The organism is Pseudomonas sp. HY7a-MNA-CIBAN-0227 (assembly GCF_040310325.1).
GTDB lineage: Bacteria > Pseudomonadota > Gammaproteobacteria > Pseudomonadales > Pseudomonadaceae > Aquipseudomonas.
Genome location: NZ_JBEOPT010000018.1, coordinates 1 through 99,186 on the forward strand (window position 1 = coordinate 1; position 99,186 = coordinate 99,186).

General features: G+C 56.3%; 103 protein-coding genes, 2 tRNA genes and 9 pseudogenes. 64 read left to right on the forward strand and 50 right to left on the reverse strand.

Annotated elements, in window-relative coordinates:
- Positions 1-246 precede the first annotated feature (246 nt).
- Entirely contained in the window at positions 247-1,530 is a 1,284-nt protein-coding gene (locus tag AAEZ06_RS23155) for an NAD(P)/FAD-dependent oxidoreductase (protein WP_149413698.1), read from the reverse strand.
- Positions 1,531-1,714: 184 nt separating this feature from the next.
- On the opposite strand from AAEZ06_RS23155, the gene AAEZ06_RS23160 reads away from it, so the two are divergent.
- The 4 genes from AAEZ06_RS23160 to AAEZ06_RS23175 all read left to right on the forward strand — a co-directional run bounded on the left by AAEZ06_RS23160 (position 1,715) and on the right by AAEZ06_RS23175 (position 3,883).
- Positions 1,715-1,791, forward strand: a tRNA-Val gene (locus AAEZ06_RS23160).
- A 340-nt stretch (positions 1,792-2,131) separates the two neighbouring features.
- Positions 2,132-2,407 carry a metal/formaldehyde-sensitive transcriptional repressor gene (locus AAEZ06_RS23165; protein ID WP_149414794.1) on the forward strand — a complete coding sequence of 92 codons (276 nt, stop codon included), beginning with the start codon at positions 2,132-2,134 and terminating at the stop codon, positions 2,405-2,407.
- Positions 2,408-2,426: 19 nt separating this feature from the next.
- Entirely contained in the window at positions 2,427-3,347 is a 921-nt protein-coding gene (gene dmeF / locus AAEZ06_RS23170; protein WP_149414793.1) for a CDF family Co(II)/Ni(II) efflux transporter DmeF, read from the forward strand.
- Between the two features lie 134 nt (positions 3,348-3,481).
- Entirely contained in the window at positions 3,482-3,883 is a 402-nt protein-coding gene (locus AAEZ06_RS23175; RefSeq protein ID WP_149414792.1) for a hypothetical protein, read from the forward strand.
- A gap of 708 nt (positions 3,884-4,591) precedes the next feature.
- On the opposite strand, the gene AAEZ06_RS23185 is transcribed toward AAEZ06_RS23175, so the two are convergent.
- The 7 genes from AAEZ06_RS23185 to AAEZ06_RS23215 all read right to left on the reverse strand — a co-directional run bounded on the left by AAEZ06_RS23185 (position 4,592) and on the right by AAEZ06_RS23215 (position 11,719).
- Positions 4,592-5,947 carry an ATP-binding protein gene (locus AAEZ06_RS23185; protein ID WP_350616432.1) on the reverse strand — a complete coding sequence of 452 codons (1,356 nt, stop codon included), beginning with the start codon at positions 5,945-5,947 and terminating at the stop codon, positions 4,592-4,594.
- Positions 5,923-6,588: a response regulator gene (locus AAEZ06_RS23190; RefSeq protein WP_149414790.1), complete on the reverse strand. Its 666-nt coding sequence runs from the start codon at positions 6,586-6,588 to the stop codon at positions 5,923-5,925. Before AAEZ06_RS23190 ends, AAEZ06_RS23185 begins: the two co-directional genes overlap by 25 nt.
- A 93-nt stretch (positions 6,589-6,681) precedes the next feature.
- A complete protein-coding gene (locus tag AAEZ06_RS23195; protein ID WP_149414789.1) occupies positions 6,682-7,113 on the reverse strand; it encodes a hypothetical protein in 432 nt (143 codons plus the stop codon).
- A 29-nt stretch (positions 7,114-7,142) separates the two neighbouring features.
- A complete protein-coding gene (locus AAEZ06_RS23200) occupies positions 7,143-7,907 on the reverse strand; it encodes a COG4705 family protein (RefSeq protein ID WP_149414788.1) in 765 nt (254 codons plus the stop codon).
- Positions 7,908-8,056: 149 nt separating this feature from the next.
- Entirely contained in the window at positions 8,057-9,103 is a 1,047-nt protein-coding gene (locus AAEZ06_RS23205) for an ABC transporter ATP-binding protein (RefSeq protein WP_149414787.1), read from the reverse strand.
- Positions 9,100-10,701: an ABC transporter permease gene (locus AAEZ06_RS23210; RefSeq protein WP_502948047.1), complete on the reverse strand. Its 1,602-nt coding sequence runs from the start codon at positions 10,699-10,701 to the stop codon at positions 9,100-9,102. The genes AAEZ06_RS23205 and AAEZ06_RS23210 overlap by 4 nt, the downstream gene beginning before the upstream one ends.
- A 1-nt stretch (position 10,702) precedes the next feature.
- Positions 10,703-11,719, reverse strand: a complete 1,017-nt coding sequence (locus tag AAEZ06_RS23215; RefSeq protein ID WP_149414786.1) for an iron ABC transporter substrate-binding protein — start codon at positions 11,717-11,719, stop codon at positions 10,703-10,705.
- Between the two features lie 374 nt (positions 11,720-12,093).
- Here AAEZ06_RS23215 and AAEZ06_RS23220 point away from each other — a divergent pair, with 374 nt between their 5' ends.
- The 3 genes from AAEZ06_RS23220 to pcp are packed head-to-tail and all read left to right on the forward strand — an operon-like array spanning position 12,094 to position 14,421.
- Positions 12,094-12,819, forward strand: a complete 726-nt coding sequence (locus tag AAEZ06_RS23220) for a DUF969 domain-containing protein (protein WP_350616436.1) — start codon at positions 12,094-12,096, stop codon at positions 12,817-12,819.
- Complete coding sequence (locus tag AAEZ06_RS23225; protein WP_350616438.1) at positions 12,816-13,766, forward strand: DUF979 domain-containing protein; 951 nt, start codon at positions 12,816-12,818, stop codon at positions 13,764-13,766. Before AAEZ06_RS23220 ends, AAEZ06_RS23225 begins: the two co-directional genes overlap by 4 nt.
- A gap of 7 nt (positions 13,767-13,773) precedes the next feature.
- Complete coding sequence (pcp, locus tag AAEZ06_RS23230) at positions 13,774-14,421, forward strand: pyroglutamyl-peptidase I (RefSeq protein ID WP_149414797.1); 648 nt, start codon at positions 13,774-13,776, stop codon at positions 14,419-14,421.
- Positions 14,422-14,538: 117 nt separating this feature from the next.
- Here the strand turns inward: pcp and AAEZ06_RS23235 are convergent.
- Together AAEZ06_RS23235 and AAEZ06_RS23240 are read right to left on the reverse strand one after the other, a co-directional pair.
- Positions 14,539-14,660, reverse strand: a pseudogene (locus AAEZ06_RS23235) (response regulator); the annotation flags it as partial.
- A 47-nt stretch (positions 14,661-14,707) separates the two neighbouring features.
- Positions 14,708-14,980: a DUF2790 domain-containing protein gene (locus AAEZ06_RS23240; RefSeq protein ID WP_149414783.1), complete on the reverse strand. Its 273-nt coding sequence runs from the start codon at positions 14,978-14,980 to the stop codon at positions 14,708-14,710.
- A 243-nt stretch (positions 14,981-15,223) separates the two neighbouring features.
- Here AAEZ06_RS23240 and AAEZ06_RS23245 point away from each other — a divergent pair, with 243 nt between their 5' ends.
- A complete protein-coding gene (locus tag AAEZ06_RS23245; protein WP_350616439.1) occupies positions 15,224-15,901 on the forward strand; it encodes an HAD-IA family hydrolase in 678 nt (225 codons plus the stop codon).
- A 20-nt stretch (positions 15,902-15,921) separates the two neighbouring features.
- Here AAEZ06_RS23245 and AAEZ06_RS23250 read toward each other — a convergent pair whose 3' ends face one another.
- Both AAEZ06_RS23250 and AAEZ06_RS23255 read right to left on the reverse strand, forming a co-directional pair.
- Positions 15,922-16,236 (reverse strand): hypothetical protein, encoded by a 315-nt coding sequence (locus AAEZ06_RS23250; protein WP_350616440.1) that lies wholly within the window; start codon positions 16,234-16,236, stop codon positions 15,922-15,924.
- A gap of 123 nt (positions 16,237-16,359) precedes the next feature.
- Positions 16,360-16,623 (reverse strand): hypothetical protein, encoded by a 264-nt coding sequence (locus AAEZ06_RS23255; protein ID WP_149414780.1) that lies wholly within the window; start codon positions 16,621-16,623, stop codon positions 16,360-16,362.
- Between the two features lie 171 nt (positions 16,624-16,794).
- Here AAEZ06_RS23255 and AAEZ06_RS23260 point away from each other — a divergent pair, with 171 nt between their 5' ends.
- Positions 16,795-17,253, forward strand: a complete 459-nt coding sequence (locus AAEZ06_RS23260; protein WP_149414779.1) for a DUF2214 family protein — start codon at positions 16,795-16,797, stop codon at positions 17,251-17,253.
- 118 nt (positions 17,254-17,371) lie between these two features.
- Here AAEZ06_RS23260 and csrA read toward each other — a convergent pair whose 3' ends face one another.
- The gene (gene csrA / locus AAEZ06_RS23265; protein WP_149414778.1) at positions 17,372-17,566 is read right to left on the reverse strand and encodes a carbon storage regulator CsrA; all 195 of its coding nucleotides are present in this window, start codon (positions 17,564-17,566) and stop codon (positions 17,372-17,374) included.
- Positions 17,567-17,829: 263 nt separating this feature from the next.
- On the opposite strand from csrA, the gene AAEZ06_RS23270 reads away from it, so the two are divergent.
- Positions 17,830-18,195: an SPOR domain-containing protein gene (locus AAEZ06_RS23270; protein ID WP_149414796.1), complete on the forward strand. Its 366-nt coding sequence runs from the start codon at positions 17,830-17,832 to the stop codon at positions 18,193-18,195.
- A gap of 45 nt (positions 18,196-18,240) precedes the next feature.
- Here AAEZ06_RS23270 and AAEZ06_RS23275 read toward each other — a convergent pair whose 3' ends face one another.
- The 3 genes from AAEZ06_RS23275 to AAEZ06_RS23285 all read right to left on the reverse strand — a co-directional run bounded on the left by AAEZ06_RS23275 (position 18,241) and on the right by AAEZ06_RS23285 (position 20,508).
- A complete protein-coding gene (locus tag AAEZ06_RS23275; protein WP_350616441.1) occupies positions 18,241-18,930 on the reverse strand; it encodes an endonuclease in 690 nt (229 codons plus the stop codon).
- Between the two features lie 4 nt (positions 18,931-18,934).
- On the reverse strand, positions 18,935-19,186 hold the full coding sequence (locus AAEZ06_RS23280; RefSeq protein ID WP_178114547.1) for a DUF1654 domain-containing protein: 252 nt from the start codon (positions 19,184-19,186) through the stop codon (positions 18,935-18,937).
- 233 nt (positions 19,187-19,419) lie between these two features.
- Positions 19,420-20,508, reverse strand: a complete 1,089-nt coding sequence (locus AAEZ06_RS23285) for an asparaginase (RefSeq protein ID WP_149414775.1) — start codon at positions 20,506-20,508, stop codon at positions 19,420-19,422.
- A 568-nt stretch (positions 20,509-21,076) separates the two neighbouring features.
- On the opposite strand from AAEZ06_RS23285, the gene AAEZ06_RS23290 reads away from it, so the two are divergent.
- Genes AAEZ06_RS23290 through AAEZ06_RS23320 form a run of 7 tightly spaced genes read left to right on the forward strand, consistent with a single transcriptional unit; the run spans position 21,077 to position 28,007 of the window.
- Positions 21,077-22,036: a sugar ABC transporter substrate-binding protein gene (locus AAEZ06_RS23290; RefSeq protein ID WP_149414774.1), complete on the forward strand. Its 960-nt coding sequence runs from the start codon at positions 21,077-21,079 to the stop codon at positions 22,034-22,036.
- Positions 22,037-22,094: 58 nt separating this feature from the next.
- The gene (locus tag AAEZ06_RS23295) at positions 22,095-23,648 is read left to right on the forward strand and encodes a sugar ABC transporter ATP-binding protein (protein ID WP_149414773.1); all 1,554 of its coding nucleotides are present in this window, start codon (positions 22,095-22,097) and stop codon (positions 23,646-23,648) included.
- Complete coding sequence (locus AAEZ06_RS23300) at positions 23,645-24,619, forward strand: ABC transporter permease (protein WP_149414772.1); 975 nt, start codon at positions 23,645-23,647, stop codon at positions 24,617-24,619. Before AAEZ06_RS23295 ends, AAEZ06_RS23300 begins: the two co-directional genes overlap by 4 nt.
- Before the next feature lie 3 nt (positions 24,620-24,622).
- Positions 24,623-25,630, forward strand: coding sequence for a LacI family DNA-binding transcriptional regulator (locus AAEZ06_RS23305; RefSeq protein WP_350616445.1), 1,008 nt, complete (start codon positions 24,623-24,625; stop codon positions 25,628-25,630).
- Between the two features lie 12 nt (positions 25,631-25,642).
- Complete coding sequence (gene rbsK / locus AAEZ06_RS23310; protein WP_350616447.1) at positions 25,643-26,560, forward strand: ribokinase; 918 nt, start codon at positions 25,643-25,645, stop codon at positions 26,558-26,560.
- Entirely contained in the window at positions 26,557-26,952 is a 396-nt protein-coding gene (rbsD, locus tag AAEZ06_RS23315) for a D-ribose pyranase (RefSeq protein ID WP_350616448.1), read from the forward strand. The genes rbsK and rbsD overlap by 4 nt, the downstream gene beginning before the upstream one ends.
- 26 nt (positions 26,953-26,978) lie before the next feature.
- The gene (locus AAEZ06_RS23320; RefSeq protein WP_350616450.1) at positions 26,979-28,007 is read left to right on the forward strand and encodes a nucleoside hydrolase; all 1,029 of its coding nucleotides are present in this window, start codon (positions 26,979-26,981) and stop codon (positions 28,005-28,007) included.
- 33 nt (positions 28,008-28,040) lie between these two features.
- Here the strand turns inward: AAEZ06_RS23320 and AAEZ06_RS23325 are convergent, their stop codons facing one another.
- Positions 28,041-28,253, reverse strand: coding sequence for a hypothetical protein (locus AAEZ06_RS23325; RefSeq protein ID WP_133102925.1), 213 nt, complete (start codon positions 28,251-28,253; stop codon positions 28,041-28,043).
- Positions 28,254-28,399: 146 nt separating this feature from the next.
- Between AAEZ06_RS23325 and AAEZ06_RS23330 the strand changes: the two genes are divergently transcribed.
- Positions 28,400-28,705 carry a hypothetical protein gene (locus AAEZ06_RS23330; protein WP_149414766.1) on the forward strand — a complete coding sequence of 102 codons (306 nt, stop codon included), beginning with the start codon at positions 28,400-28,402 and terminating at the stop codon, positions 28,703-28,705.
- 166 nt (positions 28,706-28,871) lie between these two features.
- Positions 28,872-29,192, forward strand: coding sequence for an I78 family peptidase inhibitor (locus tag AAEZ06_RS23335; protein WP_149414765.1), 321 nt, complete (start codon positions 28,872-28,874; stop codon positions 29,190-29,192).
- Between the two features lie 73 nt (positions 29,193-29,265).
- Here the strand turns inward: AAEZ06_RS23335 and AAEZ06_RS23340 are convergent, their stop codons facing one another.
- Positions 29,266-29,478, reverse strand: a complete 213-nt coding sequence (locus AAEZ06_RS23340) for a cold-shock protein (protein ID WP_133102922.1) — start codon at positions 29,476-29,478, stop codon at positions 29,266-29,268.
- A gap of 289 nt (positions 29,479-29,767) precedes the next feature.
- On the reverse strand, positions 29,768-30,100 hold the full coding sequence (locus tag AAEZ06_RS23345) for a hypothetical protein (RefSeq protein ID WP_149414764.1): 333 nt from the start codon (positions 30,098-30,100) through the stop codon (positions 29,768-29,770).
- 370 nt (positions 30,101-30,470) lie between these two features.
- Here AAEZ06_RS23345 and thrS point away from each other — a divergent pair, with 370 nt between their 5' ends.
- From thrS to AAEZ06_RS23390, 9 genes are all read left to right on the forward strand, one after another.
- On the forward strand, positions 30,471-32,393 hold the full coding sequence (thrS, locus tag AAEZ06_RS23350) for a threonine--tRNA ligase (protein WP_149414763.1): 1,923 nt from the start codon (positions 30,471-30,473) through the stop codon (positions 32,391-32,393).
- On the forward strand, positions 32,393-32,944 hold the full coding sequence (gene infC, locus AAEZ06_RS23355) for a translation initiation factor IF-3 (protein ID WP_172668659.1): 552 nt from the start codon (positions 32,393-32,395) through the stop codon (positions 32,942-32,944). Before thrS ends, infC begins: the two co-directional genes overlap by 1 nt.
- A 60-nt stretch (positions 32,945-33,004) precedes the next feature.
- Positions 33,005-33,199, forward strand: a complete 195-nt coding sequence (gene rpmI / locus AAEZ06_RS23360; protein WP_003442181.1) for a 50S ribosomal protein L35 — start codon at positions 33,005-33,007, stop codon at positions 33,197-33,199.
- A 29-nt stretch (positions 33,200-33,228) separates the two neighbouring features.
- The gene (gene rplT, locus AAEZ06_RS23365; protein ID WP_133102919.1) at positions 33,229-33,585 is read left to right on the forward strand and encodes a 50S ribosomal protein L20; all 357 of its coding nucleotides are present in this window, start codon (positions 33,229-33,231) and stop codon (positions 33,583-33,585) included.
- 109 nt (positions 33,586-33,694) lie between these two features.
- The gene (gene pheS, locus AAEZ06_RS23370) at positions 33,695-34,711 is read left to right on the forward strand and encodes a phenylalanine--tRNA ligase subunit alpha (RefSeq protein WP_133102918.1); all 1,017 of its coding nucleotides are present in this window, start codon (positions 33,695-33,697) and stop codon (positions 34,709-34,711) included.
- A gap of 26 nt (positions 34,712-34,737) precedes the next feature.
- On the forward strand, positions 34,738-37,116 hold the full coding sequence (pheT, locus tag AAEZ06_RS23375; RefSeq protein WP_350616455.1) for a phenylalanine--tRNA ligase subunit beta: 2,379 nt from the start codon (positions 34,738-34,740) through the stop codon (positions 37,114-37,116).
- Between the two features lie 3 nt (positions 37,117-37,119).
- Positions 37,120-37,422 carry an integration host factor subunit alpha gene (ihfA, locus tag AAEZ06_RS23380; protein WP_002553164.1) on the forward strand — a complete coding sequence of 101 codons (303 nt, stop codon included), beginning with the start codon at positions 37,120-37,122 and terminating at the stop codon, positions 37,420-37,422.
- Positions 37,403-37,759: a MerR family transcriptional regulator gene (locus AAEZ06_RS23385; RefSeq protein ID WP_149414761.1), complete on the forward strand. Its 357-nt coding sequence runs from the start codon at positions 37,403-37,405 to the stop codon at positions 37,757-37,759. The genes ihfA and AAEZ06_RS23385 overlap by 20 nt, the downstream gene beginning before the upstream one ends.
- 90 nt (positions 37,760-37,849) lie before the next feature.
- A tRNA-Pro gene (locus AAEZ06_RS23390) sits at positions 37,850-37,926 on the forward strand.
- Positions 37,927-38,890: 964 nt separating this feature from the next.
- On the opposite strand, the gene AAEZ06_RS23395 is transcribed toward AAEZ06_RS23390, so the two are convergent.
- The 3 genes from AAEZ06_RS23395 to AAEZ06_RS23405 form a co-directional block, all read right to left on the reverse strand.
- A complete protein-coding gene (locus AAEZ06_RS23395; RefSeq protein ID WP_149414760.1) occupies positions 38,891-39,289 on the reverse strand; it encodes a DUF488 domain-containing protein in 399 nt (132 codons plus the stop codon).
- Positions 39,290-39,419: 130 nt separating this feature from the next.
- Entirely contained in the window at positions 39,420-39,707 is a 288-nt protein-coding gene (locus AAEZ06_RS23400; RefSeq protein ID WP_350616458.1) for a type II toxin-antitoxin system RelE family toxin, read from the reverse strand.
- Positions 39,697-39,984 (reverse strand): type II toxin-antitoxin system Phd/YefM family antitoxin, encoded by a 288-nt coding sequence (locus AAEZ06_RS23405; protein ID WP_149414758.1) that lies wholly within the window; start codon positions 39,982-39,984, stop codon positions 39,697-39,699. Before AAEZ06_RS23405 ends, AAEZ06_RS23400 begins: the two co-directional genes overlap by 11 nt.
- Before the next feature lie 354 nt (positions 39,985-40,338).
- On the opposite strand from AAEZ06_RS23405, the gene AAEZ06_RS23410 reads away from it, so the two are divergent.
- From AAEZ06_RS23410 to AAEZ06_RS23420, 3 genes are all read left to right on the forward strand, one after another.
- Entirely contained in the window at positions 40,339-40,578 is a 240-nt protein-coding gene (locus AAEZ06_RS23410) for a phage antirepressor KilAC domain-containing protein (RefSeq protein ID WP_256666364.1), read from the forward strand.
- A gap of 135 nt (positions 40,579-40,713) precedes the next feature.
- Positions 40,714-41,058, forward strand: coding sequence for a type II toxin-antitoxin system RelE/ParE family toxin (locus tag AAEZ06_RS23415; protein WP_149414757.1), 345 nt, complete (start codon positions 40,714-40,716; stop codon positions 41,056-41,058).
- Positions 41,055-41,369 carry a helix-turn-helix domain-containing protein gene (locus AAEZ06_RS23420; RefSeq protein ID WP_149414756.1) on the forward strand — a complete coding sequence of 105 codons (315 nt, stop codon included), beginning with the start codon at positions 41,055-41,057 and terminating at the stop codon, positions 41,367-41,369. Before AAEZ06_RS23415 ends, AAEZ06_RS23420 begins: the two co-directional genes overlap by 4 nt.
- 515 nt (positions 41,370-41,884) lie before the next feature.
- Here AAEZ06_RS23420 and AAEZ06_RS23425 read toward each other — a convergent pair.
- Positions 41,885-42,175, reverse strand: coding sequence for an OprD family outer membrane porin (locus AAEZ06_RS23425; RefSeq protein ID WP_350616461.1), 291 nt, complete (start codon positions 42,173-42,175; stop codon positions 41,885-41,887).
- A gap of 759 nt (positions 42,176-42,934) precedes the next feature.
- Here AAEZ06_RS23425 and AAEZ06_RS28635 point away from each other — a divergent pair.
- Positions 42,935-43,210: pseudogene (locus tag AAEZ06_RS28635) on the forward strand (methyl-accepting chemotaxis protein); the annotation flags it as partial.
- 96 nt (positions 43,211-43,306) lie between these two features.
- Positions 43,307-43,627: a CZB domain-containing protein gene (locus tag AAEZ06_RS28640; protein WP_256666404.1), complete on the forward strand. Its 321-nt coding sequence runs from the start codon at positions 43,307-43,309 to the stop codon at positions 43,625-43,627.
- 1,082 nt (positions 43,628-44,709) lie between these two features.
- On the opposite strand, the gene AAEZ06_RS23440 is transcribed toward AAEZ06_RS28640, so the two are convergent.
- The 4 genes from AAEZ06_RS23440 to AAEZ06_RS23455 all read right to left on the reverse strand — a co-directional run bounded on the left by AAEZ06_RS23440 (position 44,710) and on the right by AAEZ06_RS23455 (position 46,719).
- A complete protein-coding gene (locus AAEZ06_RS23440) occupies positions 44,710-45,195 on the reverse strand; it encodes a hypothetical protein (protein WP_149415201.1) in 486 nt (161 codons plus the stop codon).
- A gap of 84 nt (positions 45,196-45,279) precedes the next feature.
- Complete coding sequence (locus AAEZ06_RS23445) at positions 45,280-45,741, reverse strand: periplasmic heavy metal sensor (protein ID WP_149415200.1); 462 nt, start codon at positions 45,739-45,741, stop codon at positions 45,280-45,282.
- Positions 45,738-46,166: an anti-sigma factor family protein gene (locus tag AAEZ06_RS23450; RefSeq protein ID WP_149415199.1), complete on the reverse strand. Its 429-nt coding sequence runs from the start codon at positions 46,164-46,166 to the stop codon at positions 45,738-45,740. The genes AAEZ06_RS23445 and AAEZ06_RS23450 overlap by 4 nt, the downstream gene beginning before the upstream one ends.
- Positions 46,159-46,719: an RNA polymerase sigma factor gene (locus AAEZ06_RS23455; protein WP_149415198.1), complete on the reverse strand. Its 561-nt coding sequence runs from the start codon at positions 46,717-46,719 to the stop codon at positions 46,159-46,161. Before AAEZ06_RS23455 ends, AAEZ06_RS23450 begins: the two co-directional genes overlap by 8 nt.
- 246 nt (positions 46,720-46,965) lie before the next feature.
- Between AAEZ06_RS23455 and AAEZ06_RS23460 the strand changes: the two are divergent.
- Positions 46,966-47,222 (forward strand): annotated as a pseudogene (locus AAEZ06_RS23460) (Tn3 family transposase); the annotation flags it as partial.
- Positions 47,223-47,611: 389 nt separating this feature from the next.
- Here AAEZ06_RS23460 and AAEZ06_RS23465 read toward each other — a convergent pair.
- From AAEZ06_RS23465 to AAEZ06_RS23505, 9 genes and pseudogenes are all read right to left on the reverse strand, one after another.
- Positions 47,612-47,782 carry an RNA-dependent RNA polymerase family protein gene (locus AAEZ06_RS23465; protein WP_256666402.1) on the reverse strand — a complete coding sequence of 57 codons (171 nt, stop codon included), beginning with the start codon at positions 47,780-47,782 and terminating at the stop codon, positions 47,612-47,614.
- A 207-nt stretch (positions 47,783-47,989) separates the two neighbouring features.
- Positions 47,990-50,011, reverse strand: coding sequence for a nitric oxide reductase activation protein NorD (locus tag AAEZ06_RS23470; RefSeq protein WP_350616465.1), 2,022 nt, complete (start codon positions 50,009-50,011; stop codon positions 47,990-47,992).
- Complete coding sequence (locus AAEZ06_RS23475; protein WP_149415204.1) at positions 50,012-50,827, reverse strand: CbbQ/NirQ/NorQ/GpvN family protein; 816 nt, start codon at positions 50,825-50,827, stop codon at positions 50,012-50,014. It abuts the gene before it with no gap.
- Positions 50,828-50,841: 14 nt separating this feature from the next.
- Positions 50,842-52,212, reverse strand: a complete 1,371-nt coding sequence (locus tag AAEZ06_RS23480) for a cbb3-type cytochrome c oxidase subunit I (RefSeq protein WP_149415196.1) — start codon at positions 52,210-52,212, stop codon at positions 50,842-50,844.
- A 15-nt stretch (positions 52,213-52,227) separates the two neighbouring features.
- Positions 52,228-53,085 (reverse strand): c-type cytochrome, encoded by an 858-nt coding sequence (locus AAEZ06_RS23485; RefSeq protein WP_149415195.1) that lies wholly within the window; start codon positions 53,083-53,085, stop codon positions 52,228-52,230.
- Between the two features lie 10 nt (positions 53,086-53,095).
- Entirely contained in the window at positions 53,096-53,299 is a 204-nt protein-coding gene (locus AAEZ06_RS23490) for a hypothetical protein (RefSeq protein ID WP_133102854.1), read from the reverse strand.
- Positions 53,300-54,050: 751 nt separating this feature from the next.
- Positions 54,051-54,287 (reverse strand): DUF488 domain-containing protein, encoded by a 237-nt coding sequence (locus tag AAEZ06_RS23495; RefSeq protein ID WP_149415194.1) that lies wholly within the window; start codon positions 54,285-54,287, stop codon positions 54,051-54,053.
- 248 nt (positions 54,288-54,535) lie between these two features.
- On the reverse strand, positions 54,536-54,886 hold the full coding sequence (locus AAEZ06_RS23500) for a hypothetical protein (protein WP_149415193.1): 351 nt from the start codon (positions 54,884-54,886) through the stop codon (positions 54,536-54,538).
- A gap of 607 nt (positions 54,887-55,493) precedes the next feature.
- Positions 55,494-56,640, reverse strand: a pseudogene (locus tag AAEZ06_RS23505) (transposase).
- Between the two features lie 153 nt (positions 56,641-56,793).
- Between AAEZ06_RS23505 and AAEZ06_RS23510 the strand changes: the two are divergent.
- A complete protein-coding gene (locus tag AAEZ06_RS23510) occupies positions 56,794-57,150 on the forward strand; it encodes a hypothetical protein (RefSeq protein ID WP_149415004.1) in 357 nt (118 codons plus the stop codon).
- A 20-nt stretch (positions 57,151-57,170) separates the two neighbouring features.
- Here AAEZ06_RS23510 and AAEZ06_RS23515 read toward each other — a convergent pair whose 3' ends face one another.
- Positions 57,171-57,728, reverse strand: coding sequence for a DUF488 domain-containing protein (locus tag AAEZ06_RS23515; RefSeq protein ID WP_350616469.1), 558 nt, complete (start codon positions 57,726-57,728; stop codon positions 57,171-57,173).
- A 476-nt stretch (positions 57,729-58,204) separates the two neighbouring features.
- On the opposite strand from AAEZ06_RS23515, the gene nosR reads away from it, so the two are divergent.
- The 6 genes from nosR (at position 58,205) to AAEZ06_RS23545 (ending at position 65,993) form a co-directional block, all read left to right on the forward strand.
- Positions 58,205-60,394, forward strand: coding sequence for a transcriptional regulator NosR (gene nosR / locus AAEZ06_RS23520; protein WP_350616471.1), 2,190 nt, complete (start codon positions 58,205-58,207; stop codon positions 60,392-60,394).
- A gap of 59 nt (positions 60,395-60,453) precedes the next feature.
- Entirely contained in the window at positions 60,454-62,373 is a 1,920-nt protein-coding gene (gene nosZ / locus AAEZ06_RS23525) for a TAT-dependent nitrous-oxide reductase (RefSeq protein ID WP_149415007.1), read from the forward strand.
- 73 nt (positions 62,374-62,446) lie between these two features.
- Complete coding sequence (locus AAEZ06_RS23530) at positions 62,447-63,709, forward strand: nitrous oxide reductase family maturation protein NosD (protein ID WP_149415008.1); 1,263 nt, start codon at positions 62,447-62,449, stop codon at positions 63,707-63,709.
- Positions 63,706-64,629 (forward strand): ABC transporter ATP-binding protein, encoded by a 924-nt coding sequence (locus AAEZ06_RS23535; protein WP_149415009.1) that lies wholly within the window; start codon positions 63,706-63,708, stop codon positions 64,627-64,629. The genes AAEZ06_RS23530 and AAEZ06_RS23535 overlap by 4 nt, the downstream gene beginning before the upstream one ends.
- The gene (locus AAEZ06_RS23540; RefSeq protein ID WP_133102845.1) at positions 64,626-65,456 is read left to right on the forward strand and encodes an ABC transporter permease; all 831 of its coding nucleotides are present in this window, start codon (positions 64,626-64,628) and stop codon (positions 65,454-65,456) included. Before AAEZ06_RS23535 ends, AAEZ06_RS23540 begins: the two co-directional genes overlap by 4 nt.
- Before the next feature lie 24 nt (positions 65,457-65,480).
- Positions 65,481-65,993 (forward strand): nitrous oxide reductase accessory protein NosL, encoded by a 513-nt coding sequence (locus AAEZ06_RS23545; RefSeq protein WP_149415010.1) that lies wholly within the window; start codon positions 65,481-65,483, stop codon positions 65,991-65,993.
- A gap of 70 nt (positions 65,994-66,063) precedes the next feature.
- On the opposite strand, the gene AAEZ06_RS23550 is transcribed toward AAEZ06_RS23545, so the two are convergent.
- From AAEZ06_RS23550 to AAEZ06_RS23560, 3 genes are all read right to left on the reverse strand, one after another.
- A complete protein-coding gene (locus AAEZ06_RS23550) occupies positions 66,064-66,378 on the reverse strand; it encodes a c-type cytochrome (protein WP_149415011.1) in 315 nt (104 codons plus the stop codon).
- Between the two features lie 518 nt (positions 66,379-66,896).
- Positions 66,897-67,097 carry a hypothetical protein gene (locus tag AAEZ06_RS23555; protein WP_350616475.1) on the reverse strand — a complete coding sequence of 67 codons (201 nt, stop codon included), beginning with the start codon at positions 67,095-67,097 and terminating at the stop codon, positions 66,897-66,899.
- A gap of 22 nt (positions 67,098-67,119) precedes the next feature.
- Entirely contained in the window at positions 67,120-67,467 is a 348-nt protein-coding gene (locus tag AAEZ06_RS23560; RefSeq protein ID WP_149415012.1) for a hypothetical protein, read from the reverse strand.
- Positions 67,468-67,667: 200 nt separating this feature from the next.
- Between AAEZ06_RS23560 and AAEZ06_RS23565 the strand changes: the two genes are divergently transcribed.
- Positions 67,668-68,870: a cytochrome P450 gene (locus AAEZ06_RS23565; RefSeq protein ID WP_350616477.1), complete on the forward strand. Its 1,203-nt coding sequence runs from the start codon at positions 67,668-67,670 to the stop codon at positions 68,868-68,870.
- Positions 68,871-69,062: 192 nt separating this feature from the next.
- Here the strand turns inward: AAEZ06_RS23565 and norR are convergent, their stop codons facing one another.
- Entirely contained in the window at positions 69,063-70,586 is a 1,524-nt protein-coding gene (gene norR, locus AAEZ06_RS23570) for a nitric oxide reductase transcriptional regulator NorR (RefSeq protein ID WP_149415014.1), read from the reverse strand.
- Positions 70,587-70,746: 160 nt separating this feature from the next.
- Between norR and norV the strand changes: the two genes are divergently transcribed.
- The 3 genes from norV to chrA all read left to right on the forward strand — a co-directional run bounded on the left by norV (position 70,747) and on the right by chrA (position 74,750).
- Complete coding sequence (gene norV, locus AAEZ06_RS23575) at positions 70,747-72,189, forward strand: anaerobic nitric oxide reductase flavorubredoxin (protein ID WP_149415015.1); 1,443 nt, start codon at positions 70,747-70,749, stop codon at positions 72,187-72,189.
- On the forward strand, positions 72,186-73,319 hold the full coding sequence (gene norW / locus AAEZ06_RS23580; protein ID WP_149415016.1) for an NADH:flavorubredoxin reductase NorW: 1,134 nt from the start codon (positions 72,186-72,188) through the stop codon (positions 73,317-73,319). Before norV ends, norW begins: the two co-directional genes overlap by 4 nt.
- Before the next feature lie 225 nt (positions 73,320-73,544).
- Positions 73,545-74,750, forward strand: coding sequence for a chromate efflux transporter (chrA, locus tag AAEZ06_RS23585; protein WP_350616480.1), 1,206 nt, complete (start codon positions 73,545-73,547; stop codon positions 74,748-74,750).
- Positions 74,751-74,804: 54 nt separating this feature from the next.
- Here chrA and glgX read toward each other — a convergent pair whose 3' ends face one another.
- On the reverse strand, positions 74,805-76,934 hold the full coding sequence (gene glgX, locus AAEZ06_RS23590; RefSeq protein ID WP_350616482.1) for a glycogen debranching protein GlgX: 2,130 nt from the start codon (positions 76,932-76,934) through the stop codon (positions 74,805-74,807).
- 54 nt (positions 76,935-76,988) lie between these two features.
- Here glgX and AAEZ06_RS23595 point away from each other — a divergent pair, with 54 nt between their 5' ends.
- Positions 76,989-78,377, forward strand: a complete 1,389-nt coding sequence (locus tag AAEZ06_RS23595; protein WP_350616484.1) for a porin — start codon at positions 76,989-76,991, stop codon at positions 78,375-78,377.
- A 184-nt stretch (positions 78,378-78,561) separates the two neighbouring features.
- Here AAEZ06_RS23595 and AAEZ06_RS23600 read toward each other — a convergent pair.
- Positions 78,562-78,693, reverse strand: a pseudogene (locus AAEZ06_RS23600) (tyrosine-type recombinase/integrase); the annotation flags it as partial.
- Between the two features lie 146 nt (positions 78,694-78,839).
- Between AAEZ06_RS23600 and AAEZ06_RS23605 the strand changes: the two are divergent.
- The 13 genes from AAEZ06_RS23605 to AAEZ06_RS23665 all read left to right on the forward strand — a co-directional run bounded on the left by AAEZ06_RS23605 (position 78,840) and on the right by AAEZ06_RS23665 (position 90,347).
- On the forward strand, positions 78,840-79,838 hold the full coding sequence (locus AAEZ06_RS23605; protein ID WP_350616486.1) for an ATP-grasp domain-containing protein: 999 nt from the start codon (positions 78,840-78,842) through the stop codon (positions 79,836-79,838).
- 79 nt (positions 79,839-79,917) lie between these two features.
- Positions 79,918-81,057, forward strand: a complete 1,140-nt coding sequence (locus tag AAEZ06_RS23610; protein WP_149494055.1) for a trypsin-like peptidase domain-containing protein — start codon at positions 79,918-79,920, stop codon at positions 81,055-81,057.
- A gap of 70 nt (positions 81,058-81,127) precedes the next feature.
- Positions 81,128-82,264, forward strand: coding sequence for a phosphoribosyltransferase domain-containing protein (locus AAEZ06_RS23615; protein ID WP_350616488.1), 1,137 nt, complete (start codon positions 81,128-81,130; stop codon positions 82,262-82,264).
- A complete protein-coding gene (locus tag AAEZ06_RS23620) occupies positions 82,254-83,012 on the forward strand; it encodes an HAD family hydrolase (protein ID WP_149415117.1) in 759 nt (252 codons plus the stop codon). The genes AAEZ06_RS23615 and AAEZ06_RS23620 overlap by 11 nt, the downstream gene beginning before the upstream one ends.
- Positions 83,005-84,099: a cysteine protease StiP domain-containing protein gene (locus AAEZ06_RS23625; RefSeq protein WP_149415118.1), complete on the forward strand. Its 1,095-nt coding sequence runs from the start codon at positions 83,005-83,007 to the stop codon at positions 84,097-84,099. The genes AAEZ06_RS23620 and AAEZ06_RS23625 overlap by 8 nt, the downstream gene beginning before the upstream one ends.
- Positions 84,099-85,049 (forward strand): HpcH/HpaI aldolase/citrate lyase family protein, encoded by a 951-nt coding sequence (locus AAEZ06_RS23630; RefSeq protein WP_149415119.1) that lies wholly within the window; start codon positions 84,099-84,101, stop codon positions 85,047-85,049. Before AAEZ06_RS23625 ends, AAEZ06_RS23630 begins: the two co-directional genes overlap by 1 nt.
- Positions 85,046-85,825: an HAD family hydrolase gene (locus AAEZ06_RS23635; RefSeq protein ID WP_350616491.1), complete on the forward strand. Its 780-nt coding sequence runs from the start codon at positions 85,046-85,048 to the stop codon at positions 85,823-85,825. The genes AAEZ06_RS23630 and AAEZ06_RS23635 overlap by 4 nt, the downstream gene beginning before the upstream one ends.
- Positions 85,806-86,396 carry a TerD family protein gene (locus AAEZ06_RS23640; RefSeq protein WP_149415121.1) on the forward strand — a complete coding sequence of 197 codons (591 nt, stop codon included), beginning with the start codon at positions 85,806-85,808 and terminating at the stop codon, positions 86,394-86,396. Before AAEZ06_RS23635 ends, AAEZ06_RS23640 begins: the two co-directional genes overlap by 20 nt.
- The gene (locus AAEZ06_RS23645; RefSeq protein ID WP_149415122.1) at positions 86,393-87,568 is read left to right on the forward strand and encodes a TerD family protein; all 1,176 of its coding nucleotides are present in this window, start codon (positions 86,393-86,395) and stop codon (positions 87,566-87,568) included. The genes AAEZ06_RS23640 and AAEZ06_RS23645 overlap by 4 nt, the downstream gene beginning before the upstream one ends.
- Positions 87,569-87,631: 63 nt before the next feature.
- Positions 87,632-88,081, forward strand: a complete 450-nt coding sequence (locus AAEZ06_RS23650; RefSeq protein WP_133102781.1) for a tellurite resistance TerB family protein — start codon at positions 87,632-87,634, stop codon at positions 88,079-88,081.
- Between the two features lie 11 nt (positions 88,082-88,092).
- Complete coding sequence (locus AAEZ06_RS23655; protein WP_149415123.1) at positions 88,093-89,127, forward strand: TerC/Alx family metal homeostasis membrane protein; 1,035 nt, start codon at positions 88,093-88,095, stop codon at positions 89,125-89,127.
- Between the two features lie 34 nt (positions 89,128-89,161).
- Positions 89,162-89,737 (forward strand): TerD family protein, encoded by a 576-nt coding sequence (locus tag AAEZ06_RS23660; protein ID WP_133102779.1) that lies wholly within the window; start codon positions 89,162-89,164, stop codon positions 89,735-89,737.
- Between the two features lie 31 nt (positions 89,738-89,768).
- Positions 89,769-90,347 carry a TerD family protein gene (locus tag AAEZ06_RS23665; RefSeq protein ID WP_149415124.1) on the forward strand — a complete coding sequence of 193 codons (579 nt, stop codon included), beginning with the start codon at positions 89,769-89,771 and terminating at the stop codon, positions 90,345-90,347.
- 180 nt (positions 90,348-90,527) lie between these two features.
- Here the strand turns inward: AAEZ06_RS23665 and AAEZ06_RS23670 are convergent, their stop codons facing one another.
- Both AAEZ06_RS23670 and AAEZ06_RS23675 read right to left on the reverse strand, forming a co-directional pair.
- A complete protein-coding gene (locus tag AAEZ06_RS23670; RefSeq protein WP_133102773.1) occupies positions 90,528-91,067 on the reverse strand; it encodes a DUF1523 family protein in 540 nt (179 codons plus the stop codon).
- 175 nt (positions 91,068-91,242) lie between these two features.
- The gene (locus AAEZ06_RS23675) at positions 91,243-92,490 is read right to left on the reverse strand and encodes a DUF1835 domain-containing protein (protein WP_350616495.1); all 1,248 of its coding nucleotides are present in this window, start codon (positions 92,488-92,490) and stop codon (positions 91,243-91,245) included.
- 173 nt (positions 92,491-92,663) lie between these two features.
- Here AAEZ06_RS23675 and AAEZ06_RS23680 point away from each other — a divergent pair, with 173 nt between their 5' ends.
- The 3 genes and pseudogenes from AAEZ06_RS23680 (at position 92,664) to AAEZ06_RS23690 (ending at position 94,393) form a co-directional block, all read left to right on the forward strand.
- Entirely contained in the window at positions 92,664-93,359 is a 696-nt protein-coding gene (locus tag AAEZ06_RS23680) for an ABC transporter ATP-binding protein (protein ID WP_149415126.1), read from the forward strand.
- Positions 93,356-94,150 (forward strand): ABC transporter permease, encoded by a 795-nt coding sequence (locus AAEZ06_RS23685; protein ID WP_350616497.1) that lies wholly within the window; start codon positions 93,356-93,358, stop codon positions 94,148-94,150. The genes AAEZ06_RS23680 and AAEZ06_RS23685 overlap by 4 nt, the downstream gene beginning before the upstream one ends.
- A 59-nt stretch (positions 94,151-94,209) precedes the next feature.
- Positions 94,210-94,393 (forward strand): annotated as a pseudogene (locus AAEZ06_RS23690) (hypothetical protein).
- 25 nt (positions 94,394-94,418) lie between these two features.
- Here AAEZ06_RS23690 and AAEZ06_RS23695 read toward each other — a convergent pair.
- Positions 94,419-95,128 (reverse strand): annotated as a pseudogene (locus tag AAEZ06_RS23695) (aldehyde dehydrogenase family protein).
- A gap of 228 nt (positions 95,129-95,356) precedes the next feature.
- On the opposite strand from AAEZ06_RS23695, the pseudogene AAEZ06_RS23700 reads away from it, so the two are divergent.
- Together AAEZ06_RS23700 and feaR are read left to right on the forward strand one after the other, a co-directional pair.
- Positions 95,357-95,796 (forward strand): annotated as a pseudogene (locus AAEZ06_RS23700) (acyl-CoA dehydrogenase family protein); the annotation flags it as partial.
- Positions 95,792-96,337, forward strand: a pseudogene (gene feaR / locus AAEZ06_RS23705) (transcriptional regulator FeaR); the annotation flags it as partial. The pseudogenes AAEZ06_RS23700 and feaR, both read left to right, overlap by 5 nt.
- Before the next feature lie 186 nt (positions 96,338-96,523).
- Here feaR and AAEZ06_RS23710 read toward each other — a convergent pair.
- The 4 genes from AAEZ06_RS23710 to AAEZ06_RS23725 form a co-directional block, all read right to left on the reverse strand.
- A complete protein-coding gene (locus tag AAEZ06_RS23710) occupies positions 96,524-96,904 on the reverse strand; it encodes a hypothetical protein (RefSeq protein WP_350616499.1) in 381 nt (126 codons plus the stop codon).
- A gap of 771 nt (positions 96,905-97,675) precedes the next feature.
- Positions 97,676-97,954, reverse strand: coding sequence for a hypothetical protein (locus AAEZ06_RS23715; protein ID WP_350616501.1), 279 nt, complete (start codon positions 97,952-97,954; stop codon positions 97,676-97,678).
- Between the two features lie 67 nt (positions 97,955-98,021).
- Complete coding sequence (locus AAEZ06_RS23720; RefSeq protein ID WP_350616503.1) at positions 98,022-98,387, reverse strand: hypothetical protein; 366 nt, start codon at positions 98,385-98,387, stop codon at positions 98,022-98,024.
- Between the two features lies 1 nt (position 98,388).
- Positions 98,389-99,186, reverse strand: a 798-nt coding sequence (locus tag AAEZ06_RS23725) for an RHS repeat-associated core domain-containing protein (RefSeq protein ID WP_350616505.1), incomplete at its 5' end; no start/stop codon positions are given.

Genomic DNA, 99,186 nt, shown 5'->3' on the forward strand with positions numbered 1-99,186 from the left:
GCGGTAGTTCAGTCGGTTAGAATACCGGCCTGTCACGCCGGGGGTCGCGGGTTCGAGTCCCGTCCGCTGCGCCATATCTGTTCCAGGGCCCACTGAACGCCCTGAGACGCCAAGGCAAGTCGCAAGCTTGATTGGATCGATAGCAAAGACCCTGGTCGAAAGGCCGGGGTTTTTTGTGTCTGCAATTTGGAAAGGACGAATGCTGCAGGAGCTGGCAAGCAGCTCCTGCTGAAGGTCGGGTGGAAGTCAGAACCCCAGTTTATCCCGCAACCCGTAATACCAGGCCCCTAGCGCCGCAAACGGCGTGCGCAACAACTGCCCGCCCGGGAACGGGTAGTGCGGCAGGTCGGCAAACGCATCAAAACGCTCCGCCTGGCCCCGCAGCGCCTCCGCCAGTACCTTGCCTGCCAGGTGGGTGTAGGTGACGCCATGGCCGCTACAGCCCTGAGAATAATAGATATTGTCCCCCAGGCGACCGACCTGCGGCAGGCGCGATAGCGTCAGCAGGAAATTACCGGTCCAGGCGTAGTCGATCTTCACATCCTTGAGTTGCGGGAAGGCCTTGATCATCTTCGGCCGGATGATTGCTTCAATGTTTGCCGGGTCCCGTGCGCCATACACCACGCCGCCGCCGAAGATCAGGCGTTTGTCGCTGGTCAGTCGGTAGTAGTCCAGCAAGTAGTTGCAGTCTTCAACGCAGTAATCCTGCGGCAGCAGGGTTTTCGCCAACTCGTCACCCAGTGGCGCCGTGGTGATCACCTGGGTGCCGCACGGCATCGACTTGGCCGCCAACTCCGGCACCAGGTTGCCCAGGTAGGCATTGCCGGCGACAATGATGAACTTGGCCCTGACTTTGCCCTGTGCCGTATGCACGACCGGATTAGCCCCGCGCTCAATGCGCACCGCAGCAGATTGCTCGTAGATCGTGCCGCCCAGGGATTCCACCGCCGCCGCTTCCCCCAGCGCCAGGTTGAGCGGGTGGATATGCCCGCCGCTCATGTCCAGCAGGCCACCTATATAGTTGTCACAGGCGACCACTTCGCGAATGCGTCGCTCGTCCAGCAGTTCCAGTTGGGTATGGCCGTAGCGCTCCCACAGGCGCTTCTGCGATTCCAGATGGCCCATGTGCTTGCTATTCAGCGCGGCGAACACACCGCCGTCCTTCAGGTCGCACTGGATTTGGTACTTGGCCACCCGCTCGCGAATGATCCGGCCGCCTTCAAAGGCCATTTCCCCCAGCAACTGCGCCTGTTTCGGGCCGACACTGCGCTCGATCACATCGATGTCGCGGCTATAACTGTTGACGATCTGCCCGCCGTTGCGGCCTGACGCACCAAAGCCCACCTTGGCGGCTTCCAGCACCGTCACACGAAAGCCGTTCTCCAGCAGGAACAGCGCGCTGGAAAGGCCGGTGTAGCCGGCGCCAATCACGCACACATCGGTTTCGACTTCGCCTTGCAGGAGCGGGCGAGGAGGAACCGCATTCGCGGAAGCGGCGTAATACGACTGGGGATAGGGGGTGTTCGCCATCCTGGAACCTCTGTTTTATATTTTTTACGAGTGCGCCGATCCTACCTGAGTTGAAAATCCGCTGCCAGCCACCGGAAAAATACAGTTGTGCCAGCTGAAATTAAAAAATTCGCATATTCATAGGCTTAGCTGCAAAAAAGGTGTTGACACACTTCGGAAATTCCGTAGAATGCCGCCACACAGCAGGCACGTAGCTCAGTTGGTTAGAGCACCACCTTGACATGGTGGGGGTCGTTGGTTCGAGTCCAATCGCGCCTACCAAACAAAATCCGCTCTGCTGGGCGGTCTAGAAGGGCTCACCGAAAGGTGGGCCCTTTTTTGTTGTTTTCGATTTTCAAAATTTCCACTCAAAACGCCAACTTCCACGCACTCGATCTGCTTCGCGTAGTGACCGTCCTGGTAGTGCCTGGTCATCTTCTCATGCGCGCCTGGATGTGTGCCTGGGGGGGCTGCTGCTCGTAAAGTCATGCACCTAAAGCGCGGATTGAATCGCCCCTCACCTTCAGTAAGCCCTGGGCTGCCTTTCCCAGAGGGTGGCCACATATCCTTGCATAGCTGGGTGGGGTATGACATTCTTCTGCATAGGTAGGGGGGGTATAGTATGGCTCACACAGCTTCAAACAAAGACGATCTTCTTAAGCGTGTAAAGCGCATTGCTGGGCAAATCCAGGCAGTCGAAAGGGCTTTGGAGTCAGATCATGACTGTGCCAAAACGCTGCATTTGGTCGCCGCTACACGCGGAGCCATTAATGGGTTGATGGACGAAATCATCGAAGATCACGCTAGGGAGCACGTCGCTAACCCAGCGCTCAGCGATGAGGAGCGTAACAAGGGTGTGGAAGAGCTTCTTGAAGCTATCCGGCGCTATTCCAAGTGACGACGCGGGCTTGAACTGAATGAACAGCGACATCAGTTACACACACGAACACGTATTCCTCGGATCGGCACACGATGAAAATGCGAAACGCACCCTCTGGGTGGTAATGCTTACCGTCGTCATGATGGTCGGGGAAATTGCTGCCGGCTACATCACCGGTTCCATGGCCCTACTTGCCGATGGATTCCATATGGCGACCCACGCTGGCGCCTTGGGCATCGCCGCTGCGGCTTACGCGTATGCCAAGCGCAATGCGTCCAGCGCCCGTTACAGTTTTGGTACCGGTAAGGTTGGAGATTTGGGCGGTTTTGCGTCGGCCTTAATTCTGGGATTGGTTGCCCTGGGAATCGGCGTAGAGTCGGTGATTCGCCTGCTCCAGCCTACAGAAGTTCAATTCGGTACAGCCACGCTCATTGCCATCGTTGGCCTGATAGTCAATATCGTGAGCGCGCTGTTGCTCGGTCACGGTCATAACCATGACCACGAACACAGTCATAACCAAAATCGTCATGGCAACGATAACAATCTCCGGTCGGCATACGTTCATGTGATCGCAGATGCCCTGACGTCCGTTCTTGCCATTGCAGCCCTGCTCGCCGGGCGATATCTCGGCTGGGTCTGGCTGGATCCAGCGATGGGAATCGTCGGCGCTATTGTTATCGCACGGTGGGCGTGGAGCTTGATGAAGGCGACTGCTGGCGTCCTACTGGATCAAACTGACGACCATGTTGCGGAGGAAATTCGCGAACTGGTTGAACAGCCTGGCGATGCGACCATTACAGACTTACACGTCTGGCGGGTCGGGCCAGAAGCCCATGCGGCAATTGTAAGTGTTCTAGGTAAGTCCACTACGAATGCGGATAACATTCGTGAACGCTTAAAGCCTGTCCACGAAGTGAGCCACCTCACCGTTGAGTTTCGTGCCGTCTCTCCAGCATAGTATTCCATGAGGAGGCCAAGTGGCCCCTTCGTTGGCTCTTTGATCAATCTCCCTGACCTTGGCTCAAAACGCATCCGTAGACGTGCAGGCAAGTCAGTGCTTGTTCCACTCTGTATTTTCCTCCGGAGCCTGCCATGCCATTAAACAAGCGCGACCACGCTCGCATCGAGCGCCGTCTGATTGCGACTCTTACAGAAGCCTGCGAAATAGCTAAAGCTGAAATCAGTGGATTTGATTGGCTGACTCATAAGGTTGACTACCAAGCGTTTTCACAAAGTCTGCGAGTGATCTGGGTATTTGATACCCGGACAAACAAGGAGCAGGCACTTTCAGCTGGACGGGACGCGCGAATGCGTGAGTTGACCGCCATGGCGTTGAGCGAAGCGGATGTTGAAGTGAGCCAATTAGAACGCTGCGTGCGCTTCGACTCAGAAGAAGAGTGCCAGATAAATCATGCTGGAGATTGGCGTAGGCGCCTGGCACAACTGTGTGCGGTGCGGGGTAAAGTGCTGGCTAAAGATATTGAGAATCCCTGAGTATCTCGACGTGTCAGCTTAGTGGTGACTTTTGCGTGAGCTGCCAGGGCACGGTGATGGTCAGCATCAACGATCACCTAGATATCCGGCGGGTGTTCGAAGGATTTCGCCTGGACACGATGGATATTTGCTACAGCACCGCGAACCCAAGGAAAGGGACAGTCGCTGTGAGAGGCGAACTGGCAGTTATGAACAGGTAGTCTGCCGGGATGCCCAAGCGTATGTGAGGGCCATTACCTTTAAATAGTGAATGCAGAAAAACCTCTACAGATTTATCTCTTTTTAGGTGATAAAAGTGACTAAATCAAATTGGACTTGGGTGATGGGGCTGCAATGGACTGTGATTACAGTTTTTCTGATGATTTGCTGGGCGCTACTCATAGCCCTACTCATAAAAAAGCTATGGGCCTGAAACGTAAAGCCTCGGAGGTTCGCGACTCCAGGGCTTCTATTTTGCCCCCATCCCTTAATGGCTGGCGAACGTGGCTGGGAGATTACCAGCGGCGTTTGGATATTTCACTACGACTATAGGTGATTGTGTTCGGTCAGTGTAGAGACTGGTTTCAGACCCACTAATTATTTCCGGAGCTGAACTTGAAGAGTGAGTTTATAGCTGTGGTGACTTTTGAAGTGGTAAGACTGGAGCTGCCACATCTAGATGTGAAGTTGGTAAGGTCAAAAGAAGTGCTGATTGTTACTTAAAGGGCCTCATGCTCGATCTGCTTTTAGTGAGACTGTGACGCACAAGCCGCGTTTCTGCACCGGATCTGTAAACGTCAACTGCATGCGTGCCGCAGTTCGATCGGTGATTGCCTTGACGATTGACAGCCCAAGCCCGGAACCGGCTTCGTCGGTTCCCAGGCTGCGATAGAACGGATCAAATACCCGTTCTTGTTCCTCTATTGCGATTCCAGGGCCTGAATCCTTGACTTGCAGCTGGACGGTGCCTGGCGACCGCTCAACCGACAGGTCAATTCGCCCGCCCTGAGGGGTATAGCGAATAGCGTTATCAACCAGATTTTTGACCAAGGTGAACAGATCCATTTCGTTGAAAGTAACCTGCACGTCTTCGGCGCTTTCGACACCGATATCGATCTGTTTGCGCTCGGCCAGCGGCAATAGATCTTCCAACACCTGTCGATAAACTCCATGCACTGAAACCGCTGTTTGTACCCGGACCGATGCCGATTGTGCGGCAGCCAAGGTAAGCAACTGATCGATCAGTTTTCTGCCGCGCTCGATGCCCCGCGACAGTGGCAATAATCGCTCCCTGGTCACCTCCGACATGTCTGTGGCCGCCAGTCCTTCGGCTTGCAGGGACAGTGCTGTCATGGGCGAGCGAAGTTCATGGGCGGCATCAGCGACAAACCGACGCTGGCTGTCCATGGACTGTGCGACGCGCGCCAGCAAGCGATTGATGGCCACGACGAACGGGCGGACTTCAGTGGGCAGATGCTGCTCATCAACCGGATGCAGTTCCTGCTCGGCACGTTGGTCGATTTCCGTGGCGAGCATTGCAATTGGACGAAACAGCTTGCGCACCAGGTCGCTGACCACCAACAACAGGACCGGGAACAAAATCAGGAAGGGCAGCAAGCTGCGCCAGGCGCTTTCCCGGGCGTCCTTGTCGCGGGCACCTGACTCCTGGGCAACAGCAATGCGTTCGCCGTGAGCGGTCGTTCTGACCAGTACGCGAAAAGCTTCGCCAGCGACCTCAACCGTGGACAGACCATCGGCCAAGGTCGTGGGAAATGGCAATGGCATGACCTCATCGGTGTTTCCGGAGGCGTGTTTACCGTCGTCCAGGTACTGAATGATGACTCGGGACTCTTCATCATCGCCCTCTATTGCTTTGCCCTGCGGGTATTGCAGGGTCATCTGCTGACGATCAAACAGCATGGCCACTTGGCGCAAGGTGTCGTCTTGCTGTTCGTGGGCTTCTTCAAAGGCTGAAACGAATGCAAAAATGCTGGCAACGATTGCGACCAGCAGAATCGCCAGCGACAGCACCACGGAAAGTCGCAGTTGCACCGACTCACTCAAACGTTTTTTGAAACCATCCATCCCATGCCCCTGACGTTCTTGATGACGTGACTTCCCAACTTGCGCCGCAAGGCGTGAATCAAGAACTCGATGGCGTTGCTTTCTACCTCGTTGCCCCAGCCATAGAGGCGATCTTCGAGCTCGCTGCGCGAGAGAATCGCACCTGGGCGGATCAACAGTGCTTGCAGCAGCGCAAATTCGCGGCTGGAAAGCGCGATGCCGCTGTGTTCCTCGGTGCTGGCCTCCTTGGAAAGCAGGTCCAGCGACACCACGCCGTTGCCGAGTAAGGGCAGGGCGCTGCCGCCTTTGCGCCGCAGCACCGCACGCATACGCGCGAGCAATTCAGCCATGTCGAAGGGTTTGAGCAGGTAGTCGTCAGCGCCGCCGTCGAGGCCGCGCAACCGATCATCGAGGCTGTCGCGGGCGGTAATGATGAGCAAGGGAACAGGGTTGCCGCCGGCGCGAATGCTGGTCAGTATTTCCAGGCCATCCTTACCGGGCAGGCCCAGGTCCAACAGCACCAGGTCGTAGTGCTGCGTGTCCAGTGCGGCCAGGCCCGTGAGGCCATTCTTGACCCAGTCGGCGGCGTAACTCGCATCGCTGAGCGCGCGCTGGATCGCATCGCCAATCATCGGATCGTCTTCGACCAGCAGTATCCGCATGTCCCTCTCCGGAAAAATAAGGCGCGATGGGGATGACCGTTGCGCCTGTATTGAAGCACCTGTGCAGGCATTTGTCCGCAGCCCAATCCCGTGTCAGCCCTTCATCGAGTCAAAGGCCTTCAGCAAATCATCCATCGCGGCCTTGCAGTCACCCAGGTTCGGGCTGTCGATACGCAACGCAGAGAGTGCCCGGTCAATGGCCTTGTCCAAGACATGCCAGTCGCTGGCGGCCCGAGGCTTGATGCCGGCCTCGGCGGAGTCCCAGGTTGTCTCCAGATCCTTGATCCGGGTTTTCGCACCGGGCAGGTCGTTTTTGGCGACGAGGGCGGCAACGTCAGCGGCTATGGTACGGAACTCGGATAGGTCACCCAGTTTCGAGTCCGCTTGACTCTGGCTGCTCGCCGAGCTCAACGTGACATTTTCTTTGGGTTTATCGGCGGGTTTCGAGCAGCCGGCGGCAATGCTCAGCAAAAAGATCGACGAGACGATGGCGACGTGACGAATAAGATTTTGAACGTGGCGCATGTTGATTTCCTTGATTGGCTTTTGAAGGTTTATTGGGTGATGGTTTTGCGATTACCGACGCTGATTTGCGCGACGGCAACCAACAGAACAATGACGCAGAGGAAGAGGGCGCTGGTCCAACTGGAACCCATGCCCAAGCCACCATAGGTCTTGGCCTGGGTCAGCAAGTCACCGAGGGAGGCACCGAATGGCCGGGTCAGGATGTAGGCGATCCAGAAGGTCAGCACCACATTGGCACCCAGGCGCCAGGCCAGCAGGGTGACGGCGATCATTACGGCGAAGATCACGGCACCCAGCGTAAAGCCTAAGCCCAGTGCTTCAGTCGCCAGGTCGCCGGCAGCCGTACCAAGGGCAAAGGTGCAGAGCACCGTCGCCCAATAGAACAACTCTCGCCGAGGAGTGACAATGTCGCGGATCGACAGGCTGTGCTCCATCCGGTACCAGATCAGGAAGTTGCTCGCCAGCAGCACCGAGAAAATTGCCGTGCTGGTGTACAGGCTGACGTCCAGCTTATCGGTGAGGATATCGGTGATCTGGGTGCCGACGACGCTCACCAGCACCACGGTCAGCCAGTAGATCCAGGGAGTGTAGGCTTTGGTACGCATCTGGCAGAACAGCGCGACCGCGAGCAAGGCGGCCATGCCGATGCTGGTCCAGCCCGCGCCGAAACCTGCATCGACGGCAAGATAGTCTGCGCCGGTTTCGCCCACGGTCGTGGACAGGATCTTGATCACCCAGAATGACAGCGTCACCTCGGGAACTTTGTTCAGCCAGCGGGCTGCTGTGGCATTCATCTGGGTTACCTTTCCTTAACCGCGCTATCGTTGGCGCAGGGGAGAAGGTAAGGCACGAAACTTAGCTGGGGCTGAGGGATGATCATCATTGATCCATTCCAGGCGCTTGAATCCGCCAATGATCATAAATCTTGCGGTGACTGGAGCGATCACTCAATCAGTACATGGGCTGTTCCCATAGTAGTGAGACAAACCACGCTACCGGCCCGTGGAGCCTGCAGGCCGGAACTGCGCACCAATATTGCTCGGCCGGGCCCGAGCTTGCTGGGTTGCAACTCCACGGTCAGGGTGCAGGTGTTGCCGCCGAAATCCCGATCGGTCACCACCCCGCGACACCCCGAATCAGCTGTCGTGCTGACTTGCAACTGCTCGGGCCGCAGCATGATCTGCGCCGTGTCGCGGTTCACCTTGCTGTTGACCGCGATACGCCCCAAATCGCAATGGGCCCAGCCGGCTTCGATCCTCGCGGGCATGACTACGGCATCGCCGAGGAACAGGGCGGTCTGCTCGTCGTTGGGAAACTGATACAGATCCATGGGGTGGCCGGATTGCACCAGGCGCCCTTGGCGCATCACGGCCAACTGATTGGCGAAAGACAGGGCTTCGCTCTGGTCATGGGTCACCAGAATGGTGGTGACGCCTGCGTCCTCCAGCAGCCGTGCGACCATTTTGCGCATCGACACGCGCAAGCCGGTGTCCAGCGCTGAAAACGGCTCATCCAGCAGCATCAGCCTTGGCTGTTGCGCCAGCGCCCGGGCCAGCGCCACACGCTGTTGCTGCCCACCGGACAGTTCATGGGGCCAACGCTTGGCCATGTGGGCATCGAGGGCCACGCGGTCCATCAGTTCCGCGATGCGCTGCTGCCTGGCATCGCCCTTGACGGTTAGGCCGAAGCCGATGTTGGCGGCCACTGTCATGTGGGGGAACAAGGCGCCGTCTTGTGGGACGTAACCGATCTTCCGCTGATGGGCCGGTACTGCATGACTGTCATCCACCAGCCGTTGGCCGTTGAGCGTGAGGCTGCCGGAGTCGGGGAATTCGAACCCGGCAATCATCCGCAACAAAGTGGTTTTACCCGAACCTGAAGGCCCGACGATGACTGTTCGACTGCCGGTGGGTACCGACAGGTTGATGTTTTCCAAGGCGCGTTGAGTGCCAAAGGATTTGCAGATCGAGGTGAGTTCGAGGGAGTTCATCGGCCAGCCGTACGTTTGGATTGGTGATAAAGAAGGCCGGTCAGCGGCAGCGACAGCAGGATCATCAGTAGCGCATAAGGGGCTGCTGCCGCGTAGTCAATTTCGCTGGTCATGGCCCAGAAGCCGGTAGCCAGGGTGCGGGTGCCGTTGGGGGCCAACAGCAGGGTGGCGGTCAGCTCATTGGTGATTGCCAGGAACACCAAAGCGCTACCTGCGGCCGCAGCCGGCGCGGCTAGACGCATGGTGATCAGCCACAGGGCCCGGCCGGGAGAACGGCCGAGGCTGCGGGCGATGTTTTCCAGTTCCACCGGTGCCTGGGCGATGCCAGCGCGCAAACTCACCAGCGCCCGGGGCAAGAACATCAGCAGGTAGGCGAGCAGCACGGTGATCGTGGTCTGGTAGATCGGCCGGGCGAAGTGGATGGTCATGGTCACCAAGGCCAGGGCCACGACGATGCCGGGCAGCGAACTGGTGATGTAGTTGCAGCTTTCCAGCACCCGTTGCAAGCGACCTGGTGCACGAATCGACAGCCAGGCAATCGGCACCGCCGCGCAGGTGGTCAGTACCGCGCCAGCAATCCCCAGCAGCAGGGTTTGCTCCAGCGCGGGCAGCAAATCCCCCGGTTGCCAGACCTCACGGCCACCGGCAATCAGCCATTTGCCCAAGGTGATCAGCGGCACGCCCAAGGCCACCAGGCAGGTGACGATCTGCAGGCTCAGGGCGAGGGCGGTGGTTCCCGCATTCAGCCGCACGACACGCTGCTCCCGGGCACTACCCGAGCCTACGCGAGCATAACGGGCATTGCCTCGGGCTGCCGATTCGGCGGTGAGCATCGCCAGGCAACACAGCGCCAGCACTGCCGCCAGCATGTTCGCCGCCGGGCCATTGAAGGTGGATTTGAACTGATCGAAGATCGCCGTGGTGAAGGTGTCAAAGCGGATCATTGCGTACAGGCCGTATTCGGCCAGTAGGTGCAGGCCCACCAGTAGCGCGCCGCCGCAGATGGCCATGCGCAGTTGTGGCAGTATCACCCGGAAAAATACCGCCCAGGGCTTGAGCCCGAGGGATTCGGCCACGTCTTCGATGGCAGGATCAAGCCGGCGCAATGTCGCGGCCACCGGCAAGTAGAGAAAAGGGAAATAGGCGATCACCGACACCAGCACGCCAGCCGGCAAACCGTGAATCGATGGCACCAGGCTGACCCATGCGTAGCTGTGAACGAAGGCCGGCACCGCCAGCGGTGCAACGGCCAGCAATGACCAGGCGCGCCGCCCCGGCAGGTCGGTCCGTTCGGTGAGCCAGGCTAGGGCAATGCCCAACACCACGCACAAGGGCAAGGTGATCACCACCAGCAGCACGGTGTTGATCAACAACTCGAACACTCGCGGCCGAAATACCAGCGCTTCGATCTGTGCCCAGCCGATTTGCCAGGACACGCCGATGACAAAGGCAATTGGCAGCAGCGCCAGCAGCGAAACCAACACCGATAAACCGGTCACCCACGCGCCACCGCGGCTTTTGAACGGGTCACGGGAGCGTTTTGGCGAACGGGCAGGTATCGCTTGCGCGACACTCGTTTGCAGGGTTTCAGGCAGCAAGTTAGAGCAATCCGGCCTGGATCATGAGTTCGACGGCTTTTTTGCTATCTAGCTTGGAGGCGTCGACCTTCGGCGCATCGAGTTGCGCCAGCGGCACCAGTTTCGGGTTCGACTGGGCGTTCTGGCCCACAGCGTATTCGAACGACTTGCCGGTCTTGAGAATCGCCTGGCCGTCCTTGCCGGTGATCCACTTCAAGAAGGCCTGAGCCTGTTCCTTGTGTTTGCTGGAAGCCAGGACACCACCACCAGAGATGCTGACAAAGGCGCCCGGATCCTGATGCTTGAAGTAGTGCAGGGAGGTGTTCTTACTGTTTTCGCCAGTCTTGGCCTGATCGACGAAGCTGTAGTAGTGATAAATCACGCCGCTGTCGACCTGGCCGGCGTTGACGGCCTTGAGCACAGCGCTGTTGCCACGGTAGAGGGTGGTATTGGCTTTCATCGCCTTGAGCCAGTCGAGGGTGGCGGCTTCGCCCTTGAGTTCGAGCACAGCGGCGACGATGGCCTGGAAGTCGGCGCCGGCCGGGGACGCGGCCCAGCGGCCTTTCCAGCTTGGCGAGGCGAGGTCCAGCAAGGTTTTTGGCAGATCGGCTTCTTTCAGCTTGCCCGGGTTGTAGACAAACACCGTGGAGCGCGCGGCGATGCCCAGCCACTTGCCGTGGGCCGGGCGATAGGCGGCGCCGACTTGTTCCAGAGTGGTCGGCGCCACGGGTACCAACAGCCCCGCGTTGTCCACCAGCACCATGGCCGGGGAGTTTTCGGTCAGAAACACATCCGCCGGAGACGCGGCGCCTTCCTGGACGATCTGGTTGCCCATCTCGGTATCGTCACCATTGCGTAAGGTCACCTTGATCCCGGTTTCCTTGGTAAACCCTTCGACCCAGGATTTGGTCAGACTTTCATGTTGAGCGTTGTAGACCACAATGCCGTCAGTGTCTGTAGTGGCGTAGACGTGTCCGGCACTGAACAGTGTGGTGGCCAGCAGGGCTTTTTTGAGGACCGAAGAGAGAGGGGTAGTCATGCGGTGGAAGTTCCTGTTTTTTGATTTTATGCACGTGAAAGCGACAACGGCTCTTAACCAATACGAATCATTTGCATGTTTAAGCGAGGCGAATGTAGAGCTGGGAATGAGAAAAAAACGTCAAATAAATCGTTAATGAGTGTGATCTGCGCTCATCCCCCCCCACAAACTTTATTGGTTTGCAGCAACAGTTTTTCTTGTTGGACACGTCCGCTGCCAAGCAGCAAAGATGCCCACCACTGACGCTAGACCTTTCAGGTCAATAATAAAAATCCGAGTCGGGCTGTCCGCCATATCCAGAAGCGAATCTGACGTTCTCGTCTTTTTCGTTCCAGCGTTACTGGCGACGCGGCACGCAATCAAGGACTCACGCCATGCAAACAGTTGTGAACCTATGGCCGCTGATCGGCGTACTTGTCATCGTGGTCGGCTTTGTGTTGCGCTTCAATCCGCTGCTGGTAGTGACTGCTGCGGCGATTGCCACCGGGCTTGCTGCTCAATTTCCCCTGGAAAAAATCCTCGCCACCATGGGCGACGGCTTCATGCAAACCCGTGCCTTGCAACTGATTCTGTTGTTGCCGTTGGCGGTAATCGGCTTGCTGGAGCGTCATGGCTTGCGACTGCATGCGCAGAACTGGATCGCCCGGTTTGAGCGGGCTACCGTCGGTCGCCTGCTGATTATCTACCTGTTTGTCCGCGAGTCTACGGCTGCCATGGGGCTGACCAGTCTTGGTGGGCATCCGCAGATGGTGCGTCCGCTCCTGGCGCCAATGGCTGAAGGCGCAGCTGAAAAGCGCTACGGGAAAATCCCGGAAAAGCTTCGCCACAAAGTCTTGGCCATGTGTGCCGCGACTGACAATGTGGGCCTGTTTTTTGGTGAAGATATCTTTGTCGCTTTTGGCGCGATTGCGCTGATGCATACCTTCCTGCTGGGTTCGGGGATTGATGTCGAACCGCTGCATATCGCCGTTTGGGGCATCCCCACCGCGATTTGCGCCTTCATCATTCATGCGATACGCCTGCACCGTTTTGACCGAATGCTGACCCGTGAGTTGTCGCCCGTAGCGCCGGCTGTCACCCAGACGGAGGCGGCACAATGATCATCTCCATTCAATACCTGTACTGGCTGGCCGGGGTTTTGCTGTTGATCACCGCCGGGATGATTCTGGCTGACCGAACGCACCCCAAGCGCTGGTCCAGTTCGTTGTTTTGGCTGCTGTTCGCCATCCCTTTTCTGGTGGGGGAGCGCATACCCTCGATTGCAATTGGCATCGGTGTCGTGCTGATGGCGGTCATCGCTGGCCTTGGCGGTGTAGGCCGTGGCGCTCATGCTGAGTTGCATGACAAGGACTCTCGTGCGAGTGCCGGTCGGCTGGGTCATAAACTATTTATCCCGGCCCTGGCGATTCCGCTGACTACGGTGATCGGCTCGGTGTTGCTCAAACACACCGAAATCGGTGGCGTACCACTGCTTGACCCGAAAAACACCACCTTTGTTTCCCTGGGTGTGGGCTGTCTGATCGCCTTGGCGCTGGCTTGCTGGCTGACCCGTGACACGCCGGTGCAGGCCTTGCGCGAATCCCGACGCCTGACTGAGGCGCTTGGCTGGGCAATGGTTCTGCCGCAGATGCTGGCGATGCTCGGCCTGCTCTTCAACGAGGCTGGAGTCGGCACCGCCGTGGCCCACGTCGCCACCACCTACATCAACCTGGACTTCAAGTTGGTGGCGGTGATGGTCTACGTGCTGGGCATGGCATTGTTTACGGTGATTATGGGTAATGGTTTCGCGGCGTTTCCGGTGATGACCGGCGGGATTGGTGTGCCGGTGCTGGTGGGTGTCTACGGTGGCAACCCGGCGGTGATGGCTGCTATCGGCATGTTCTCCGGCTACTGCGGTACGCTGATGACGCCAATGGCGGCGAACTTCAATATCGTGCCGGCCGCGTTGCTGGAGCTGCCCGACAAAAACGCGGTGATCAAGGCGCAAATGCCGACCGCGCTGATGATGCTGGTGGTCAATATCGTTCTTCTTTACCTGCTGATGTGAGGCAATGATGCAAACACTGCTGCTCACCGGTTTCGAACCCTTCGACCAAGACACCGTCAATCCTTCCTGGGAAGCCGTGCGCCTGCTGGATGGCGTGCAACTGAGCGACGACCTGCGCATTATCGCCCGGCAACTACCTTGTGCCTTCGCCACCGCTGGCGTCAGGTTGAATGAACTGCTGGTCGAGCATCGTCCGCAGATGGTCATCGCCATCGGGCTGGCTTGCGGGCGTAGTGATATTTCCATCGAGCGGGTGGCGATCAACCTCAATGATGCACGGATCCCGGATAATATCGGCCACCAACCTATCGACACTCCTGTGGTGCCCGATGGTCCCGCCGCCTACTTCAGCACTTTACCTATCAAGGCTATGGTGAAAGCGCTACGGGACGGAGGGATTCGCGCTTCGGTTTCGCAAACGGCCGGCACCTTTGTGTGTAATCAGGTGTTCTACAGCCTGCAACACGCACTTGCTGGATCGTCAGTGCGCAGTGGTTTCATTCACGTGCCCCTCCTGCCAGAACAAGCCTTGCGTGCGATATCAGGGCAGCCTTCGATGGCTTTGGCAACGTTGGTTGAAGGATTGCAGATTGCTGCGCTGACGGCATGGAACACACAGGTGGACGTAGCAGAAACGGGAGGGCAGGTCAGTTGACATCATTGGGCCTCATGCCTGCCGTCCCGGGAAAAACAGCTCAAAACATGTCACCCCGTCTTCACTGCTGACGCTGTACCGACCGTTATGCAGTTGCATGATCGTCGCGACGATGGACAGTCCCAGGCCATTGATGCGGTCGGCGATGTCATCGCGGGCGGTGAGGAGCACACCGGAGTGTCGGCCTCTTTGCGCAGGCGGCGCAGGACTTCCCAACCGTCCATTTTCGGCATCATCACAGCCCTGGATCAGTGGGGTTGCGGGGGCGCAAGCAAGTGTAGCCCGATCAATTATCATTGGTGCAGCCAAGGCCATATACCTGATAGTCCAGCACATGTTCCCGACCCTGGTGGTCCAGGTAGTTGAGGCGGGCGGGGATGATTCCACATTGATCCGAGATATCGGTGCTGGACAGCGCCTTGTCGACATCCAGGTGGACGAAGAAGCCGGTCTTGTCATGGATCACGGGAGCGGCTGGCGAAGTGCTGGCAAAGGCTGAACCGGTGCCCAGCATCAACAGGCTGGCGGCGATCAGGCAGAGCTTGCTGATTGGTTTCATGGTGTGGACCCTTTCATTATCAGTAGGAAGTTGTGTCACTGGGTGTGGGTGACTGACGACTTCACTGTATGAAGTGAGGGTGCTGGTAACGCTGACAACTCAATGACAAGTTTGTAATGCAATGGGAGGGCGCTTTCCACGTCCTCGTCCGTTTACAAGCCCTGGGTCGATCCGTAGATTGCAGCAGGCAAGTGGTTCGTCAGGGCCCAAGACCGGGCGACGAGAGCGAGAGGAAGCCGAGCAGTGTCCGCCAAAGGTTCAGCCGTATTTGATAGCCGGTACCGTGCATTTCTGTTTGATATGGACGGGACCATTCTCAACTCCATCGCCGCCGCAGAGCGTGTCTGGGCAGCCTGGGCCAAGCGCCATGGCCTGGATGTGCAGGCGTTCCTGACCACCATTCATGGCGTTCGGGCCATTGACACCATCACCCGGCAGGCCTTGCCTGGAGTGGATGCATGCGCTGAGGCGCGGGGCATTGCCGAGGCCGAGATCGAGGACATCGAGGGCGTGGTGGCAATCCCTGGCGCGGTGGAGTTTTTGAAAACGCTGCCCGGCAATCAATGGGCAGTGGTGACGTCTGCACCCAGGGCATTGGCCCTGCGCCGTTTGCAAGCGGCAGGAATCGTCCCGCCAGCAGTTATGGTGACGGCTGAGGATGTCGCCAGCGGCAAGCCTGATCCGACTTGTTACCTGTTGGGGGCGCAACGGTTGGGCGTGCCAGCCCAGCAATGCCTGGTCTTTGAGGATGCTACGGTTGGTATCCTGGCCGGAGAGGCGGCGGGGGCGGATGTCATGGTGGTTACGTCCGCGCACTTGACTCCCATGACGACAGAGCACGCAACGATTGTTGGTTATGAGCAATGGCTGGCCGATCGTGACGAAGACGGTTTCCTGCGGTTGCTGCCTCAGCAGCACTGAGATGAAAAAGGTCAGACCTTTTACGAGGTCCGGCCTTGGTCGATGCCGGGAGGGCATGCTGGAGGCTGATTATTGGCCAGGGTCTGCAACCGCGTGCCTCGGATGCCCTGACGCGAAATCACCATCTCCTTGAGGATTTCATGAGCCAGCCTGGCAATCGCTTCAGCTCCCCGGTAATGCGCGCGGACGATCCCGGTCACTGCAAAGTGATCGGCATCCGGGCCGCTGAGGATTGCTGACAGGGTGCCGTCGGCATGCAGCGTGCAGACAACGTTGTAACTAGGTAAACGCGCCGTCAGGGCGGCCTCGATTTCGGATTTGCTGAGAGTGTCCATCTGCTTTAGAGCCTTTTACAGACCATGCAGGTCCAAGCATAGATTCTACTGAAGGACTGTAAATGATGGCGATCTAATACTAGGGTTGCTACATTTCTAGAGCGAGTTGAGCGCTGCTCCCCGTTAGGATGAAGTTTTCTCATGGGCGTTACGGGAGGCCCGTCGGCGCAGTTTTCGATGAATGGCGGCTTGAATCGGCTTGAGGCAGAAGAATAATAGATAGCCGCACAGAAACAGCGCCAGATCCGGCCAGCAAGGAGCGTCCGGGTTGCTGGCATCTTCTATTTCGAACCTTGCGCCGTACCCCACAGCCACGAAGGCCAGCCCAATAAGCAGGGCAATAATCCAGGATTTGGAGAAATAAGGCTGCTTGCTGGTTCGCCTCATTAACGTGCTCCTGCGTGCACTGTAAGGTTTTATTACATTTCTATCGGCATTCGGCTGCCGAATTGATCGCAAGTTCCCTTGGCGGGCGTGCGCGATTGCAGCGTTGGGCTAATACTGAGAAACGCTTGTGCAACCGTCCAAAAATGTCTTCAACGATGGGGAACACACATCATGTTGACCCACTGGCTTCTCGCGGCTGTTCATCTGCTGGCTTTCGCCATGGCCTTTGCGGCCGTACTGGCTCGTGGCAAGACTCTGCGCAGCCTGACAAGCACAGACTTATCGCCGGTTCGGCAGGTATTGATTGCGGATAATTTCTGGGGGATCAGTGCGTTGGTGCTGCTCATAACGGGCGGTATGCGCGCCTTTGGTGGCTTTGAGAAAGGCACCGAGTACTACCTTCAACAGCCGTTGTTTTACCTGAAAATGACCTTGTTCATTTTTATTCTGTTGCTGGAAATCGTACCGATGATCCGTTTGATCAAATGGCGGATTGCATTGGCTCGTGGCAACCGCCATGACCTATGCAAGGCCGGACTGTTTGCGCGCATCAGTTATGTTCAAGCGTTATTGATTGTGTTGATGGTCATTGCGGCAAGCGGCATGGCACGGGGCGTCAGCCTGGGTTGACGAAGCCTGGAGCACAGAGGGGGAGTGAGCGCTGCGTTGATCACGGCAAACCGCGAACAGGCCAAGGGGCTTTCGCCAGCCGTTACAGTGAACGAAAGGGCTGGCTACTGGAGAAGCTTCAAGGTGTTTCGTGTTTGTCCGGGGCAGTCAGGCCCGCCTGGATGCGTTGGTAGATCTCTTCACGATGCACTGCAACATTCTTGGGCGCATTGATGCCGATTCTCACTTGCTGGCCGCTAACGCCCAGAATGGTGATCGTAATGTCATCACCGATGTTTATGCTTTCACCAACTTTGCGGGTGAGTATCAGCATGGACTTCTCCTTGATTGCTTTGAAGGACAAATGTTTCAGACAGGGCAGATGTCGGTTGTGTGTAGCTTGCTGTGACGCGCTTCCCTGTGGCAGCTTCTTTTAGGACGCATAGAGGCCGCATTAATTCCCATGGCGCCATCATACAGGTCTGAGAAACATCATTCGCATTGTTTAAGCCAGCGTTTATGACGGCCAGAATAGACAGTGAATGATAAAGTTGCCTCTTTGATTCTTAAAGGAGCAGGGCAGTGCGTAAAGTAGCGATGGCAATTGTGGTGTTGGCATTGGCTGGTTGTGGTGAAGGTCGCAGTGTTGATACCCCCAGGGCCAAGCCTGCAGCCGCTGAGGTCCAGCCCCAGGCGTCAACGATTGGAGCCCAGGAGTGGGACGTATGGGTAGGCCCGCCAGACCATAAGCTGCAGGCGTTGACGGATCTGACCGCGTGGTTGCTCGAACATGGATTCAGTTTTTATCTGGTCAAGGAAGACGGCAAGGATCAGGTTCTGATGGGGCCTTTCAGCAGCAAGGCCGAGGCCGAGGCGAAGCAGGTACAGTTAACGGAAAAACTGGCCAAGGCCAAGAAAAATGACACTGTGTCGCAGGTCATCGAACACAAGGTCGCACAGTAAGAAGAGGGCGAGCGCACATATAAGGTTCCGCTCGCCTACTCTCATTCAGTCGCAGGCTTTCAAGTTCACCGGGCCGACGAACTCATTGCCGCGTCCCATCACACACGCCATGGTTTGATTGCGCTGGCGTTCCCAGGGCTGTGCCGGATAGGTCTTGTTCCAGGCTTCGTACAACTGACGGTCCTGTTTCGACAGGCGCAAGCCGTACTGTTTGCTCATATAGAAGTACGTCCGGGCGATCATGCCGCGTATGGACGGTCGGGGCATGACCTTCTTGGCCTTGAAGTCCACCTGGGTCAGGCATGAACCGTATTGCCCGCTTTGCACCGGCAGCCAGCCAAAACTGAAGTTGCTGCGATCGCCGTTGACCTCGCCGATGCTCGGCACCAAGTTGTGCAGATCCGCTTCGGCACGCTTGTAGACGGCGTCGTAGCGGGTGCAGTTCTTGCGTCCGCCGTCCTGCCAACACTGGCGTTGATGGCCGATCTGCCAAGCGGGAACAATGTGTTCCCATTCAATCCGTGCCGCGCGGTTGGCGTTTTTGCGTGGGATGTAGCCGCAGGCTTTCAGGTCCACCCGGTTTGCGGTGTATTTGCATCCACAGTAGAACTCCGTGGATTGCGGGGCGTAGAGCTTCCAGGCGATTTTCTTGGCTTCACTGAAGGTTCGGGGTGCCTGGGCATGAGCGGTGATAGCGAAAAAAAGGCACAGCACGGTAAAGAAACGCACACTCATTGAATCAATCTTCCTTCGGCACAACCCAGAAAATATGCACGCCGCCGTCATCACGATGGGCAAGGGTGACGTTGTCGTTTTCTGCAATCTCTTCCAGCAATCGCTCCCATTCATCCACTGGCTCATCCGGCAAACGGAAGATCAAGGCTGCCTTGGCTTTCTGAGCGTTGGTCGAATTGATGATTTTCTGCACGCGAACCGCCAGGAGTTCGTAGGCATCAGGAGGTTTCGGTGCTGCTTGGGAAGGCTTTGCCACGGAGTAGTCCTTATTAAGCTGTACGAACATACAGTATTTAACTGTGAGCAAATTCGCAACTGCTTAAAATTCAATAAGGCCCCTATGACAATGATTTATCGGTTTTTGTGCAAGATGACTTTGTTTTTTAAGGTTTTTTACGAAGAGGTGAAGCGGGGGGGGGGCGTTGACCCACCCGCGAAGCGCCGCGAGTGGGGGATGGCCTGGCCGTTAAAGGCCGGGCCGGGGAGGGATCAATATTCCCAGAATATACGTTGCAGTTCCTTGCTGTCCTGGGTCTTGGTCAGGGCGACCATGGCCAGGATGCGGGCTTTCTGCGGGTTCAGATCATGGGCAACAACCCAGTCATACTTGTCGTCAGGCTGTTCGGCGTTACGCAGAACGAAACCGCCGGCATTGACGTGGGAAGAGCGAATGATCTGCACGCCATCCTTGCGCAGGGCCTGCAGGGTTGGCACGACCTTGGAAGACACCGAACCGTTGCCAGTGCCGGCGTGGATGATGGCTTTGGCGCCAGCCTGAGCCAGGGCCTTGTAGGCGGTGTCGCTCACGTTGCCGTAGGAGTAGGCGATTTCGACGTCTGGCAGGCTTTTGATGGTCTTGATGTCGAATTCCGAATCCATGGTATGACGCTTGGCAGGCAGGCGGAACCAGTAGGACTTGCCTTCAACGACCATACCCAGAGGGCCCCAGGCACTTTTGAACGCTTCGGTCTTGATGTTGATCATTTTGCTGACGTCGCGACCCGACTGGATCTCGTCGTTCATGGTCACCAGGACGCCTTTGCCGCGAGCATCTTTGCTGCTGGCTACTGCGACGGCGTTGTACAGATTGAGCATGCCGTCAGCCGACATAGCAGTACCCGGACGCATCGAGCCGACCACGACGATTGGCTTGTCGGTTTTTTCCACCAGGTTGAGGAAGTAAGCGGTTTCTTCCAGTGTGTCGGTACCGTGGGTGATCACGATGCCGTCCACGTCTTTGCTGTCGGCCAGTTCAGCGACGCGACGACCCAGTTGCAGCAGGTTTTCGTTGGTGATGCTTTCGGAAGCAATTTGCATCACTTGCTCGCCGCGCACATTGGCGATCTGGCTGAGCTCAGGAACACCGGCGATCAATTGCTCGATGCCTACTTTGGCGGCCTGGTAGGTCGCACTGTTGGCCGCGCTGGCGCCAGCGCCGGCAATGGTGCCGCCGGTGGCAAGGATCACCACGTTGGAGAGTTTGGTCTTGCTTTCAACTTCTTTTGCCTGGGCGGCAACAGGGAAGAGCAGCAGTAGGGCTAAAGCGCCCGGGACAAAGTGCTTGAGTGCAGGTTTCATTATTTTTCTCTCTAGTTTTGATGAGTGCTTGTGCCAATTCATCTAGAAACACCACGGGCTGCGATGAACGCCGCGACGAGGTGTTGAGTGAGAGCAGGATTTGTACCAGCAGTATTTTGTTCTGGTAATTAATTTAACTTATTGATTTAAAACAATATTTATTTTAGCTGATAGATGCTTTTTTCAATTGTTGTCCGAGTTTCCGAACATAGGCACCTTCTAATGTTCGGTTGTCCGAAAGCATGATGGAAAAATCCCTTTGGTCATCAGTGACATGTTCACCCCATCTGTCGTTTTAGAGAACGATCGGCTGTCAGAGATGTTTAAAGGGTAATGACAATAGTCTGTAGGGCGGAACGCAGAGCGCGTGTAGAAAAAGGACTTTTCTTTCGTTGACAAAACTCGACATAATTCGCATAGTTTGACTAACGCAAACGTTTGCGAGACGTTTCATGGGTCACTTTCTGGGTGACGTGAAAGCTCGTATAAGCCGCCCGGGTGGGCTGGCTGGCGAAGCACTATTCGGTGCAAGCGTTACTCACAATAATCATAAGAACGGAGTGAACCCATGAAGCTGCCATTCTCTGGACGTCTTCTTGCTGTCGCTGTGCTTGCTGCCGCATCTGCCGCTTTGCCCCTCTCCCACGCATTTGCCGATGAAACCGCCGCCAAACCCAAGGTCGGCCTGGTGATGAAATCCCTAGCCAACGAATTCTTCGTCACCATGCAAGACGGCGCCAAGGAGTACCAGAAAGCTCACTCCGCCGACTTTGACATGATCACCAACGGTATCAAGAACGAAACCGATACCTCCGCCCAGATTGATATCGTCAATCAGATGATTCTGGCCAAGGTTGACGCACTGGTCATTGCGCCTGCTGACTCCAAGGCGCTGGTATCGGTCCTGAAGAAGGCCTCCGATGCCGGTATCAAGATCGTCAACATCGACAACCGTCTTGATCCTGGCGTGTTGAAAAGCAAATCTCTCGATATTCCCTTCGTAGGCCCTGACAACCGCAAGGGGGCCCGCCTGGTCGGTGAATACCTGGCCAAGCAGCTGAGTGCTGGCGATAAAGTCGGCATCATTGAAGGTGTATCGACCACCACCAACGCCCAGCAGCGTACCGCTGGTTTCAAGGATGCAATGGCGGCCGCCAAGATCGATGTGGTGACCCTGCAGTCCGGTGAGTGGGAAATCGACAAAGGCAACAAGGTTGCCGCTGCAATGTTAAGCGAGTACCCGGATCTCAAGGCATTGCTGGCGGGTAACGACAACATGGCGGTAGGTGCTGTTTCTGCCGTTCGTGCCGCGGGCAAGGCTGGCAAGGTCCAAGTGGTTGGCTACGACAACATCGATGCCATCAAACCCATGCTTCAAGACGGTCGTGTCCTTGCAACCGCCGACCAGGCGGCTGCAAAGCAAGCGGTTTTCGGTATCGAAAGCGCTCTGAAACTGGTCAAGGGCGAAAAAGTCGATGCCGTAGACGGCATGATCGAAACGCCGGTCGAACTCATCCTCAAGAAGTAATTCCTGGCTGCACAAAACAGCGTCCGCTCGTTTTGTGCGGACGCCTGGAGACCTTCCTATGTCATCTTGCGCACCGGACGCTGTCCTCTCGGTCAGCGGTATCGGCAAGACTTATGCCCAACCGGTTCTGTCTGACATCACCCTGACGCTCAATCGTGGGGAAGTGTTGGCGCTGACCGGTGAAAATGGTGCGGGCAAAAGTACCTTGTCGAAAATCATCGGCGGGCTGGTCACGCCGACCACCGGACAGATGCAATTCAACGGTCAGGATTATCGTCCGGGCAGTCGTGCCCAGGCCGAAGCGTTGGGCGTACGCATGGTCATGCAGGAACTCAACCTGCTGCCCACCCTGACGGTGGCCGAGAACCTGTTCCTGGACAACCTGCCCAGCCACGGTGGCTGGATCAGCCGCAAGCAACTGCGCAAGTCGGCTATCGAGGCCATGGCTCAAGTGGGGCTGGATGCCATCGACCCTGACACCCTGGTCGGCAGCCTGGGCATCGGCCACCAACAGATGGTCGAAATCGCCCGCAACCTGATCGGCGACTGTCATGTGCTGATCCTCGACGAGCCCACGGCCATGCTGACGGCCCGTGAAGTCGAGATGCTGTTCGAACAAATCACCCGTCTGCAGGCCCGGGGCGTGGCGATCATCTACATTTCCCACCGGCTGGAAGAGCTGGCCCGTGTCGCCCAACGCATTGCGGTACTGCGTGACGGCAACCTGGTCTGCGTCGAGCCGATGGCCAATTACAACAGCGAGCAACTGGTCACGCTGATGGTGGGTCGCGAACTGGGCGAACACATTGACTTGGGGGCGCGCACCATCGGCGCGCCGGCCTTGACCGTGAAAAGCCTGACCCGCTCGGACAAGGTCCGCGACGTGTCCTTTGAAGTACGCGCCGGCGAAATCTATGGCATCTCGGGCCTGATCGGCGCCGGTCGCACCGAGTTGTTGCGGCTGATCTTCGGCGCCGACCTGGCCGACAGCGGTACCGTCGCGCTGGGGTCGCCAGCCCAGATGGTGAGCATCCGCTCGCCTGCGGACGCAGTCGGTCATGGAATCGCGCTGATCACCGAGGACCGCAAGGGCGAAGGCCTGCTGCTGACTCAATCCATCAGCGCCAATATTGCCTTGGGCAACATGCCGGAAATCTCCAGTGCTGGCCTGGTCAATGGTCGTGATGAGACCGCCTTGGCCGAACGTCAGATTGCTGCCATGCGTATCCGCAGTTCCAGCCCGGCGCAACTGGTGTCCGAGCTGTCGGGTGGCAATCAGCAGAAGGTGGTGATTGGCCGCTGGCTTGAGCGTGATTGCTCGGTGCTGCTGTTCGATGAGCCGACCCGGGGCATCGATGTCGGTGCCAAGTTCGATATTTATGCCTTGCTCGGCGAATTGACCCGCCAGGGCAAAGCGTTGGTGGTGGTCTCCAGTGATCTGCGTGAGTTGATGCTGATCTGTGACCGGATTGGTGTGCTGTCCGCCGGCCGCTTGATCGAGACCTTCGAGCGCGACAGCTGGACCCAGGACGAATTGCTCGCCGCCGCCTTTGCCGGTTATCAGAAACGTGATGCGTTGCTCAACGAAGCGGCGCCCAGGAATACCCTATGAAAACAACTTCTCCTGCAAAACCTGGTGGCAACTTCTATGGCTTGGGCACCTATCTGGGCCTGGCCGGTGCCTTGCTGGCGATGATTGCGCTGTTCTCGTCCCTGAGCAGTCACTTTTGGTCCTATGACACCTTCAGCACTATCGCTAATCAGATTCCCGACTTGATGGTGTTGGCGGTGGGCATGACCTTCATCCTGATCATCGGCGGCATCGACCTGTCGGTGGGCTCGGTACTGGCTCTGGCGGCATCGGCGGTCAGCGTGGCAATCCTCAGTTGGGGTTGGAACGTTGTGCCGGCCGCGTTGCTGGGCATGGGCTGTGCTGCACTGGCCGGGACCGTCACCGGTTCCATCACCGTGGCCTGGCGGATTCCCTCGTTCATCGTTTCCCTCGGCGTGCTGGAAATGGCCCGCGGTGTGGCGTACCAGATGACTGGCTCGCGCACCGCTTATATCGGTGATTCCTTTGCCTGGCTGTCGAACCCGATCGCTTTCGGCATTTCGCCATCGTTCATCATTGCCTTGCTGGTGATCATCGTTGCCCAGGCTGTGCTGACCCGCACCGTGTTCGGTCGCTACCTGATCGGCATTGGCACCAACGAAGAAGCCGTCAGGCTGGCGGGGATCAATCCAAAACCCTACAAGATTCTGGTGTTCAGCCTTATGGGGCTGCTGGCTGGCGTTGCCGCACTGTTCCAGATCTCGCGGCTGGAAGCGGCGGACCCGAACGCCGGTTCCGGCCTGGAGCTGCAAGTGATCGCCGCAGTCGTGATCGGCGGCACCAGCCTGATGGGCGGCCGCGGTTCGGTCATCAGTACGTTCTTCGGCGTGCTGATCATTTCTGTATTGGCGGCAGGATTGGCACAGATCGGCGCCACTGAGCCGACCAAGCGCATCATTACTGGTGCGGTGATCGTGATCGCGGTGGTGCTCGACACCTACCGCAGTCAGCGCGCCAGCCGGCGAGGCTGAGTCATGGCCACGATCAAGGATGTGGCGGCGCTCGCGGGAATTTCCTACACCACCGTGTCTCATGTGGTGAACAAGACGCGCCCGGTCAGCGAGCCTGTGCGGATCAAGGTCGAGGCGGCGATCAAGCAGCTGGACTACGTTCCCAGCGCCGTCGCGAGGTCGCTGAAGGCCAATACTACCGCCACCATCGGTCTGCTGGTGCCCAACAGCCTCAACCCGTATTTCGCGGAGCTGGCAAGGGGCATCGAGGATTACTGCGAGCGTAATGGCTACTGCGTGATCCTCTGCAATTCCGACGATAACGCCGAGAAGCAGCGCAGCTATTTAAGGGTGTTGCTGGAAAAGCGCATCGACGGCTTGATCGTCACCTCTGTTGGCGGCGATGACAGCGGCCTGACCTCAGGCTTGAAAGCGGTGCGCATCCCTATGGTGATTGTCGACCGTGGGCTGGATGGCATTGATGTCGATCTGGTGCGTATCGACCACGAGCAAGGCGCTTACCTGGCGACTCGGCATCTACTGGAGTTGGGCCACCGAGACATCGCCTGCATTGGCGGCCCCGCTCATACCCGTGTGGCGCAAATGCGTCTGGCCGGATATTGCCGAGCCCTGCGCGAAGCTGATGTTGAAGTGCCGGCGAGCCGCATGCTGGAAAGTGACTTCACCAGCACCGGCGGCTACGCGGCGGCCGTACAGTTGCTGACGGTCAATCCCCCTAGTGCGATTTTTGCCGGAAACGACATGATTGGTTTCGGCGTATTGCGGGCGGCCGCCGAGCGCAATATTCGCGTGCCCGGCGAGTTGTCGGTCATCGGTTTCGATGACATTCAAATGAGCCGTTACGTCTACCCGGCGCTGACCACGGTCGGCCAGTCGATCCTGCAACTGGGGGAGATGGCGGCGGAGCTTTTACTGCGACGGATTGCGACACCACAACTGCCGATCGATCAACGAATCGTGACGCCGAGCATTGTTTTGCGTGAGTCGACAGCATCGCTGAGTCGAATTTAAGAGTATTGATGTATGCCAGCAAAAGTAGTGGTAGTAGGCAGCCTGAACATGGACCTGGTCACTCGCGCCAGTCGGCTGCCCCATGCCGGTGAAACCCTGATCGGCCAATCGTTCTCCACGGTTGCGGGCGGTAAGGGCGCCAATCAGGCCGTTGCCTCGGCACGCCTGGGGGCCGACGTTGCGATGATTGGCTGTGTAGGTACCGATGCCTATGGTGCCCAATTGCGCGACGCGTTGCTGGCCGAAGGCATCGATTGCCAGGCGGTCAAAGAAGTGGTGGGCTCCAGTGGTGTCGCTCTGATTGTGGTCGATGACAGTAGCCAGAATGCGATTGTTATTGTCGCCGGCAGCAACGGCGAACTGACACCGGCGTCGTTGCAGTTGGTGGACGACGTGCTGCAGGCTGCCGACGTCATTGTCTGCCAGCTCGAAGTGCCGATGGACACCGTGGATCATGCTCTCAAGCGCGGGCGCGAACTGGGCAAAACGGTGATCCTCAATCCTGCCCCGGTCAGTGGTCCGTTGCCCGCGCACTGGTACGCCTCCATCGACTACCTGATTCCCAACGAAAGCGAAGCCTCGGCCTTGAGTGGCGTGCTGGTCGACTCGCTGGAAAGTGCCAAGGTCGCCGCCACGTGTCTGATCAAGGCTGGCGCCGGGAAGGTGATTATTACCCTCGGTTCACAGGGCGCACTGTTCGCCAATGGCCAGGGCTTTGAGCATCTGCTGGCACCCAAGGTCAAGGCGGTCGACACCACGGCGGCGGGCGACACCTTTGTCGGCGGTTTTGCCGCGGCATTGGCCAGCGGCCAAAGCGAAGCCCAAGCCATCCGCTTTGGTCAGGTCGCGGCAGCCTTGTCGGTCACCCGTGCCGGCGCGCAACCCTCCATTCCCACGTTGCACGACGTTCAAGGTTTTGTTCCCTCATGAAAAAGACTCCCTTGCTCAATATTGCCTTGTCGCGGCTGATCGCTTCCCTGGGGCATGGCGACATAGTGGTGATCGGTGATGCCGGTCTGCCGGTGCCACCAGGCGTTGAGTTGATTGATCTGGCGCTGACCAAGGGTATTCCCGATTTCATCAGCACCTTGCGCATCGTCCTCAGCGAAATGCAGGTCGAGAGCCATGTGCTGGCCGAAGAAATCCTGCTTAAGCAACCTCCTGCGCTGGCCGAACTCAACACGCTGACCGACCTAGGCGAACGTCGTCTGTTGAGTCATGAAGAATTCAAGGTCCTGAGCCGCAAGGCGCGGGCTGTGGTGCGTACTGGCGAGTGCCAGCCCTACTGCAACATCGCGCTGGTCTCCGGTGTGACCTTCTAGCATTTCCCAACGACAAGGAGTGTGTCATGCAACGTAGTACCCAAACCCTGCGACATCTGTTCCGGAGTGTGCTGCTTTTGTCCGTGCTAACTGCTGCAAGCGCCCAGGCGGCGGAAAAAATCGACCTGATCATCGACACTGATCCGGGGGCCGACGATGTGGTCGCGTTGCTGTTTGCCATGGCCTCCCCTGAAGAACTGAACATCCGCGCGCTGACTACCGTGGCCGGCAACGTGCGCCTGGACAAGACCTCGCGTAACGCGCGACTGGCTCGTGAGTGGGCAGGGCGCGAGGACATTCCGGTCTACGCTGGCGCACCGGCACCGCTGCTGCGCACGCCGATCTACGCCGAGAACATCCACGGTAAGGAAGGCATCTCCGGTGTCACCGTGCATGAGCCGAAAAAAGGCCTGGCCGAGGGTAATGCCGTTGACTACCTGATCAAAACACTGAGTACTGCCAAGCCCCATAGCATCACCATCGCCATGCTCGGCCCACAGACTAACCTGGCTCTGGCGCTGACCCAGGCACCCGAGATCACTCAGGGCATCAAGGAAGTGGTCGTGATGGGTGGCGCACACTTCAATGGCGGCAACATTACGCCGGTGGCCGAATTCAACCTGTTCGCAGATCCTATCGGGGCTGAAATCGTGCTCAAAAGTGGCGTCAAGCTGACTTACCTGCCGTTGGACGTGACCCATAAGGTTCTCACCAGCGAAGCGCGCCTGAAGAAAATCGCTGACTTGAAGAACAACGCCAGCAAGGTTGTCGGCGATATCCTCAACGAGTACGTCAAGGGCGATATGGAACACTACGGCATTCCCGGCGGCCCAGTGCATGACGCCACCGTGATTGCTTACCTGCTCAAGCCTGAACTGTTCACCGGGCGCCAAGCCAATATGGTGGTGGATAGCCGCGAAGGCCCGACCTTCGGCCAGACCATCGTCGATTGGTACGACGGCCTCAAGCAGGAAAAGAATGTGTTCTGGGTTGAAAACGGCGACGCCCAAGGCTTCTTCGACCTGCTGACCGCACGTCTTGCGCGTCTGAAGTAAACTGCTTGCCGGTCGGTGTTCGCCGGCCGGGTCTTATTCGCGTTCGGGGTCTTGTGCCCCCATGTGATCGGTCGGGTATTTCTCGAATATCTGGCCGATGAACGCTTGCGCGGCCTGGGTTCCCAGTTCCTTGACCAGTAGGTCTATGCCGATGATTGCCAGTTCCTCAGGGCTGCCGGGGCTGTATGAGCTTTGCCCTTGAGGCCACTTGGCTTTGATGTCGGCATGGATGGTTACGGTGGTCATGGGTGTCTCACGAGTTTGAAAGGCTGGGCAGTGCGTTCTCTAGCCTGGCGAGTTAACCATTTTGCGCGACGTTTGGCACTGCTACTTAGGCATGAGGGGAGGGCTGTGCGACACTGGCGACCTGTTTAATTGCCAGGGCAAACCGCGTGCAGATCGATTTGAACAACTCCGAGAACCTCACGCTGGAAGCTGTTCGCCAGCTGTTGGCGTCCGCCAGCGACGACGTGCACACCCAATTGCGGGTCACCAGGGCCGGTATTGCCTACATCTCTTCAGGGGTGGTGGGCGGTGTCGATATCGACGGCTTGCTGTTTCGTCTGGAGACTTGGGCGGCCGGTTCCGGCTATGTCGGCAATGTGGCGGCCAGCGACGCAGTCTGGGTAACGCAGATTTTCAACGCGCTGAAACAGAACTGGCCAACTCCACCGTTTGATTACATCGATATCTACTGAGTGCTCGTTCATATCTGGTGACGATTGATTCGGCGATCACAGGCGGCGAGTCAGGCAGACTTGCCCGTGACGACAGTCTGGAGGTTGCGCAGCGCTCACCTCTTGAAACCAATCAACCAAATAGCTGTCGCACGATCTCTGTCTATTTTTTATCAAAGGAGGCTTCATGCCTTGGAAGCTCGCATCATTCGGTACCTTGTTGGCAGCAGCCCTGTTGGCCGGCTGCAGCACCCCTGGTATCTCTGAGCCGGCCAAAGACACAGCCGTGACCAACGCCGGTCATAGCCGCTGTGAGTCGAAGGCTGCCGAGTTCGCGATCGGCAAGAAAGCCTCGCCCGAATTGCTGGAGCAGGCCCGTACTCGTGCCGGTGCGCAGAACGCGCGGATTCTCAAGCCTAACGACATGGTTACCCTGGAGTACCGCTCCGACCGCTTGAATCTCAACACGGATGACAACCTGGTGATCAATCGCGTCAATTGTGGCTGAGCGATCCAGGCTTTTGCAGCGCCCATAAAAAACCCCGTCACATGGACGGGGTTTTTTTAGTTCTGCTCAGAAATTACTCTGCGCGAACTTGCTCAGCTTGCATACCTTTTTGGCCTTTCGCAGCCACGAAGGAAACGGCTTGGCCTTCTTTCAGGCTTTTGAAACCGTCGCTTTCGATAGCTTTGAAGTGTACGAACAGGTCGTCACCGCCACCTTGAGGAGTGATGAAGCCGAAGCCTTTTTCATCGTTGAACCATTTAACGGTGCCGGATTGGCGATTAGACATGGTGTATCTCCAAGAAACATATATTTTCAGTAGTGCTGTGCTGCTCAGGCCAACTGGGCACACCGAGCTATCATAGTCGAAATGTTCGGCTTGGGAGCCCCCCCAAGGCATTGTTTGCAAATCAATAACGTTGAATTTGGTGATCTTGGCGGCTGAAAGCCCCGGTTTACGGGGCTTTTGCGCGAAATGTCAGTTGTTAAAAAAAGCCGTAAAAGCTGTGTAAATTGTGAGAAAAGGCAGCTTTAAGGGTGTTTTTTGGTCTAAAAGCGGCTCTGTTTCAGTGTCTGTATTACTTCTGAACCACCTTGCACGAGGAAATTGCAGCGATCGCTTTGTTCTGAAGCTCAACTTTTGCATCCCGATTGGTCATGAGTTGATTGATCTCATCGGAGCTGAGTTCGGCATTGATTTTGTCTGCACCGCACTCACAGTGCTGTTTTGCAATGGTGTCCCTTTCTTTTTCGTTTTTTGCTTTGATGTTCTGCCTGGCTCCTGCCGAACAGTCTTTGATGAAGTTGTCTCGTTGACCTGCGGGCCAGTTGCTGGGTGCGGCAGCTTGTGCGCCCAGTGGCAGCAACAGGGCAAAAGGAATGGCAAAGGCGAAAAACTGTTTAAGACGCATAGTGGGATGCTCCCTGGAGGTCGTAGAACGGGTGACGATTCTCAGTGTCTTTGAGGCCTTCCGTACAGCCCAAGTTCACTCTGGCGTCCAAAAGCCCGGAATTTGCCTTTCAGCGGCCAAGGGCTGCCGCGGCGACCGTTCATCTGTGCTAGCATCTTCAGCTTGGCTATTTTCGGGCGTGCCATTTGTCGCCTTGCCATGTTCCTTTTGTTTAACTCCAGTCACTCTGATTCGATTTTCCGGTTGGCCGCAAGGCTCCTGCCGCTGTAAGGCAGGCGTTCGTCATTGAATGGCTGGAGTTGGATCTTGTACTGGCTCATCCCAACCCACGTGACCTTTGGTAGGGGTCACCACTAGGAGAGGAGGCGCCATGCCAACTATTACTCTTCCCGACGGCAGTCAACGTTCATTCGATCATTCGGTTTCCGTAGCCGAGGTCGCCGCATCCATTGGTGCGGGCCTGGCCAAGGCCACCGTGGCCGGCAAGGTCGACGGCAAGCTGGTTGACGCCAGTGACCTGATCACCGGCGATGTCAGCCTGCAAATCATCACTCCCAAGGATCAAGAGGGGCTGGAGATCATTCGCCACTCTTGCGCGCACCTGATTGGCCATGCGGTCAAGCAGCTGTACCCAACGGCGAAAATGGTGATCGGCCCGGTCATCGACGAAGGCTTCTATTACGACATCGCCTACGAGCGTCCTTTCACTCCGGACGACCTGGCGGCTATCGAGCAGCGTATGCACGCGCTGATCGAGAAAGATTACGACGTCATCAAGAAAGTCACTCCGCGCGCCGAAGTGATCGACGTGTTCACTGCTCGCGGCGAAGACTACAAGCTGCGTCTAGTCGAGGACATGCCGGACGAACAGGCCATGGGCCTGTATTACCACGAAGAATACGTCGACATGTGCCGTGGTCCGCACGTGCCGAACACGCGCTTCCTCAAGTCCTTCAAGCTGACCAAGCTCTCCGGTGCCTACTGGCGCGGCGATGCGAAGAACGAGCAACTGCAGCGGATCTACGGTACTGCCTGGGCTGACAAGAAGCAGCTGGCTGCCTACATCCAGCGCATAGAAGAAGCCGAGAAACGCGACCATCGCAAGATCGGCAAGCGCCTGGGCTTGTTCCACGTCCAGGAAGAGTCGCCAGGCATGGTGTTCTGGCACCCGAACGGCTGGACCTTGTACCAGGTGCTTGAGCAGTACATGCGCAAGATTCAGCGCGACAACGGTTACCTGGAGATCAAGACGCCTCAGGTCGTTGACCGCAGCCTGTGGGAAAAATCCGGGCACTGGGCCAACTACGCTGACAACATGTTCACGACCCAGTCGGAAAACCGTGACTACGCCATCAAGCCGATGAACTGCCCGTGCCACGTACAGGTGTTCAACCAGGGCCTGAAGAGCTACCGCGAATTGCCGATGCGTCTGGCCGAGTTCGGTGCCTGCCACCGCAATGAGCCGTCGGGTGCGTTGCACGGCATCATGCGCGTGCGTGCGTTCACTCAGGACGACGCCCACATCTTCTGCACCGAAGAGCAGATGCAGGCCGAATCCGCTGCGTTTATCAAGCTGACCATGGACGTCTACCGCGACTTCGGCTTTACCGAAGTCGAAATGAAGCTGTCCACTCGTCCGGAAAAACGCGTCGGTTCCGACGAACTGTGGGATCGCGCCGAAGCTGCACTGGCCGCAGCCCTTGATAGCGCGGGCCTTGCGTACGATCTGCAGCCGGGCGAGGGTGCCTTCTACGGCCCGAAAATCGAGTTCTCACTGAAAGATTGTCTTGGTCGTGTCTGGCAATGTGGTACTTTGCAGCTCGATTTTAACCTGCCTATCCGTCTGGGAGCCGAATACGTCTCCGAAGACAACAGTCGCAAGCACCCGGTCATGTTGCACCGGGCGATCCTTGGGTCCTTCGAACGTTTCGTTGGAATCCTGATCGAGCACTACGAGGGTGCGTTCCCTGCGTGGCTGGCTCCGACCCAGGCAGTGATCATGAATATCACTGATAAACAGGCAGAATTTGCTGCTGAAGTTGAAAAAACTCTCAATGAAAGCGGATTTCGTGCCAAGTCTGACTTGAGAAATGAAAAGATCGGCTTTAAAATCCGCGAGCATACTTTGCTCAAGGTTCCTTATCTCTTGGTTATTGGAGATCGGGAAGTCGAGATGCAGACTGTCGCTGTGCGTACTCGTGAAGGTGCTGACCTGGGCTCGATGCCCGTCGCCCAGTTCGCTGAGTTTCTCGCGCAAGCGGTTTCCCGGCGTGGTCGCCCAGATTCGGAGTAATTATTATTAAGCGTGAAATGAGACAAGATAAACGAGCTGCACCGAAAGCCCCGATCAACGAGAATATCTCGGCACGCGAGGTTCGGTTAATTGGGGCTGAGGGTGAGCAGCTTGGGATTGTGTCAATTGAAGACGCGCTTCTTAAGGCTGAAGAAGCCAAACTGGATTTGGTGGAAATTTCCGCCGATGCAGTACCCCCTGTTTGCAAGCTGATGGACTACGGTAAATCGATCTTCGAGAAGAAGAAGCAGGTTGCCGCAGCCAAGAAAAACCAGAAGCAGATTCAGGTTAAAGAAATCAAGTTTCGTCCAGGGACGGAGGAAGGGGATTACCAGGTAAAACTGCGCAACCTGGTACGTTTCCTGAGTGATGGGGACAGGGCCAAGGTATCCTTGCGATTCCGCGGCCGTGAGATGGCCCACCAGGAGCTGGGGATGGAACTCCTCAAGCGAGTTGAAGGTGACTTGCTTGAGTACGGTTCGGTCGAACAGCATCCTAAGATGGAAGGACGCCAGCTTATTATGGTCATCGCCCCGAAAAAGAAGAAGTAATCAATAGGGCACGGCAGGCCTTCTGATTATATTTATCAACTGAATGCGGAGTATCCGAACATGCCAAAGATGAAAACTAAAAGTGGTGCTGCTAAGCGGTTTCTGAAAACTGCTAACGGTATCAAGCACAAACACGCTTTCAAGAGCCACATCCTGACCAAAATGTCGACCAAGCGTAAGCGTCAACTGCGCGGTAGCAGCTTGCTGCATCCGTCTGACGTCGCAAAAGTCAAGCGCATGCTGCGCCTTTGCTAATTTTTGGTTAAGAATAGAGGAAGTAACTCATGGCTCGTGTAAAGCGTGGCGTCGTTGCCCGTAAGCGTCACAAAAAAATTCTGAAACTTGCTAAAGGCTACTATGGTGCGCGTTCACGCGTATTCCGTGTCGCCAAGCAAGCGGTAATCAAGGCTGGCCAATACGCCTACCGTGACCGTCGTCAGAAGAAACGTCAGTTCCGCGCTCTGTGGATCGCTCGTATCAACGCTGGTGCTCGTGTTAACGGTCTGTCCTACAGCCGTTTCATTGCTGGCCTGAAGAAAGCGTCCATCGAGATCGACCGTAAGGTTCTGGCTGATCTGGCAGTGAACGAAAAAGCGGCGTTTGCTGCGATTGTCGAGAAAGCTAAAGCCACCTTGGCTTAAGTACCCCCGACAGTCACCTTGGGTCGCTTCCGTGGCCCAAGGTGTTAAACGTCTTAAATAGGGGAAGAGCCTTCAAGCTCTTCCCCTATTTTGTATCTGGAGTCTGTACATGGAAAACCTGGATGCGCTGGTCTCTCAAGCACTAGAGGCTGTGCAAAGCGCTGAAGATATCAATGCCCTGGAGCAAATCCGGGTTCAGTACCTTGGCAAAAAGGGTGAATTGACTCAGGTGATGAAGACCCTGGGGAATTTGCCGGCAGAAGAGCGCCCGCAAGTCGGTGCGCAGATCAACGTTGCCAAGGAGCGTGTCACAGAGGTTCTTAATGCGCGCAAGGCGTTGTTTGAGGGGGCCGATCTAGCGGCCAAGCTCGCCGCCGAGTCCATTGACGTGACCCTGCCGGGCCGTGGCCAGACCTCAGGCGGTCTGCATCCGATTACCCGGACTCTGGAACGTATTGAGCAGTTTTTCACCCACATCGGCTACGGCATCGCCGAAGGCCCTGAGGTCGAAGACGATTATCACAACTTCGAGGCGCTCAACATCCCAGGCCATCACCCGGCCCGTTCGATGCATGACACCTTCTATTTCAATGCGAACATGCTGTTGCGCACCCATACCTCGCCGGTACAGGTCCGCACCATGGAGTCGCAGCAGCCGCCGATCCGCATCGTCTGTCCAGGCCGTGTGTACCGTAGCGACTCCGATATCACCCACTCGCCGATGTTCCACCAGGTCGAAGGCCTGCTGGTCGATCGCGACATCAATTTCGCCGACCTGAAAGGCACCATCGAAGAGTTCCTGCGAGTGTTCTTCGAAAAAGAACTGGCGGTGCGTTTCCGACCTTCGTACTTCCCGTTCACCGAGCCATCCGCTGAAGTCGACATGGAATGCGTGATGTGCAGCGGTAAAGGCTGCCGTGTCTGCAAGCAGACCGGCTGGCTGGAAGTCATGGGCTGCGGCATGGTTCACCCCAACGTGCTGCGCATGTCCGGGATCGACCCGGAAGAGTTCTCGGGCTTTGCCTTCGGCATGGGCGTTGAGCGTCTGGCCATGCTGCGTTACGGCGTGAACGACTTGCGTCTGTTCTTCGACAACGACTTGCGGTTCCTCGCGCAATTTCGCTAGTCGTAACGAACCTTTAGGAGAGCAGGATGAAATTCAGTGAACAATGGCTGCGCGGCTGGGTAAGCCCGCAGGTAGATCGCGACGAGCTGGTTGCCCGTCTGTCGATGGCCGGTCTTGAGGTCGATAGCGTTACGCCGGCCGCCGGTGTTTTCAGTGGCGTGGTAGTGGGCGAGGTGCTGAGCACCGAGCAACACCCTGATGCTGACAAGTTGCGTGTGTGCCAGGTCAGTAATGGCACGCAAACCTTCCAGGTCGTGTGCGGAGCGCCGAACGTGCGTCCGGGCCTGAAGATCCCGTTCGCCATGATCGGTGCCGAACTGCCGGGCGACTTCAAAATCAAGAAAGCCAAGCTGCGGGGCGTTGAGTCCAACGGCATGCTGTGCTCCCAGGCCGAGCTTCAGGTTGGTGAAGGCAACGACGGCTTGATGGAGCTGCCGGCCGACGCACCCGTGGGCCAGGACATCCGCGCCTACCTGGAACTGGAAGATGCCAGCATCGATGTCGACCTGACCCCGAACCGTGGCGACTGCTTGTCCTTGGCTGGTCTGGCCCGCGAAGTCGGTGCTCTGTATGCCGCTGCTGTTACCCGTCCGGTCGTTGCAGTAGTACCTGCAGTGCATGACGAAGTCCGTCCAGTCGAAGTGCTGGTGCCTGCTGCTTGCCCACGTTATTTGGGGCGCGTCATCCGCAATGTCGATCTGTCCAAGCCAACACCGCTGTGGATGGTTGAGCGTCTGCGCCGTGCCGACGTACGCAGCATCGACGCGGCTGTCGACATCACCAACTACGTGATGTTGGAGCTGGGCCAACCGCTGCACGCATTCGATCTCGCCGAAATCAATGGCGGCATCCGCGTACGCATGGCCGAGGAAGGCGAGAAACTGGTATTGCTCGACGGCCAGGACGTCACCCTGCGTAGCGACACCCTGGTGATCGCTGACCACTCCCGCGCCCTGGCTATTGCCGGCGTGATGGGTGGCGAGCACAGTGGCGTTTCTGCGACCACTCGTGACGTATTTCTAGAGAGCGCGTTCTTCGACCAGATCGCCGTTGCCGGCCAGGCCCGCTCCTATGGTCTGCACACCGATGCTTCGCACCGCTACGAGCGTGGCGTGGACTGGCAACTGGCCCGTGAAGCCATGGAGCGCGCCACTGGCCTGCTGCTGGAAATCACCGGTGGCGAAGCTGGCCCGATCACCGAAACCGTCAGCGAGCAGCATCTGCCATCGGTTGCGCCGATCACCTTGCGTGCGCAGCGTGTTGAACAAATGCTGGGTTTGGTTATTGAAGACGCTGAAATCGTGCGTCTGCTGTCGGCCTTGGGCTTGGGTATTTCTGCTGACGGAGCAGGGCAGTGGCGCGTAGAAGTGCCAAGCCATCGCTTCGATATCAGCCTCGAAGTCGACCTGATCGAAGAACTGGCCCGCCTGTACGGCTACAACCGTCTACCGGTTCGTTACCCGCAAGCGCGCTTGGCCCCACAAGCCAAGCCCGAAGCCCGTGCCCATCTGCCCGAGCTGCGTCGCCTGCTGGTGGCCCGTGGTTATCAGGAAGCCGTGACGTACAGCTTCATCGACCCGAAACAGTTCGAACTGTTCAATCCGGGTGTTGAGCCGCTGCTGCTGGCTAACCCGATCTCCAACGACATGGCTGCCATGCGTTCGTCCTTGTGGCCAGGTCTGGTAAAGGCACTGTCCTACAACCTGAACCGTCAGCAGGATCGTGTACGGATGTTCGAAAGCGGCCTGCGTTTCGTCGGTCAGCTGGAAGGTTTGAAGCAAGAGCCGATGCTGGCTGGCGTAGTCTGCGGCAGCCGTCTGCCGGAAGGCTGGGCACAGGGTCGCGATGCGGTGGACTTCTTCGACGTCAAGGCTGACGTGGAAGCGGTGTTGGGCTTTGCCGGTGCGCTTGGCGCGTTCACTTTTGTCCCTGGCAGTCACCCGGCGTTGCACCCGGGCCAGACCGCGCGCATCGAGCGTGAAGGTCGTCTGGTAGGCTTCGTTGGCGCCATCCACCCCGAATTGTCGAAAACCCTCGGTCTTGACCGTCCGGTCTTCGTTTTCGAGATGGTACTGGCCGAAGTAGCGTCGGGCAAGATGCCTAAATTCGGCGAGTTGTCGCGTTTCCCTGAAGTGCGCCGTGACCTGGCCTTGGTAGCCGATCGTGAGGTGTCCGCCAGCGCCGTTCTGGAGGTAATCCGTGAAAATGCAGGGGAATGGCTGACAGACCTCAGGTTATTTGACGTTTATCAGGGTAAAGGCATTGATCCGCATAGAAAAAGCCTTGCAGTTGGCTTGACCTGGCAGCATCCATCGCGCACTCTTAATGACGATGAGGTGAATACCACGACGCAAAATATCCTCACCTCGCTCGAACAAAGGTTGAACGCCACGTTAAGGAAGTGACGTATGGGGGCTTTGACGAAAGCTGAGATGGCGGAACGTCTGTATGAAGAACTGGGCCTGAACAAGCGCGAGGCCAAGGAATTGGTCGAGCTGTTTTTTGAAGAAATCAGGCACGCTCTAGAAGACAACGAACAGGTCAAATTGTCCGGTTTCGGCAATTTTGACCTGCGGGACAAACGCCAGCGGCCTGGCCGCAATCCAAAAACGGGAGAAGAAATCCCGATCACGGCTCGCCGTGTGGTCACCTTTCGTCCAGGGCAGAAGTTGAAGGCCCGAGTTGAGGCTTATGCTGGAACCAAGTCATAACGACGAACTACCCGTCATCCCAGGCAAACGCTACTTCACCATTGGTGAAGTCAGCGAGCTCTGTGCGGTTAAACCCCACGTGCTGCGCTATTGGGAGCAGGAGTTTCCTCAACTCAACCCCGTCAAACGCACCGGGAACCGTCGGTATTATCAGCGCCAGGATGTGCTGATGATCCGACAGATCCGCGCGTTGCTTTACGACCAGGGGTTCACCATCAACGGCGCGCGCCAGCGTATGTCCGGTGATGAAGCCAAAGACGACACCACCCAATACAAGCAAATGATCCGCCAGATGATCTCCGAACTCGAAGATGTGCTGGTGGTTTTGAAGAAATAACTCCGGCTTTTAAAATACTTCCACATTTCAAAAGCTTGCGGTATATTCCTGACCGCTTCGTTGCGAAGCGAACCCAGTTTCACGCCTAGTCGGGGCGTAGCGCAGTCCGGTAGCGCACTAGCATGGGGTGCTAGGGGTCGAGTGTTCGAATCACTCCGTCCCGACCATATTTTTCAATGACTTAGCCGAACTCTTATAAGTTCGGCTTTTTCATGTTTGGAAAATTACTCCCACATTTACTCCCACGGATATCTTGGATCTCGGTAGCTATACCATCTGAGAGGCGTTCAAGTTTCGTGTCTTCTAGTCGCCCCCTACCAATGCAAGAATCTAAAGATGCGAAGACGTTCGTCAGTGGGTTACCGATCTGGACATTCCGCGAGGCAAGCTTCGGGCTATGACTATAGGTAGCGCGGAGCTCTCTGTTGCTGGTGAGGTGATCCGGACGTCGCTCAGACTCCGGTAGAGTCATCGGATATCACATGCTTCCCGCGACGGAGGTTCGTGTCGATGGGGACTATGAACTTCCTGGTGATGGAAGCTCGGGGCCGATCACGCGCATTAACCTGATTGATAAAGTTATGGATGCCATGCTTACGTGATTGCGGCGCCGGAAAGCTTGGTGAATCCGATGCCTGTAAATACAGTCAAGCTCGTTTTCTCCAAAGAACATCTGAACAGGGCTCTAGATCAACGATTTTAGGCTGAAAACGATTGGGGCTGCCCCCATATTTGCCCCCGCTTGCACGCGGTATACGAGCGAGTGTGAACGGGCATCCTGACTCATCCAGTATGGCACTGGGTGGTTTCCGGTGTGACGCCCCATTTGAAATTGGCAGGTACGCCCGGAATGATCGCCGTCGATCGCATGGTGCAGGTAGCGCATGCTGCAACAGGTGACGTGTCTTGTGCTTATTGGTCACTCCGCGACGTTAAGATCCTTGTTACACGCTCCTCATTCCAGTCTGGCACCTGTCATGATCAACCTCCTCAGTGGTGGCGACTTCGTTCCGACGTAGCGTAAAGTGGCTCTCTGCCATCCAAGGCCAAGTGCACATTAGTGATAGTGCCGGTCTCAGGCGTGAATAGCACACCACTTCGCTCTCGCGGAGAGCCTACCTATGAGCGAGCCTAATTAAGATCCCCTGCATAACACACCGGGGAGCTTGGGCTTCCGCCCCGATCAAGTTCGTCTTCCAGCCACTGCGCCAGGACCTGGGCATTGTTATGTTGCTCGTCTTTGGCCGAGTAAATCAGTGTGAGCGTACCGGTTCGGGCCCTATCAAGCAGTTTCCACCAATGTTCTGGCCGGGCAGTCAGCTCTTGCTGATAGCGGGTACGAAAGGTCTCGAAGCCAAATTCGGCGTGTTTGAACGCTCGCCGCAGTTCGTTTGAGGGCGCGACATCGCGCAGCCATTCATCCAGCGGCAACTGCTCCTTACGACAGTTGCGCGGCCACAGACGATCAACCAGCACCCGATAACCATCGTTGGCGTCTGCGGGGCTGTAGGCGCGCTTGCATTGAATCAATGCGTTACCTCTCTCACAGGCCTGTCTCGTGAAATCATAGACGATCGATACCTCCCCTTTCGGCTATCCCAGCTCCTTGTGAAGACCCTTTAAGCCCGCCTTCCCCATCGCGGGCTTTTCTTTGTCTGCTCTACCGCTTCCCTGCCTGCTCATACACCGAGCTGCGCTCGCGCTTACCGATGGCCAGCACCAGGATCACGATTCGCTCGTCCTCTACGCGGTACACCAGCCGATACCCAACCCCGCGCAATTTGATCTTGTAGCAGTCCTTCAGGCCGTGAAGGGCATCGCCTGGCACGCGTGGACCGCTCTGTCGCTCCTGTAGCTTTCGCAGGAACTGGAGGCGGATGGCGCCGTCGAGCTTTCGAAGCTCCTTCAGCGCTTTTGGGTCCCACTCAACGCTGAACTCAGTGGCCATTAGCGATATCGGCCTCGGCCTCGCCAATGAGGTCGTCGAGCGATACGCGGATAGGTGCTTCCTTGGCGTCGAGTCGGGCCTTGGCTACTTGTCCCAGCTCCAAGTCGTCCAGGCGCTCAACCATCGCCTCGTAGATATCAGCTGGGACCATGTAGCCCATGACGCGGTTGTGGTTCAGTACGGCCACGGCCGAGCCATTGGCGCCGCTCAGGACCGCCGACGGGTTCTTTTTGAGCTCGGATACGCTGACGGCCACATCAGCCAGAATATTTTGCATGGATAAGACTCCTATATAGGTCTTTATTTTGGTCTTTTATTTCCATGCAGGCAAGGGGGCAGAATCTCAGCTCCATGTTCAGGTCCAGTCAATGCACTGATAGTGCTAGATCTGGCGCCAGATCTTTTCGTTTCAGGATGACGGGAGGAGGGCGATCAGTTCATCTCGAGAGGCAATGTCTTTTTCCAGATAAGAAGATCCGGAGTGTGTCAAAGCCAGTTGTTCACCCCGCGCTTCCACGATGTCCACCACCCCAAGCAGGGCAAGTAAGTCGACCCCTTCGACTCTACCTATCTCCGGGGCTTCGAAGTCATCTTCATCAGTATATTGGGCCGCTAGCTCTTGAGCTTCATCGTGGGACTCAAGCAGTTCTATACCAGGCTGCTGCAGTTCATGCGACAGAAGGGCTGGGTCACCCGGTCGAACGAGCCGTACCAGGCGAAGATCGAGGTCGGCCTGCTGGATGTGAAGCTCGGTACCTTCGAACATCCAATCGACGGCACGATCCCGACATGCTCGACGCTGATTACCGGGAAAGGCCTGACGAAGCTGGAAGCGTTGTGGCGGGAGAGGGACGCTGACTTATTGGCGTAGGAGTGAAAAGAGCCCGGCCTAGAGCCGGACTTTTGATTGGAGCTCTGGTAAATCTTGATGGCGTAACGGTGGGCTGGCAGATGGCCCTCGTTGTTACGCCTTTAAATGTAAGCAAATTGCGTATACTTATGCCCAGTGAAAACAGTCTTCTTTGAAACCTCAAGCTTCACCGCCACCGTAGGTGATTACCTGACTGACGATGAGTATCGGCAGCTTCAGACGGAAATGCAGGCGAATCCTGAGGCGGGCGATGTAATGCCACGTACGGGCGGCTTCAGAAAGCTCCGTTGGCAGGACATTCGTCGTGGGAAGGGAAAGCGTGGCGGGCTTCGTGTCATTTACTACTGGTTGCTTAATGACGAACAGTTTTGGATGTTTTCGATCTGTGACAAGGATGAAATGGCGAACCTGACCGCTGATCAGGAGAAGGCACTGAAAGCTGCTATTGATGCAGAGCTGAAAAAACGAGGTGGGAAATGAAAAAGCGCGATCTGTTTGCTGAGCTGATGCAAGGTGTAAGCGAGATGGGCGAGCATCGGAAGGGGAAGATTACTCTTCGCCAATACGAAGTGGAGGCTCTTGCACCTCCAGAGGTGACAGCTGCTGAGATCATTTCCATCCGTGAAAAGCTTCACATGTCGCAGCCAGTGTTCGCCAGGCAGATCAGGGCCAGCCCTGACACGCTGAAAAACTGGGAACAATCGAAGTCCAAGCCCAATGCTCAGGCGGCACTGCTGATTAAGCTGGTTCAGCGCTTCCCCGACATGGTTGAGCGTCTTAACACCGTTTGAATTGAGAGTTACTCCAAAGCCCGGCCAAGTGCCGGGCTTTCTGCATCTGGCTCAAGCCTTTTCGGCGTTGGCTTTCTCTAGCAGGCTGGCGATGCCCTCGAGCAGGGCTAGGTCCGAATCCTTGAGCCTGCCTTTAGCCGCAGCCCGGACGAGCTTCTCGATAACCGCTACAGCTCGCGGCGAGGCCTTGTCCTGTGCCGGGCAGGTCCAGGCCTCGCTATCAATCTTGAGCGAGAGTCGAGCAGGGCAGTGACCTGTGAAGAACTCCGGCCCGATGTTGACTGGGCCTAGAGTTTGAAAAGCGTTACGCAATGAGCTTGCAAGGTGCCTAGAGAATCCGGGGCGATTCAGTCGTCAATCTCCCAGTCGTCGTTCTTTGTGTAGCTCGAAGTTCTGTAACCGGGAGTACCCAGGACGTTCGCCCTATCGCCACGTGTCCTGAACCAGCGCAAATCGGTTTTCAGCGATCGCCCACTATCAAATTTCAGGGTAGGCACGGCACCGAGGAAATAGCATCACCATAATGGTGACGGCTCCTCGGTACTTAGATGATAGACATGGCAATCCCTTACATCAAACGTTGTGCTTGCTCTTTGAGACCGACTGCATAAATGCCAAATGGCATCCGTCCCCAGGCCAATGGTGCCTGCGGTGAAGCCAGACTGTACGTTGAGTACGAACGCCTGCCACCATTCATCTGCGGTGGGCTTATGCGTATCACGGATGTCGCTGTTGTAATAAAAGTTTCTGAAGTTGAGAGTTGATTTGCTGTCCTCGATGAAAACGACGCCATTCGCAGTTACCAATAAAGAATCGAGCGCAACCGTACCCTAAGCAAAAAACCATAGTTGCTTTTTAATTAACGGACTGTTGCACTTGCTCCTTGAGACCGTCTGCCCTGTTGCGTCCTGCAAAAATAGAGTTTGTTGATCGCGGTCAAAAAGAATATTGATCTTTATCGGTATGATCATCTGTCTTAAATAAGAGCTGAGCAACAGAAAATTATTGTCGCTAGCGAAGTCCTGACTCGACAACTCTACGGAAAGGTAATCAACGGATTGTCACCTTTAATCGAAAAGAAGTTAAATGACGGTCCGGCGTCGAAATTCAAGAAGCTATGTCTTATTCTGCAGTCGATGTGCTGCGAATAATAATGGGTGTTCTATTAAAATCTGGAAAGGGTGTTAAAAATGCGTCCATTTTGGCGAAAAAATTTACACAAAACAGATCCGGTCACGGAAGGTCCAATAATAACCTTTCTAACGCCTGTTACGATCGATCCCTCTCTCACCGAAACGCGCGCGGAAGACTTGCGGCAGCGAGACTTCTATCGAGGACTGTCTGAAAATCTTTTGACATGTGGTAACTCTTTATCACACGTGAGTGAGTCTTTCTCCACGCTTAACCAACAACTCGAACTCAATCATCAGCGTGCCGAAAACGTAGCGTGTGCAGCGGTCAGTAATCGTGGACAGATCAAAGAGTTGCAGGATCAATCTCACGTTCTGGAAATGGGGGTGGAGGCGCTCGAAAACGTGATAAATCATTTAGTCAGTCGTGCTGGCGAAATTGATCGTATCGTCGATCTGATTAGAGATATCGCACGTCAAACCAACCTTCTGGCACTCAACGCGGCGATCGAAGCAGCCCGGGCCGGTGAATCGGGAAGAGGTTTTGCCGTCGTGGCAAATGAGGTCCGTAATCTGGCGGAAAGGACGGCTCAAGCTACCCAGGAGATAGTCAACGAAACATCGGCTATCCAAAAAGAAGTCGGCATCGCCAAAGACGCTATTTCCAGACAAAGTAAGGCATCGGAAATATTCACCTCGGTCATTGATCATACCGCACAGGCAATGACAAGCATGTTCGAAGAAGCTCAAACTATGCAGCTTGAAATTGATCGGTCGCATGTCCTTTCAAAAATAGAACTTGCCAATATGGAAGAGCTTACTATAAAAGTTGCAGTCTATGATCGGCTGATCAATCCTCGCCAAGAACCCCTGGTCCTGCCTGATGAAACCGAATGCTTATTTGGCCAGTGGTACTATGAGCAAAAAAATTCCAAGACTCCCCATGATGCAGCGTTACGCCGCTTGGAAATACCCCACAAACTCGTACATAGCAGTGGTTTGGCGGCGATTGTTGCTCATGCCAAAGGTGATCTGAAGAATACGCTTAAGCATGTGAGTGCAATGGAAGCGGCAAACCTGACTGTTATGCAAACAGTTAAAAGCATCAGGCAAATATTACCTCACTGATTTGACTTTCAGTCAATCTGTTAATTTAGTGGGACTATCCAGAATAATAAGCTGAAAGCGATCATTCAGGATTGTCAGGTTGCCAGAGACCGTTTATTACTGGTAGACGCGTGTGCCGAGTTCATCGGAGTAACGACCCAGTAAAAGCCGAGCCACAAAGCAGCCACACCACTTGAGCTGGCCAAGTTCAACTCCTGCTCTCCGGTATGGGTATCCGGTGCAGGACGAGGATCTGGCTCGGCTGTCGCCGCTGATCTACGAGCACATCATATGCTGGGGCGATACTCCTTCGCGATACCGGAAGAGGTCACCCGAGGTGAGCTGAGATCGCTGCGTAATCCAGACGAAGATCTGTGATATCTCTCTGGTGAAGGGTCGTCTCCAAGACCTTCGAGCTTAAGTGTACTTTCAGTTCCATACTTCTCAAACCCCTTGTCCGCCTCAAGGCGATAAGCCCTGAGCTGTTCGTCGCTCCAAGCCACAGTCGTCGCTTTACTCCTAAGTTATACGACAGAAGCGTCGCTGCTGAATTTGCTGCCTATGAGATGTCGCATAAATCTGTCGCACGTCATAAATTACCTGTGACAATAAATGCGACAGGTGCTTCATGGAAAACGAAGCTCAGCAGATTGGATACGTTTGGGTTTCGACGCAAGGTCAGGATCTGGAGCAGCAACGAATTGCCCTAGGGCAAAGGAAGTGACTGAGATGGACCTGTTCCGATCAGCGAGCGCTTCGGCAGCCGTCGCGACGTGGTCGGCACTCAGGTCGACGTGGTGCCGACCAGACGGTGGCGATGATTCGTTGTGATCGCTTACGGGTTCAGCCGAAGGGGCGGCCAGCGCGTCTGTATCGCTATCGGCTGGGCTGCGAACCGGGTGGTGAGCGGATCGCCCGGGCGGGTGGTCGATACGATGCTGCAACGCCAGCTGGAAGCCTATCTGCAGCCAGCCACTGCCAGCCTGCTGGCCAACCGTAGTGGCGACCGCGAAAAAGGTGCGCTCGTCATGCCTCTGGCGACCGAGTCGGTCACCTCTGCGAGCGCGCCAGCTCAGCCGGACAAGAGGTGTCCTGGCAGCCTGTCAATGCTTGATCGGGGTAAAAGTGTCGTCGGCAAAATAGCTGGTGTAGTCGCCTAATGCGCCCACTATGGTGATTGCACCGTCACGCTGTGTGGCCCGAGTGTCTGCCATGGCATCGGCGCCGGCTAGCAGCCGGCTGATGATCAGGTGCAACTGCGCATCGGCTTCGGCGCCCAGCTTGCAGTTCTCGACCATGTAGGCGACCTGGCTTCGGACCTCTTCAGCGAGCTGGTCATACTGCACCGCAGACAGGCGGTTCTCGTGGATCGAGGGCAGGGCCTGGCGCATGCTCTCGTTTACCTTGCCCATCGCCTTGCGAAGCGGCGCATCGGTGTTCCAGCGGGTGCCCTCGTCGAGTTGCAGCGCCGTCGCGCCGTCGGCATGGCCGTGATCGTGATCTGTAGCGGCGAGGCCGATGCCGGCATAGCCCAGCGTGCCGCTGCCGAGGATGAAGGCGAGAGCGAAGGCTTTGGGTTTGCTGATCATCTGAGTAACTCCTGGTGGTTGGAGCAGCAAAGGGCGGCCCCTATCGTTTAACGATGGCTGTCCGGATTTGTTCCATCGATTTCGTCATTGGCGATGCAACTGCTCGATGGTGCCGGCGCCGATGGGCTGCATCAACAACAGAGCCAGTTTCTCGCGTTGCTGTGGTTCGAGGATTTCCCGCTCCAGCAGCAGTTGCTCGATGAGCAGGCGTTGTTGTTCGTTCTGCAGTTCGGCGATCCTCAGTTGTTCGGCATTGATCGCCGCGCGGTCTAGCTGTTCGGCGAAGATTGCCTCGATCAGTCGGTTGCGGTGCTCGCCGATGGCTGAGTTGGAATCATGCAGGAACGCCAGGAAAGGCGCCTCGGCATCGTGCCAGCGCTGCAGCTGACTGGTGCTCAGTTGCAGGTGGCGCGACAGCTCGGTGGGTGCGCCGGAGGGCATCGGCAGTCCGTCGTGCTGCAGCTTCTGCCAGCCCGCCGTGACAATGATGCCAAGGTTGACGAGCAGGGACAGGACCAGGGCATTGCGCAGGGTCGATTGGGTCATTTCAGATTTACCTTCAGGTAGCAGAGTTCGGGACGTGCGCACAGCGCGCCGGGCGGAGCGCTGCCGAGCACGGCAAGCATGGAGGCGGCGGCAGGGCGGGCTTGCGGCGGTTCTTGGAGGGCGCTGCCGATAAGCAGCCCGAGCATGATCGACGCGGCAGCGCTGGCTATCTGCATCCAGCGTCGTTGCCAGCGCGTGCGGCCTGGTGCGGGTGCGAATTGCGCGTGCAGGCGTTCGCTCAATTTGTCTGGCAACGCTGCGCAGGGCAGCGCCTGCAGACTGCGACTGAGTGCGCCCAGTTCCGCCAGGGTTGCGCTGCATTGTTCGCAGACGGGTAGGTGATTGGCAGCGCGAGTGTGCTCGTCGGGTGCCAGTTCGTTATCGAGGTAGGCGGATAACGTCGCCAAATCCAAATGTTCAGTCATCGGTGTGGCCTCCGTGAGCCTGGCGATAGGCGCGCAGCAGCGCTCCGCGAGCCCTAGCTAGGCGCGATTTGACAGTACCGGTGTTGATCTGCAGCGTGGCAGCCAACTCGTCATAGGACAGCCCCTCGACCTCTCGTAGCAGGAGGATCTCCCGCTGCTCTTGGGGTAGGCCGGCCAGCAGCCGCTCCAGCAGCATGAGGCGGCGCCCGCTTTCCAGTTGCTTCAGCGGCGACGGCGCGGGGTCGACCAGCTCTGCATGGTCCTCTAGCGGGTCTTCGGCATGCCGTCGTCGCTTGCGCAGCGTGTCCAGCGCGGCATTGCGCGCGATCTGCAGTAGCCATGTCTGGAAGCGGGCCTCGGGACGCCACCTCGGTAAGGCCTGAAATGCCCTGATGAAGGTTTCTTGGGTAAGGTCTGCAGCCTCGTCGGAGCAGCCGAGCAGGCGACGGATGAAGTGGAAAACGCGCGCCTGATGGCTACCTACCAGGGCGGCGAAGGCCTGCCGATTGCCGGTTACCGCGCGCTGGATGAGGTCGTCTTCGCTTTCGTTCATTAAGAGGAGCCCGCAGCATTTGGAAAAAAACGTACGCTAAGCTCAGTTGTCATCTATCCAGATGGGGGCAAAAGACAAGCGTGGCTTAAGTGCACATTCTATCCGTTGCTCCCACCCCATGAGTCGCCGATCTGTGGCTGATTAGCCGCGCCAACAAAACCGACGGTGCGCGCGTTCGTGACAATCGCCCGTAAAGACACAATGGCGTATCGGCAACCTTGATTTGAACTGCAACTTCAATCGTGCCAGCAGCGCTACCGGGCCAGCGGTCTCAACCTGGTGACGGCCGCCATCGTGCTGTGGAACACGGTGTACCTGGAGCGCGCGACATAAGGGTTGGGCGAGACCGGCAGCCGGTGGACAGCGAGCTGCTGCAACACCTGTCGCCGCGGGGATGGGAGCACATCAACCTGACCGGCGATTACGTCTGGCGGCAGTTGATGGGTATCAGCGGGTGGCCTCTCAGAGGGGCGTTAGCCAGGCGCGTAATTGCATTGACTTGACCATCCATTCGCATTGCCACTGACTGGTCAATTGCATTCGTGCTGACCAACTGTTGCATTCGACTTGACCGGCACACGCGGTAGTGACGATCGGCAGAGAACGCCCCATCCTTTCGATCGTGTTTTCGGTGCTCAACGTAGCCCCGAATTTTCTCAGACCGTAAGGCTTTTGTAACACGTTCGCGGCCTCATCTAACTGTGCGCAAATGACTCATGCGGCCTTCCTGAAGCCACTCAACAGCTTTATGTTTCCTGACACCGCGTGGTAATTGAAGTAACCACTCACCCCCGAGTGAGCCACTGCCCTTGAGCCCGGAGGGGTTCATGACACCGGCGCTTCAGCTCATCCCGAATAGCCAGCAGCGTCGCACGCATTCGATTCTTGACCGTCAGGCGCAGTATTTGGAACCCACCAACTGCTGAGTCTGCCATTGCGTCCTGAAGCCCACCACGCTGTCATCCGCGTAGCGAACAACGATCACATCGCCACGGGCATGTTGCTCGCGCCACTGCCTTGTCCACAGAACCAGCACGGAGTGAAGATAGATATTCGCCAGCAATGGCGATAGAGCACCGGCAACAATAGAGCAAACTCTCGGATGAAATGGGGGCTGCGCATTGCCTTGGAAAGTTTTGCTCCGAGGTATGCGGGATGCCCCGACGTCGAGATTGTTCTCGTCATTGAAGTCATCGCCCCACTGGCGGGAAACTCAGTAATGAGCCGAAAACCGCGTGCCGCGAAAAAGTCTTGGCGGGGCGGCTCTAGTTCACGCTGATACCAGTCGTCTGATCCAGTCCAGCAGCACACTGGGCAGCAACTCTGGTCTGTGCAGCAAGGCATATTGCCGCGAGCCGAATACCGCCGGCAGGTAATTCGCCGCCTGGCGGTCGATGGTCAAACAGAACGGATAGATGCCTTGGAGCTTGGCTTCGGTCACGGCCTGACGCATGTCTTCGACACCATAGCGGCCTTCGTACTGGTCAACATCGTTCGGCTTGCCGTCGGAGAGCAGTAACAAAAGACGGTGCGTGGCGGCTTCGCGCATCAGCAATGTGCTGGCGTGGCGCAGGGCGGCGCCGGCCCGGGTATAGCGTTCCGGCTCGAGGGCGGCAATGCGCCGACCGACTTCATCGCTGTAGCGCTCATCGAATGCTTTCAGGGTGCGGATTGTGACCCGCTGCGGCCCTTCGCCGGAAAACGCCAGCACGCTATAGGGCTCGCCCAGGCTCTCCAGCGCCAGACAGACCAGCAGCAATGCCTCGCGCTCGACATCAATGACCCGGCGATGGTTGGACAGCCAGCTGTCAGTGGAGCCGCTGACGTCGATCAGCAACATGATCGCCATGTCGCGTCGGCCACGACGCTGGGTTTGATACAGCGCCTGCGGCATGCTCAGGCCGGCGCGGGCCTCGGCGCAACCGTCGATATACGCCTCCAGATCGATATCGTCGCCCTCCCATTGTTTGCGCAGCCTGACACGCTGCGCCCGCAGGCATTCGAATTGCCGGCGGATGGCATCGAGCACCGGGCGGTGAGTCTCGAGGGTTCGCTCGACCCACTGCTGCGGGCCATCCTGGGCGGGACACAGTTGCAGGGAGGTGCCCGGATCATGGTAGATCTGGCGGCGGTAATCCCACTCGGGGTAGCTGATTGCGTTGCGGAGAATGTCCTGTGCAGCGCGCTGGACCCGGGTCTGTGGCGGGTCGTCAGACAGCAACACTTCTTTCGGTCGGCCTGCCGTGACCACCAGTCGGGCTTCGTTGAGTTCGGACAATGACTCGGCGAAATCAGCCGCCGGGGTATCAGTATCCCGGTCGGTCGGGCGTTGCATGCCCATAGGGTCTTCGGCTTTTTCCAGCGGTTCGGCGGTTTGCACCATCCACATGCCTTGTTCCCGCTCGTCGTCCTCGTCGGCACAGGCCTTGCGCGCAGTGGGCTGACGTGTGAGGCGGGCACTGCGTGGCAGGGCGTCTTCGTTGTCGATTTCACCGGGCAGGGGCGACACCTTCTGGCCCGCCGGTGGCTCGCGCAGGTCGCCGGTCCAGGCATCGAGAAACAGCAGATGAGCGCCGAGCCCGTGAGACGCTTCGGCGCACTGGAGACGTTGCGCGAGGGTTTCTGATAGTTGCAGCGAGTCGGCCGTTTCGGTGGGGATCGCCAGCCCTTCCAGAGGCGCGCCAACTTCGCTGCTCAGCAGTAACCGAAGGAAGTTTTCCAGGGGTTGTCGCTGTTTGGAAAAGGCGTGAAGCGGTGGACGGGTCGCCAGGGCATGTTGGCGCAAGCCACGAATTGATGGCGCCAACCCCGGTAACAGGCGTATCAGATCCGCATCAGCCGCCCAGGCTTCGAGGAGCCGATAGACGCTACGCTGCATTGGGTTGTCGAGGGCTGACAGGGCGTTGGCACTGCCTCGTCGGGCGCGCATAGCCTGTTGCAAGGCCAGCGTTCTATAACGTTCCAGCGTCAGCGGACTTTCGCCGCTGCCCAGGTGCGCCGGCAGCCATAAGGACACGCCGTCGGTCGCCGGGATGGCGCTTTGCCCACACGGTTTTTCGTTACGTAGCAAAAGCTTTTTCAGTAGCGTGGGCGGCGAGGGTGGTTGCGCAACGCGCAGCGAATAATGGGTGTTGAACACCGCCTTGATCAGCAGATCGAGGTGTTGTACAACATCCCCGAGGGTGACGATTTTTGCAGTGTCCGAAGGGGCCAGGTGACGACGCCACAACGCCTGTGCATACACCGTCGCGTGGCGTGCGACATCGGTGATGACGTCCTCGGCTTCGGCCATCTAGATAAACGACAGGTCGACGAGGTCGCGCATGGCAGCGACCAGCACCGCGTCATCGGATAGCGGCGAGATCAGCGCAACCCGGCAGGCGATGGGCGCAGCAATGCCGCTGGTAATCAGTCGCGCAGTGGCAATCAGCAGACGGGTACTGGGGACTTCCGCCAGGCCTCGATCCTGCAAGGCGCGTAGCCGCTGGGCGAGGGTGACCAGGGCGTGGGCGGTGGCGTAGTCGGTTCCACCTTCATGGATAACGATGGCCATTTCGCGCTCGGCCGGCGGGAAGTCAAAATCCAGCGCCACAAAGCGCTGTCGGGTACTCGGCTTCAAGTCCTTGAGAATCCGTTGGTAGCCGGGGTTGTAGGACACCACCAATTGAAAGTGTGGCGAGGCTTCGACGATCTCGCCGATTTTGTCCAGGGGCAGAATGCGTCGGTGGTCGGTCAGCGGGTGCAAGACGACAATGGTGTCTTGCCGCGCTTCGACCACCTCGTCCAGATAACAGATCGCGCCTTCGCGCACGGCTCGGGTCAGCGGGCCTTCCGTCCAGTGGGTGCCTTGGTGACCGATCAGGAAACGCCCGACCAGGTCGCTGGCACTCAAGTCGTCATGGCAGGAAATAGTGATCAGCGGGCGCTTCAGACGCCAAGCCATGTGTTCGACAAAACGGGTCTTGCCACACCCGGTGGGTCCTTTGAGCATGACTGCCAGTTGCTGTGCATGGCATTGCTCGAAGATCGCCACCTCGGCGCCGCTGGGCTGGTAATAGGGTTCAGCTTGCAGCAGCGCGGATTCTGCGGCCGACAGGTTCTGCTGCATTCGCGAACGATCCATCACAACGCTGCGCCCGACGCACGAGGCGCGTCCAGAACCGGATCGGCTTCATCGACATTGAATTGCGGCGCATGGCGGAAAAAATCGAAGATAAACAGCCCGACACCCAGGCTGAACATCGACGCCGTCGCCACCAGCATCAGGAAATGCACCTGAATCTTCAACTGCACATCCAGATAGCCCATGCCGAGAATGCGTTCAAGGTACACCTGAGCAATGCCCGCAGTGGCAAATGACAGGGTCATGCCGAACATCCCTCCCAACTGCAGCCAAAATGCCCAATAACCGATACTGCTTTCTTCCACGGGACGACGGGTCATGCCTGGCAGCGCATAGGTGATCATCGCCAGGACAATCATGACGTAGGCTCCATAAAAGGCCGCATGGCCGTGCATGGCGGTGATCAGGGTGCCATGGGTCCATTTGTTGACGTCGGGAAAGGTGTGGGCCAGACCCAGGAGGCCGGCGCCAAACATGGTGAACAGGGCGCTGCCTATGGTCCAGTGCAAGGCCAGTTTATTGGGATGAGAGAGGCCGGAGCGGCGCATTGCGTTGTAGGCATAGATCGCCATGCCGACTAGCGCCATAGGCTCAAGTGCACTGAAGAAGCCGCCCAATGGAAGCCAGTAATGGGGGACGCCGATCCAGTAATAGTGGTGGGCGGTGCCAAGGATGCCGGCAATGAACACCAGGCCGACAATGACGTACAGCCACTTCTCCATGACCTCGCGATCAGCGCCGGACAGCCTGATCAGCAGATAGGCCAGAAAGCCGCCCTGGATCATTTCCCAGACACCTTCGACCCACAGGTGAATCGTCCACCAGCGGTAGTAGATCGACACCACGTAGTTTTCATAATGCAGCAGCGCCGGCAAATAAAGCACAGCGGCACTGGCCAAACCCAACAAAAGAACGCCTTCGGTGGCAGTGAAACGCCCGGCTTTCTTGATGGTCATGCCGATGTTGTAGAGAAACATCAGCATGCAGATCACGATCACGATCTTGTGCGGCAGCGGTTGTTCGAGCAATTTGTTCCCGGTGCCGTAACCGAACAGGTAGCCCAGCACGGCGGTGACGCCCATGGCCGTCCACAACCCGAGCTGGATATAGGCCAGTTTGGTGCTGTGCAACTCGCCACGGGACTCGTCGGGCACCATCCAGTAGGTTGCCCCCATGAATCCGGTCAGCACCCAGACGATCAACAGATTGGTGTGTATCGCCTTGGTGACATCAAAGGGCAACACGTCCAGCAGGGGATCCGGTCCGAGGTATTTGGCCGCCGAGAGCAAGCCGAATACCAGTTGCAGACCGAATAGTGCCATGGCAACGGCGAAGTACCAGTAAGCGACGGATTGAGATCTGTAACGCATGGTCATCCCCTTTGATTACTGGAACGACGCCAGATAGGCGACCAGTTGATCGATCTGTTCGGGCGTTAGCGATTTGGCGAAGGTGTCCGGCATGAAAGACATGCCATTGGCGGAATACATGTCGCCCGGATGCAGGTAGGCGCTTGGCGTGACGATGGACTCGCGGATGAAGCCTTCGACGTCCTTGGCCTCGCCCTTGTAGTCAGGCGAGGCCATGACCTGTTTGGCCCGAGCAGCCAACCCGGCCAGTGTCGGTCCGGCGAGATTGACCCCCGGTGCAATCGAATGGCAAGCGCTGCACACCGGTGTGGCCGTGGTTCGAAACAGCGCCTCACCCAGGGCAATCGGGTCTTCCTTGTCGGACACCGGGCGTGCGGCGGGTGGCTGGTTGCCACCGGCGACATTCTGTTGCGCAACGGTTAAGTCCATGCCGGGAATTGACGTGCCGGTCACCAGAATCGGCCTTGGTGGCCAACCTTGATTGTCGACCTTGCTCACCCAATCCATAAAGGCGATTAACGCCGCGATTTCTTCGTCATTGAGATTCAGATTCGGCATCAACCGGCGATGGCGTTGCTCGTCATAAAACTTTGAGGGGTCTTTGAGGAACGCGGTGAGATAAGGTGCGCCGCGCAGCTGGGTGATTTTCGTCAGGTCCGGAGCGTAATACGCGCCTTCACCAAACAACGTATGGCAATTGATGCAATTGTATTCATGCCATACATCCTTGCCGCGAGTGACCTCTGGCGTGATCTGTTGAGCGTTGGTCAATTTTGGAAACTGGCGGTGACTATCAACCGTCATGCCGAGAAACACCACGGCGGCGATGGCCGTCGATATCAGTGCGAACGAGCGTGTCTGGCGTTTGTTCATTGCGACCTCCCTAGACGCCGATACCAGTCCAGTAGGTGATGCCTATAACGCTGGCATAAACGACCGCGCTGGCCATCAGCACGAGCACGGCATAGCTGACTATCTTCAAAGCTTTTTGCACGGCTGCCTCCCGAGTAGAAAGTGCAGGTGGAAAGTTCCCGGAAAAGCGCTCTGCCGGGTGGGTATTAATCAACAGGAAGAGCGTTAGGCGCATGCACAGCGGCTTTGCGCTGCTCAGAACGAGGCGGGCGACCTCGACTTCTGCTGCCCTGACGATTGCCTGAGGTCAGGATTCAAATAGCCGAGAACAGGCACTAATTATTAACGATACCAAGCGCTGCATATTTGAGTGCCGTGGTTCAAGTTGGGAAATTGAATGATCTTGAGGGTAGTAGAGTTCGCATAACTGTCAAGAAATCAAATAAAATTTGAACCAGTCGTAGTGGCCATCATACAGAATAGATTGAAATAATCGAGGCGAAGCAAATGATCAGCGTATCTCTATTGAGGACGGAGGCGCATAGTATTCAGTCATGATCAACCATAAGTGCTCAATGGCGTCATGATATTTGAGGTCGGTATTTCGTCTCTTCTCATGATACTGGCTGAAAACTTCCAATCCAGATAGAGCCTATCGAGAAAATCAAGGGCGGCGCAGCTCAAGCTATGTGCTTCGCTGAACAGCTGGTTGTTACGTTCAAGCATCAGCTTTAGACATACTTCGGCTTGACCGAAAATCCAAGACCGGGCTTCTGCATCTCCTGACGATTTATACGGCCTCCAAAATGATCGATGGCGTCGATCGTGTGGTGCGATTTCGAAACTGTCCGAGTTGTGAGCCCGCCATCGACGTACCTGCCGGACACCTTATCATCCGCCAGTTGCCGATGGGGACAAGCGAATCCCCCAAAGGAGTCGCGGCCCGGTCAACGTTCTGGGTTCGGCTTTGATTTTGACTCGGCCCATCAAATGTACAACTTCCTGCCGCGATGGAGAAGGTTGTCAACTACAATTCTACGATGGCAACGCCACAAAACGGCTTCCGAATATATGAGCGCGCATCGCTGGTCCTGACTGGGTACCGACAACTGTAAAAATCCATGTTCAAACTCTTCGGGCAACGCATAATCGGTATAGTTATGGAAACTTTGGTTGATCCAAAATACCTTGATGTTTAGTGCGCGGTTATTTTCGAAACTCATCAAGCTCCGGTATTTGTATGTGGTCGATTTTTGCGTAGCGCAGAAGGGCTAATCGACGACAAAGAGGATCATACCTCAGGGTTGACCGGGCAAGCCATGGGGGGAAGAACATCGAGTGGTGGGGATCTATAAGGAAGCTGATCAATCATCGAACTCGTTAATAATAAATTTCAAAAAGGGATTTAAAAAAGGCCCGCAAGCGAGCCTAAAAAACGGTTCTATTAGTTGCATGAAACTGTTTCAGCTTCTTACTCCTCAGATGCCACCAGTCGCGCACCTTTACGCGTGACCTGCTGCCCGACTTCAAAACTCGCATTGGGTGAGCGCACCGTACTAATCTCACCTTGGGCGTTTTTCACGTCATAAGCGGTTTCAGATTTGCCAATGCCTACTTGCACCGCACTGCCTGCGAAAAAACCCCCAGCTGCGCCGACTAATGCACCAATCGGGCCGCCTGCCGCGCCAACCATCATTCCGGCCAAGGCGCCGAAACCCTTGCCAGCGGTTGTGTCGGGGACTTCACGGATTATCTGGTCTGCCTGGCATAGCGGAGACAGCAGTGTACACAGGGTAAAACCGAGCGCGATTGAACGAGTCATGACATTGTCCCTTTGGGATTTGCGTTAAGTTCGTTATTCAATACACAAAACGGGCCAATAATTTTATCGATTGATTTCAATTACTTAGGAAATTTCATGGTCATTATGACCTGATTATAAAAAGGTCATAATGACAAGCAAATAGTCAATATGACTTCTCGACTGATAGCTTGTGCGTGCATGGCTGGACGATTGGTACTCGATGAGTGACTTTGACATGGGGGCGCAGTACCAATGCTAGGGATATTCCGACGCCTCCAGTGCTCAACTAACATTTGTAAGCTGCAATGCCGGTAAAGGCCACAGTTCCGATGCCAGTCGGGCAGGCTGTCGTTTGCTTTCCCACTGACCACTTGTTTGCATTCGAGCTGACCAGCGATAGATGACGTATCACCTCAACCAAAAAGTATGGTGATCTCTACCGGGGGTCATGTCGAAATAACTGAAAATTAGGCCATTTAATTTTTAATCATATGATTTATATTGTTTTTTATGAGCAGTCATCTTGCACAAAGAGAATACAATATCCTGCCTTTCGGTTTAGCCCTTCTCACCAGCTAGGTTGATGGCTGGACTTGCCCCTACAAAACCGGACACCAACTCTCTGTTAAATTGATGCCGCCGCCAAGCACCTGAACTCCCTTGGCGAGCGATATTTCAAAGCGCTGTGCGGATGCTGCTCGTTGTAATGTTCAAAGGCAATTGCCAGGTTGCGCAACGCTGTTTCCCGATCCGGTTTGGGCATATGCGCCACTTAATCGCGCTTGATCGTTTTCACGAAGCTCTCGGCCATGCCGTTGCTCTGGGGGCTGCGTACCGGAGTGGTCACCGGCTGCAAACCGATCTGTCGAGCAAACAGGCGTGTCTGTTCGGCGGTGTACGCCGAGCCGTTATCGCTTAGCCATTGCACAGGAGTTATGGGCAGTTGATCGCCAAAGCGCTTTTCTACGCTTTCCAGCATCAAGTCGCGGATGTCACGCTCAGTTTCGCGCCGTCCTCGCAGCGGAACTCAAAGCCGTCCGAGCACCAACGCGTATCGTTGGTTTTCACCGCAATACGGCCTTCGTGCCGACGTGGCACGCCGGGATGTTTGATTCGGCGTTCAAGCAGCAAGTTATGATCGCGCATGACCCGGTAAACCTGCTTCACATTGATCTCCGGTAGCGACTGGGTTTCACGGGCGCGACGCAGTAATCCCCAGACCCGACGGTAGCCATAGCTGGGCAGTTCGCTGACCTGTTACTGGATTTCAACCACCAGATCAGCATCGTCCACAGGCCTGCTTCGCCGTACTTTGGGCGATACCGATTGCTTGACTCGAACCGTTAATTGCGAGCGTGCTACACCGAGACATCTACTGACCAGTTTCACTGGTTGTCCCCCGGCAACAAGGGTGAGTACGCAATCCATTTTCGCGACCGGGCGATCTCCACGGCCTCTTTGAGGATCTCTGCTTCCATTGTTTTCTTGCCCAGCATCCGTTGTAGTTCACGGATCTGCTTGAGCGCATCGCTCAGCTCGGAGGCAGGCACCACGGCTTCACCGGTACTGACCGCCGACAAACTGCCGTCCTGGTAAAGCTTGCGCCACAGGAACAGCTGGTTGGCATTGATGCCGTTACGCCGAGCCACCACCGAAACGCTTTGTCCTGGCTCAAGGCTCTCGCGAACCATTGCCATTTTTTGCTCTGAGCTCCAGCGGGGCCGCCGCTCCTGACCCAAAAGCTCACTATTCTTATCGTTGCTATTAGTCATGAACATAACCGTTTGCCTACCCCTTCTCGTAAGGGGGAAACGGTGTCCTGTCTTTCATGGGGCTCGTTCAACATCATTGATAGATCATCCGGTTATCATCGTTTAAGTTGTCTCAAGCGATCCGACATCTACCTCCTTTTAGGGAATTCTCTTATGCCTGAAGAAAAGACCATCTCGTCAGTTGCTTCCCAACGACTCCAGACGACGCTTTCAAAATGGGACAATGAAGATTTAGCAGAAGGCCTCCTTACCCAAAGGGCTAGTGATATTCCTGAATTGTCGAATGCCGAACTGGTACATCTTCGTGTCCGTGTGATTGCTTTGGAAAATCTGGTGATCGCTTTGCTCGCCCAAGGGTCGGATCAACAGATTGCTGTCGCGCGCGAAATGGCTAGCTACATCACACCAAGACCGGGTTTCACACAGCACCCGCTGACGATTCATGCTGCCTCCCAAATGGTCGACAGCGTCGACCGTGCGGTGAGATTTCGAAAACTGTCCGGGACATGAGCGCGCCGTTAACCTCCATGTCAGGCGCACCTCATCCGACAGGTCTGCGCCGGGTAGACAAGAGAATGCCCCACAGGGGTAGCGGCCTTACTCAATGTTGCTGATTTAGCTATGGTCCGGCCCATCAAATGAACGACTATCCGGCCGCGGTGGATAAGGTAGTCAGCAACAATCCGACGATGGCAACGCCACCAGACGGCCTCTGCACACATGATCGCGCACTGCTGGTTCTGACTGAGCGCTAACAATTGTGATAGTCCCGATTCAAATTCATTAGACAATGCATAATCAGCATAGTTGTGAAAACTTTGGTTGATCCAGAATCCATTAATGTCTGGCGCCACAGTTTTTGATTTTTTTCGTAATCCGCCAAGTTTGGCCAGTTGTATATAATCGATGTTTTGCGCAGCAAGCGCTTGCGGTAATGTATTGAAATTGAATTGAGGGTTAGTTCGCGATAGGGGCGCGGTACGAATGTCCGCGAGCCATTCAAAATGTTCGGCCTGAAGTAGTTCAATGAACTCAGATAGGGTTCTGGTGGAATGGCCTATTGTATAAATTACTGGAAGCTCGAACATTAGTCTGGGTCCAAAATACCAATAGTGCTAAATATGACAATGAGTAATCGACTTCGTTTACTGTCTCCTAGAAACGCTTAGGCGAAAGGTCAAGCGCTTCACCATCGATTGATGGTCCTTCGCCTGAAATTGTATTCGCAAGGGGGGGGTGATTCGGAAATTCCAGTTTATAGTCAAGAAAATAATTTATTCAGGTCTGTATTTTAGACGAAAACTCGATGAAAATCAGGCATGTGGAATGACTAAAAATATACCGACCTATTTGAAGATGATTATTTGTCTACTGGATGGCCTTCCTTCCTTAAATAAATATTGAACCATTGGTGCTGAAAGTTGTTTTGACCCGCTTATAGAATATGATTTGCAATGTCCGTGAGTAAGGAGGAGTGTTGATTACATAATCTTAATTAAGAGGCGATGGAGCATAATCGTTACTCGGCGGGTCATTCGTCAGAGGTCGATCGCTCAGCGAACGCATGCGTGCTTCCAAGTTCTCACTGCCCGGTGTCCGGCGTCCATTAAAATATGGGCTGATCATTTTGTTGTGCCTGGTGTTAGGTGGGTTTTCCGGATTACAGGCGAAGGACTACGGCGGGCTCGAGCAGCAGCGTGTAGACGCCATATTTCCTGGCAGTGATAAGCTTTCCGAGCCGACAGGCGAGTTCAAGGTTCGCACCATCGGCACCGGCAAAGAGGTGCTTGGTTATGTGTTCCAGAGTCAGGACGTGGTGGATATTCCAGCCTACTCGGGCAAGCCGATTAACATGCAGGTCATCCTCGATACCCACGGTGTCATCCAGGATGCCTACGTGCTGGAACACCATGAGCCGATTCTGCTGATCGGCATTCCCGTGGAAAAGCTTCATGCCTTTGATGCCAAATACAAAGGGATCAAGGCCGACCGAAGGGTGGTCGTCGGTCACTCCAGTGATCCAGAGGCGGTGACAGTCGATGGGATCTCTGGAGCGACGGTCACCGTCATGGTGGTCAATGAGATCATCATGCGCGCTGCGCACAAGGTGGCCGTATCGCTGAAGCTTATTGAGGACAAGGGTGGCGCAACACAGAAGCCCGCCACCGTGCGCCAGGACTTTTACGAACCCGCCACTTGGGAGCAACTGACGGGCAACGGCGCCATCCGCCGCTTGAACCTGACCCGTGGCCAGGTCGACGCTGCCTTCAAGGGCACCGAAGCCGAAGGCGTCGACAACGCCAGCGCCGATCAGGTTGATGAGACCTTTATCGAGCTCTACACCGCCGACTTGAACCCGCCGACCATCGGCCGCGCGCTGCTGGGCGACAATCAATACCGTTTCCTCATGCAAGATCTCAAGCCCGGCGAGCAGGCCATCGCGGTGCTGGGGCGTGGCCTGTATTCCTATAAAGGCTCGGGGTATGTGCGCGGCGGGATCTTCGATCGGGTGCAATTACGCCAGTTCGGCAACATCATCAGCTTCCGCGACATGGACCATCAGCGGCTCTCCGATGTCTTTGCCAAGGGCATGCCGGAATTCACCGAAATGTCGATTTTCATTGTGCGCGAGCCGGCCCGGTTCGACCCAGGATCGCCCTGGTCCCTGGAGTTACTGGTGCGTCGCCAGATCGGCGCGGTGAGCGGTGTGTTCAGTAGCTTCGAGCTGTCTTACCAGTTGCCCGAGCCATACCTTTTGCGTCCACCGCCTAGCGCCGAAGAACTGGCCGCCATCGAGGTTGCCAACAGACCGACGTGGGTCAATATCTGGTACCAGAAAGCGTTTCAGATCGGGATCCTTTGCACGGCCCTTGCTGTGTTGATGGTGATTTTGTTCCTGCAGGATACCTTCACCCAATACCCGCGCTTTCTCCACTGGCTGCGTCGCGTCTATTTGGTTTTCACCGTGGTGTTCATCGGCTGGTATGCCCTGGGGCAGATCTCGGTGGTCAATGTCCTGACCTTCGCCCATGCCCTGTTTGAGAACTTCCGCTGGGAACTGTTTCTCACTGACCCGATTGTTTTCATCCTCTGGACATTCACCGCCGCCAGTATTCTGCTCTGGGGGCGAGGAGTGTTCTGTGGCTGGTTGTGTCCCTTCGGCGCCTTGCAGGAGTTGATCAACGAAGCTTCGCGCAAACTCAAGGTTCCGCAATTTGAATTGCCCTTCGCATTGCATGAACGCTTGTGGGCCGTGAAGTACATCATTCTGCTGGTGCTGTTCGGCATCTCGCTTGAGTCGATGACTACCGCCGAGCAATTTGCCGAAGTGGAACCCTTCAAGACCGCCATCACCCTCAAGTTCGATCGCCAGTGGTGGTTCGTGGCCTATGCGGTGGCGTTGCTGGTCATCAACATCTTCACGCGCAAAGTCTATTGCCGCTACGTCTGCCCGTTGGGTGCCGCGCTGGCTATCCCCAGCAAGCTGCGTCTGTTCGACTGGCTCAAACGCCGGAAAGAATGCGGCACCCCCTGCCAGCTGTGCGCCAAGGAATGTGAGATCCAGGCGATCCACCCGGATGGTCACATCAACGGCAACGAGTGCCATTACTGCCTCGATTGCCAGATGACCTACCACAACGAAAACAAATGCCCGCCGCTGGTGCTCAAGAACAAGCGTAAGACGCGGGACAAGCCCGCACCCGTGCCAGAGCACGCCGAGTTGATTCCGGTGGTGCAAGTGTTCGAGCCCTGACCCGGACACGCATCGATTGACCGAGCTTTCTCATATCTGCCCCCGATGGAGCAAAACCCATGAGCGATAAAAAGTCGAAAAACGATCATGAACCAGTGATTGGCGCTGGCCTTAACCGACGCGGTTTTCTTGGCGTCTCAGCCCTGACAGGTGCCGCGCTGGCGGGTGGCACGGCGTTGGGTAGCGCGGTATTCACTCGTGAGTCCTGGGCCGCGGCGGCCAAGGACGCGCAGTCAAAAATTCATGTAGGGCCGGGCGAGCTGGATCAGTACTACGGTTTCTGGAGCGGCGGCCATCAGGGTGAAGTGCGGATCATGGGCGTTCCATCCATGCGTGAGTTGTTGCGCATCCCGGTGTTCAACGTCGATTCCGCTACCGGCTGGGGCCTGACCAACGAAAGCAAACGGGTCATGGGCGACAGCGCCCACTTCCAGAATGGCGACTGCCACCACCCGCATTTGTCCATGACCGACGGCAAGTACGACGGCAAGTACCTGTTCATCAATGACAAGGCCAACAGCCGCGTTGCGCGTATCCGTCTGGACATCATGAAGTGCGACAAGATGCTCACCGTGCCGAACGTGCAGACCATTCATGGGTTGCGCCTGCAGAAAATGCCGCACACCAAATACGTGTTTGCCAATTCCGAGTTTGTCATTCCGCACCCCAATGACGGCAGCACCTTCGACCTGCAGGACAAGAACAGCTACACCATGTTCAACGTCATTGATGCCGAAAAAATGGAGATGGCCTTTCAGGTGATCGTCGAGGGCAACCTCGATAACACCGACGCTGACTACACTGGCAAGTACGCAGCGTCGACCTGCTACAACTCCGAGAAGGCCTACGACCTGGGCGGCATGATGCGTAACGAGCGCGACTGGGTGGTGGTGTTTAACATCCCGCGCATCGAAGCGGCTATCAAGGCCGGCAAGTTCATCACCCTGGGTGACGCCAAGTCACCGGTGGTCGATGGTCGTAGAACTGAGGGCAAGGACAGCGAGTTCACGCGCTATATCCCGGTGCCGAAGAACCCTCACGGGATCAATATGACGCCCGATGGCAAGTACTTCATTGCCGCTGGCAAACTCTCACCGACCTGCACGATCATAGCCACCGCCAAACTGGATGATCTGTTCGACGACAAATTCAAGGACCCGCGCGACGTGGTGGTCGGCGAGCCGGAACTGGGGCTCGGGCCGCTTCACACCACCTACGACGGGCGCGGTCATGCCTACACCACACTGTTCATCGACAGCCAGGTGGTGAAGTGGAACATCGATGAAGCCGTTCGCGCCTACGGCGGCGAGAAGGTCAACTGCATCAAGCAGAAACTCGACGTGCACTATCAGCCGGGCCACAACCATGCCTCGCTGACCGAAACCAGTGAAGCCGACGGCCAGTGGCTGGTGGTGCTCAGCAAGTTTTCCAAGGACCGCTTCCTGTCGACCGGTCCGCTGCACCCGGAGAACGACCAGTTGATCGATATTTCCGGCGACGAGATGAAACTGGTGCACGACGGCCCGGCCTTTGCCGAACCCCACGATTGCGTCATGGCCCGTCGTGACCAGATCCGGACCAAAAAGATTTGGGACCGTGACGACCCGTTTTTCGCCGAGACCGTGGCGATCGCCGCCAAAGACGGGATCAAGCTGGAGACCGACAACAAGGTCATCCACGACGGCAAGAAAGTGCGCGTCTACATGACCTCGATGGCCCCGGTCTACGGTGTCACTGAGTTCACCGTCAAGCAGGGTGATGAGGTCACCGTGACCATCACCAACATCGATAAGGTGGAAGACGTGAGTCACGGCTTCGTCATGACCAACCACGGTGTGAGCATGGAGATCAGCCCACAGCAGACATCCTCGATCACCTTCGTCGCCGACAAGCCGGGGTTGCACTGGTATTACTGCAGCTGGTTCTGCCATGCGCTGCACATGGAAATGGTCGGCCGGATGCTGGTCGAGAAGGCTTGAGGGCTGGTCGCATCAGGGCCGCAAAAAGGTAAACGCAGTGTTCAAACCCCTGACAAATGACTCATTACACGGCATGGCACTTTTTGTGTTGGTGTTTCTATCGGCATTTGCCCAGGCGTCGCCACGGCCCATCACCGAGCTGCCCCTGCAACCCGATGGTGATCACCACTGGAAGTTGCCGGCCGGAGAGTACCCGGGGCAGTTCACTATCGATCAGCCGATGCAGATTGATTGCGAGAAAGGTGCGGTCATCAATGCGCAGGGGCAGGGCAACGCTGTGTTCATCAGCGCTCCCGACGTGCGGATCGAGGGCTGCACATTGCTTGACTGGGGGCGCGACATGACGGCCATGAACTCAGCGATTTTCATCGGTCCCAAAGCCCGGGGTGCGGTGATACGCAACAACCGCATGAAAGGACCAGGCTTCGGCATCTGGGTGGACAGCACCCACGACGTCAGCCTGATTGACAACGATATCGAAGGCGACCCGAGCATTCGCTCCCAGGATCGCGGCAATGGGATTCATCTGTATGCCGTGCACGGCGCCAAGGTGATCGGTAATCACGTGCGACAGACCCGCGACGGGATCTACATCGACACCTCGAACGGCAACCTGCTGCAGGGCAATACTTTGGAAGACCTGCGCTATGGCGTGCACTACATGTACGCCAACGACAACCAGTTGCTCGGCAACACCACCCGCCGGACACGCACCGGCTATGCCTTGATGCAGAGCCGCAAGCTGACGGTGATTGGCAACCGTTCCGAGCAGGACGAGAGCTATGGCATCCTGATGAACTACATCACCTATTCCGAGCTGCGCGACAACTTCGTCAGCGACGTGCGCAGCGGCTCCGCCGATGGCGGTATGGTCAGCGGTGCCGAGGGCAAGGCGCTGTTTATCTACAACTCGCTGTTCAATGTCATCGAACACAACCACTTCGAGCGCAGTGCCGTGGGCATTCACCTCACTGCAGGCTCCGAAGACAACCGAATCGCCAGCAACGCCTTCGTCGACAATCAGCAGCAAGTCAAATACGTCGCCACCCGCTTGCAGGAATGGTCGGCCGAGGGACAGGGCAATTATTGGAGCGATTACCTGGGTTGGGATCGCAATAACGATGCGGTGGGCGACGTGATCTACGAACCCAACGACAACGTCGACCGTCTGCTGTGGCTGTACCCGCAGGTCCGTCTGTTGATGAATAGCCCGAGTATTCAATTACTGCGTTGGGTTCAGAGCAGTTTCCCCGTGACAAAATCGCCGGGGGTCAAAGACAGTTTCCCGCTGATGAACCTTCCGACGATGCCCCAAACACAGCGGCCGACCTTATGAATGCCGTCGAGATCGAAGGGGTAAGCCAGCGTTACGGCAGCATGACCGTGCTGCACGATCTGACCCTGAGTCTGGGTGAAGGCGAGGTGCTGGGCTTGTTTGGCCACAACGGTGCGGGCAAGACCACGGTGATGAAATTGATCCTTGGCCTGCTCAAGGCCAGCGCCGGCCAGGTGCATGTACTCGGCTGCCGACCCGCACAAGCCGACGTGCGTCGCCAACTTGGTTACCTGCCGGAAAACGTGACGTTCTACCCGCAACTCAGTGGCCGCGAAACCCTGCGGTATTTCGCCCGTCTCAAAGGAGCCGCCCTGACGCAAGTGGACGAATTGCTCGAGCAGGTCGGGCTTGCGGGGGCCGCAGACCGTCGGGTGAAAACCTATTCCAAGGGCATGCGCCAGCGTCTGGGCCTGGCTCAGGCGGTGCTCGGCGAGCCGCGCCTTTTGCTGTTGGACGAACCGACGGTGGGGCTGGACCCGATTGCTACCCAGGATCTTTACCTGTTGATCGACCGTCTGCGCCAACAGGGCGCGAGTATCATCCTTTGCTCCCATGTGCTGGCAGGCGTCGAAGCGCATATCAACCGTGCGGCCATCCTGGCCAATGGCTGCTTACAGGCGATCGGAAGTCTGTCCAGACTGCGTGAAGACGCCGACTTGCCGGTGCGGATCCGGGCCAGTGGTCTTTGCCGACGCGAGCAATGGTTGCAGCGCTGGAATGCCGCCGGGCACATCGCTACGGCCATGGGCGGCAACGGGGTCGAGGTGATGGCTGTCAATGGCCACAAAGTTGATCTGCTGCGCCAGTTGTTCCACGAGGATCAACCGCAGGACATCGAGATACTGCAACCGTCCCTCGAAGACCTCTACGGCTACTACATGAGTCGTGCGACCACCGGCACAGAAGGCACCCAGCCATGATGCAGATCTGGAGTATCGCCGGTAAGGAGTTCAGCGACGGGCTGCGCAATCGCTGGCTGCTAGCAATCAGTTTGTTGTTCGCCATTCTGGCGGTGGGTATCGCCTGGCTCGGCGCGGCGGCGTCCGGGCAAGTGGGCTTCACTTCCATTCCGGCCACCATCGCCAGCCTCGCCAGCCTGGCGACGTTCCTGATGCCGCTGATTGCCTTGCTGTTGGCCTATGACGCGATCGTCGGCGAGGACGAGGGCGGAACGCTGATGCTGTTGCTGACCTACCCCTTGGGGCGTGGACAAATCCTGTTGGGCAAGTTTGTCGGTCACGGTCTGATCCTGGCGCTGGCCACGCTGATCGGATTTGGCTGTGCCGCCGTGGCCATTGCCTTGCTGGTCGATGATGTTGATTTGGGAATGCTGCTCTGGGCGTTTGGCCGCTTCATGGTGTCTTCCACGCTACTGGGCTGGGTGTTTCTGGCGCTGGCTTACGTGCTGAGCAGCAAGGCCAGCGAAAAATCCAGCGCAGCCGGAATGGCCTTGGGCGTGTGGTTTCTCTTCGTGCTGGTATTCGATCTGGCGCTGCTGGCGTTGCTGGTGCTCAGCAAAGGCACGTTCAACCCGGATCTATTGCCGTGGTTGCTGCTGCTCAACCCGACCGATGTCTACCGCTTGATCAACCTCTCCGGTTTCGAGGGCAGCGGCAATGCCGTCGGCCTTATGGCATTGAGCAGCGATTTACCCGTGCCGACTTCGTTGCTATGGCTCTGTCTGCTGCTCTGGGTAGGCGTTTCGCTGCTGTTGGCTTATTGGATGTTTCGCCGTCGGCTTACTTGATTTTTTACGCTCGGGACAATTGATATGAACACTCTGTACCTGGCTGGGGCCCGTGTCCTGGTCATCATCATTACCTGTTTGGGATTGGCGGCGTGCAACGATCGCGCAGAGGAAAAGCAAACCCTTGGGCCCGTGGCCTTCCATCAGAGTGACGAGTGTCATGTCTGCGGGATGGTCATCGCCGACTTTCCGGGCCCCAAAGGTCAGGTCGTGGAAAAAGGTACGGTCAAGAAATTCTGCTCCACTGCGGAAATGCTCGGATGGTGGCTTCAACCGGAGAATCACCACACTGAAGCGAAATTGTATGTGCACGACATGGGGAAAAGTGCCTGGGAGAAACCCGACGACCATTATCTGATTGATGCAACCAAAGCCTACTATGTCGTCGGCACCTCGCTTAAAGGTTCCATGGGTGTCGTTCTGGCGTCATTTTCCGAGGAGGCCACCGCACGCAAACTGGCCAGCGAGCAGGGGGGCAGGGTGTTGCGTTTTGATGAAATCGATCTGGCGCTATTACAGCAAACCCCGACGATGTAGCCGAGCGGCCCGTTTCGCAGAAGAGAGCGGGCTCGCTTCTGCGGTGTGTGGTTTTTTTACTGGGGCAATCTTACTTCAGCGTCAGGATCCAGTCGGCCAGGGTCTTCGCTTCTTCGTCGGTCACCTGGTTGGCCGGCATTGCTATCGGCCCCCATTTGCCCGTACTACCTTCTTTGATGCTCTTGACCAGGGTTGCCGATGCGTCGGCCTGGCCGGCGTATTTGGCCGCCACTTCCTTGTAGCCTGGACCGACCATTTTGGCGTCGACCATATGGCAGGCAACGCAGGTTTTGCTCTTGAAGAGCGCCTCGCCATCAATGGCTTGAGCTGATTGCAAAGTCAGCGCGGCACCCAGGGCCAGCAGTGGAACAAGAATACTTTTCATCAGTGTCTCCTCAGACAAAGAAGCAGATTCGAAACGACCCGCTTCCGGTTTATTCAACAGGCATCGTATTGAATATTATTAGGGTGAGTTTGTCGGCAATACAAACTCATTTCTTCAGGTGTTGATGATTGTCGGTGGGGAGCCGACTGGTGTAAAAACGCTCTTTACACCTTTATTAGATTTGCCATCTTGAGCAATCGTTCAATTTTATCAGGATATATTGGAATGCGTGTGGTTAATTGTCGCCAGTGGATAATTAATTGTTGTGCGCTAAGTGTGTCGTATTCGCAACTACCGGAGTTGAGTGCTGGTGATTTATCTTGATAATCGCTCCTTTAAGTTGGTGTTGCGTAAGTCACTAGAATACATTGAATTTAAAGTATGGCGAGAAGGATATGTTGGACGTCAGCAAAGCCTTGTGTACGCTCGGCAATATGTCCGCGGTGGTTAAATTAAAAATCGCTTCTCGAAAAGACGTTTTTCATCCTTGACTTGATATTGATCAACTATGCAGGCAATCAATTAGCGCGATAATCGGTGACTCCGCAATGACTTGGGTAAAGGCCGATCACGCCCGGGATGCGATCGTCGAGATTAAAATCACCCAGGCTGACATTGTGCGCCTGCCGCTGTTTTCGACGCAATAGCTGAGGGGTTTGCTGAGGCTTGACCAGATCGAGAAGGCAAATAGTCAGGGCTTTAACGTTCAAGTCCCACATTGAGGGCACTGGTTATTTGGGTTTAAAAAGGGAGCGGCAGGGGGAAGGCAATGGCATTCAGATGGCCCAGGAAGAGAAACCCCGAAACCAATACCGCGTTGATCGACCAGGCCACCGTGAGGAAACGAGCGATCTGACCGTAGATGGGGTCACAGACATTATTCGCATTGCGCCATACAGCATTGAGCATGCAAGCGATGTAGGCCACAAAACCCAGCAGCATCAGACCAAACAGGGAGGGGGCAACTTTGTTGAAGGCGACCAGGATCAGGCCAAACAGTAAATTGCTGAGTACTACGCCGTAGAGCCAGAACACCACCCACAGTGCAGTGCTGTCCTGCGAGTTTAACCACTGCTGAAGCTTACTCATCACGTCTCCCTGGTCAGCTAGTGGCCCGGTTTTCCCTACACTCCCGTACAGACTTCACCCGTGTGATGCCGACATAGTGGACGTCGTGCACTGTTTCGGTCTAGCGGGCTTTTCCGACATATCCCGACCTAGTACGGGTAGGTCGACAAACCTGGCTACCATGTTTCCGGATTCAGCGGGACGGGTTTATGGAGTAAACGATGGACAAGAAATCGCTACCTGATTGGGATCCCAGGTCTGAAGCCGTATTAAAGGATCAGACGACAGCCTACGACGACATGCGCCACCGTTGCCCGGTCGCATACAGTCAATATGGCTATACGTCATTATTCAGGCATGAGGATGTGCTGCGCGTACTTCAGGATCATGAAACCTTCAGTAATGCTGTCTCGCGTTTCCCCTCGGTCCCCAATGGAATGGATCCGCCCGTGCATACGGTGTACCGGAACCTCATAGAACCTTATTTCAGCCCGGAACATATGGATGCCTTTGCCCCGGCGTGCCGTGACATAGCGGTTCGTCTGGTGCGGGCGTTACCGGATGAAGGCCCTTCAGAACTGATAGGCGAATTTGCTCAGATCTTTGCGTTGCAGATCCAGTGTGCCTGGCTGGGCTGGCCGGCGGATCTTCATGAACCGCTGCGCCTGTGGACGCTGAAGAATCACTCGGCCACCCTGTCCAGAGACGACGCCGCCCTGAGTGCCGTGGCCCTCGAGTTTGACGGTTACATCAAGGATCTGCTGGACGTGCGCCGTACAGCCGGCGCTGCTGCGCCGAACGACATCACGACCATCTTGCTACGCGATCAGTCCTTGGGAAGGCCCCTGACAGACGACGAGATCGTCAGCATTTTACGTAACTGGACGGTCGGCGAACTCGGAACCATTTCCGCCTCAGTCGGCATTCTCGCGCATTATCTGGCCATCAACTCCGGGTGGCAGCAGAAATTGCGCGAACAACCCGCGCTGTTACCTGCCGCCATTGATGAAATACTGCGTATTCATGCACCACTGATCATGAACCGTCGGGTAACTACGAAACAGGTCTCGCTGGGCGGGCGCACGCTGGCGAAGGGTTCGCGTATCGCCCTCAACTGGGCGTCCGCCAATCGGGACGAAGCGGTCTTTGGAGATTCCGATGAATTGCGCCTCGATCGCGATCCCGAGCTGAACCTGCTCTATGGTGCCGGCATTCATGTCTGCCCCGGTGCACCGCTTGCCAGACTGGAGCTACGGATAGTGATGGAAGAACTGCTTGGACGCACCAGCCGGATTATACTGGCGCCGGATAAGGAACCAGTGAACGCGTTTTTCCCTGCCAGCGGGTTTTCTTCTCTACCCCTGCGGATTCAAAAACCGTCTTCCCAAACTTTGGGAGCCTGCCTGACCCCCGAGATTCGATGATCCCGGGACAGGCCGGCTTGGCGGCGAGACCGACATGTGGGTCAGCATGATTGACGTCAGCTTAGAGCGGGCGCTGCGTCGGGTAATGCAGCTTCGCAACGCCGGTGTCGATAGCGACCTTGAGTGACCTACAATCGGTCAGTCGATCAATGCTTGGTTCTGGCTGAATTGAGCCCTGATCGGTCGTGAGTGTTATTTCAAACCAAGCCGCTTCGCCAGTCGGTGCAGGTTGGCTACGTCCATATCCAGCATTCGAGCACAGGCAGACCATTTCCTTGCGCAATTATTCAGCGTGTTGTCAATCAGCTGACGCTGGAAGTCATCCGTCGCATCCCGCAGACCCTGGTCAACGCCGAGGGAAGGAACATCCAGAGCAACAGGCGGCGTATCCATCTGCTCGGGTACTTGATTGAAATGCTGTGCTTCAAGCAGCAGCTCGTCACTTTGCTGGGTCGCACGAGCAATGATTGTCGCTCGATAAACAGCATGCTCCAGTTCGCGAACGTTTCCTGGCCACGTATACTGCTTGAGCAACGACAGACAGTTGGCAGCCAGAGCCACCCGTTTCAATCCCATGCGTTCCCTGCTCTTCTCGCAGAAAAAACCCGCTAGCAATGTGATGTCCTGCCCTCGCTCACGCAGTGGTGGTACATGAACCGGGAATACGCTTAAACGGTGGAACAGGTCTGCACGGAACCGATTGTCTAACACCTCCTGCTTCAGATCACGATTGGTCGCGGCAAGCACCCGTACGTTGACCCGCAAGACGTTATCGTCACCGACCCGTTGCAGGTCGCCGTATTGCAGTACCCGCAACAGCTTCGCTTGCAGACTCAGTGACAGTTCACCGATTTCGTCGAGAAACAGTGTGCCGTTATCAGCCATTTCGAACTTGCCGGTGCGATGATGGATAGCGCCGGTAAAAGCCCCTTTGACATGGCCGAACAACTCACTCTCAGCCACTGATTCCGGCAGCGCAGCGCAGTTCAGATAGACTACAGACTGACCGGCGCGTGATGAGCCTTCATGTATGGCCTTGGCGACCAGTTCCTTGCCGACTCCGGTTTCTCCAGTGATCAAGACGTTCAGGTCGGAACCTGCCACCATTTCGATCTCTCTTTTCAACTGTCGCATGACTTCGCTGAGCCCGACCATTTCGGTGCCGGGTTTGCCCGCCGGGATATTACTGATGGAGAGAGGAGTAATGGTCTGACTTTCCAGTTGCTCCACCAGCAATGCATTGGTCAAGGCAGCAGAAGCGAGGGCTCCCACCAGTCGCAGCTCTTCGTCGCTGAAGTGATCAAACTGTGCCGGGTCCATGCCATCGATCGTCAGCGCACCAATCAGGGTCTGGTCCGCGAACAACGGTAATCCGATACAGGCATGTACTTTGAGGTCCTGCCGGTTCGGTATCAGTCCGTCATAGGGATCAGGCAAATGACTATCTGCCGGAAAGCGCACCACGTCACCGGCGCGGGCAATGGCTTCCAGTCGCGGATGTGCATCAAGGCTGAAGCGACGCCCCAGAACATCCGGTGCCAGGCCGTCAATCGCCAGCGGACGGAACTGTCGCTGTTCATAACGCAACAAGGCAGAAGCGTCGCAACCCAGCAATTGGCGCAAGGTATTGATTAGACGTTGAAAGCGGTCCTGATGGGAAATGCCGCTTTGCAACTGAATAGCGATGCGTGCCAGGGATTCAACGGAGAGACTCATATTTTGTCACTTTGACAATGAATTAGTCATAAAGACAATAGTCGGGCAATGTCATATTGACAATCGTTTTTTTATTTATCCTTTGTTATCAACAACTTATGATCTGGCATAAACATTGCCATCTTTGGTGTAGAACATCATTTCTATACCGAGGTAGGTCATGTCAATTCACGTCAAGAACAACATTCATTGGGTCGGTCAGCGCGATTGGGAAGTGCGGGACTTTCATGGCACAGAATACAAATGCCACAAAGGTAGCAGTTACAACAGCTACCTGATCCGTGAAGAAAAGACCGTACTCATTGATACGGTTGATCACAGGTTCAGCCGGGAGTTCATACAGAACTTGGCGATGGAAATCGACCTGAACACGCTGGACTATATCGTCATCAATCATGCCGAAGAGGACCATGCAGGGGCGCTGACAGAGTTGATGTCGCTGATCCCGAATACGCCGATCTATTGCACCGCCAATGGCGTGGACTCGATCAACGGTCATCACCATCATCCAGAGTGGAATTTCCACGTTGTATATACCGGCGACACCCTGGATGTCGGCAATGGCAAACAGTTGGTTTTCGTGGAAACCCCGATGCTGCATTGGCCAGACAGCATGATGACGTACATGACCGGCGATGCCGTGCTGTTCAGTAACGACGCCTTTGGCCAACATTACTGCGACGAACACCTGTTTAATGATGAAGTGGATCAAAACGAACTGTTCGATCAGTGCCAACGCTACTACGCCAACATCCTCACGCCATTCAGTCGTCTGGTCATTCCGAAGATTACCGAGATCCTCGGTTTCAATCTGCCGGTCGATATGATTGCCACCGCTCATGGCGTGGTGTGGCGTGATAATCCGACGCAGATTGTGCACCGCTATCTGGAATGGGCGGCGGACTATCAGGAGGACCGCATCACACTGTTTTACGACACCATGTCGAACAACACCCGCATGATGGCCGATGCCATCGCACAAGGCATTCACGAAGTCGATCCGGGTGTGGCGGTGAAGATTTTCAACGTCGCGCGCCACGACAAGAATGAGATTCTGACCAACGTGTTTCGCTCAAAAGGTGTTCTGGTGGGCTCGTCCACCATGAACAACGTCATGATGCCGAAAGTCGCCGCCCTGCTGGAGGAAATAACCGGGCTGCGTTTTCGGAACAAAAAGGCTTCGGCGTTTGGCAGTTACGGCTGGAATGGCGGGGCGGTAGACCGTATCCAGACGCGCTTGATGGACGCTGGTTTTGAAACCACATTGGCGCTCAAAGCCAAGTGGCGGCCAGACGGTGACTCGCTTGAGGTTTGCCGAGCTCATGGTCGCGAAATCGCTCGGCAATGGGCGCTGCATTCATTGACGGACGCACAAGTCGCACGACCTGCAGCCACCGCAACTGCCCAGGCAGAACCAATCGCGGACAACGGCCCGCGCATGCAGTGCAGTGTCTGCCAATGGATTTACGACCCGGCGATCGGGGAGCCGATGCAGGATGTACAGGCCGGTACGGCCTGGTGTGATGTGCCTGAATACTTCCTGTGCCCTGAATGTTCACTGGGTAAATCGGTATTCGATGAGCTTGCTTCGGAGGCGAAATGAACAAGGAAATCGTCATTGTGGGCTCCGGCTTCGCGGCTCGTCAGGTGGTCAAGAACTTGCGCAGGCTCGATGCAGCGGTGCCCATTCGGTTGATCGCTGCAGACAGTTGCGATGAGTACAACAAGCCCGACCTGAGTCACGTCATCAGTCTCAATCAGACAGCTGACGACATGACTCGTCAGTCTGCGGCGGAGTTTGCCGAGATGTATCGGTTAACCCTGAATTCTGGTTGCCAACTGACTGCAATTGATCGCGAAAACAAGCGTATCAGCGCCGGCAGTGAGGCATTCAGCTACGACAAACTGATTCTTGCCACGGGTGCGCAAGCCATCGTTCCGCCGATTCCCGGACGGGAGTGGATGGTGACTTTGAACAGTCAGCAGGAATACCGTCAGGCACAACATGCACTGCGAGCTGCACAGCGCGTACTGATCCTCGGAGCCGGCTTGATTGGCAGTGAACTGGCAATGGATGTCAATCGTGCCGGAAAGCAGGTGGTACTGATGGATAAGTCCTACAGCCTGCTGGCATCGTTGCTGCCTGTTGAGGTGAGTAGCCGCTTGCAGCATCGGTTATGCCAGATGGGTGTGGAAATGGTGTTCAATCAGGCTTTGGAATCCATTGAAAAGAAAGACGATAGCCTGTTGGCGACTTTGTCCAATGGTCGGCAAATCTCCACCGATGTGATCATTGCCTCAATCGGATTGAAACCTGATACGACGTTAGCGGCGCAGGCTGGCCTACGGGTTGATCGTGGCATTGAAGTTGATGAACGCATGTGCACCTCTGACCCACACATATTTGCCGTTGGCGATTGCGCGCAAATCCAGGGCAAGCTGCTGCCGTTTTTGCAACCCATTCAGTTAAGCGCCATGACCCTGGCGCGTAATGTGCTGGGTGGCGATGAGCAAGTGAAGTTTCCGGCGATGCTGGTGAAGATCAAGACCCCGGAAATGCCGATGCACCTGGCCGGAGAAACCAACCGGAAGGACTTGCAATGGCAGATCAGCCTTGAGCCACAGGGGCTGGTAGCCAAAGGGCTGGACATGGCAGGGCAGCTACGGGCGTTCGTCGTCAGTGAGGACCAAATGAAGCAGGCCTTTACATTACTACGGCAACTCTCGTTGTAAATCAAATTGGCAGTGCTCACCCGGATCTATCGCTTCCTCATCTCGTTCGAAAATTTGCCTCTCCAACCAGGCCTCCACCTCTGCGACGACAAAATATATTTCAGCCTGTTTGCTCTGCCCGAATTTGATTGGGCGGGGGAAGCTGATTGTTTTAACAATGTGATGTTCATCAATCTCCTGTAAACAGATGTGAGGATTTGACCTCTATATGCGGAACGCATGCGCATGACAATAAACAGCACGGATGATCGTGGACCGCTCTCTGTATTTCTTATCTTTTTGCGTCTAGGACTGACATCTTTCGGCGGCCCAATTGCACACTTAGGGTATTTTCGCGACGAGTTTGTCACTCGCCGACAATGGCTAACTGAGCGCAGTTACGCCGACCTGGTTGCCCTTTGCCAATTCCTGCCGGGACCCGCGAGTAGCCAGATTGGCATGGCACTTGGGCTTTCACGTTCGGGTTACCGTGGGGCGCTGGCTGCGTGGGCGGGATTCACATTGCCCTCGGCGATCCTTCTCATTCTGTTTGCTTTAGGTATTTCCAACTACGGTGAAATCATCGCGCCTGGTGTGCTGCATGGCCTGAAAGTCGTGGCTGTCGCGGTAGTTGCTCAAGCGGTATGGGGAATGGCTCGTAATCTATGCCCGGATGCGTTGCGGATTACCATCATGGCGATTTCGACGTGTGTGGCGTTGCTGGTGCCGTCTGCATGGGGGCAGATCGGTGCAATTGCCGTAGCCGCTGTTGCCGGCTTATTCCTGTTCAAGCCGGCACAAGCCGCCGAACATGATCCATTGCCGATCAAGGTCGGTTACCGGGCAGGTTTATTCTGGTTGTCATTGTTTTTCGCGTTGCTGGTTGGTTTACCGATCTTGAATCAGTTGCTCCCCAGTCAGACGCTCGCCATGGTGGATGCATTCTATCGCTCCGGGTCCCTGGTGTTCGGTGGCGGGCATGTGGTCTTACCGTTGTTGCAAGCAGAAGTCGTGCCTTCAGGCTGGGTCAGCAATGAAACCTTTCTGGCTGGCTATGGGGCAACGCAGGCTGTCCCAGGGCCGCTGTTAGCGTTTGCTGCATTCCTTGGTGCCTCGATGAGCACCGCACCCTCTGGCTGGATCGGTGGGTTCATTTGCTTGCTGGCCATTTTCCTGCCGTCTTTTTTGCTGATCGTTGGCGCTTTGCCGTTTTGGGAGCAGTTACGACGCAGCGTACACACCCAGGCAGCGTTGCTTGGTATCAATGCAGCGGTGGTGGGCTTGCTGCTCGCGGCGCTTTATCAGCCGGTATGGACGAGCGCGATCCACCAACCACAGGACTTCGGCTTGGCGCTGGCGTGCCTGGTCGCTCTGATGTTCTGGAAGCTAGCGCCATGGTTGGTCGTGATCGGTGGTGGTGTTGCCGGATGGCTGCTGAGTGTGGTGTTTTGACGTTCGCTTCAGTCCGTCAGGTATTTCCAGCCGGCAGGATCGCTCAGGGGCAGGCTATCGGCGTTTCCTTTTCTGGCTGACGGCCAGTTCAAACAGCAATGTCGAACGCCCAGTCACTTGGTAGTGGTCGCCAAACTTGAACACTTCCTCCGCCACCAGTTCCGGCTGGTTGGTATCTAGCTGTAATTTCCAATGTTGCCCTTGCGGCACTTCGGGCAAGACGAAGGCGACTACGTCGAAATGTGAGTTGACGATAATCAAGAGCGAATTTTCTCCGCCCGCTTTGCGAATGCCGGTAGGTTGCGCACGGCCATCCAGCAGAATGCCCATGCATCGGTTGCTACCATCACTCCATTGCTCGTTGCCCATCTCCTGGCCATTGGGCTGTAGCCAGCTGACGTCCTTGATATCCAGGTGCTCGTTGTAGACGCCTGTGAAGAACCGGTTGCGACGCAGCAATGGGTAGCGCTTGCGTAGCTCGATCAGGTATCGCGTGAAGTCCTGCAGCTCGGCGCTTTTTTCGCTGATGTCCCAGTTGATCCAGCTGATCTCGCTGTCCTGGCAGTAAGCGTTGTTGTTACCACCTTGAGTTCTTGCAAACTCGTCGCCGGCGAGCAGCATGGGCGTGCCTTGAGCCAGGAACAGCGTGGCGAGTAAATTGCGCATCTGTCGGTAGCGCAATTCGATGATCTCGGGGTCATCGGTTTCGCCCTCGACGCCGCAGTTCCAGGAGCGGTTGTCCGAGTGGCCATCGCGGTTATCTTCGCCGTTGGCTTCGTTGTGCTTATCGTTGTAAGACACCAAATCGTTGAGCGTGAAGCCATCGTGGGCGGTAATAAAGTTTACAGAGGAGGCTGGCTCGCGCCCGCGTCGGTTGAACTGATCGCCTGAGGCCAGGAAGATCTTGGCGAAATCACCGAGGCGATCATCGTCGCCTTTCCAGAAGGCGCGGGAGACGTCGCGAAACTTGTCGTTCCATTCCATCCAGCCTGGGGGAAAATTACCGACCTGATAGCCGCCAGGGCCACAATCCCAGGGTTCTGCAATCAATTTGACGTGGTTCAGGGTAGGGTCTTGGCGGCAGGCGTCGAGAAAGCCACCGCCTTCATCGAAGCCCTGGGGTTCGCGGCCCAGGATGGTCGCCAAGTCGAAGCGAAAGCCATCAACGCCCATCTCGTTACTCCAGTAACGCAACGAGTCGGTGACCATTTGCAGTACACAAGGGTGGCTCATGTTTAGGGTGTTACCCGTACCGGTGTCGTTGATGTAGTAGCGCGCATCGTCCGGCATCAGGCGGTAATAGTTGGCGTTGTCGATGCCCTTGAGTGAGAGAGTAGGGCCCATCTCGTTACCTTCGGCAGTATGGTTGTAGACAACATCAAGAATGACCTCAAGGCCAGCCTTGTGGAGTCGCGAGACCATAATCTTGAATTCGCCGATCGAACTGCCAGCCATGTAGCGTGCATGCGGCGCGAAGAACGCCAGCGTGTTGTAGCCCCAATAATTTTGCAGGCCTTTCTCAAGCAGGTGGTTGTCATCCAGGAAGTGATGGATGGGCATCAGCTCAACCGAAGTTACGCCTAGTGACTTGATGTATTCCACTACATCACTTTCGTGGAAAGCGGCAAACGTACCGCGCGCAACCTCCGGCACACTGGGATGTTGTTTGGTAAAACCGCGCACGTGGGCTTCATAGAAAACGGTACGGGCCCATGGAATATTTGGCTTGGGCGTGTTGCCCCAGGTAAACGCTGGATCAATCACCCGGCAGCGCGGCATGAACGGCGCGCTGTCGCGCTCATCGAACGATAGGTCAGCATCGGGATGGCCTATGGTGTAACCAAACAGCGCATCGTCCCACTGCAGTTCACCCACGATCTGCTTGGCGTACGGGTCGATTAGAAGCTTGTGATGGTTGAAACGATGGCCGTTTTTCGGCTCATAACGCCCGTGCACTCGATAGCCATATAAAGTGCCAGGCCGGGCGTCGGGTAGGTAACCGTGCCACGTTTCGTTAGTGAACTCTGGCAGCTCAATTCGCTCGATTTCCTCTTTCCCATCGGCATCGAATAAGCAAAGTTCGACCTTTGTAGCGTGGGCCGAGAAAATTGCAAAATTGACCCCGGAACCGTCCCATGTCGCTCCGAGTGGATAGGGTTGGCCTTCCTGAACACGTGAATGCATTGATGAGATCCCTGCAACATGGCGTTGGGTCGATTGACTTGGAATAGAGTGACCTTGAAGGCATTGCATTGTTTAAACCATAACAACCTATTGTTTTTTATTGAAAATTTATGCGGACAAAGAAAAAGACAACAGCGCCTTGATGCGCGACTCCAATACGCTCTCTCGCTGTTTATCCAAGGTATTGAGAGCGTCACTATGAAGCAGTGCGTCACGCGTTTTTCAGGTATTGATGGTTGTCTCCTCGTTTCGGAAAAAAGTTCGAACCAAGCCAGTATGTTTCTCCGTACATATGGTGGTGTTGCAGCCCTGCTTGCGGTCACCAGTGTTTCAGCCGACCCGCTGTCCGCACCTAGTCTTTCCAGCACGTTGCAGCCGAACGACAACCCTTTTGCCATTGATGCTGGCCCTCTGGGGAAAGTCTACGTAAGCGGGCAACTGACAGGGATCGCCCTGTGGCAAAACCATGTGGTCGATGCACCCGACACCGGCAATTCGCGGTCGCTGGCCGATGTCAGCAACGCCCAGGTGGAAATCCAGACGATCGAGGGGCCGCTGCAGTTCTACATTCAGGCCGGATCGTATGTGCTGCCCTCCCTTGGTACCGCCTATCTCAAGTCGAGCAAGACCGTGGACAGGCTTTACGGCGACGTTCCCGTTGGTTACCTGAAGGCAGTGATCAGCCCGGAAATCTCCGTAATGGCCGGCTCGCTGCCCACAATGATCGGGGCCGAGTCGACCTTCACCTTCCAGAACATCAACATCCAGCGCGGGCTGCTGTGGAACCAGGAACCTGCCATCAGCCGTGGTGTGCAGGTCAACTATTCCGGTGGCAAGACCAATGCAGCGCTATCGCTGAACGACGGTTTCTATTCCGGCAAGTACAACTGGGTGACGGGCTCCTTCTCATATGCCTTTGATGCCGCCAACACCTTGAGCGTGATCGGGGGAGCAAACGTCTCCAGCAACTCGAAGTCCTCGGCCGCGACACCCACTGCGCAGAACAACAGCCAGATTTACAACGTGATCTTCACCCACACCGATGGGGCATTGACGCTCACGCCTTACCTGCAATACACCCGGGTCGATAAGGACGCGAAAGCAGGTATAGATCGCGCAGCGCAAACGTACGGGGCAGCGTTCCTTGCCAAGTACAGCTTCTCTAGCCACTGGTCGATCGGTGCCCGCGCCGAATACCTGGACAGCAACGGCGGCGGCTGCGGAGCCGACGAGGACTGCTCGCCCACCAACCTGCTTTATGGAACAGGCTCCAACGCCTGGTCGTTGACTGCTACGCCGACCTATCAAGATGGTCGCCTCTTCGTGCGCGGCGAACTCGCCTACGTGCGAGCCGAGGAGGCCATCTCTGGCTCAACCTTTGGCGACAGCGGTACCCAGCACGATCAGGTTCGTGTGCTTGCTGAGGCCGGCGTGCTTTTCTAATTGGCGTTAAGAACCAGGTCCTTACCCATCTAAAGGGATGCTGATAGATCGACAGGCTGGCACACCAATCTTGCCGAGTGCCAGATTGCGGATGTCAGTCAGGGATTTACGCGGCCAGGACTCCTCTGGAGTACTCTTTGTTCTGGTCGCCCCACCGATAACGATAGAAAAAGCTGACCGACACGCCGTCCTTCACTCCGGCTCTGTCACTTCTCCCGCCGAAACCGGCCAGCATCAGAAACACGCTGGTGCGTAGATCCTCCCCCCGTACCTCCCATTCCCACCGCAGCTTGCACGCTTCCTGTTCTCGGCAGCCGATTTCCAGCCAGTGATATGGCGACACAGGATTTAAGTAGTCTTTTGCTTGATGTCCGTTATCGTGTCGGAAAAATCACCTAGCGTTGGGCGTTCTTACCCGACGAGTGCGGCAATTTCCGCCGATGTTCATTTAGGAGCGTACACGTGATCTGGTTTCTTGAAGGTCAATCCAGCCAACGCGACATTATTATGGGCGCGCGTGAAGCATTGCCGGCGAGTGTCAGGGTTTTTGCCTCCCATCGTCAGGACCGGCCCGAAATTACAGGGCAGGCCGACGTTAGCTTTCAAGAGCCTCAAGACAACCAGGAGCGTATTGACTGGGTGATTGAAACGGCACTTGAGCACCGCATCGAGGTGGTACTTGCTGGCCGTATTGGCAGTTTGTACGAAGCGGCCCGAGATCGGTTCGACGCTGCTGGCTTGCGCCTTGTTACTGGCGGTATGTCCATGGATACCTTCAATAACGTGGACGATAAAAGCTTGTTCACTGCCGAGGCCGAGCGTGCGGGGCTCGCTTGCACGCCGGCGCTGACGGTGACCAATGCCCAGGAACTGGTCGCTGCCCATGAGGTGTTGTCGAGCCAGGGAGAGGTTTGCATCAAGCCTGTGGTCGGGATCTATGGCCAGGGGTTCTGGCGGTTTAAGTCGGGTGTCGACCCGTTCCGCTGTCTGGAAAACCCAGACGCGCGGGAAGTCGACTTTGATACCTACCTGAAGATTTATATGTCCGGGGCAGAACGGGTGCCCATGTTGGTCATGCCTTATCTGGCCGGCAACGAGTGCTCGGTGGACATGGTGTGCGAAGCGGGTAGGCCCGTGGCATTCGTGGGCAGAAGAAAGCAGGGTGTTCACCAGACATTCGAACGCGAGTCGGCCGCCGTGGAGTTAGCCCTCAAGGCAGCCGCGCACTTTAAATGCGATGGTTTGGTGAACGTGCAGACGCGGGATGACTACGAGGGTATTCCCCATCTGCTGGAGATCAACCCGCGCTACTCCGGAGGTATTGGCTACACCCGGGCGACAGGGGTGAACCTGGCCGGAATATTTGCCACTCGTCGGCTGGGTCTGCCGGAGCCTGCGAGGCAGTGGGTCGAGGGCGTGCGCGTGAAGCCCATCACGGTTGCCGTGATAGCATCTTCCTGATATTACAGCGCCATACAGACAGTGAATGATTCTTGATGTGTTGGCATAATTACCGCCACATCGTTCAAGGAAGACCAGGATGAAGGCGCTTACACCCGGAGCAAACACCGCGATTTCAGGTGTAAAGACTGCATGGACACTGGACTGCAGTAACTCCAGCGCCTTCGGTGAGTACGCCGCCGTGGCGTTGCTCCCTGTCACCGAAAAGCGTATGCCTACGGGGGACCCTGCGCTGTTTCAAGTCACCCAGAAATGGATGGAGTGGAGCGGCACGCCAGCCTCAATTGGTTGCTCCCTTGATTTGTCAGCGCTGCCCGGTGGCAGTGAGGGGGTGTTGCTGGTCGTTTATACGTTCGCCGCCGCAGGCCCTGTCAGTGAGCTCAAGGAGTTGCGTCTACAGGTCGATAACGAGGTCGAACTGTCCCTCGATTTGCGCAATAACGGCGAATCGGCCATTGTCATTGGCGAGTTTTACAAACGTAACAACCAGTGGAAGTTCCGCGCGCTCGCCGAAGGCTCGGCCTATGGCCTTGCCGCGATGGGGCGACGGATGGGCATTGTCATCGATGACGCACACCCGACCCGCCGTTCGTACTCAGGCGATTCACCGAGAAACCGTGGTTCTGCCACGGGCACCGGTTTTGCCGTTTCACCCAGTCATGTGATGACGTGTGCCCATGTGATTGAGGACATGCAGGAGCTGCACATTTCCTCTTTTGCCGGTCGTTACCGCGCCGAAGTGGTGGTGGTCGATCAACGAAATGATATTGCCCTGTTGCGGGTTCAGGATTGCCCGCCACTGGCGCCAGTGGTCTTCAAGGAAGGCGCCAGCGGCGCGTTGGGCGAATCGGTGATTGCCCTTGGCTTTCCGATGGCGGGCCTGGCAGGCGGTGGCGTTCATGTGACACAGGGAGGGGTGTCGGGCCTGTTTGGGCTACACAACGATGCCAGTTTGCTGCAATTCACCGCAGCAATTCAGCCTGGGTCCAGTGGTAGCCCATTGTTTGATACCAGCGGCGCGGTCATCGCCATGGTGACGTCGACCTTGCCGGACGCGCAAAACATGAACTTTGCCGTCAAGGCCGGCCTGCTTCTGGCTTTCCTGGATGCCTGCCAGGTGTCCCCTTCCAAATCGCCAACGGGCCGCCTGTATTCGACCTCGCAAATGGCCCGTGAAGCACAATCCTCGCTCTGGCGGATCGAGGCCAGAAATCCGTAGAGGCACCTTGCTTGAAACAATAGTGAGCGATGTCTGACTCACTAAAACGCCTCTTTTAGGAATGTTGTACATGGAAGCCGCAGTAGTGAAAGCACCGATCAATCGACTCAGCGCGCAGCTCAAGCGCGGGTTAATGGAAGTTGATGTAGAGCAATCCTCCATCGCCCCCGAATCCTTGTTCGGGTTCGCCGAGCGCCGTAATCCAAAGCGTGCGTTCCTGTTTGTATCCCGCGTGCTGGGCAAGCATATTCCTGTGCGCCCATCGACTATGCAGGCCAGTTACGAAAGCCTGGCCGCCAAGATTCCCGCCGACTTGCCGGGGCCAGTGCTGGTGATCGGTATGGCCGAGACCGCAGTGGGCCTGGGGGCCGGTGTACACCGCGCTTTTAGCAAGACTCGCCCGGACACGGTTTATCTGGTGAGCACGCGCCATCCGGTGGGCACTGAAATGTTCGCCCGTTTTGAAGAAGAGCACAGTCACGCCAGTGCACACCTGATCCATCAGCCCACCGACCCCGATATTCGGGAAATGATGCAGCAAGCGCGCTCCCTGGTGCTGGTGGACGATGAAGCCTCGACCGGCAAGACGTTCATTAATCTGCACCGGGCACTGATAGAGGCCGGGCTGAGCAAGGTAGAGCGGGTAGTGACCTGCGTGCTTACCGACTGGTCCCAGGGCGCTGTGCGCAATGCGCTGGGCGAGACCGCCGATGAGGTGTCCCTGCTGCAGGGCACGTATCGTTTCCTTGAGGATGTGAGCGCGCCATTGCCACAAATGCCCGATGTGGGGGCGGTTGCGGTGGGTGAGTGGCCGATTGATCCGTGCAATGACTGGGGCCGTCTGGGCGTGCGTCATGTGGATGACACGCTGGCACCGGATATTCAGGTCAAGCCGGGTGAGCGGATCATCGTTGTGGGGACTGGCGAGTTCGTGTGGCGTCCGTTCCTGTTGGCTGAGCGCCTTGAAAAGGCAGGGGCTGACGTCCATTTCAGCTCCACTACTCGCTCGCCGATTGCCTTGGGCCATGAGATCGGGAGCGCATTGTCGTTTGCCGACAACTACGGTCTAGGTATTCCTAATTTTCTTTACAACGTGCGGCCAGGGCAATTCGATCGGGTATTGATTTGTAGCGAAACACCTGTCGAAGCGGTTCCCCAATCGCTGATTGACGCACTGAGCGCAGAGGTCATTGTCGATGAGCAGTAAGCGTCCCCTGATACTCATCGACCTCGATGACACGCTGTTTCAGACTGCCCGCAAGATGCCCGAAGGCGCAGCCCGGCATACTGCGACGCTGGATGTCGATGGCCAGCCCAATGGCTACATGAGTTCGGTGCAGAAAACCTTCGTGGAGTGGCTGCTGGAGTCTGCCGATGTGGTCCCGGTCACGGCGCGTAGTGTCGAAGCCTACAGCCGTGTGCAATTGCCCTTTGTCGCGGGTGCGGTGTGCTCCCACGGTGGCGTGATCCTTCAGCCCGATGGGACGTTGGACATGGACTGGCATGGGCAGATGACTGATGTGCTCGCGGCCTATCAAAGTCGCCTGCCTGCGCTCAGCGCGGCGACCTTGGCCATTGGCCAGGAAATGGGGTTCTCCCTGCGCGGTTGGGTAGTCGAAGAACAAGGCCTGCTCAACTACGTGGTGACCAAGCACAACGAGTCCGACGACTCGGTGCTGCAAAAGGTCCTGGCTGAAGTGCAGGCCCGTGGCCTGCTGGAAGGTCTGCATATTCACGGCAATGGCAACAACCTGGCCTTCCTGCCCAATGGCTTGGCCAAGCGCCAGGCGGTCCAGGAATTGCTGCGTCGAGACCGAGCCATTAATGGCGAACGCCCGGTGTTGGGGTTTGGCGATAGTGTCACCGACCTGGGTTTCATGAACGAATGCAACTTCTGGGCGACGCCGGCCAATAGCCAGCTGGCAAAGGTTGTGGAGGCGATGATCCATGCTTGATGCTTTCGCTCATCTGACAACCGTCGGCAGCGGTAGCTACCTGGCCGACGACGTGCTTTTCCTGTTGCAGCCCGTCGAGATCGAAGTGACGGATGTTCAGGAGAAAGAGCGCCTGATCCAGACACAACAGAAGCATTACTCGGAGATGATCAGCCAAGAGTCGGCGCCTACCGAGGTTCACAAAGAACTGTACCAGCGCGCCATGCAGCAGAATGCGGCCAGGATGGCTGGCGACGTGCAGTCCCTGGCCATCGCTTTGGATCAGGCCTGCAAGGGCCCTTCGATTGCGCTCGTGTCTTTCGTTCGTGCGGGTCTTCCGCTGGGCGTGCTGCTGCGCCGCGCGCTACTGGACCTGAGGCGTGAGGCCCATCATTACGGCATCAGCATCGTACGTGATCGCGGTATCGACATGATCGCCCTGGAAGCCGTTATCGAAGCTCACGGCGCTGAAAACATTGTGTTCGTGGATGGCTGGACGGGTAAGGGCGCGATCTCTGGCGAGATCCAGCGTAGCCTCAAGGGCGATGCGCGGTTTCCTGAGCAGCCACGGCTTGTGGTGCTGGCCGACCCCTGTGGGCGCGCCTGGATGGCGGCTTCGGCCGAGGACTGGGTGATTCCATCCGGCATCCTCGGGGCCACGGTTTCCGGCCTGGTCTCGCGCTCCATCTGGCCTGCCGAGGGCGGGCTGCATGGTTGCGTGGTTTACGACCACCTGCACGAACACGACGTGACTCGCGACTTCATCGACCAGATCGAGGCTGTGCGCCGTACGTTGCCTGCGGTCGAGGCTGTCGCCCCGTGGACGCAAGCGCGGCGCACCGAGTTGCAGTCTGCGGCGCTGGAGGTGATCGATGTTATTTCCGGGCGTTTTGGCATTACCAATCTGAATCGGGTAAAACCCGGTATTGCCGAGGCCACGCGGGCCGTACTGCGCCGTGTGCCGGATCAGGTTCTGGTGCGTGATCGCAGTGACCCGGACGTGCAGTTGCTGATGCACCTGACCGAACGGGCCGGTTTGACGGTCGAGGAAGTCGGTGCGGCCCTTGGCCCTTACCGTGCCGTGACCGTGATTCGGAGTTTGAGTTGATGAAAAGATTTTCGCCTTACGCCCTCGGCGCCACGCTCTACATGCCGGCCACCCGGGAGGACATCCTGGACGTGGTTTTTCGCAAAAAACTGCCTGAACTGCGGTCCATGGTGGTGTGCCTTGAGGATGCGGTTGCCGAAATAGATGTCGACACGGCATTGCGCAACCTGCACCGCCTGCTCAGTGCCATTGAACAGCAGGGCGGGCGTTCGGATGACGGGCCGATGCTGTTCGTGCGCCCGCGGGACTCGCAAATGGCCGCGGTTCTGAACGAGTGGCCGCTGATGGTCCATGTCGACGGTTTTGTCGTGCCCAAGTTGAGCCTGTCGAACCTGCGCGCCTGGGAGTCGGCGGTCACTAACCCAGAAATTCTGCTCATGCCGACCCTGGAGACCCGGGAAGTCTTCAACCCGGGGGCCATGGTCGAGTTGGGCGAAGCCCTTAAAGAAACGCTGTTCCCGCGGATCATTGCGCTGCGGATCGGCGGTAACGACTTAATGGGCTGCCTGGGTTTACGACGCAATCCGGCCACGACCCTGTACGACACACCCATGGGCTATGTAATCCCCATGCTTGCCGGTGTGATGGGGTCCCAGGGGTTTGCCTTGACCGCGCCGGTGTTCGAGCAGTTGGCGACACCCCATCTGCTGCTGGAAGAGTTGAGTCTCGATATTGCCCATGGCCTGGTGGGTAAAACCGCGATTCATCCAAGCCAGATCAACACCATCCAGGACAGCTTGCGCGTTAGCCTGGAGGATCTAAATTGTGCCAAATTAATGCTGAATGAAATTGCGCCCGCTGTTTTCAAACACAATGACGCTATGTGCGAACCAGCGACTCACCTCAAATGGGCAACCAATATCCTTGAACGCGCCAAGTGGCACGGTGTCAGGCTTGCCGAGACGGGTCATGCCGACCCGTTAATCCGTCTTGCAGAGGCTGGCCGATGACCCAGGAAATGCTTGAGCGCGGCCCTGTGGGAGCCAAAGTGCTATCTGTCTTTGACTTTGATGGCACGTTGACGCGCCATGACAGTTTTGTACCGTTTCTTAAATTTGCATTTGGTAAGCGAGAATTTATCCAGCGCCTGCCGCGTCTCCTGGGCCCGAGCGTGAGCTACCTGATGCGTCGTTTGTCGCGGGACGAACTCAAGGCAAGGCTGATTGCCGCTTTCCTGACCGATACCAAGGAAGAATGGGTACGGCACAAGGCTGCAGAGTTCTGCGGCCTGTATTGGGCTCGCCTGATGCGCCCGGTCGGTTTGACCGCTGTCGCGGCCGAAAGGCAGGCTGGCCATGAGGTCACGCTCTGCTCTGCTTCCCCAGCGTTAGTCTTGAAGCCGTTTGCCGATCGTCTCAATATCAAATTGATCGGCACTGAACTAGAGGTTGTTGATGGACGTCTGACAGGACGTATATCGGGTAATAACTGCCGTTGTGAAGCCAAGGTACATCGCCTTGAAGCTGTGTACGGCGACTTGACCCAATACCGGCTGCGCGCCTGGGGCGATACGCGCGGCGATCAAGAACTGTTGGCCGCAGCACAAGATCCACACTGGCGACACTTTCACCCCGTATGGCGCCGTGGGCGTATGCGGGTAGCCAAGGCCGGGGATCGAGGTGCAGGCATTATGGCCGTTGCAACTCACCCGGCTGAAGGCAACAACGATAAACACCAGAAAACGACGATCAACAAGGAGCGTACAGATGGCCCTGACTCTGACTAAAAACCAAACAATCTCCCTGGAAAAAACAGCGGGCGGTGGTGGTCTTACATCGATCAGCCTTGGCCTGGGCTGGGACCCGGAGAAGTCCGGGTTCCTGGGCCGATTGATGGGCAACAGCGGTGAAGTCGACCTGGATGCTTCCTGCATTCTGTTCGATGAAAACCTCAAGCCGATTGACTTGGTGTGGTTCCGTCAACTGCAATCGCGCGACGGTTCGATCAAACACTCCGGCGACAACCGTACCGGTGAAGGCGATGGCGACGACGAAACCATCACCGTTGACCTGCAGCGCCTGCCGGCTACGGTCAAATCGCTGGTGTTCACCGTGAACAGTTTCACGGGGCAGAACTTCGAAAAAATTGCCAATGCCTACTGCCGCATTGTCAATGCGAGCAACAAGACCGAACTGGCGCGCTTCAATCTGTCCGAGAAGGGCCGTCATACCGGTGTGGTCATGGCAAGCCTGGTGCGCGAGGGCGGCGACTGGGAATTCAAGGCCATCGGTCAAGTGACCAACGGCCGCACCGCTGACGATCTGGTCAGCCTGGCCGTTCAGGCAGTGCGCTCATGACGACCCTGGGACCAGGCGCAAACGCTCCGGTCGCCACCGGTCAGGCGCAGGTCGAGATCAGCTACTCGCCGATTCCGGGCGCTGATATTGATGTGTCTGCGTTTGTTCTGGGGGCCACCGGGAAAGTCCGTGGCGACACCGACATGTGTTTCTACGGGCAGACCACGGTACTGGGCGGCACGGTGCAAATGACCGAGTCCTCGGCCGGTCGCGCGGTGTTCACCCTCGACTTGTCGCGCCTTGAGGCTGTGGTCGAGAAAGTGGCGCTGACCGCGACGATTTACGAGAACAAAGCCAGCTTTGACCGAGTATCTCATCTTGCGCTGACCGTCACGGGCGGTATCGAGGCGCAGATACCCACCACGGGCATGAAGGAAACTGCGTTGATTCTTGGCGAGTTTTACCGTCGCCAGGGTGAGTGGAAATTCCGCTGTGTGGCCCAGGGTTTTGCCGGCGGCCTGGAGCCGTTGGCCAAGCACTTTGGTGTTGAAGTTGCGGCGCCTGCTCCGGTCGTAACGCCTGTACCCGCTCCGGCCCCCGCGCCCGTTCCGGTAGCGGCGCCGAAGCCTTCGGTCAGTCTCAGCAAAATCACCCTCGACAAGACGCGCTCGTCGATCAGTCTGGAAAAAACGTCCGAGGGCTTTGGCGAAATCAAGGTCAACCTGAACTGGAACAAAGGCAAGGGCGGTGGTGGCTTTTTCGCGCGCAACACCTCCATCGACCTGGATGTCGGGTGCCTTTACGAGTTGCAGGACGGCTCCAAGGGCGTCGTTCAGGCGCTGGGCAACTGCTTCGGCGATCTGGATTACGAGCCCTACATTCAGCTCAAGGGTGACGACCGTACCGGCGCCGTCAGTGATGGCGAATGGCTTCATATCAACGGTAAACACTGGGGCAATATTCGACAGGTTCTGGTGTTTGCGTTCATTTACAAAGGCGCACCGAACTGGCGGGAGACCGATGGTGTTGTGACCATTCATGTCCCGGGCCAGCCGCCGATTGAAGTTCGGCTGAATGAAGAAGGAGGCCGTCAGGGCATGTGTGCAATTGCCCTGCTGGAAAATGTTGGCGGCGGCGTCAAGGTGAGCCGACGCGTGGACTTCCACAATGGACATTCGGCCATGGACAAGGCTTACGGTTGGGGCATGCGCTGGGCGGCAGGTTCCAAGTAATCCGATTATCAAACTAAAGTTGAATGCGGCGGACCATTCCGGTCCGCCTTTGAGGTGAACAACATGTTGTCATGGCTGAAAACCAATGCGGCGCTTGCCCGCGAGAAACTGACCACCGAGGTGGCCAAGTTCAAGAACAAAGAGTTCATGGAAGCGGTCGCCAACAGCTGTGCCATGGTTGCAGCGGCTGATGGTGAAGTCAGTTCGGCAGAAAAAACGAAAATGGCCGGATTCATCAGCAACTCGCCTGAACTGAAAGTGTTCAATCTGACCGACGTTATCAAGGTCTTCAACGACGCTTGTGCCAAGTTCGAGTTCGACTTTCAGATCGGTCAGGCCGAAGCCCTGAAAAACATCAGCAAGATCAAAGGCAAGGACGGTGCTGGACGCTTGCTCGTTCGTGTCGCCTGCGCTATCGGTGCCTCGGACGGCAATTTTGACGACAAGGAAAAAGCCGTTTGCCGCCTGATCTGCCTTGAGCTGGGCCTTCCCCCAGCTGACTTTGAACTGTAAGGAACGACACTGTGGAAGTTAGCCAACTGGGTTTCCCCCCGCTGACCATCGCCGTGTTCGTGGCGTTGGCGCTCGGCGCCATGATTATCGACATGTTTACCCATCGTGGTGACAAACCCATCAGCCTGGCCCAGGCCTCGGCCTGGTCGGTGTTCTGGATCCTCATCTCGTTCGCCTTTGCAGGGTTCCTGTACTTCGAGCACGGTTCGGAAGTCGCTACGCTGTTCATCACCGGTTACGCCCTTGAAAAAGTCCTGAGCGTAGACAACCTGTTCGTGTTCATGGCGATCTTCGCCTGGTTCAAGGTGCCGAATGGTCTGCGTCACCGCGTACTGTACTGGGGCATTCTCGGTGCGATCGTGTTCCGCCTGATCTTCGTGGCCATTGGTACCGGCCTGTTGGCCTTGGGGCCGTGGGTCGAGGTGGTCTTTGCCCTGATCGTTGCCTGGACCGCTGTGATGATGCTCAGAAGCGGTGGAGACGACGAAGAAGAAGAGGATTACTCCACGCACATGGCTTACCGTTTCGCCCAGAAACTCTTCCCTGTGTGGCCGAAACTGCATGGTCATGACTTCTTCGTGCGTCGCAAGACCCTGGAAGCCGAACTGACCAAACCAGAAAACAAGGGCATGTCCCTGGCCGCCAAAGGCGGTTTGTTCGCCACTCCGTTGTTCCTTTGCCTGGTGGTGATGGAAGTTTCCGACGTGCTGTTTGCGTTCGACTCTGTCCCGGCAATCATCGCCGTCAGCCGCGAACCATTGATCGTTTTCTCGGCCATGCTCTTCGCCATTCTGGGTCTGCGGACCATGTACTTTGTGCTGGAAGCCCTGAAACGCTATCTGGTGCACCTGGAAAAAGCCGTCATCGCACTGCTGTTCTTCATTGCCGTAAAACTTGGCTTGAGTGCGACGGACCATATTTTCCAACACGGCTACACCATTGATCCGAACACCAGTTTGATCATCGTTGTCGTGGTTCTGGCCATTGGTGTTTTTGCCAGTCTGCTCTTCCCGCAAAAGGAAGAAACAGAAGCTGAAAAACCTTAACGTCAAATACATTACCCACTAAGGAGTTGTACTCATGGCACTGACCCTTCAAAAAGGCGGCAACCTGTCCCTCTCGAAGACCGATCCGACACTGACCAAGATTCTGATCGGTCTGGGTTGGGATCCGCGCGCTACCGACGGCACGGAGTTTGACCTGGACGCCAGCGCGTTCCTGCTGGGTGCCAACGGTAAAGTACGTAGCGACGCCGACTTTATTTTCTACAACCAGCTCAAAAGCGCTGACGGTTCCATCGAGCACGCCGGCGACAACCGCACCGGTGCCGGCGATGGCGACGACGAAGTGCTGAAAATCGATCTGAGCCGCGTACCTGCGGATATCGACAAGATCGCTTTCACTGTCACCATTCACGATGCTGACGCTCGCAAGCAGAATTTCGGTCAGGTCGGTGGCTCGTTCATCCGCGTAGTCAACGAGATCAGCGGTGCTGAAATTGTGCGTTATGACCTCGCGGAAGACGCATCGACCGAAACGGCGATGATCTTCGCCGAGCTGTACCGTAACAACGGTGAGTGGAAATTCCGCGCCGTTGGTTCGGGCTTTGCCGGTGGCCTGAAGGCTTTGGCCAACTCGTTCGGTATGAACTTCTAAACTCCACGTCCATTGAGCAAGGAAATTGATCATGGCTGTAAGTCTCTCCAAAGGCGGCAACGTATCCCTGTCCAAAGAAGCACCAGGCCTGACTGAAGTAGTCGTAGGTCTGGGCTGGGATCCTCGCGTCACTGACGGCACCGAGTTCGACCTCGATGCGTCGGTTTTCGTCGTGGGCGAAAATGGCAAAGTGCTAGACGACAACAGCTTCATTTTCTACAACAACAAAAAAACGGCTGACGGCTCCGTTGAGCACATGGGCGACAACCGCTCCGGTGCCGGCGAAGGCGACGATGAGCAAGTGACTGTGAAACTGACTTCCCTGGCCCCGCTGGTGAAGAAGCTGGTATTCGCCGTCACCATTCACGATGCCGAAACCCGCAAACAAACCTTCGGCCAGGTTGCCAACAGCTTCATTCGTGTGGTGAACAAGGCTGACGGTAAAGAACTGGCGCGTTTCGACCTGAGCGAAGACGCTTCGACCGAAACCGCGATGATCTTCGGCGAGCTTTATCGCAGCGGTGAAGAGTTCAAGTTCAAGGCGATCGGCCAGGGTTTTGCTGGCGGCTTGAAGCCTCTGGCTGAAGCCCACGGCGTTAGCATTGGCTAACCCAAAGGGTTGAAAAAAAGCCCCGTCTTTCGAGCGGGGCTTTTTCTTGTCTGCCTTTTACGCATGCATGGCTGGCTGTGCCTGTCGTTCGATCAAGCGGCTGATCAATTGTCAGATACAAAAAATCCGGCGGATGGCCGGATTTTTTATAACAGGGTCATGTCATCTGTAGGACTTGGATCAATTTACCAAGGTCTGGTGACGCCGCTTCAGGCGACGCTTTACGAACAGAGCTACAAAAATAAGCACTAGCGTCATTACGCTGAAGAACACCGTATTGAACCATGGAAATGGCTCCGCACGGCTGTTCGTGGATTCGATAGCGGTGATGTTTGGGAAAACCGAAAATATCTTAATGCGCCATCCGTAGTACCGAATGATCGCCAACTGCTCAGCATCACGAGAGTAGCCCTGGGCCTTCGCTTGGACGTCTGCAGAGTCGAACTTGAAATACCAGGGGAAGGACCAGCCAGTATCTTCATTGCGGTAGACCATGACTTTCTTGGAGTCTGGGTCTTCGGTGTTGATGAAATAAACGTCCCTGGTCGGGCCATCAGCTGGGTTTTCAGCATTGATGACGCCATCGTGGTCGACCCGCTTGACTTCAACTCCCGTGATCAGCACCACATCATGTTGAGGGAGGACGTAGAAAAGCCCCAGTGCGCCAGCGCTCACTATAAGCAGTACAGCAACTAGAATTACGCCTTTGAGCAACTTCATGCATTCACTCCATTTTAGAAGGTAGGAATTTTGCCCGTTTTCTTCGCAAGAGGGCATGTTTAGTTGATAGCCATCGTCAGTGTTGCATGGGGAAGATAGAGGAAACGGAAAAATCCTGGTTCGCTAGCATTGCTGGGTGACACAGCCGCCAGTGAAGTATTCCAGACACTGCGGGTCAATTACGCCACACAGGCATGCACCGATCATCAACCATCCAATGAGGCTGGCCGGCCTGTATGCATACGCCACCTACCCAGCGCTCCTTGGCGCCATGGTCCAGCCAATACGCCGTTCCCTTCAGCACCTGATGCCCCAGCGGTGTCAGCGTCAGCAACCTCCGGGGCCATTGCAGATGGGTATCTGACTCGGTCAACAGCGGCGTCTTGCAGTCAATCAGCGGGCGCATAAGCGCATGGAACATCAAATCCCCCAGATACGGCAGCGGCTCGCGCTGGGCCATTAACTCGGCGAAAACCCTGGCGAATGCCACCGGGCCTGCTTCCTCTATAAATTGTAACGCCAGGTGTTCAGTCAATGATAAACCGTCCCGAACCCCCGGAAGTTCCTGCAACTGGCGCAGCAGTGCCGGCGCTAGAAGTGGCAAGCAGCGATGCGTGCCGCGGGCGAGTTCGGCAAGTTTGACCGGTGAGCTGTCGCAATAGGCCAGCCATGCCTGCCGGGCCAGTTGCACGGTTTGTTCATCAATGGGGCGGCGCTGCGGCCATAACCAGGCCAATACGTCGGGAGCCAGTTGGCCGATGCCGATGAAGCGCTGGACGCCGGGGATGCGGTCGACTTCTATCAGCTCAAGCTTGAATGGTACGCGCTCAAGTCCTGCCAGGGCACGAATCAGGAACAGTTGGTCGTAGGCGTCCGCCTCGCACCACAGCACGCTGTGTTCGTCGTTGGCCAATAACGTGAGGTGGTTGTATTCGTCGTTGAGTCTGCGCGCTACATCGGCGCTGTCCATCTCAAACGCCTCACTGATATAGCGGCTGCGTACTGCCTGGTATTGTTCGGCAGGCAGGTTTGGAACAGGCCCCATGCATAATGGGTCGGACAGCATTTGAAAGTGGCCCTTGAACCCCGCCAACTGCAGGCTATGCGCAATATCGTTGCCGCATCGCCAGTGGGTGGTCAGCGCTTCATCGCTCGCCGCAAAGTCTGGATGGCGAGCAGCGAAATCAACCGCATCCACGTGTGCCTTGAGTTTGGGCCAGCTACTGAAACCCAACTGTCTGGCGATCAGCCACTGGGCGTCGGACAAGATGGGCGGTGAGGAGGGAGGGCCGCCAGGGATCAGGGAAAGTTGTTCGGGCGCCGCACCACTTTTCATGCGCAACAGAAGTTCCTTGGCGCGTTTGCGTTGCTGCTCAAGGTTGATACGGCCGTCATGGGACGAGGATGCTGGATGTTGCGACATACGATCTCCTTGCACAAACCTTGTCCGCTTTAAGGTTGGGAGTCGTAGAGATGTGGTATTCAGTCAAGGTCCTGGGCGCAGCCCTTTCCGCGGATGGAGGCGTAGATGGCGCCTTGCGGGAATATAGGCAGTGGCGTATTTGATTGCAAGCCGTTCAGTAGAGGATTGAGTCCATGACGGACACCGTTTACCCGTTGATCGAAGCCAGGGCACTGACGCGAATGGATGAGCGCCATCAGGCTCAGCTGCTGCACACTACTGACTTCAAGCTGTACCGCGCAGACCGTATCTCCATCACCGGCTCATCAGGCTCGGGAAAAAGCGTTTTCCTCAGGGCGCTTGCCTTGCTGGACGCGCCGACGTCTGGAGACATCCTGTGGAACAACCAACCCGTCCCCAACGCGCTAATACCTAGGTATCGCAGTCGCATCTGCTACCTCTCGCAGCGGCCGGCACTTATTGACGGCACGGTGGAAGATAACCTGCGTCTCCCCTACAGCCTCAATATCTGGCAGCACCTGGACTTCGATCTGGAAGCGGTAAAAGTCCTGCTGGCCCATGCCGGAAAAGAGCCAGGATTCCTGTCAAAAATGGCGGCTGATCTGTCGGGCGGCGAGTCGCAGGTCGTTTCGTTGATCAGAACACTGCAACTGGACCCGCAGGTGCTACTGCTGGACGAACCGACAGCGGCACTCGACCCTGCATCGTCTCTAGAGGTTGAGGCCTTGATACAGGCCTGGTTTGACAACGGCTCGGGTTCGGCCCATGCCTACATTTGGGTTTCCCACGACCAGACCCAGGCGCAACGAATGAGTACCACCCGGTTGCACATGAGCGCCGGTGTGTTAACCGGAGCCGTCCCGTCATGAACTATCAAAACCTGTCGGCGCTGGATATTTCTATCGCCGCCTCGTTGATCCTCATCAACGGTGCGCTGTCACTGCGGCTGAAGCTGGGCCTTGAGCGACAACTTGTTTGGGCCGCTATCCGCACGGTGGTTCAACTGCTGGCGATTGGTTACCTGCTGGGCTGGGTGTTCGAGTTTGCCTACTGGTATGTGGTGTTGCCGCTGATGTGCTTGATGACCCTGATCGCCGGCATGTCGGCAGCGGGGCGGGGCAAGCGCACGTATGCGGGCCAGCGTGTCGACAGCATTGTGTCGGTGTGGGGCAGTTCGTGGCTGGTGACTGCCGTGGGGTTGTTCGCCGTTATCCGCATTCATCCTTGGTACGAGCCGCAGTATGCGATCCCTATCCTGGGGATGATCCTCGGCAACACGCTGACTGGCGTGTCCCTGGGGATTGAACGCATGACCCAGGAGTTGACCTCGGGACGCAACACCATCGAAATGATCCTGGCGTTGGGTGGGTCGCGGTGGGAGGCGGCGCAGGATGCGATCCGCCAGGCCGTCAGGGCCGGTATGATCCCGACCCTCAACCAGATGACGGTGGTCGGCATTGTCAGCCTGCCGGGCATGATGACCGGCCAGGTGTTGGCGGGAGAGAGCCCGGCGGACGCGGTTCGTTACCAGATCGTCATCATGTTTCTGATCGCCGCGTCATCGGCATTGGGCACGGTAGGGGCTGTACTGCTCACCTACCGACGGCTGTTTTCAGCCGATCATCGTTTCTTGAGGTACAGGCTGGAGGAGCGCTCTTAACCGTGACGGTTACGCTCGTCCGCTACTTCAGGTTTGGCGTCTGATGCTTCAGCCAGGCCATCAAAGTGCGCGACGGTCGGCGCATTCTGCTGTCTGGCCAGGTGGGTGTGGACGCCGACGAGAACACTGTCGGCCCCGACATCACCGAGCAATCTGTCGCCATCGTCGTGGATCATCGTCAGCGGCCTGTCACTGCCCGAGTGGTTGATCGAGATTGAGGCGCAGGCGTTGATTCCTGACTGAGCAAGCTTCTATGGTCACCCAGGGCTCAATAGCGAATCATCACCGACTTCAGCTCGGTGTAATCCTCGATAAACGCACCGCCAAACTCCCGACCCATGCCCGAGGACTTGTTGCCACCAAACGGCACCGCTGGGTCGAGCAAGGTGTCGTTGGCGCTGTTGGCGAGAATCACCGTGGGTTCGACATAACAACCGGGCCGATCCATCCGTTTGCCTCCGTGGATGATGGTGTTGTTTTCAGCGCGTGCGGTGGCGAAAAAACCTTCGAGTTTCAACTGATGCTGACGATGGGTAACCGGCCCGAATTCGGTGCGTTCATCCAGGGGTGAGCCGATATTCAGTGCACCCAGCCGGCGTAGTAACGCAGGAAGTGCGCCGCCTGGTCGACTTCAAAGGTCCGGAAAATCTGAATGATCTTGCCCGACTGGCAGGTCTCGATCTGCGCCAGTTCCTCGCGGTGGCGCTCCAGCAGGGCCGCCAGTTTCAGCAGCACGTTGCCACGGGTTGCCGGTGCGACTTGGGACCACAGCTTGAAACCGCGATTGGCTGACTCCACCGCCGCATCGATGTCGACGTGATCGGCATCGACGACACGGGCGATAGCATTGCCAGTGGCGGGATTGATGACTTCCAGGGTCTGGCTGGAATGGCTCTGGGCATAGCCACCGTCGATAAACAATCTGTAGTCTCGACCCAGGAAGGCTTCGACTTGGGGTAGCAGGGGAATATCGCTCATGGGGTTTCCTGATTACGAATAAAGGAAAGCCTGAGGTTAACCAGAGGTGGCTGCCGGGGCTTGACTGTGGCTGCCAGCTCGATCAGACCGTCAGCTGTGAAAAGTGCAATCTTGGCTGTGGAAGGTGCATTTTCGTCTCGATGGGCCGATCCCATACTTGCCCTGCATCCAGCACCGTTCCTCGATTTTGAACAGGTGCAGGACATCCAATAATAAGCAGGGCCATCCATGAAAAAGCCAAACGCGTTCCTTGAAGACCTCAAGTCCATTCTGCCGACCATCGCCGCCAATGCCTTTCGCGCCGAGCAGGACCGCAAGGTTCCTGACGAAAACATTACGCTGCTCAAAAGCATCGGCATGCACCGTGCCTTCCAGCCCAAGACTTTCGGTGGCATGGAAATATGCTGCCGCAATTTGCCGACTGCATTGCCCTGCTCGCAGGCTCTTGCGCCAGCACCGCCTGGGCGATGAGCCTGCTCTGTACCCACAGCCATCAACTGGCGTTGTTCTCGGCCACCTTGCAGCAAGAGGTCTGGGGCGATAACCCGGATGCCACGGCCAGCAGCAGCATCGCACCGTTCGGCCGTACAGAAGAAACCGAAGGCGGTGTGCTGTTCAACGGTGAAATGGGCTGGAGCAGTGGTTGTGATCACGCCGAATGGGCAGTTAGGCAGCCAACCCAAAACCTTCGGCAAGATATCCTCCAGCAAGGCCTGTGGGCGGATGCTTCATGTGTTGATGGACCAGTTGTGCAAGGACACCCAGGCAGGCGAAGGCGCCGTGGGCGAAGTCGAGGCTTTGCAGGCGGCGTTTGTATCACTGCTTGGCTCGGCTTTTGAGCAGGATGATGAACGGGACGACTGCGGGGTGTTGCAGGGTAGCAACCTGCGCAGCTACGTGCAGAAAGTCATTGATGAATCCCTGACCCAGCCTGGACTGAGCCCGGTGGGGTTGGCCAATCGACTGAATATCTCGGTGCGGCATTTGTACCGGTTGTTTGAAGAGCAGGACGACAGTGTCTGCCGCTACATCCAGCGGGCTCGGCTCAAGCGTAGTGCTGATGATCTGACTAATCCGTTTCTGCGCAGTGAGTCGATCACCTCGATTGCGTATAAGTGGGGGTTTACTGATTCGGAGCACTTTAGTCGCTCGTTCAAGAAGCAGTTTGAGCTGTCGCCTAAGGATTTTCGGTCTAGTCGGTTGCAGTAGGTAGTTTGAGGTTTTGGGAAGTACGACGGAATCGTTGGATGAGGAGATCGCACGCTCGTGCTCGTCTAAGCATAGGTAGGTGGTTTTCCTCTGTAAGCTCATCAGCCCGAAAGGACTTATTATTTACTTAAGTGCCGTTAAGATTCGCCCCATTTATCCTGATCCTCTTTATCTGGTTGTTTGCAGTCACAGTGAGTTGGCCCAGCAATCACGAAAGGAGATTTGTTCTTGGATGTCGTTGGTGAGGTCGTGCTCTTCATAGTCGAAGATGCGGACAAGTTTGCCGTCTGATTCGCCCATTGTCACTTCGTAAGCGACTAGCCCGTTTGACATTTGTGATGGCATTGCGGATGTATGTACGTTTACTTTTGCTCCCTTGCACAAAAATTTTACATGGCCAAATTCTTTTCTCAATAAGCCAAAGCAGATGTAAATATCTAAGGCGCTATAGGTTTTATTTGTTCCGTCAATAAATGATATGGAGAGAGTGCGCGTGGTCCTGTCGTATTCAATAGTGGCTCTTTCTTGGGTGCCGTTATTAAGTATGGTAATTTCTTGGATTGTCACGATTTAGTCTCTGTTGGGGTTTGTCAATGAGTATCCTTTGTGGGTGCCATTATCATTTACCGGTGTGGCCCCAAGAATGTCCTTGGTGTCGATACGATGAGGAATGGCAATTTCAAGCTCTTTCTTGTATCTGGATACGTGCCCCTAGTTCTTTGTTTACGTCTAGGCCAGGAATTTTTTTCAAAAGGTGTAAAGGTGTAAAGGGTACGGATCTATTTATTTTTTGAAATTGTACGTGAGTATATCCGCACCCTTTATCTTGAAAATCACAAGGATCTCATGGTTGTACGAAGACTAAATGTGGGAGCTGGCTTGCCTGCGATGGCGGCCTGGCAGTCGCCAAAGATTTTAATTGTTACCAAGTAGACTGATCTTCTAGGCTGGCCTTTTCAAGGTCATTTTTCCATTCTTTATTCATGATTCTAAAAATATCCTCGAAGAAACCTCTGGGGTTTTCCATGGTGTCCCATCCGTAAGGTAAGGCGCAATGGGACTCGGGATATTGACTAAGAATCTCTGAGAAGTCGTATGCGTCATAATTAAGAGCAGAGCTTAAGATGTCTATTAGAGATTTCCTATGCCTATAATTTAAGTCTGTGCTCCTGTCAGTTATGTAGTTTTTAATTAACTCTTCTCTGTCAGTGGGCGAATTTATATTGTAGTTCGAAAGGGCTTCGCCTAAAGACTCTTCACGGTCATAGATGTCAAATCCGCTGAGTAAATATTGCAGCTTTGGTTTGTACGGTATATTTAGAAAAGGGTGCTTTAGCATTAACGAGTGCTCACGGGGAATGCTGTGTATGGTCGTTTTGTTTCACGATCAAACTTTACGACGGCGGCGTTCATGTTTTCATCGAGTATTGGGTTGTTAGGGTCCTTTTTATTTGGTATGTATCCTCTGCCGCAGCCTTGCATTTCAATCCTGACGATAGGGTTGCCATATTCGTCTTCTCCAGTGAAACGCTCCATTTTACGCGCCTCTCTTGTCATGGCTTCGTTTAAGACGTTTAACTGTATTCTCGAACTTTTAAATTGCGAACTGGGTTTCATAAGGTTCTTTCTTTGTTGATAGGGGGGTAGCTATTTTCAAACACGTTCATCCAGCTATTTACCATGCTCATGTTGATTTGCTCTCTGTAGCCTCTACGTGGTAACGCATAAGGCATTCGAGCAGGATTTTCATAAACTGTCTCTGGTCAATTATTTCGACGTCAAAGTAAGTATCGAAAAGGTAGAAGGTGCTGTCGAAATTTTCGTCCGTTTTTAGGAAGTGCTTGAGTGTGTCGATGTGCCATAGCCTCTCTTTTGCTTTATATGAGATAAACTCTGGCTTTGTTAGCTGGTCAAATAATTCGGCGAGTTCTCTGTCGTCATTAATATTTTTTGAGACGATGAGACGCTCTCGTTCAGGGTCGTCTGTGTTTTCAATATTATAAGTGAATAGTAGGCTTCTGAGGATCGATAGCTTTGGTAATAATTTCATATTAAAATTCCGTATATGCGGTAATTGGATTTCCTTGCGTGTCTAATATTACTTTGGCCTTTTTTTGTTTTCCATATTTCAGGTCCTTGCTTTCGTAGCCCTCTCCAATTATTTTTCCCATTTCCATAGGTTCGCGTGATGTCTCTATATTGGTTCGCCTAAATATAAGTTGAGCGCGATAAATCGCATTTAGTTGGTCTCTGTGGCTGAGATATCGAGTAGCAGCGGTAGGTATTTTGGGTTGCCCTGCCTTCTTGCCGTAAATGTGTCTCTCAATTTTCCCGGTAGTTGGGTTTTTAGCCGTCATGATCCTCTCTAGTTGAGATTCAAGTGTTGTCTGTGCCCCGTGTTTCTCCAGGAAGTGCGCTTTTGGGTGTGCTTGTTCAATCTCATTCAAACGCCGATAGGCATTTCCCTCCGCAAGTTCGTCAATTCTTGCCTGCCGTTCTGCCCTTGACAGTTGCGGTACAGCGGGCTCTGCGTGGTTAACACTTTCCGTGGGATTCTGAACGGTAGTGTTTGGCTTACACCCATCCCCACCCGGGCACGTACTCAACCCCAACGGATCAACCCACCCCGTAGGGTTAGGTACGTACTGGTATCCGTTCAGCCCACCCGCCAGTTTCACCGGGTCGGTCGTCAGGTAGCGACCGTTGTCCGGATTGTAGTAGCGATGGCGGTTGTAATGCAGCCCGCTTTCTTGATCGAAGTACTGGCCCTGAAAGCGCAGCGGGTTGTTGACGGTGTTAACGTCAAGCTTCGCGATTTGGCCGTAGGCGCGGTAGTGGGCGGACCAGAC

Bases quoted from the DNA above. Each gene is read 5' to 3' on its own strand.
- AAEZ06_RS23155 (WP_149413698.1), bottom strand. From the start codon at position 1,530: ATGGCGAACACCCCCTATCCCCAGTCGTATTACGCCGCTTCCGCGAAT.
- AAEZ06_RS23165 (WP_149414794.1), top strand. From the start codon at position 2,132: ATGGCTCACACAGCTTCAAACAAAGACGATCTTCTTAAGCGTGTAAAG.
- dmeF (WP_149414793.1), top strand. From the start codon at position 2,427: ATGAACAGCGACATCAGTTACACACACGAACACGTATTCCTCGGATCG.
- AAEZ06_RS23175 (WP_149414792.1), top strand. From the start codon at position 3,482: ATGCCATTAAACAAGCGCGACCACGCTCGCATCGAGCGCCGTCTGATT.
- AAEZ06_RS23185 (WP_350616432.1), bottom strand. From the start codon at position 5,947: ATGGATGGTTTCAAAAAACGTTTGAGTGAGTCGGTGCAACTGCGACTT.
- AAEZ06_RS23190 (WP_149414790.1), bottom strand. From the start codon at position 6,588: ATGCGGATACTGCTGGTCGAAGACGATCCGATGATTGGCGATGCGATC.
- AAEZ06_RS23195 (WP_149414789.1), bottom strand. From the start codon at position 7,113: ATGCGCCACGTTCAAAATCTTATTCGTCACGTCGCCATCGTCTCGTCG.
- AAEZ06_RS23200 (WP_149414788.1), bottom strand. From the start codon at position 7,907: ATGAATGCCACAGCAGCCCGCTGGCTGAACAAAGTTCCCGAGGTGACG.
- AAEZ06_RS23205 (WP_149414787.1), bottom strand. From the start codon at position 9,103: ATGAACTCCCTCGAACTCACCTCGATCTGCAAATCCTTTGGCACTCAA.
- AAEZ06_RS23215 (WP_149414786.1), bottom strand. From the start codon at position 11,719: ATGACTACCCCTCTCTCTTCGGTCCTCAAAAAAGCCCTGCTGGCCACC.
- AAEZ06_RS23220 (WP_350616436.1), top strand. From the start codon at position 12,094: ATGCAAACAGTTGTGAACCTATGGCCGCTGATCGGCGTACTTGTCATC.
- AAEZ06_RS23225 (WP_350616438.1), top strand. From the start codon at position 12,816: ATGATCATCTCCATTCAATACCTGTACTGGCTGGCCGGGGTTTTGCTG.
- pcp (WP_149414797.1), top strand. From the start codon at position 13,774: ATGCAAACACTGCTGCTCACCGGTTTCGAACCCTTCGACCAAGACACC.
- AAEZ06_RS23240 (WP_149414783.1), bottom strand. From the start codon at position 14,980: ATGAAACCAATCAGCAAGCTCTGCCTGATCGCCGCCAGCCTGTTGATG.
- AAEZ06_RS23250 (WP_350616440.1), bottom strand. From the start codon at position 16,236: ATGGACACTCTCAGCAAATCCGAAATCGAGGCCGCCCTGACGGCGCGT.
- AAEZ06_RS23255 (WP_149414780.1), bottom strand. From the start codon at position 16,623: ATGAGGCGAACCAGCAAGCAGCCTTATTTCTCCAAATCCTGGATTATT.
- AAEZ06_RS23260 (WP_149414779.1), top strand. From the start codon at position 16,795: ATGTTGACCCACTGGCTTCTCGCGGCTGTTCATCTGCTGGCTTTCGCC.
- csrA (WP_149414778.1), bottom strand. From the start codon at position 17,566: ATGCTGATACTCACCCGCAAAGTTGGTGAAAGCATAAACATCGGTGAT.
- AAEZ06_RS23270 (WP_149414796.1), top strand. From the start codon at position 17,830: ATGGCAATTGTGGTGTTGGCATTGGCTGGTTGTGGTGAAGGTCGCAGT.
- AAEZ06_RS23275 (WP_350616441.1), bottom strand. From the start codon at position 18,930: ATGAGTGTGCGTTTCTTTACCGTGCTGTGCCTTTTTTTCGCTATCACC.
- AAEZ06_RS23285 (WP_149414775.1), bottom strand. From the start codon at position 20,508: ATGAAACCTGCACTCAAGCACTTTGTCCCGGGCGCTTTAGCCCTACTG.
- AAEZ06_RS23290 (WP_149414774.1), top strand. From the start codon at position 21,077: ATGAAGCTGCCATTCTCTGGACGTCTTCTTGCTGTCGCTGTGCTTGCT.
- AAEZ06_RS23295 (WP_149414773.1), top strand. From the start codon at position 22,095: ATGTCATCTTGCGCACCGGACGCTGTCCTCTCGGTCAGCGGTATCGGC.
- AAEZ06_RS23300 (WP_149414772.1), top strand. From the start codon at position 23,645: ATGAAAACAACTTCTCCTGCAAAACCTGGTGGCAACTTCTATGGCTTG.
- AAEZ06_RS23305 (WP_350616445.1), top strand. From the start codon at position 24,623: ATGGCCACGATCAAGGATGTGGCGGCGCTCGCGGGAATTTCCTACACC.
- rbsK (WP_350616447.1), top strand. From the start codon at position 25,643: ATGCCAGCAAAAGTAGTGGTAGTAGGCAGCCTGAACATGGACCTGGTC.
- rbsD (WP_350616448.1), top strand. From the start codon at position 26,557: ATGAAAAAGACTCCCTTGCTCAATATTGCCTTGTCGCGGCTGATCGCT.
- AAEZ06_RS23320 (WP_350616450.1), top strand. From the start codon at position 26,979: ATGCAACGTAGTACCCAAACCCTGCGACATCTGTTCCGGAGTGTGCTG.
- AAEZ06_RS23325 (WP_133102925.1), bottom strand. From the start codon at position 28,253: ATGACCACCGTAACCATCCATGCCGACATCAAAGCCAAGTGGCCTCAA.
- AAEZ06_RS23335 (WP_149414765.1), top strand. From the start codon at position 28,872: ATGCCTTGGAAGCTCGCATCATTCGGTACCTTGTTGGCAGCAGCCCTG.
- AAEZ06_RS23340 (WP_133102922.1), bottom strand. From the start codon at position 29,478: ATGTCTAATCGCCAATCCGGCACCGTTAAATGGTTCAACGATGAAAAA.
- AAEZ06_RS23345 (WP_149414764.1), bottom strand. From the start codon at position 30,100: ATGCGTCTTAAACAGTTTTTCGCCTTTGCCATTCCTTTTGCCCTGTTG.
- thrS (WP_149414763.1), top strand. From the start codon at position 30,471: ATGCCAACTATTACTCTTCCCGACGGCAGTCAACGTTCATTCGATCAT.
- rpmI (WP_003442181.1), top strand. From the start codon at position 33,005: ATGCCAAAGATGAAAACTAAAAGTGGTGCTGCTAAGCGGTTTCTGAAA.
- rplT (WP_133102919.1), top strand. From the start codon at position 33,229: ATGGCTCGTGTAAAGCGTGGCGTCGTTGCCCGTAAGCGTCACAAAAAA.
- pheS (WP_133102918.1), top strand. From the start codon at position 33,695: ATGGAAAACCTGGATGCGCTGGTCTCTCAAGCACTAGAGGCTGTGCAA.
- pheT (WP_350616455.1), top strand. From the start codon at position 34,738: ATGAAATTCAGTGAACAATGGCTGCGCGGCTGGGTAAGCCCGCAGGTA.
- ihfA (WP_002553164.1), top strand. From the start codon at position 37,120: ATGGGGGCTTTGACGAAAGCTGAGATGGCGGAACGTCTGTATGAAGAA.
- AAEZ06_RS23385 (WP_149414761.1), top strand. From the start codon at position 37,403: ATGCTGGAACCAAGTCATAACGACGAACTACCCGTCATCCCAGGCAAA.
- AAEZ06_RS23400 (WP_350616458.1), bottom strand. From the start codon at position 39,707: ATGGCCACTGAGTTCAGCGTTGAGTGGGACCCAAAAGCGCTGAAGGAG.
- AAEZ06_RS23405 (WP_149414758.1), bottom strand. From the start codon at position 39,984: ATGCAAAATATTCTGGCTGATGTGGCCGTCAGCGTATCCGAGCTCAAA.
- AAEZ06_RS23420 (WP_149414756.1), top strand. From the start codon at position 41,055: ATGAAAAAGCGCGATCTGTTTGCTGAGCTGATGCAAGGTGTAAGCGAG.
- AAEZ06_RS28640 (WP_256666404.1), top strand. From the start codon at position 43,307: ATGGAAGAGCTTACTATAAAAGTTGCAGTCTATGATCGGCTGATCAAT.
- AAEZ06_RS23440 (WP_149415201.1), bottom strand. From the start codon at position 45,195: ATGATCAGCAAACCCAAAGCCTTCGCTCTCGCCTTCATCCTCGGCAGC.
- AAEZ06_RS23445 (WP_149415200.1), bottom strand. From the start codon at position 45,741: ATGACCCAATCGACCCTGCGCAATGCCCTGGTCCTGTCCCTGCTCGTC.
- AAEZ06_RS23450 (WP_149415199.1), bottom strand. From the start codon at position 46,166: ATGACTGAACATTTGGATTTGGCGACGTTATCCGCCTACCTCGATAAC.
- AAEZ06_RS23455 (WP_149415198.1), bottom strand. From the start codon at position 46,719: ATGAACGAAAGCGAAGACGACCTCATCCAGCGCGCGGTAACCGGCAAT.
- AAEZ06_RS23470 (WP_350616465.1), bottom strand. From the start codon at position 50,011: ATGGCCGAAGCCGAGGACGTCATCACCGATGTCGCACGCCACGCGACG.
- AAEZ06_RS23475 (WP_149415204.1), bottom strand. From the start codon at position 50,827: ATGCAGCAGAACCTGTCGGCCGCAGAATCCGCGCTGCTGCAAGCTGAA.
- AAEZ06_RS23480 (WP_149415196.1), bottom strand. From the start codon at position 52,212: ATGCGTTACAGATCTCAATCCGTCGCTTACTGGTACTTCGCCGTTGCC.
- AAEZ06_RS23485 (WP_149415195.1), bottom strand. From the start codon at position 53,085: ATGAACAAACGCCAGACACGCTCGTTCGCACTGATATCGACGGCCATC.
- AAEZ06_RS23490 (WP_133102854.1), bottom strand. From the start codon at position 53,299: ATGCGCCTAACGCTCTTCCTGTTGATTAATACCCACCCGGCAGAGCGC.
- AAEZ06_RS23495 (WP_149415194.1), bottom strand. From the start codon at position 54,287: ATGAGTTTCGAAAATAACCGCGCACTAAACATCAAGGTATTTTGGATC.
- AAEZ06_RS23500 (WP_149415193.1), bottom strand. From the start codon at position 54,886: ATGACTCGTTCAATCGCGCTCGGTTTTACCCTGTGTACACTGCTGTCT.
- AAEZ06_RS23510 (WP_149415004.1), top strand. From the start codon at position 56,794: ATGCCTGAAGAAAAGACCATCTCGTCAGTTGCTTCCCAACGACTCCAG.
- AAEZ06_RS23515 (WP_350616469.1), bottom strand. From the start codon at position 57,728: ATGTTCGAGCTTCCAGTAATTTATACAATAGGCCATTCCACCAGAACC.
- nosR (WP_350616471.1), top strand. From the start codon at position 58,205: ATGCGTGCTTCCAAGTTCTCACTGCCCGGTGTCCGGCGTCCATTAAAA.
- nosZ (WP_149415007.1), top strand. From the start codon at position 60,454: ATGAGCGATAAAAAGTCGAAAAACGATCATGAACCAGTGATTGGCGCT.
- AAEZ06_RS23530 (WP_149415008.1), top strand. From the start codon at position 62,447: ATGGCACTTTTTGTGTTGGTGTTTCTATCGGCATTTGCCCAGGCGTCG.
- AAEZ06_RS23535 (WP_149415009.1), top strand. From the start codon at position 63,706: ATGAATGCCGTCGAGATCGAAGGGGTAAGCCAGCGTTACGGCAGCATG.
- AAEZ06_RS23540 (WP_133102845.1), top strand. From the start codon at position 64,626: ATGATGCAGATCTGGAGTATCGCCGGTAAGGAGTTCAGCGACGGGCTG.
- AAEZ06_RS23545 (WP_149415010.1), top strand. From the start codon at position 65,481: ATGAACACTCTGTACCTGGCTGGGGCCCGTGTCCTGGTCATCATCATT.
- AAEZ06_RS23550 (WP_149415011.1), bottom strand. From the start codon at position 66,378: ATGAAAAGTATTCTTGTTCCACTGCTGGCCCTGGGTGCCGCGCTGACT.
- AAEZ06_RS23555 (WP_350616475.1), bottom strand. From the start codon at position 67,097: ATGTGGGACTTGAACGTTAAAGCCCTGACTATTTGCCTTCTCGATCTG.
- AAEZ06_RS23560 (WP_149415012.1), bottom strand. From the start codon at position 67,467: ATGAGTAAGCTTCAGCAGTGGTTAAACTCGCAGGACAGCACTGCACTG.
- AAEZ06_RS23565 (WP_350616477.1), top strand. From the start codon at position 67,668: ATGGACAAGAAATCGCTACCTGATTGGGATCCCAGGTCTGAAGCCGTA.
- norR (WP_149415014.1), bottom strand. From the start codon at position 70,586: ATGAGTCTCTCCGTTGAATCCCTGGCACGCATCGCTATTCAGTTGCAA.
- norV (WP_149415015.1), top strand. From the start codon at position 70,747: ATGTCAATTCACGTCAAGAACAACATTCATTGGGTCGGTCAGCGCGAT.
- norW (WP_149415016.1), top strand. From the start codon at position 72,186: ATGAACAAGGAAATCGTCATTGTGGGCTCCGGCTTCGCGGCTCGTCAG.
- chrA (WP_350616480.1), top strand. From the start codon at position 73,545: ATGACAATAAACAGCACGGATGATCGTGGACCGCTCTCTGTATTTCTT.
- glgX (WP_350616482.1), bottom strand. From the start codon at position 76,934: ATGCATTCACGTGTTCAGGAAGGCCAACCCTATCCACTCGGAGCGACA.
- AAEZ06_RS23610 (WP_149494055.1), top strand. From the start codon at position 79,918: ATGAAGGCGCTTACACCCGGAGCAAACACCGCGATTTCAGGTGTAAAG.
- AAEZ06_RS23615 (WP_350616488.1), top strand. From the start codon at position 81,128: ATGGAAGCCGCAGTAGTGAAAGCACCGATCAATCGACTCAGCGCGCAG.
- AAEZ06_RS23620 (WP_149415117.1), top strand. From the start codon at position 82,254: ATGAGCAGTAAGCGTCCCCTGATACTCATCGACCTCGATGACACGCTG.
- AAEZ06_RS23625 (WP_149415118.1), top strand. From the start codon at position 83,005: ATGCTTGATGCTTTCGCTCATCTGACAACCGTCGGCAGCGGTAGCTAC.
- AAEZ06_RS23630 (WP_149415119.1), top strand. From the start codon at position 84,099: ATGAAAAGATTTTCGCCTTACGCCCTCGGCGCCACGCTCTACATGCCG.
- AAEZ06_RS23635 (WP_350616491.1), top strand. From the start codon at position 85,046: ATGACCCAGGAAATGCTTGAGCGCGGCCCTGTGGGAGCCAAAGTGCTA.
- AAEZ06_RS23640 (WP_149415121.1), top strand. From the start codon at position 85,806: ATGGCCCTGACTCTGACTAAAAACCAAACAATCTCCCTGGAAAAAACA.
- AAEZ06_RS23645 (WP_149415122.1), top strand. From the start codon at position 86,393: ATGACGACCCTGGGACCAGGCGCAAACGCTCCGGTCGCCACCGGTCAG.
- AAEZ06_RS23650 (WP_133102781.1), top strand. From the start codon at position 87,632: ATGTTGTCATGGCTGAAAACCAATGCGGCGCTTGCCCGCGAGAAACTG.
- AAEZ06_RS23660 (WP_133102779.1), top strand. From the start codon at position 89,162: ATGGCACTGACCCTTCAAAAAGGCGGCAACCTGTCCCTCTCGAAGACC.
- AAEZ06_RS23665 (WP_149415124.1), top strand. From the start codon at position 89,769: ATGGCTGTAAGTCTCTCCAAAGGCGGCAACGTATCCCTGTCCAAAGAA.
- AAEZ06_RS23670 (WP_133102773.1), bottom strand. From the start codon at position 91,067: ATGAAGTTGCTCAAAGGCGTAATTCTAGTTGCTGTACTGCTTATAGTG.
- AAEZ06_RS23675 (WP_350616495.1), bottom strand. From the start codon at position 92,490: ATGTCGCAACATCCAGCATCCTCGTCCCATGACGGCCGTATCAACCTT.
- AAEZ06_RS23680 (WP_149415126.1), top strand. From the start codon at position 92,664: ATGACGGACACCGTTTACCCGTTGATCGAAGCCAGGGCACTGACGCGA.
- AAEZ06_RS23685 (WP_350616497.1), top strand. From the start codon at position 93,356: ATGAACTATCAAAACCTGTCGGCGCTGGATATTTCTATCGCCGCCTCG.
- AAEZ06_RS23715 (WP_350616501.1), bottom strand. From the start codon at position 97,954: ATGAAACCCAGTTCGCAATTTAAAAGTTCGAGAATACAGTTAAACGTC.
- AAEZ06_RS23720 (WP_350616503.1), bottom strand. From the start codon at position 98,387: ATGAAATTATTACCAAAGCTATCGATCCTCAGAAGCCTACTATTCACT.